Genomic DNA, 103,560 nt, shown 5'->3' with positions numbered 1-103,560 from the left:
AAGCCTGTCCTCAGCATAGTACCGGGAAGGAGGGAGTGACCATCTCATTAAATATTATGTCTGACAACTCCACCTTTTCTCCGGCTCTGACGAGCCGGGAGCGTACCGCTGTACCTGCAAAATCCCTCAGTTTCATTGAAGGCGTGTCGATGATCGTCGGCACCAATATCGGCGCTGGGGTGCTATCCATCGCCTATGCCTCCAGCAAAGCGGGCTTTCTGCCGCTGCTGTTTTGGCTGATTGTGGTCGGTAGCCTGACGACCATCACCATGCTCTACGTGGCGGAATCGACGCTGCGCACGCGTAAGCATCTGCAGCTTAGCGGCCTGTCGCAGCGCTACGTCGGCCGCTTTGGCGCGCTGATGATGTTCCTCTCCGTTTGCGTCAACAGCGTCGGCGCGCTGACGGCTTATATGACCGGCAGCGGTAAACTCCTGCATTCGTTATTCGGCATCTCGCCGGCCCTGGGCAGCGCGCTGTTTTTTATTCCGGCGGCCGGGGTGCTTTATCTTGGCCTGAAGGCGATTGGCCGGGGTGAGAAATTCATCAGTATCGGCATGGTCGTTATGATAACCATTTTGGTTGCCGCGACGTTGCTGAAAGAGACCGCCAGCGTCGGTTATTTGCTGGACGGCAACTGGCTGTATATGGTGCCGGTATTTAACGTTGTCGCGTTTTGTTTCTCCGCGCAGTATATCGTGCCGGAGATGGCGCGCGGCTTCGCCGATAAACCGGAGAAGCTGCCGAAGGCCATTATGGTGGGGATGTTATTAACCTTTTGCCTGCTGGCGCTGGTCCCGCTTTCGGTGATTGCATTAAGCGGGCTGGATAATATTTCTGATGTGGCAACCATTTCCTGGGGCAGGGCGCTCGGCGAGTGGGCTTTCTTCTCGGCAAATCTTTTTGCGCTCTGCGCGATGCTGACCTCCTATTGGGGGCTGGGCGGAAGCTTCCTGACCAATATTTTCGATCAGTTTCGCCTGGGCAACGACGAGCAGCCGTTCAAACGCTTTAAGGTGCTGTTAGTGGTCGCCGTGCCGCCTTTTATTCTGGCCTATAGCGGGATGGTGTCCTTCGTGAACGCGCTCTATTTTGCCGGGGTATTTAGCGGGGTGATTTTATCTATCATGCCGATCCTGATCCTCAAAGGCTCGCGTCGGCAGGGTGACATCACCCCCGGCTGGACCTGCCCGGCGCTAATCACGCATCCCTTAATCCAGATCTTCATCGTATTGCTCTATCTTTGCAGCGCCGCCTACGCCATCGCTTCGGCCTTTGGCTACCTGCCTGCGGGCTGGTAGTCGCGTTGCTCATGCCCCCGCGTTCGGTTTATTCCGGCGCGGGTTTTTATTTGTCACTTATCTGTTACATACTCCGCAATTTTATCGTTTCCAATTCTCCTGAATGACGGTATGTTTAGCATAGTGTGCTGCAAAAGCGCAGGCGGCAGACCCTAATCTAACTATCATATGCTTTTCTTATGTGTCTAATTAGAATAATGCGCTAATAAACAACATCACAACAAATGCAAAAACCATAATAATGGGGAGCCTCAGGATGAATATGAAGGGTAAAGCGTTACTGGCAGGATGTATTGCCTTAATCATGAGCGGTACGGCAATGGCCGAAGATATCAAAGTCGCCGTTGTTGGCGCGATGTCCGGTCCGGTAGCGCAGTACGGTGACCAGGAGTTTACTGGCGCAGAGCAGGCCATTGCCGATATCAACGCCAAAGGCGGTATCAAAGGCAATAAGCTGCAGATGGTAAAATACGACGACGCCTGTGACCCGAAACAAGCGGTTGCCGTCGCTAACAAAGTGATTAACGACGGTATCAAATACGTTATCGGTCACCTGTGCTCTTCTTCCACCCAGCCGGCGTCTGATATCTATGAAGATGAAGGCGTGCTGATGATCACCCCGGCGGCCACCGCGCCGGAGCTGACGGCTCGCGGCTATCATCTGATTCTGCGCACCACCGGTCTGGACTCCGATCAGGGGCCAACCGCTGCCAAATATATCCTGGAAAAAGTGAAGCCGCAGCGCATCGCGATTGTCCACGACAAACAGCAGTATGGCGAGGGCCTGGCCCGCGCGGTACAGGACAACCTGAAGAAGGGCGGCGCCAACGTGGTGTTCTTTGATGGCATCACCGCCGGCGAGAAAGACTTCTCTACCCTGGTGGCGCGTCTGAAAAAAGAGAATATCGACTTCGTTTACTACGGCGGCTATCACCCGGAGATGGGGCAGATCCTGCGTCAGTCTCGCGCCGCTGGCCTGAAAACGCAGTTTATGGGGCCGGAAGGGGTAGCGAACGTGTCGCTGTCTAACATCGCGGGCGCTTCTGCGGAAGGTATGCTGGTCACCAAGCCGAAGAACTACGACCAGGTTCCGGCGAACAAACCGATTGTGGATGCGATCAAAGCGAAGAAACAGGATCCAAGCGGCGCGTTCGTGTGGACCACCTATGCCGCGCTGCAGTCGCTGCAAGCAGGCCTGAATCAGTCTGAAGATCCGGCTGAAATCGCTAAATACCTGAAGGGCGCAACGGTCGACACCGTAATGGGGCCGCTCACCTGGAACGAGAAGGGCGATCTGAAGGGCTTCGAGTTCGGCGTGTTTACCTGGCATGCTAATGGTACGGCGACCGACGCCAAATAATTTAACCTGCGCCTTTCACGCCGCAGATGCGTTGTCTGCGTCCCTCAACCCCGGTCACTTACTGATGTAAGCTCCCGGGGATTTCGGGTCTTGACGCCTTTCTGCAACGCGAAATTCTTGGTTAAATCAGTTGATCCTTGCCTCTTCGCATAGGCGAGGAGAAAGGTAAAAGCAAAAAGGCAACGTACGTTGCCTTTTTTAGTCGGTAGCCCGGGTAAGGCGTTACGCCGCAACCCGGGGAATGCGCCGGGGTTGATGCATTGGTTCGGTTTCTTCCCGGGTCGCGCTGCGCTTACCCGGGCTACAGGCTGGTGCGGTCTGGTTTTTTGTAGCCCGGATAAGGCGTTACGCCGCAATCCGGGAATGTTCAGCCTTCTTTCGCCGATTTATTGCTTTTTTACCCAACCGCCGGTTTGCGCGTTAAAGCCCAGCGCCTGCATAAACGCCGCCATCACGCCGCGGTCTTCCACGTCGGCATCCGCGATGCGCCAGCTGCCGATCTCTGGATTATCCCTTAGCACCTCTTCCACTAAATACTGTCCGACGCCGCGACGGCGGGTCACTTCACGCACGCACAGCGCGCTGAGTTCGCCCTCAACGCCGTTTAGCGTCACGCGAACCGCGGCCAGCAGGCGTTCATTGAAGCGGGCGGCATAAATACGATGGCTTTCATCCAGAGCCAGTGCCGCAAGATCCTGCGACGGCCAGATTTTACCTAAGTCGATGCGATCCTGATCGCTGAAGTGCTGTAAACGAATAATGGTCAGTTTCATACGCGAGGGTCCAGTCAAAACAGAGGCGTTAGTGTATCCAAATTCCCCGCCAGGCGGAGCGCCGTTTTTTGCCTGTTCATCAGGGGATTCGTTTTCCTGGAAGGAGCAGGGTAGAGCAATTCATCATGGATCGAAAAATAAGCAGAATTTTAACCTAAAATGTAGCGTTTTATTCCGCCTTATGTATCGTTATTTTATGCTGTTTACTGGACTTTTTTTGTTTATCTTCCAGCAAATACAGAATATTATCTTTGCTTAATCGCCTGAAAAATAGAGATTTTACTCTGTATTCAGGCAAAAAACCTCGCTAAACCATTAAAGATAATGGTAAAAGTAGCGTTGTTTAATAAAAGTACAGAATGCTTTTTAACCATAAAAATACAAAATATTTACACCACATCACGAACGGGGTTCTGCAGCATGAAAAGGAACGCGAAAACGGTTATCGCGGGGTTAGTCGCACTGGCGATGTCCCAGGCGGCTTTTGCCAAAGATATTAAGGTCGCCGTTGTTGGCGCGATGTCTGGCCCGGTAGCCCAGTGGGGCGATATGGAATTCAACGGCGCGCGCCAGGCGATCAAAGATATTAATGCCCAGGGCGGCATCAAGGGCGATAAGCTGGTTGCCGTGGAGTACGATGACGCCTGCGACCCGAAACAGGCCGTTGCGGTGGCGAACAAAATCGTCAATGACGGCATTCAGTACGTTATCGGCCACCTCTGCTCTTCTTCCACCCAGCCGGCATCCGATATCTATGAAGATGAAGGCATTCTGATGATCTCCCCGGGCGCGACCAACCCGGAGCTGACCCAGCGCGGCTATCAGTACATCATGCGTACCGCCGGTCTGGACTCTTCGCAGGGGCCAACCGCCGCAAAATACATCATGGAAACCGTCAAGCCGCAGCGTATTGCTATCATTCATGATAAGCAGCAGTACGGCGAAGGCCTTGCGCGTTCTGTCCAGGAGAGCCTGAAAAAAGGCGGCGCGAATATCGTCTTCTTCGACGGCATTACCGCCGGTGAAAAAGACTTCTCCGCGCTGCTGGCGCGCCTGAAAAAAGAGAATATCGACTTCGTTTACTACGGCGGCTACTACCCGGAAATGGGCCAGATGCTGCGCCAGGCGCGCTCCGTGGGCCTGAAAACCGTGTTTATGGGCCCGGAAGGCGTGGGTAACGCGTCGCTGTCCAACATCGCGGGCGATGCGGCGGAAGGCATGCTGGTGACGATGCCAAAACGCTATGACCAGGACCCGGCCAACAGCGCTATCGTTGACGCGCTCAAAGCCGAGAAGAAAGACCCGAGTGGTCCGTATGTCTGGATCACCTACGCCGCCGTGCAGTCGCTGGCGCAGGCGATGGACCGGGCCGGAAGCCAGGAGCCGCTGGATTTAATCAAAGATCTAAAAGCTCACGGCGCGAAAACCGTGATTGGGCCGCTGAATTGGGACGAAAAAGGCGATTTGAAGGGATTTGAATTTGGTGTCTTCCAGTGGCACGCGGACGGGTCATCCACCCTCGCGAAATAAGCCATAAGACAAGTTATCCCACCGCCCGTGCAAAGCGGGCGGGTAGAAAAAGGTTACCTTATGTCCGAGCAGTTTCTCTATTTTCTGCAGCAGATGTTTAACGGCGTCACGCTGGGAAGCACCTATGCGCTGATTGCCATCGGCTATACCATGGTGTACGGCATTATCGGCATGATCAACTTCGCCCACGGCGAGGTCTATATGATTGGCAGCTACGTCTCCTTCATGATCATTGCCGCCCTGATGATGATGGGTATCGATACCAGCTGGCTGCTGGTTGCCGCCGGATTCGTCGGCGCTATCGTGATTGCCAGCGCCTACGGCTGGAGTATCGAACGCGTGGCCTATCGGCCGGTGCGCAGCTCAAAACGCCTGATTGCGCTGATCTCCGCCATCGGGATGTCCATCTTCCTGCAAAACTACGTCAGCCTGACGGAAGGTTCGCGCGATGTCGCGCTGCCGAGCCTGTTCAACGGCCAGTGGACGGTAGGCAGCAGCGATAACTTCACCGCTACTATCACCACCATGCAGCTGGTTATCTGGGTGGTGACGTTTATCGCCATGCTGGCGCTGACGCTGTTTATCCGCTATTCCCGCATGGGGCGCGCCTGCCGCGCCTGCGCTGAAGACCTGAAAATGGCCAGCCTGCTCGGCATCAACACCGACCGGGTGATTGCGCTGACGTTTGTGATCGGCGCGGCAATGGCGGCGGTTGCCGGCGTTCTGCTCGGTCAGTTCTACGGCGTAATCAACCCGTACATCGGCTTTATGGCCGGGATGAAGGCCTTCACCGCCGCGGTGTTGGGCGGCATCGGCAGCATTCCCGGGGCGATGATCGGCGGGCTGATCCTCGGTATCGCCGAAGCGCTCTCTTCTGCCTATCTCAGTACGGAATATAAAGACGTGGTCTCCTTCGCGCTGCTGATCCTGGTTCTGCTGGTGATGCCTACCGGTATCCTGGGCCGTCCGGAGGTAGAAAAAGTATGAAACCGATGCATTTTGCGATGGCGCTGCTGTCCGCGGTGATGTTCTTTATCCTGGCGGGCGTCTTTATGGGCGTGCAGCTGGAGCTTGACGGCACGAAGCTGGTGGTGGATACCGCCGCCGATATCCGCTGGCAGTGGATCTATATCGGTACCGCGGTGGTCTTCTTCTTCCAGCTGCTGCGTCCCATTTTCCAGAAAACCATGAAGAACGTCTCCGGGCCGAAGTTTATTCTGCCGGCTATCGACGGTTCGACGGTAAAACAGAAGCTGTTCCTGATCGCCCTGCTGGTTATCGCCGTGGCGTGGCCGTTTATGGTGTCGCGCGGGACGGTGGATATCGCTACCCTGACGATGATCTATATCATCCTCGGCCTGGGCCTTAACGTGGTGGTGGGGCTTTCCGGCCTGCTGGTGCTGGGATACGGCGGCTTTTATGCCATCGGCGCCTATACCTTCGCGCTGCTGAACCACTATTACGGTCTGGGCTTCTGGACCTGCCTGCCGCTGGCGGGGCTGGTGTCGGCGGCGGCGGGCTTCCTGCTTGGCTTCCCGGTCCTGCGCCTGCGCGGCGACTATCTGGCGATTGTCACGCTTGGCTTTGGCGAAATCGTGCGCATCCTGCTGCTTAACAACACCGAAATAACCGGTGGCCCGAACGGCATCAGCCAGATCCCGAAACCGACGCTGTTCGGCCTTGAATTCAGCCGCAGCGCCCGCGAAGGCGGCTGGGATACGTTCAGCAACTTCTTCGGCGTGAAGTACGATCCCTCCGATCGCGTGATTTTCCTCTACCTGGTCGCTCTGCTGCTGGTGGTGTTAAGTCTGTTCGTGATTAACCGCCTGCTGCGTATGCCGCTGGGCCGCGCGTGGGAAGCGCTGCGTGAAGATGAGATTGCCTGCCGCTCGCTGGGCCTCAGCCCGACGCGCATCAAGCTGACCGCCTTTACCATTAGCGCCGCGTTTGCCGGTTTTGCCGGCACTCTGTTCGCCGCCCGTCAGGGCTTCGTCAGCCCGGAATCCTTTACCTTCGCCGAGTCGGCCTTTGTGCTGGCGATTGTGGTTCTCGGCGGTATGGGCTCCCAGTTCGCGGTGATCCTGGCGGCGGTTCTGCTGGTGGTCTCGCGCGAGCTGATGCGTGATTTCAATGAATACAGCATGCTGATGCTGGGTGCGCTGATGGTACTGATGATGATCTGGCGTCCGCAGGGGCTTCTGCCGATGACCCGTCCGCAGCTGAAGCTGAAAAATGGGCAGGCCAAAGAAGGAGAGCAGGCATGAGTCAGCCATTATTATCCGTAAACGGTCTGATGATGCGTTTTGGCGGCCTGCTGGCGGTCAACAACGTGTCGCTGGAGCTGCGCGAGCGGGAAATCGTTTCGCTTATCGGCCCTAACGGCGCGGGCAAAACCACCGTTTTTAACTGTCTGACCGGTTTCTATAAGCCAACCGGCGGTACCATTATGCTGCGCGACCAGCATCTGGAAGGGCTGCCGGGCCAGCAGATTGCCCGTATGGGCGTAGTGCGAACGTTCCAGCACGTGCGTCTGTTCCGCGAAATGACGGTGATTGAAAACCTGCTGGTGGCGCAGCATCAGCAGCTGAAAACCGGGGTTTTCTCCGGACTGCTGAAGACGCCGTCCTTCCGCCGCGCCCAGAGCGAAGCGCTGGACCGCGCCGCGACCTGGCTTGAACGTATTGGCCTGCTTGAGCACGCCAACCGGCAGGCCAGTAACCTGGCCTACGGCGACCAGCGCCGTCTGGAGATTGCCCGCTGTATGGTGACCCAGCCGGAAATCCTGATGCTGGATGAGCCCGCGGCGGGGCTAAACCCGAAAGAGACCAAAGAGCTGGACGAGCTAATCGTCGAGCTGCGCAGCCATCACAACACCACCATCCTGCTGATTGAGCACGATATGAAGCTGGTGATGGGCATTTCCGATCGTATTTACGTGGTAAACCAGGGCACGCCGCTGGCCAACGGTACGCCGGAAGAGATCCGCAACAACCCGGACGTGATCCGCGCCTATTTAGGTGAAGCATAATGGTGGTGACGCATAAGATGGAAAAAGTGATGTTATCTTTTGACAACGTCAGCGCGCATTACGGCAAAATCCAGGCGCTGCACAACGTCAGTCTGCATATCAATCAGGGAGAGATTGTCACCCTGATTGGCGCCAACGGCGCGGGAAAAACTACTCTGCTGGGTACCCTGTGCGGCGACCCGCGCGCCTCCAGCGGCCGCGTGGTTTTCGACGGTAAAGATATTACCGACTGGCAGACGGCGAAAATCATGCGCGAAGCGGTGGCGATCGTGCCGGAAGGGCGCCGCGTTTTCTCGCGGATGACGGTGGAAGAGAACCTGGCGATGGGCGGTTTTTTTGCCGACCGCGATCAGTTCCAGACCCGCATCAAATGGGTGTATGAGCTGTTTCCGCGCCTGCATGAGCGCCGGGTTCAGCGGGCGGGCACCATGTCCGGCGGCGAGCAGCAGATGCTGGCTATCGGGCGCGCGCTGATGAGCCAGCCGCGCCTGCTGCTGCTGGATGAGCCTTCGCTCGGTCTGGCGCCGATTATCATTCAGCAAATCTTCGATACCATCGAACAGCTGCGCGAGCAGGGAATGACCATCTTCCTCGTCGAACAGAACGCCAACCAGGCGCTGAAGCTGGCCGACCGCGGCTACGTGCTGGAAAACGGCCACGTGGTGCTTGAGGATACCGGCGACGCGCTGCTGGCGAATGAAGCGGTACGCAGCGCCTATCTGGGCGGGTAGTGAAGACAAAACGCCCGGCAGATGCCGGGCATTTTACCTGGCTACTACAGCTCCAGAGAGCGTTTCCACAGCATAAAATCATACTGTTCGAGCGCATCCGCTTTGGTGCGCCAGGTCCCACTGGCGGTGGCGATGATTTTCTCAAACAGGCCGTCGGCGATGTCCGCCAGCGGCGTGCCTTCGATAATCGGCCCGCAGTCATAATCGATAATATCCGGCATCTTTTTCGCCAGCGCGGAGTTGGTTGAAACCTTAAGCACCGGAACGATAGGGTTCCCCGTCGGCGTACCTAACCCGGTTGAGAAGATCACCACGTTGCACCCCGCCGCGACCAGGCCCGTTACCGCGTCCACATCGTTGCCCGGCGTGCAGACCAGCGAAAGGCCGCTTTCTCCCATCGGTTCGGCGTAGTCGCATACCGCGCTTACCGGCGCTCTGCCGCCTTTTTTCGCCGCGCCGGCGGATTTTATCGCGTCAGTGATCAGCCCATCGGCAATGTTTCCCGGGCTGGGGTTATCGGCGATGGTGGTGCCGAAGAAGTTCGCGACATGCTCATAGTTTTTCATCAGCGACAGAAACTTCTCTTTCAGCTCGCGGGTCGCGCAGCGTTGCACGATATCCCCTTCAGCGCCGCACAGCTCGGGGAATTCCGCCAGCCCCGACGCGCCGCCGAGGGCGACAAGACGATCCGACACTTCGCCCATCGCCGGGTTAGCGCTGATCCCCGAGAACCCGTCAGAAGCGCCGCACTTAACGCCGATTTTGAGGTGGGAGAGCGGGACGTCCTGCCGCTCGGCGACGGGGGCTTCGCGGATCGCGTTATAGGTTTCAGTCAACGCATCCTGCATCATTTTTTCTTCGCTACTCCAGTCCTGCTGTCTGAAGTAAATAATCGGTTTGTTGAAATTCGGGTTGCGCTTCGCCAGCGCGGCGTTGAAATCAACAATCCGCGCTTTTTCACAGCCGAGGGCAAAAACCGTCACGCCAAGAACGTTGGGATGATCGGAATAGGCGGCCAGCACGTCGCACATCGTCATGCTGTCCGAGGTGGCGCCGCCGCAGCCGGAATTGACGGTAATACAGCGGATGCCGTCAAGATGCGGGAAGGGCAGATGCCGGGTATCGTTTAATGCCCCCGCCGACGTTACCTGGCGAGCAAAATTCTTCAGGCCGTTATTGGCGTAGCCGAGGGCGTCGTTCAGCGCATCGGTGACGCGCTGAACGTTGCGGTTTTCACAGAATACCAGCGGAATGACCAGCCAGTAGTTCGCGGTGGCGACCCGGCCATCTTCGCGCACGATCCCCTTGAAAGTCCGCTGCTGCCAGGCGGAAACATCCGGCTGCTGCCAGTCATAGGGCGCGACGTCGTCAAGCGAAACCGGGGCCGCGTAGTGTTTGATATTCTCAGTGGTAATGGCTTCGCCGCGGGTGATGGGGCGCGTCGCTTTACCGACCGGAACGCCGTACAGCGACACGATATCGCCGGGCGCAATATCCTCGGTGGCGAATTTATGTTTGGCTTTGACATCGCTACGCAGAACGTAGGCTTCATCGTTCCAGTGAACCCGCTGCTCTTTGCGTAAGTCCTGCAGCGCAACGATCAGGTTATCGGTAGGGTCAATTTTTAAGATGGTCTGCATGTTCATTATCCTTTGTTATAAGCGCATCAGGACTTAGTGATGGGGGACCGCGACGCCGTTTGTCGCTTTTCTGCCGGCAAGGGCGGCAATCAGCAGCGCGCAGCAGACGGTGATGAGCGACAGGGCGACCAGACCCGCCGAATCGTTGCCGAAGAAGGCATCGACCTCAACGCGAATCAGCGGCGCGAGGAAGCTGCAAAATGCGCCCATGGTGGTGCAAAAGCCGATACTGGCGGCCAGCGCCGAGCCTGACACAATCTGCGCCGGGAAAGTCCAGAAGATAGGTTGCACGGAGAGGAAGCCGATGGCCGACAGCGAGAGCGCGGCAATGGCGAGTACCGGGCCGGACCAGGCAGAAACAAACAGCCCCAGCGCCGCCGCCAGCATACAGATGACTGAAATCAGCACCCGACGGGCCGGCATTTTGTCCGCCAGACGCGGAATGTAATAGACGCCGACGGCGGAGCAGGCCCACGGAATGGCGGCAACCAGCGACTCCTTAAAGCCGAGGGTGGAGCCCATTAGCGAGGCGACTTGCGAAGGCAGGAAGAACATCAGCCCGTAAACGCTGATCTGGATGGTGCCGTAGATCAGCGCCAGGTGCCAGACTTTCAGGCTTTTCAGGGCGGTGCCGACGCTACTGGTTTCCGTCTGCCGCTGCTCCTGCTGAAGCTGAGCAATCAGCGCTTTTTTCTCTTCGTCGTTCAGGAATCGCGCTTTGGCCGGCGTATCATCAAGCCAGAACCAGGCAAAGATCCCCATGATGACCGCCGGAATGCCTTCGATAAAGAACATCCAGAACCAGCCGGGTTTGCCGAGGAAGCCGTGCATTTCCAGAAGCGCCCCGGAGATGGGCGAGCCTAAGGTTAATGCCAGCGGCACGCCGAGCACGAAGATACCGACGACGGAGGCGCGAACTTTATTGGGAAAGTAGATTGAGGCCAGCAGCAGAATACCGGGATAAAAACCGGCTTCGCCTAACCCCAGTAAAAAGCGCAGAACAATAAACTGGGTTTCCGTCTGCACCAGTCCGGTGAGGGCAGAGAGAACGCCCCACAGCGCGGTGGTGATGCTTAACCATTTTTGCGCGCCGATTTTATTCAGAATCAGGTTAGCGGGAATACCAAACAGCGCATAGGCGGCGAAAAAGATCCCCGCGCCGAGGGCGAAGGCGGAATTGGAGAGCCCAATATCCACCTGCATCGCCTCTTTGGCGAATCCCACGTTCACCCTGTCGATAAAGGCGATGAAGTACAAAATAAACATCAGTGGCACCAGGCGCTTCCATGATTTGGTAATCGCGGAATTGAGGGCCGGATTGTCGTAAGCTGTGATGGTTTTCATAATACCTCCGCGTGGGGGTCAGGCATTAATTTCAATACCAGCGCGGGAAAGTATCCGCAGAATACTTTCGGTCTGGCAGGTGGCGAGCGAGCTAAACGGTGGCGTGCAGCGGTCGGACTGAATAATTCCGCGCAGCTGTAACGCTTTTTTAAATGTTGGAATGAACGGATCGTTAACCGCGTAAATATCCATTAACCCATCCACTTTTTGCTGATACCGAGAAATTTGCTGCACATCGTTATCGTTAAATGCCTGCATCCAGTCGCGGAATATTTCAGGGCAAATATTGGATAACCCGCCAATACATCCATCGCCCCCCGCCAGGACATTGTGCGCGAAGTTATTGTCATAACCGGCATAGACTTCAAAATACGGTAGTTCAGATTTTACCTGGCGAATCACCTGCGACGTGTGATTGGTGTCCGGAATGGTGTCTTTAAGACCGACAATATTTTGGAACTCGCTGGCGAGTCGTAAACAGACCTCCGGCGAGACGGAATAGCCGGTACGCTCCGGAAAGTTATAGATGAATATTTTGGCGGCGGTGCGGCGGGCAATCTGGCTATAAAATGTATAAATGCCTTCATCAGTCAGGCGGAAGTACCACGGGCTGATAATCATGACGCCATCCAGCCCGCACTCATCTGCATAGTTTGCCAGCTCTACGCACTCGTCAATATCCATGCGGCTGGTACCCGCATAGGCCTTTATTCCCTCGCGCGGGAACTCTGCCGCCATTTGAATTATCTGACGGGATGTTTTCATATCCAGCGAGAAAAACTCGCCGGTACTGCCCATGACGACAAATCCCGATACGCTGCTTTTAATAAAATCGTACAGGCGAAAATTTCCGTCAGGATCCAGCCTGCCCTGCTCATCAAAAACCGTTATTGCCGGGGTGATGTAACGACTTTGCATATTCAACCTCTTTGTTGTTCGTATATACAAACACTGTTTGTATTTGCGATTAAGCATAAGTAAACACGCCATCGACGTGAAGTCAAATGGCGTAAAAGGCGGATGGATAATTGATTAAATCAATGAATAAATAGGGAATTATGCAGAAGATATGGGCATCACGGCGGATCATTAAATATCGGTATTGTGTGGGAAATCACAATTCCGACGGCACCGCTGGCGAATAAATCAGTAATTTTTAATATCAGGCAGCTTATTCAGCACGCTTTCGATACGACCCTTTGCCTCTTTTAACGCGCGAATAACCTGCTGCGTTTTTTCATCGCTGGCGCGGAAAGAGGGCAATGAGACGCTGATCGCCGCCAGAATAATGCCTTTCTGCAGCAGGGGGACGGCAAAGCAGATGGTATCGTCGTTGATTTCCCGATCGTCCATGGCATAACCGTTGGCGGCGACCCATTCCAGCTGCTGACGAAGCTGAGCCATATTCGTTACGCTGCGGGCGGTAACGGAAGGAAAACCCTGCGGATAGAGCTCCAGGATCTCTTCGTCGCGGTGCTTATGCAGCAGCGCCTTGCCCAGGGCAGAGCAGATTGCCGGAAGGCGAGTCCCTACCTTAGAGACCAGCTGCACGGTTTGGTCGCCCTGAACTTTATCAACATAGAGCACCCAGGCGTCATCCAGAATGCCGAGCTGGCAAACTTCATTGCATTCATTGACCACCGCGTGCATTTCGCTATTGATCGTTTTCAGCCAGAACTCTTTTTCCACCGTTGAGCTGGCCAGAACCGCGCACGAAATCCCCAGCGTATATATGCCGTTGCGATCGTCGTGGCTGATATATTTCCGGTACTGCAGCGATTTGAGGATCGGGAAAATGGTTCCCTTTGAAATATCCGTTTTGAGCGATAGCTCGGAAAGCGTCATTCCGTCCGCGTTGGCTAAGGTTTCCAGAATGAGTAAAACGCGTTCGGTAGGTTTATGAAGCGTCTTCATATTTTTCCTTATGACGGCTCGCCGGAGAGTGCTGTTTAACGCCCCCTATTTAACTACAGATCCCCGCTTATCTGTAGCCTGCGCCGCCTCTCTTTTTCGCTTTGCCATTTCCCTGCCACTTTTTTTTCACCGTTTCATCATGTTTTTGCCAATTTATTGTAATATTTTTGTAATGCAATAGTTATTTTTCTGTCATTCGAGCATGTCATGTTACCCCCGCGAACATAAAACGCGTGAAATCGCGCATCCGGAACAACAAGAGAGATAACCGATGATATCGTTACGACATACAGCTTTAGGACTGGCGCTCAGCCTGGCATTTGCCGGACAAGCCCTGGCGGTAACCACTATCCCGTTCTGGCACTCGATGGAAGGGGAGTTGGGGAAAGAAGTTGATTCACTGGCGCAACGTTTCAACGCAGCCAACCCGGACTACAAAATTGTTCCGGTGTATAAAGGCAACTATGAGCAGAGCCTGAGCGCCGGCATCGCCGCCTTCCGTACCGGCAACGCCCCGGCTATTCTGCAGGTTTACGAAGTCGGCACCGCGACGATGATGGCCTCGAAGGCGATTAAGCCGGTCTATCAGGTGTTCAGCGATGCGGGCATTCAGTTTGATGAAACGCAGTTCGTGCCAACCGTTTCCGGTTATTACACCGACTCCAAAACCGGCCATCTGCTCTCCCAGCCGTTTAACAGCTCCACGCCGGTGCTGTACTACAACAAAGACGCCTTTAAAAAAGCCGGATTAGATCCGGAACAGCCGCCGAAAACCTGGCAGGATCTGGCGGCATATACCGCAAAGCTGAAAGCTGCCGGGATGAAATGCGGCTACGCCAGCGGCTGGCAGGGCTGGATTCAGATTGAAAACTTCAGCGCCTGGCACGGCCTGCCGGTGGCGACCAAAAACAACGGCTTCGACGGTACCGATGCGGTACTGGAGTTCAACAAGCCGGAGCAGGTGAAGCATATCGCTCTGCTCGAAGAACTGAACAAGAAAGGCGACTTCAGCTACTTCGGGCGTAAAGACGAATCCACCGAGAAGTTCTATAACGGCGACTGCGCCATTACCACCGCCTCTTCCGGCTCCCTCGCGGATATTCGCCAGTACGCGAAGTTCAACTATGGCGTAGGGATGATGCCGTACGACGCCGACGTGAAAGGCGCGCCGCAAAACGCCATTATCGGCGGGGCCAGCCTGTGGGTGATGCAGGGTAAAGACAAAGAAACCTATACCGGCGTCGCCAAATTCCTCGATTTCCTGACTAAGCCGGAAAACGCCGCCGAATGGCATCAGAAAACCGGCTATCTGCCGATTACCACCGCCGCTTACAACCTGACCCGCGAACAGGGCTTCTATGATAAGAACCCCGGTGCCGATATCGCGACGCGCCAGATGCTGAACAAGCCGCCGCTGCCGTTCACCAAAGGCCTGCGCCTGGGCAATATGCCGCAGATTCGCACCATCGTGGATGAAGAACTGGAAAGCGTATGGACCGGGAAGAAAACGCCTCAGCAGGCGCTGGACGCCGCGGTTGAGCGCGGTAATCAGCTGCTGCGCCGTTTCGAGCAGTCAACCAGGTCGTAATCTTATAGCCAGCCCCTCACCCTCTCCCCGTCGGGGAGAGGGGATCGCCCGGAGCCGTCTTTTCATCCTCGCCCGTTTAGGGAGAGGGCCGGGATGAGGGGAAACCAACTCAGAGTTTAACTATGTCATCATCCCGTCCGGTGTTCCGCTCGCGTTGGCTGCCCTATGTGCTGGTCGCGCCGCAGCTGGTTATCACCGTCATCTTTTTTATCTGGCCCGCGGGCGAAGCGCTGTGGTATTCACTGCAGAGCGTCGATCCGTTTGGGCTCTCCAGCCAGTTTGTTGGCCTGGATAACTTTTTAGCCCTCTTCCAGGACCCGTACTACCTGGACTCCTTCTGGACCACCATTAAGTTCAGCACGATGGTTACCGTCAGCGGCCTGCTGATCTCGCTGTTTTTCGCCGCGCTGGTGGATTACGTGGTGCGCGGCAGCCGCTTCTATCAGACGCTGATGCTCCTGCCCTATGCCGTTGCGCCCGCGGTGGCGGCGGTGCTATGGATCTTCTTGTTCAACCCCGGACGCGGGCTGATTACGCATCTCCTCGGTGAGATGGGCTACGACTGGAACCACGCGCAGAACAGCGGTCAGGCGATGTTCCTTGTGGTTTTCGCCTCGGTCTGGAAGCAGATTAGTTACAACTTCCTGTTCTTCTTCGCCGCGCTGCAATCTATTCCCCGCTCGCTGGTAGAAGCCGCCGCGATTGACGGCGCCGGCCCGGTTCGCCGCTTCTTCAGGCTGGCGCTGCCGCTGATCGCCCCGGTGAGCTTCTTCCTGCTGGTGGTGAACCTGGTATACGCCTTCTTTGATACCTTCCCGGTTATCGATGCCGCAACCGGCGGCGGGCCGGTTCAGGCGACAACAACGCTGATTTATAAGATCTACCGTGAAGGTTTTGCCGGGCTCGACCTTTCCGCTTCCGCCGCCCAGTCGGTGGTGCTGATGTTCCTCGTCATTATTCTGACGGTGGTGCAGTTCCGCTACGTTGAACGAAAGGTGCGCTACCAATGATTGAGAATCGACGCGGGCTGACGATTTTCAGCCATACCATGCTGATTTTAGGGATCGCGGTCATTCTGTTCCCGCTGTATGTCGCCTTTGTCGCGGCGACGCTGGACAGTAAAGCGGTTTTTGATACGCCGATGACGCTGATTCCCGGCGGGCATCTGCTCGAAAACATGAAGTTTATCTGGGTGAACGGCGTAGGGGCCAATAGCGCGCCGTTCTGGCTGATGATGCTCAACAGCTTCATCATGGCCTTCGGCATCACGGTGGGCAAAATTACGGTCTCGATGCTCTCCGCTTTCGCCATCGTCTGGTTTCGTTTTCCGCTGCGCAACCTGTTCTTCTGGATGATCTTCATCACGCTGATGCTGCCGGTTGAGGTGCGTATTTTCCCGACGGTGGAAGTGATCGCCAACCTGAAAATGCTCGACAGCTATGCCGGGCTCACCCTGCCGCTGATGGCTTCGGCGACCGCCACCTTCCTGTTCCGCCAGTTCTTTATGACCCTGCCGGACGAGCTGATAGAGGCCGCACGTATCGACGGCGCGTCGCCGATGCGCTTCTTCCGCGACATCGTGCTGCCGCTGTCGAAAACCAACCTGGCGGCGCTGTTCGTCATCACCTTTATCTACGGCTGGAACCAGTATCTGTGGCCGCTGCTGATCATTACCGACGTGAATCTCGGCACGGCGGTCGCGGGCATTAAAGGGATGATCGCCATCGGCCAGGGTACCACGCAGTGGAATCAGGTGATGGCGGCGATGCTGCTCACGCTGATTCCTCCGGTTGTCATCGTTTTAGCCATGCAGCGCGCGTTTGTGCGTGGTCTAGTGGATAGTGAGAAATAAAATGGCAGGACTTAAGCTACAGGCAGTAACCAAAAGCTGGGATGGCAAAACCCAGGTGATCCAGCCGCTGACGCTGGACGTCGCGGACGGCGAATTTATTGTGATGGTGGGCCCCTCGGGCTGCGGAAAATCAACCCTGCTGCGCATGGTGGCGGGCCTGGAGCGGGTCACCAGCGGCGATATCTGGATCGACCGCAAGCGCGTCACCGAAATGGAACCGAAAGATCGCGGTATTGCGATGGTGTTCCAGAACTACGCCCTCTACCCGCATATGAGCGTGGAAGAGAATATGGCGTGGGGCCTGAAAATTCGCGGTTTAGGTAAAGGATTAATTGCCGAACGCGTCCAGGAAGCGGCGCGCATTCTGGAGCTGGACGGCCTGCTGAAGCGCCGTCCGCGCGAACTCTCCGGCGGCCAGCGCCAGCGCGTGGCGATGGGGCGGGCTATCGTGCGCGACCCGGCGGTATTCCTGTTTGATGAGCCGCTCTCCAACCTCGATGCCAAACTGCGCGTGCAGATGCGTCTGGAGCTGCAGCAGCTGCACCGTCGGCTGAAAACCACCTCGCTGTACGTGACGCACGATCAGGTGGAAGCCATGACCCTCGCGCAGCGGGTGATGGTGATGAATAAAGGCATCGCCGAGCAGATTGGTACGCCGGTCGAGGTCTACGAAAAACCGGCCAGCCGCTTTGTGGCGAGCTTTATCGGCAGCCCGGCAATGAACCTGCTGGAAGGCCGGGTCAGCGACGACGGTAGCCGCTTCGAGCTTGAGGGCGGGATGCTTTTACCCATCAACAGCGAGCATCGCCGCTATGCCGGGCGTAAGATGACCCTGGGTATCCGTCCGGAACATTTTGCATTAAGCTCCGAGGCGGAAGGTGGCGTACCGCTGGTGATGGATACGCTGGAAATTTTAGGTGCCGATAACCTCGCCCACGGGCGCTGGGGCGAGCAAAAGCTGGTGGTCCGGCTGCCGCACCAGCAGCGTCCGCAGGCGGGCAGCACCCTGTGGCTGCATCTGCCACAGGAAAGTCTGCATCTTTTTGATAGTGAAACAGGACAACGCGCATGAGTCACTGGCCTTATCCTCATATCGTCGCCCACCGCGGCGGCGGTAAACTGGCCCCGGAAAATACCCTGGCGGCCATCGATACCGGCGCTCGTTACGGCCATACGATGATTGAGTTTGACGCTAAGTTATCGAAAGACGGGCAGATTTTTTTACTGCACGATGACAATCTCGAACGCACCAGCAACGGCTGGGGCGTGGCGGGCGAACTGGCGTGGAACGATCTGCTAAAAGTGGATGCCGGCAGCTGGTACAGCGGCGAGTTCAAAGGCGAGCCGCTGCCGCTGCTGAGCGAGGTGGCCGACCGCTGCCGTCAGCACGGCATGATGGCCAATATCGAAATTAAACCGACCACCGGCACCGGGCCGCTGACCGGTAAAGCGGTGGCGCTGGCGGCGCGTGAGCTGTGGCAGGGGATGACGCCGCCGCTGCTCTCATCGTTTGACGTCGATGCGCTGGAAGCCGCGCAGGAGGCGGTGCCCGAACTGCCGCGCGGGCTGCTGCTGGATGAGTGGCGCAACGACTGGCGCGAACTGACCGCGCGTCTCGGCTGCGTCTCTATTCACCTCAACCATAAGCTGCTGGATGAAGCGCGCGTGGCGAGCCTGAAGGCCGCGGGCCTGCATATTCTGGTCTATACCGTTAACAAACCGCAGCGCGCCGCCGAGCTGCTGCGTTGGGGCGTGGACAGCATCTGCACCGATGCGATTGACGTCATCGGCCCCAACTTCCCGGCGTAATCCGCTTCTGCGTCAGGCGGCCCTTACGGGGTCGTCTGGCGCTGCAGCATCCCACCGTTGGTGTTAGGGAGAGGCTGCTCACGGGTCAGATTGTTATTCTGCTGTACCCGCTGCCGATCGTTATTCAACTGCGTCTGAAGATGCTGCTGCTGCGCGCGCGACTGGCTTTGAATACTCTGCTTAAGATTGTTTTGCTGCTGCATTTGCTGGGTCTGCATCTGATTTTGCATCCGCTGCTGGCTGGGCACCACGTACCCCGGCTGATTGGGGTTATTGTCGATATTGATCGGCTGCGCCATGACGCTCAGAGGCAGAAGCGCCGCCAGATATAACATTGCTTTCATTGTTCTCTCCTCACTTCGTGGGATCGCTTAAGTTTACTCCCTTTCCGGCGCAACAATGATTTTTTAAGACTTATCATCCAGGATTATGGGTAAATAAAAACATCATTCAGGAGTATGACAATGATAAAAACAACGCTCTGGCGTCAGGTGGTCATCGCTGCGTTGCTGGCGGGCGGCAGTTTTACCGTCGCGGCAGATCCCGCCCCTCCGCCGGTATCTTATGGCGTAGAGGAAGATGTATTTCACCCGGTCCGCGCTCAGCAGGGGATGGTGGCCTCGGTGGACGCGCTGGCAACGAAGGTAGGCGTGGATATTCTGCGTCAGGGCGGCAACGCGGTCGATGCCGCCGTGGCGGTGGGCTACGCGCTGGCGGTCACCCATCCGCAGGCCGGTAATATCGGCGGCGGCGGGTTTATGATGCTGCGAACCAAAGACGGTAATACCACGGCGATCGACTTCCGCGAGATGGCCCCGGAACAGGCCACCCGGGATATGTTTCTCGACGATCAGGGCAACCCGGACAGCAAGAAATCGCTGACCTCGCATCTGGCTTCCGGCACGCCGGGCACCGTCGCCGGCTTCTCCCTCGCGCTGGAAAAATACGGCACGATGCCGCTCAACAAAGTGATTCGCCCGGCGATTAAGCTGGCCGAAGAGGGCTTCACGGTAAATGATGCGCTGGCCGACGACCTGAAAACCTACGGCAGCGAAGTGATCCCCGACCATGCCAACAGCCGGGCTATCTTCTGGAAAAACGGCGAGCCGCTGAAAAAGGGCGATAAGCTGGTGCAAAAACAGCTGGGGAAAAGCCTGGAGCTGATTGCCGAGCTGGGGCCGGATGCCTTCTATAAAGGCGCGATTGCCGACCAGATTGCCGCTGAGATGAAGAATAACGGCGGGCTTATCACCAAAGCGGATCTGGCGAATTACAAGGCGGTCGAACGTACGCCGGTGAGCGGCGAGTATCGCGGCTATCAGGTGTTCTCAATGCCGCCCCCATCGTCCGGGGGCATTCATATCGTGCAGATCCTGAATATCCTCGAAAACTTCGATATGCATAAGTACGGCTTCGGCAGCGCCGACGCCATGCAGGTGATGGCGGAAGCCGAAAAGCACGCCTATGCCGACCGTTCGGAATACCTTGGCGATCCGGACTTCGTCAAGGTGCCGTGGCAGGCGCTGACCAGCAAAGCGTACGCCAAATCGATTGCTGAGCAGATTGATATCAATAAGGCGAAGCCGTCGAGCCAGATTCGCCCCGGTAAGCTGGCGCCGTATGAAAGCAATCAGACTACCCATTTCTCGGTGGTGGATAAGGACGGTAACGCCGTTGCCGTGACCTATACGCTGAATACGACCTTTGGAACCGGCATCGTGGCGGGGAACTCCGGCATTCTGCTGAATAATCAGATGGATGATTTCTCAGCTAAACCCGGCGTGCCAAACGTCTACGGGCTGGTGGGCGGTGACGCCAACGCCGTCGAGCCGAAAAAACGTCCGCTGTCGTCGATGTCGCCAACGATTGTGGTGAAAGATGGCAAAACCTGGCTGGTGACCGGTAGCCCCGGCGGCAGCCGCATTATCACCACCGTCCTGCAGATGGTGGTGAATACCATTGATTTCGGAATGAACGTCGCGGAAGCCACCAACGCCCCGCGCTTCCATCATCAATGGCTGCCGGACGAACTGCGTGTAGAGAAGGGATTTAGCCCGGATACGCTGAAGCTGCTGGAGAGCAAAGGGCAGAAAGTGGCGGTGAAAGAGGCGATGGGCAGCACCCAGAGTATTATGGTTGGCCCGGACGGCACGCTGTACGGCGCATCCGATCCGCGTTCCCCGGATGATTTAACCGCAGGGTATTAGGTTTACCCTCACTCCGACCCTCTCCCTGCCGGGAGAGGGTTAGTTGAGCGTCACCCCTTCAGCCGCGCCATAAAGTAGGCATCGACATATTCGCCGTTGCGCAGGGCGTATTGCTTGCCGGTCCCTTCTACAATAAAGCCAAATTTGCGGTAAAGCGCCATCGCGGATGGGTTGTCCGTAAACACGGTTAATTCAATACGATCGACGCGCAGCCAGTTATCACAGAGATTAATCATCTCTCGCATCAGCGCGCTGCCTACGCCACGGCCGTGCGCCTGCGCGGCAACGCTGACGCCAAAGGTCGCCACGTGGCTGCGACGAGGGCTGGGTTCGATGCTGAGCCTGAGGTGGCCCACTACCTGTTCGTCGATTGTCGCGACCAGATGACGGCTACCGGGTTTCGGTAGCAGGCGTTCCTGCCACATTTCCATAGAAGGATGAGGGAGCTGTAGCGTGTCGTGATAGACCTCCGGATGCGCAGTGATCTGGCGTAAAGGTTCAGCATCCCGTGGCTCGGCGTGACGTATCACTATGTCGCTCATTCTTCATTTTCCTTTTTAGGTTAATCGTCCCCTTAAAGATCGCTGACTTTAAAAAAGGGAGCAACGCCTATTTTTTGCAAAAAGAGGTGGACAAGTGCGAATGAGAATGATTATTATTGCTCTGCATTCAGGGAGACCCTTGCGGAAAGCCTGAAAGCACGACATTGCTCACATTGCTTCCAGTATTACTTTAGCCAGCCGGGTGCTGGCTTTTTTTTTGCTTTTTTTCAGCCTGCACCCGAAGACGCTACTGCGCCGCTTCTGCGGCGTGTCTGTCTGCTCTGTTTTTGGTTTCAGCCGCGGTATCCGCGATAAACCCCACCACGTTGCTCTTATCTGCCGCCGCAGGCAGCAGCTCTGCCTGGCCGGAAAAAACGCCGCCCTTGTTAATGGCCAGCGTGCGGTAGGCCAACGTGCCGGTGACCTGGCCGTTCTTATCGATTTCAATCGTCTCGCTGCGGCACTGGCCGAGGATGCAGCCGTCGATAATCAGCTCGCGGCAGGTGATATTTCCCTCGACCAGGCCTCCGGCCATAATCTTAATCTGGCTCTCTTCGGCGTCGATATTGCCGCTTACGGTACCGTAAATATCGACATCTCCCTCGGCGATAATATTGCCGTCAAAGCGGATGCCGCTGGCGATAACCGTGGCGGCAGGTTTGCGGGAAACGGCTAACGGGGATGCGCTGTTGAGTACCGGCGTAGCCACCGTCTGTGGCGTCGCTTCAACGTTTTTATTCTTTTTAAACATATGGTTAATCCGATGATATTGAAAATGAAAAACGAAGGATGACAAGGAGAAAGAGCCCGATAGCCAGGCCAGATACGTGGATTCGCAGCACCAGGCCATCAGGCCAAGCAGCCAAAAGAGAAGGGCGCTATTCAGGGCGATATACTTGCTTTCCATACGAACGAGATGGCTACTCCTTTAGTCATCGTGTTTTGGGAAACGGCGAGCGCGATGCGGCGTCATGCTCCCACGCGCTGGATAAAAAACGTTCTTTTCCCGAGGGCCCTCTTATCCAGAATTTAGGCCGTAGGGTCAATGAATTTGAGCGTTAATTTTTACATTTAAGAATTTGGCACACTTATTGAAGGGGTTAAGTTCGCAGCCAGCTTGCGCTATGGTTAATAGCAGAGACCTAACAAAGGACCGCGTTATGACTTTGCACTGCGCATTTATTGGATTCGGCAAAAGCACCACCCGCTACCATCTTCCCTATGTCCTGCACCGAAAAGACCGCTGGCACGTGGCGCATATCTTTCGCCGCAGCGCAAAGCCGGAGGAACAGGCACCGGCATACTCGCATATTCACTTCACCAGCGACCTCGACGAAGTGCTTAACGATCCGCAGGTCAAGCTGGTGATTGTGTGCACCCATGCGGACAGCCATTTTGCCTATGCCAAAAGGGCGCTGGAGGCGGGCAAAAATGTGCTGGTCGAAAAGCCCTTTACCCCGACCCTTGACGAGGCAAAAACGCTATTCGCCCTGGCGAAAAGCAAGGGATTAACGGTCACGCCGTACCAGAATCGTCGCTTCGACTCCTGCTTCCTGACCACGAAGAAAGTGATTGAGAGCGGAAAGCTGGGGGAGATCGTCGAGATTGAAAACCATTTTGACAACTATCGCCCGGTAGATGGAGGGAAACCCGGCCTGCCTCAGGACGGCACGTTTTACGGCCTGGGCGTCCATACCCTGGACCAAATTATCTCCCTGTTCGGTCGCCCTGACCATGTCTCTTACGACATCCGTAGCCTGCGCAACAAGGCCAATCCGGACGATACCTTTGAGGCCCAGCTGTTCTACGGCAACCTGAAGGCGATTGTCAAAACCAGCCATCTGGTGAAGCTGCCCTATCCAAAATTCATCGTCCATGGTCATAAAGGGTCGTTTATTAAATACGGTATCGACCAGCAGGAGACCAGCCTGAAGGCCAATATTATGCCGGGCGAGCCGGGATTCGGCGCGGACGAGACGGTTGGTCTGCTGGAGTACGTCAATGAGGCGGACGAAACCGTACGGGAAGAGATCCCGCTTGAAACCGGCGACTATGGGCGGGTCTATGATTCGCTGTATGAAACCCTCGTTAACGGTCAGCCAAATTTCGTCAAGGAATCTGACGTTCTCACGAATCTGGAGATCCTTGAACGCGGCTTTGAACAGCCATCTCCGGCCACGATTACCCTTACCCGATAAGCCCTCATGGCTCCTCTGCACTCGTTCATATTTTTTGAACAGAGGAGTCAATTTTCACCCTCTATGATCGCCAGGGGATTGGGTCCACACTTATCCCATCGAAAACATACGGGGGTGCAACATGATCTACTTACGCAAAGCTAACGAACGCGGCCACGCTAACCACGGCTGGCTGGATTCCTGGCATACTTTCTCTTTCGCGAACTATTACGACCCTAACTTTATGGGCTTCTCGGCGCTGCGGGTGATCAATGACGACGTGATTGATGCAGGCCAGGGCTTCGGTACCCATCCGCATAAAGATATGGAAATTCTGACCTACGTGCTGGAAGGGGCCGTTGAGCACCAGGACAGCATGGGGAATAAAGAGCAGGTGCCGGCGGGTGAGTTCCAGATCATGAGTGCGGGTACCGGGATTCGTCACTCGGAGTACAACCCAAGCAACACGGAAAAACTGCATCTGTACCAGATCTGGATTATGCCGGAAAAAAATGGCATCACGCCGCGCTACGAACAGCGCCGCTTTGACGCCGCGCAGGGCAAACAGCTGGTGCTGTCGCCGGATGCCCGCGAAGGTTCGCTGAAGGTGTACCAGGATATGGAACTGTACCGCTGGGCGCTGCTGAAAGACGAGCAGTCGGTGCATCAGATTGCCGCTGAACGGCGGGTGTGGATCCAGGTGGTGAAAGGTGACGTCACCATCAACGGAACGAAGGCCACCACCAGCGATGGCCTGGCCATTTGGGACGAGCAGGCGATTTCCGTACACGCCGACGGCGATAGCGAAATTCTGCTGTTCGATCTGCCGCCCGTCTGATCGTTCTCCGATCGGGTCTAAATAAATTGCGCAACCTTCCCTGATGTTAGGGAAGGTTGCGCTTTGTCCGTGATAAACTGAGAAAATGTTTCCCCGTTGATCGCAGTCAGGACGATGAAAAAGAAAAGACCCGTACTTCAGGATGTAGCCGATCTTGTCGGCGTGACCAAAATGACGGTCAGTCGCTACTTACGTAACCCGGAACAGGTTTCCGAAGCGCTGCGTGGCAAGATAGCCGTTGCTCTCGATGAACTGGGTTATATTCCTAATCGCGCCCCCGACATCCTCTCGAATGCCACCAGCCGCGCTATTGGCGTGCTGCTGCCCTCGTTAACTAACCAGGTTTTCTCAGAAGTGCTGCGCGGTATTGAAAGCGTGACCGACTCTTTCGGTTACCAGACGATGCTGGCGCACTACGGCTATAAGCCGGAAATGGAAGAAAAACGCCTGGAATCCATGCTTTCCTGGAATATTGACGGCCTGATCCTTACCGAACGAACCCATACGCCGCGCACCCTGAAGATGATTGAAGTGGCGGGTATCCCGGTTGTGGAGCTGATGGACAGCCAGTCGCCGTGCCTCGATATCGCCGTCGGCTTTGATAACTTTGAAGCGGCCCGGCAGATGACCGCGGCGATTATCAATCATGGCCATCGTCACGTTGCCTATCTTGGCGCACGTCTTGATGAACGTACTATCATCAAACAGAAGGGGTATGAGCAGGCGATGCTTGATGCCGGAATGACGCCCTACAGCGTGATGGTTGAGCAGTCTTCCTCTTATTCATCGGGGATTGAGCTGATGCGCCAGGCGCGTCGCGAATATCCGCAGCTTGACGGCATTTTCTGTACCAACGATGACCTTGCGGTCGGCGCGGCGTTTGAGTGCCAGCGGCTGGGGCTTAAAATCCCTGACGATATGGCGATTGCCGGTTTCCACGGCCACGATATCGGCCAGGTGATGGAGCCGCGTCTGGCCAGCGTGCTGACGCCGCGCGAGCGGATGGGGCGGATTGGTGCTGAACGACTGCTGGCGCGTATTCGCGGTGAAGCGGTGACGCCTAAGATGTTAGATTTAGGTTTCACATTGTCACCGGGCGGATCTATTTAAACTGACAAATTTGAAGTAGATCACACATATTCACATCTGGCACGAATGGTTATTGCTTCTCCACAACTCCGGCATGACAATGTTACCGATAACAGTTACCCGTAACAATTAACCTGTACGCCAGTATTCCACGCCGTTAAACGCTGCCAGGCTGCGCGTATGTGTCCAGTGGGAGGAAGCTTTGAGCACGACTAACCATGATCACCACATCTATGTCCTGATGGGCGTTTCCGGCAGCGGCAAATCCGCTGTCGCCAGCGAAGTGGCGCATCAACTGCACGCCGCGTTTCTCGACGGCGACTTTCTGCATCCGCGCAGCAACATCAACAAGATGGCTTCCGGCGAACCGTTAAATGACGATGACCGCACCCCGTGGCTGCAGGCGCTGAACGATGCCGCGTTTGCCATGCAGCGTACCAATAAAGTGTCGCTGATTGTCTGCTCCGCGCTGAAAAAGAGCTACCGCGACATCCTGCGTAAAGGTAACCCGAACCTCTCATTTATCTACCTGAAAGGCGACTTCGAGGTTATCGAACAACGTCTGAAGGCGCGTAAAGGCCACTTCTTTAAAACTCAGATGCTGGTCACGCAGTTTGAAACGCTGCAGGAACCGGGCGCGGATGAAAACGATGTTTTAATCGTCGATATCGACCAGTCATTGGAAGGCGTGGTCGCCAGCACCATTGAGGTGATCAACAAAGGCAGTAAATAGTGAGTACATTAACGCTTGTTTTAACAGCAGTCGGCTCCGTTTTGCTGCTGCTGTTTTTAGTGATGAAGGCGCGTATGCATGCCTTCGTGGCTTTGATGGTGGTTTCTATTGGAGCAGGGCTTTTTTCCGGCATGCCGTTGGACAAGATCGCGGCGACAATGGAAAAAGGCATGGGCGGCACGCTGGGCTTTCTGGCTATCGTCGTCGCGCTGGGGGCTATGTTCGGTAAGATCCTGCATGAAACCGGCGCGGTCGACCAGATTGCCGTTAAGATGCTGAAATCTTTCGGCCACAATCGCGCCCACTATGCGATAGGCCTGGCCGGACTTATCTGCGCGCTGCCGCTGTTTTTCGAAGTGGCGATCGTGCTGCTGATCAGCGTGGCTTTCTCAATGGCGCGCCACACCGGCACCAACCTGGTGAAGCTGGTGATCCCGCTGTTTGCTGGCGTAGCCGCTGCGGCCGCGTTCCTGCTGCCGGGGCCCGCGCCGATGCTGCTGGCCTCGCAGATGCACGCCGACTTTGGCTGGATGATCCTGATTGGCCTGTGCGCCGCGATCCCGGGGATGATTATCGCCGGACCGCTGTGGGGTAACTTTATCAGCCGTTACGTTGAGCTGCATATTCCGGACGATATTAGCGAGCCGCACCTCGGCGAAGGCAAAATGCCGTCATTCGGCTTCAGCCTGTCGCTGATTCTGCTGCCGCTGGTGCTGGTTGGCCTGAAAACCATCGCCGCGCGCTTTGTGCCGGAAGGCTCTACCGCCTACGAATGGTTTGAGTTTATCGGCCATCCGTTTACCGCGATTCTGGTGGCGTGCCTGGTGGCTATCTATGGCCTGGCGGTACGTCAGGGGATGGCCAAAGATCGGGTGATGGAGATTTGCGGTCATGCGCTCCAGCCTGCGGGCATTATCCTGCTGGTCATCGGTGCGGGCGGCGTGTTCAAACAGGTGCTGGTCGACTCTGGCGTCGGTCCTGCCCTCGGCGAAGCGTTGACCGGTATGGGCCTGCCGATTGCCATCACCTGCTTCGTGCTGGCGGCGGCGGTGCGTATTATTCAGGGCTCCGCGACCGTTGCCTGCCTGACGGCCGTTGGGCTGGTGATGCCGGTTATCGAACAGCTGCACTACAGCGGCGCGCAGATGGCGGCGCTCTCTATCTGCATCGCCGGCGGCTCTATTGTCGTCAGCCACGTTAACGACGCGGGCTTCTGGCTGTTCGGTAAGTTTACCGGCGCGACCGAAGCGCAAACGCTGAAGACCTGGACGATGATGGAAACCATCCTCGGCACCGTCGGGGCGATTGTCGGCATGATTGCGTTTACGCTATTGAGCTAAACGACAAAGTGAAACACCCGGCGGAGCGAGGCGATGCCGGGTTAATTTTTCCGCTCTACTTATATCGAAAACCCTTAGCTTTACCCCTCTCCCGAGCTGCCACTATCAGAAATACGATAAACGTCATACGGCTCACAAACCCGCGCCACGCCTGGCTTTAACCGGTTTGGTTAGCAAGAGTAAAACAACCGAATTTCTGCCGTAATTCATAATCCTGATCAATAAAATAGCGGCGGAAAATATTTCCTTCGCGATATAAATTCCCTGATAATTATTAGGGTATTCCGGGGGGCCAGCGACGGCTGCCGCTATGCAAAATTAGTTACGTTACTGATTGCCTGGCAATCATTGATTAATTTCACTTGCGACTTTAGCTGCATTTTGTAATGTGAAGGACTAACCAGTAGGAAACTGGCCTGGAACAAACAGCACACACCTCGCAGGAATACGTTATGAAAAATGTTGGTTTTATCGGCTGGCGCGGAATGGTCGGCTCTGTCCTCATGCAACGCATGGTTGAAGAGCGCGATTTTGATGCCATTCGCCCTGTTTTTTTCTCCACCTCCCAGCTGGGGCAGCCTGCTCCATCTTTTGGTGGCAGTACCGGTGGCACGCTTCAGGATGCATTCGATCTGGAAGCACTGAAGGCGCTGGACATTATTGTCACGTGTCAGGGCGGCGATTACACCAACGATATTTACCCGAAGCTGCGTGAAAGCGGCTGGCAGGGCTACTGGATTGACGCCGCCTCTTCGCTGCGCATGAAAGACGACGCCATCATCATTCTCGACCCGGTGAACCAGGACGTTATCACCGCCGGTCTGAACAACGGCGTTAAAACCTTTGTCGGCGGCAACTGTACCGTCAGCCTGATGCTGATGTCTCTCGGCGGCCTGTTTGCTCAGGATCTGGTTGAGTGGGTTAGCGTGGCGACTTATCAGGCGGCTTCCGGCGGCGGTGCGCGGCATATGCGCGAGCTGCTGACCCAGATGGGCCAGCTGCACAGCCATGTTGCGGCTGAGCTGGCGGATCCGGCTTCCGCGATCCTGGATATTGAACGCAAGGTCACCTCGTTGACCCGCAGCGGCGAGCTGGCGGTAGACAACTTTGGCGTTCCTCTGGCGGGCAGCCTGATCCCATGGATCGACAAACAGCTGGATAACGGCCAGAGCCGTGAAGAGTGGAAAGGCCAGGCGGAGACCAACAAAATTCTCGCGACCGCCTCACCGATTCCGGTAGACGGCCTGTGCGTTCGCGTTGGCGCGCTGCGCTGCCATAGCCAGGCGTTCACCATCAAGCTGAAAAAAGATGTTTCTATTCCGACCGTTGAGGAACTGCTGGCCGCGCATAACCCGTGGGCCAAAGTGGTACCGAACGATCGTGATATCACCATGCGTGAGCTGACTCCGGCTGCCGTTACCGGCACCCTGACCACCCCGGTGGGTCGCCTGCGTAAACTGAACATGGGGCCGGAGTATCTGTCGGCCTTCACCGTGGGTGACCAGCTGCTGTGGGGGGCCGCCGAGCCGCTCCGCCGCATGCTAAGACAGCTGGCGTAGTCGTCACAAGATGAGAAAAGGGGTGTTGAAACACCCCTTTTTTTTGCGTAATACAAGGAGTAAACGCGAATGTTAGATTTTTCCCAACGGAGGTAACTCAGCCTTGGCTATGCTTTAAGTAAGGAGTCACGATGTCTCCTTACCTGAAGGTGGGACGGAGCAGGGGGACGCATAACGTGCTGCGCCGTTCAGGTCAAAAAAAAGTCGCCGGATACAGGAAAGGGCGACACCTACAACAGGATGAAACCATGTCTAATCGTATTGATAAGGACGTGATTAATGCGCTTATCGCCGGCCATTTTGCGGATCCTTTTTCCGTGCTTGGCATGCATTACACCGACGCCGGGCTGGAAGTTCGTGCATTATTACCCGATGCCACCGATGTGTGGGTCATTGAACCAAAAACCGGACGCAAAGTCGGCAAGCTGGAATGCCTCGACTCGCGCGGTTTCTTCAGCGGCGTTCTGCCGCGTCGTAAAAATCCTTTTCGCTATCAGCTGGCCGTCACCTGGCACGGGCAGCAGAACCTGATTGATGACCCGTACCGTTTTGGTCCGCTGTTGCAGGATCTCGATGTCTGGCTGCTGTCGGAAGGCACGCATCTGCGTCCTTATGAAACGCTGGGCGCGCATGCCGATACCATGGACGGCGTGGTCGGTACGCGTTTCTCCGTATGGGCGCCGAATGCCCGCCGGGTATCGGTCGTCGGCCAGTTTAACTACTGGGACGGCCGCCGCCACCCGATGCGCCTGCGTAAAGAGTCCGGCATCTGGGAGCTGTTTGTTCCCGGCGCGCTGAACGGCCAGCTGTATAAATTCGAGCTTATTGATGCCCACGGCAACCTGCGGGTGAAGTCCGATCCTTACGCTTTTGAAGCGCAAATGCGCCCGGAGAGCGCCTCGCTCATCTGCGGGCTGCCGGAAAAGGTCGCACAGCCGCCGGAGCGCAAGCAGGCTAACCAGTTTGATGCGCCGATCTCGATTTATGAAGTGCATCTCGGCTCCTGGCGCCGCCACACCGATAATAACTTCTGGCTGAGCTATCGCGAGCTTGCCGACCAGCTGGTCCCGTATGCCAAATGGATGGGCTTTACCCACCTCGAACTGCTGCCGGTTAACGAGCATCCGTTTGACGGCAGCTGGGGCTATCAGCCGACCGGGCTGTACGCGCCCACCCGTCGCTTCGGCACCCGGGAGGATTTCCGCTACTTTATCAACGCCGCGCACGCCGCGGGGCTTAACGTTATTCTGGACTGGGTGCCTGGCCATTTTCCGGCGGATGACTTTGCGCTCGCCTCGTTTGACGGCACCTCGCTGTATGAACATAGCGACCCGCGTGAAGGCTACCATCAGGACTGGAACACCCTGATTTACAACTACGGCCGCCGCGAGGTCAGCAATTACCTGGTCGGCAATGCGCTGTACTGGATCGAACGCTTCGGCATTGACGCGCTGCGGGTTGATGCGGTGGCGTCGATGATTTATCGCGACTACAGCCGCAAGCAGGGCGAGTGGGTGCCGAACGAATTCGGCGGTCGGGAAAACCTTGAAGCGATTGAGTTTCTGCGCAATACCAACCGCGTGCTGGGCGAACAGACGCCGGGCGCGGTAACCATGGCGGAAGAGTCGACCGATTTTCCCGGCGTTTCTCGTCCTTCCTCCACCGGCGGGCTGGGTTTCTGGTTCAAGTGGAACCTCGGCTGGATGCACGACACCCTCGACTACATGAAGCTGGACCCGGTGCATCGCCGTCATCATCACGACAAGATGACCTTCGGTATGCTCTACAACTACACCGAAAACTTTGTCCTGCCGCTCTCTCATGATGAAGTGGTGCACGGCAAAAAATCGATACTCGACCGCATGCCGGGCGATGCCTGGCAGAAGTTCGCTAACCTGCGCGCCTACTACGGCTGGCTGTTTGCCTTCCCGGGTAAAAAGCTGCTGTTTATGGGCAATGAGTTTGCTCAGGGACGCGAATGGAACCACGACGCAAGCCTCGACTGGCATCTGCTGGAAGGCGGCGATAACTGGCACCACGGCGTCCAGCGGCTGGTGCGCGACCTCAACCATACCTATCGTCACCATAAAGCGCTGCACGAGCTGGATTTCGATCCCTACGGCTTCGAATGGCTGGTGGTGGACGACCATGAGCGTTCGGTATTTATCTTTGTTCGTCGCGACAGGGCGGGCAATGAAATTATCGTCGCCAGCAACTTCACCCCGGTCCCACGTCATGAGTACCGTTTTGGCATCAACCAGCCCGGCCGCTGGCGTGAAGAGCTCAACACCGACTCCATGCATTACCACGGCAGCAACACCGGCAATGGCGGCGTCGTTGAGAGCGACCCGATCGCCAGCCACGGTCGTGAACACTCCCTCTCCATTACGCTGCCGCCGCTGGCGACGGTGTGGCTGGTGCGGGAGGCGCAATGATCGCACTCGCGGCAGGACAGCCCGCGCCTTTAGGGGCCAGCTACGACGGTAAGGGCGTGAATTTCGCGCTCTTTTCCGCCCACGCGGAGCGGGTGGAACTCTGCGTGTTTGACGAGCAGGGTAATGAACGGCGCGTCGACCTGCCCGCGCGCAGCGGCGATATCTGGCACGGCTGGCTCGCCGATGTCGGGCCTGGCCTGCGCTACGGCTACCGCGTCCACGGGCCCTGGGACCCAACGCAAGGGCACCGCTTCAACCCGGCGAAGCTGCTGCTTGACCCCTGCTGCCATCAGGTAGACGGCGGGTTGCCTGACGATGAACGTCTCCACGGCGGCGATCGCGTTCCCGATCGTCGCGACAGCGCGGCGATAGCGCCGAAGTCGCGGGTGATCGACCTGCATTACGACTGGCGCGGCGATAAGCCGCCGCGCACGCCGTGGGGCCAGACGGTGATTTATGAAGCCCACGTCAAGGGGCTGACGTATCTGCACCCCGATCTGCCGGAGAATGTCCGCGGTACCTATAAAGCGCTCGGTCATCCGGTGATGATCGATTACTTCCGCATGCTGGGCATTACTGCACTAGAGTTAATGCCGGTGGCGCAGTTCGCCAGCGAACCGCGTCTTCAGCGGATGGGGTTAAGCAACTATTGGGGCTACAACCCGCTGGCGATTTTCGCCCTCGACACGCGCTACGCCAGCGCGCCGGAGCAGGCGTTAAACGAGTTTCGCGATGCGGTAAAAGCGCTGCATGCGGCGGGCATCGAAGTGATCCTTGACGTGGTGCTGAACCATAGCGCGGAGATAGACCTGGAAGGGCCGACCTTCTCCCTGCGCGGAATCGATAACCGTAGCTATTATTGGATCAGGGAAGACGGCGATTACCACAACTGGACCGGCTGCGGGAACACCCTCAACCTCAGCCACCCCGGCGTGGTGGAGTATGCCCGCCAGTGCCTGCGCTTTTGGGTTGACGAGTGCCACGTTGACGGCTTTCGTTTCGACCTCGCCTCGGTGATGGGGCGGACGCCGGCGTTTCGTCAGGATGCGCCGCTGTTTGAGGCCATCCGTAACGACCCGCGTCTGGCTGAGGTCAAGCTGATCGCGGAACCCTGGGATATCGGCCCGGGCGGCTACCAGGTGGGTAACTTTCCGCCGCTGTTCGCCGAGTGGAACGACCATTTCCGCGATACCGCGCGTCGATTCTGGCTGCAGCAGAACGTCTCGCTGGGCGACTTCGCTCAGCGTTTTGCCGCATCCAGCGACGTTTTTCAGCGTAACGGCAGAGCGCCTTCGGCGGCGGTTAACCTGGTCACTGCGCACGATGGTTTCACCCTGCGCGACTGCGTTTGTTTCAATCAGAAACATAATGAGGCAAACGGGGAGGAGAATCGCGATGGGACTAACAATAACTACAGCAACAATCATGGTATAGAAGGATTAGAAGGGAGTCTTGCCGTGATTGAACGGCGCCGTGCCAGCGTTCACGCTCTTCTGGCGACGCTACTGCTGGCGCAGGGAACGCCGATGCTGCTGGCGGGTGACGAACACGGTCACAGCCAGCATGGCAACAACAATGCTTACTGTCAGGACAATGCGTTGACCTGGCTGGACTGGAACCATACTAACCGCGGGCTGACCGCGTTCACCGCCGCGTTAATTCATCTGCGCCAGCGCGTTCCGGCTTTAACCGAGAATCGCTGGTGGCAGGAGGGAGACGGCAGCGTTCGCTGGTTAAACCAACATGCGCAGCCGCTGTCCGCCGATGAATGGCAGCACGGTGCGCCGCGTATGCAGATCATATTGTCCGATCGCTGGCTGATGGCGCTCAACGCCACCGCCGAGGTGGCAGAGATGGTTTTACCCGCGGGGGAATGGCGCGCCATTCCACCTTTCGCCGGAGAGGATAATCCGGTCACTATAGCTGTCTGGCATGGGCCCGCGCACGGAGTGTGCGTATTTCAAAGGTCGTAACCTCGGGGCTTCCGGTTGGTCTCGAAGCGGCGGCGCGACGAGAAGGGCAGGCAAGCTGGGGAGTAAAAAAGGAGTTAATTATGGTTGGGGTAGAAAAGAACGATCCATTGATGCTGGCGCGTCAGTTGCCGATCAAATCCGTTGCGCTGATCCTTGCCGGGGGACGTGGTACCCGTCTGAAGGATCTGACCAATAAACGCGCGAAACCTGCTGTCCATTTCGGCGGCAAGTTCCGCATTATCGATTTTGCGTTATCTAACTGTATTAACTCAGGCATTCGACGCATCGGCGTCATCACCCAGTATCAATCGCATACGCTGGTGCAGCATATCCAGCGCGGCTGGTCGTTCTTCAATGAAGAGATGAACGAGTTTGTTGACCTGCTGCCCGCCCAGCAAAGGATGCAGGGGGAAAACTGGTATCGCGGCACGGCGGATGCGGTGACGCAGAACCTCGACATCATTCGTCGTTACAAGGCGGAGTACGTCGTTATCCTCGCGGGCGACCATATTTACAAACAAGACTACTCGCGCATGCTTATCGATCACGTCGAAAAAGGCGCGCGTTGCACCGTGGCCTGTATGCCAGTGCCTATTGAAGAAGCACGGGCGTTCGGGGTCATGGCGGTGGACGAGAGCGATAAGATTATCGATTTCGTCGAAAAACCGGCTAATCCGCCTGCGATGCCGGGCGATGCCAGCAAATCGCTGGCGAGTATGGGTATCTATGTCTTTGACGCGGATTACCTTTATGAGCTTCTGGAAGAAGACGACAGCGATGAAAGCTCCAGCCACGATTTTGGTAAAGACATCATTCCGAAAATCACCAAAGCTGGCATGGCTTATGCACATCCTTTCCCGCTTTCCTGCGTGCAGTCCGATCCGCAGTCTGAGCCCTACTGGCGTGATGTCGGGACCCTGGAAGCGTACTGGAAAGCCAACCTCGATCTGGCTTCGGTGACCCCGGAACTGGACATGTACGATCAGAACTGGCCGATTCGCACCCATATGGAGCCTTTGCCTCCGGCAAAATTCGTCCAGGACCGCTCGGGCAGCCACGGGATGACCCTGAACTCGCTGGTTTCAGGCGGCTGTATTATCTCCGGCTCGGTGGTTGTGCAGTCGGTGCTGTTCCCGCGCGTGCGGGTGAATTCATTCTGTAATATTGATTCGGCAGTCTTGTTGCCAGAGGTTTGGGTTGGCCGTTCGTGCCGCCTGCGTCGCTGCATTATTGACCGCGCCTGCGTGATCCCGGAAGGTATGGTTGTTGGGGAGAACGCGGAAGAGGATGCACGCCGTTTCTACCGCTCGGAGGAAGGTATCGTGCTGGTCACCCGCGACATGCTGCGGAAATTGGGGTATCCACAGGAGCGCTAATGCAGGTATTACATGTATGTTCAGAGATGTTCCCGCTGTTAAAAACCGGTGGACTGGCGGATGTGATCGGCGCGCTGCCTGCAGCGCAAATTGCCGGGGGCGTCGACACGCGCGTACTGCTGCCCGCGTTTCCTGATATCCGCCGCGGCGTGACGGATGCGCAGGTGGTGACGCGCCGCGAGACGTTTGCCGGGCGCATCACTCTGCTGTTCGGTCACTTTAACGGCGTGGGCATCTATTTGATTGATGCCCCGCATCTCTACGATCGCCCAGGGAGCCCTTACCACGATACTAATCAGCACGCCTATACCGACAACGTGCTGCGCTTTGCGCTGCTGGGATGGGTCGGTAGCGAGATGGCCTGCGGCCTGGATCCTTTCTGGCGCCCTGACGTTGTTCACGCCCACGACTGGCATGCGGGCCTGACCCCGGCCTACCTGGCGGCGCGCGGCCACCCGGCTAAGTCGGTCTTTACGGTGCATAACCTGGCCTACCAGGGGATGTTCTACTCGTGGCATATGAACGACATTGAGCTGCCGTGGTCGTTCTACAACGTTCATGGCCTTGAATTTAACGGCCAGATCTCCTTTCTGAAGGCGGGGCTCTACTACGCCGACCATATTACGGCGGTCAGCCCGACCTATGCGCGCGAAATCACCGAGCCGCAGTTCGCTTACGGCATGGAAGGGCTGCTGCGTCAGCGGCAGCATGAGGGCCGCCTCTCCGGGATCCTCAACGGGGTGGATGACCATATCTGGAATCCGGAAAGCGACCTGCTGCTGGCCGCGCGCTACGATCGCGATCGGCTGGAAGAAAAAGCGGAAAACAAACGCCAGCTGCAAATCGCCATGGGGCTGAAGGTGGATGACAAAGCGCCGCTGTTTGCCGTTGTCAGCCGTTTGACCAGCCAGAAGGGGCTGGACCTGGTGCTTGAGGCGCTGCCGGGCCTGCTGGAGCAGGGCGGTCAGCTGGCGCTGCTGGGGGCGGGCGATCCGGTGCTGCAGGAGGGCTTCCTGGCCGCCGCGGCCGAGCATCCGGGCAAGGTCGGCGTACAGATTGGCTACCATGAAGCCTTCTCGCACCGCATTATGGGCGGCGCCGATGTGATTCTGGTGCCCAGCCGTTTTGAACCGTGCGGCTTAACCCAGCTGTACGGCCTGAAGTACGGCACGCTACCGCTGGTGCGGCGTACCGGCGGACTGGCGGACACCGTGTCCGATTGCTCGCTGGAGAATCTCGCCGACGGTCTGGCTACCGGCTTTGTTTTTGAAGATAGCAACGCTTTGTCGCTGCTGCGGGCTATTCGACGCACATTCGTCCTGTGGTCGCGCCCGTCGCTCTGGCGCTACGTCCAGCGTCAGGCGATGAATATGGATTTTAGCTGGCAGGTTGCCGCAAATTCTTACCGCGAACTTTATCAACGCTTGCTGTAACCAGGAGCCAAAGCTATGAATGTACCTTTTAGCTACTCATCACCCACCCTGAGCGTTGAGGCGTTAAAGCACTCTATTGCTTATAAGCTGATGTTTATCATCGGCAAAGATCCGGCTATCGCTAACAAACATGAATGGCTCAACGCCACGCTGTTCGCCGTTCGCGATCGCATGGTTGAGCGCTGGCTGCGTTCAAACCGGGCGCAGCTCTCTCAGGAAGTGCGTCAGGTTTACTATCTGTCGATGGAGTTTTTGATTGGCCGTACCTTGTCCAACGCGCTGCTATCGCTCGGTATTTATGAGGACGTGAACAGCGCGCTGGAAGAGATGGGGCTGAATCTTGAAGAGCTGATTGACGAAGAGAACGACCCGGGCCTGGGCAACGGCGGTCTTGGTCGTCTGGCTGCCTGCTTCCTCGACTCGCTGGCGGCGCTGGGTTTGCCGGGCCGCGGCTACGGTATTCGCTACGACTACGGGATGTTTAAGCAGAATATCGTCGACGGGCGGCAGAAAGAGTCCCCGGACTACTGGCTGGAGTACGGCAACCCGTGGGAGTTCGAGCGCCACAATACGCGCTACAAAGTGCGCTTCGGCGGCCGCATTCAGCAGGAAGGTAAACATTCCCGCTGGGTGGAGACCGAAGAGATTATTGCCGAAGCCTACGATCAGATCATCCCGGGTTTCGACACCGACGCTACCAACACGCTGCGTCTGTGGAGCGCGCAGGCCAGCAGCGAGATCAACCTCGGTAAATTCAACCAGGGCGACTACTTCGCGGCGGTGGAAGATAAAAACCACTCTGAGAACGTGTCGCGGGTGCTCTATCCGGATGACTCCACCTATTCCGGGCGCGAGCTGCGCCTGCGCCAGGAGTATTTCCTCGTGTCGGCGACGGTGCAGGATATCCTCAGCCGTCACTACCAGCTGCATAAAACCTACGCCAATCTGGCGGACAAAATCGCGATTCACCTCAACGACACGCACCCGGTGCTGTCGATTCCGGAGCTGATGCGCCTGCTGATTGACGAGCATAAGTTTAGCTGGGATGAGGCGTTCGAGGTGACCTGCCAGGTCTTCTCCTATACCAACCATACCCTGATGAGCGAAGCGCTGGAGACCTGGCCCGTCGATATGCTGGGTAAAATCCTGCCGCGTCATTTGCAGATTATTTTCGAGATTAACGACTACTTCCTGAAGACCCTGCAGGAGCAGTATCCCAACGATACGGCGATGCTGGGCCGTACGTCGATTATCGACGAGTCTAACGGGCGTCGCGTACGCATGGCGTGGCTGGCGGTGGTGGTAAGCCACAAGGTCAACGGCGTGTCGGAGCTGCACTCCCGGCTGATGGTCGAGTCGCTGTTTGCCGAATTTGCCAAAATCTTCCCGATGCGCTTTACCAACGTCACGAACGGCGTCACTCCGCGCCGCTGGCTGGCGCTGGCGAATCCGCCGCTGTCGAAAGTGCTGGATGAAAATATCGGCCACACCTGGCGTACGGATTTAAGCCAGCTGAAGGAGCTGGAGCAGCATATTGACTATCCGAAGGTTAACCAGGCGGTGCGCCAGGCCAAGCTGGAAAACAAGCAGCGGCTGGCGAACTACATCGGCCAACAGCTTAACGTGGTGGTCAACCCGAAAGCCCTGTTCGATGTGCAGATCAAGCGTATTCACGAGTACAAACGTCAGCTAATGAACGTGCTGCATGTGATCACCCGCTACAATCGCATTAAGGCCGATCCCGACGCCGAGTGGGTACCGCGCGTGAATATCTTCGCCGGCAAGGCGGCTTCGGCTTACTACATGGCGAAGCATATTATTCATTTAATCAATGACGTCGCGGCGGTGGTGAATAACGATCCGGACGTTGGCGATAAGCTGAAAGTGGTGTTCATTCCTAACTACAGCGTAAGCCTCGCGCAGCTGATCATTCCGGCGGCGGATCTCTCCGAGCAGATCTCGCTGGCGGGGACGGAGGCGTCCGGTACCAGCAACATGAAGTTCGCGCTTAACGGCGCGTTAACCATCGGTACCCTGGACGGGGCTAACGTTGAGATGCAGGAGCACGTCGGGGCGGATAATTTCTTTATCTTCGGTAATACGGCGGAAGAGGTTGAAGCCCTGCGGGCTAACGGCTACAAACCGCGTGATTACTATGAGCAGGATGAAGAGCTGCACCAGGCGCTGACGCAGATCGGCACCGGCCTGTTCAGCCCATCGGAGCCGGGACGCTACCGTGACCTGCTGGATTCGCTGATTAACTTCGGCGACCACTATCAGGTTCTGGCGGATTACCGTAGCTACGTGGATTGTCAGGATAAGGTGGATGAGCTGTACCGTCATCCGGAGGAGTGGGCCAATAAAGCGATGCTGAATATCGCCAATATGGGCTACTTCTCTTCCGACCGCACGATTAAGGAGTATGCCGACCATATCTGGCATATCGATCCGGTAAGGTTGTAACGGATTAGTCATAAAAAACGGGGCCTACAGGCCCCGTTACTGTTTGCGGTGTTACGACGCCAGCGACAGCTCAGACTTTCCCGCGTGCTGCGCCAGCCACTCGCTGATGCGCGCCTGCTGCTCGTCATTCAGCCACATACCTTGTTTAGTGCGACGCCAGATCGCGTCATCCAGCGAACGAACCCATTCGTGCTCAACCAGATAGCGCAGTTCGGCTTCAAAAAACTCATGGCCGAAATGCTCACCCAGATCGTCCAGTGAGGTCGCCTTATCAAGGATTAGCTCACTGTTGCTGCCGTAGGTGCGGGCGTAATGGCGGGCCATCGATTCGCTGATAAACGAAAAGCGGCGGCGCAGTTTCGCCGCGTAGTCGTCACGGTCGCTGCCGATATCGCCGCCGGGCAGCACCGCGGTTTTGGTCCATGCCGGGCCGATGCCTTTGTAGTAAGGCGTCAGTTTCTCCAGCGCATGCTCGGCCAGCTTGCGATAGGTGGTCAGCTTGCCGCCAAAGACCGACAGCAGCGGCGCCTGCCCGTTATCATCATGGATATCAAGAGTGTAATCGCGGGTGATCGCCTGCGGCGAGTCGGATTCATCGTCGCACAGCGGGCGCACGCCGGAGTAGGTCCAGACGATATCGTCCCGCGTGAGAGGCTTTTTAAAGTGGGCGTTATAGACGTTCAGCAGGTAGTTAACTTCGTTGTCGTCGATCGCTACCGCTTTAGGATCGCCTTTATACTCCACGTCGGTGGTGCCGATGATGGAAAATTCATCCATCCACGGGATCACAAACACAATGCGTTTATCTTCATTTTGCAGGATGTAGGCCTGTTTCTGCGTGTGCACGCGCGGTACCACGATATGGCTGCCCTTGATCAAGCGAATACCGTACGGCGAGCGCAGATGCATCCCTTCGTCGAAGAACTGTTTGACCCACGGACCGGTGGCGTTAACCAGACCGCGCGCCTGCCAGGTAAACTTCTCGCCGCTATCAATATCTTCGGCTTCGACAATCCACAAACCGTTTTCACGTTTTGCCGAGATGGCGCGGGTCCGCGTGCGCACTTCCCCGCCTTTACGCACAACCATCTGGGCATTGGCCAGCACCAGACGCGCATCGTCAACCCAGCAGTCGGAATATTCGAAACCGCGCACGATTTCAGGTTTAAGTACCGATTCTGTGCCAAAACGCAACCCGGTTGAGCCGGGTAAGCTGGTGCGCTTGCCCAGATGATCGTACATAAACAGGCCAATGCGGATCATCCACGCCGGACGCAGGTGCGGGCGATGCGGTAAACGAAAGCGCATCGGGAAGGCGATATGCGGGGCCATTTTCAACAACACTTCGCGTTCGGCCAGCGCTTCGCTCACCAGGCGGAACTCATAGTGTTCAAGGTAGCGCAGCCCGCCGTGAATCAGCTTTGAGCTGGCGCTGGATGTGGCGCAGGCAAGGTCGCTTGCCTCCAGCATCAGTACGGATAAACCACGCCCTGCGGCGTCTGCCGCGATACCGGCACCGTTGATGCCTCCCCCTATCACAATCAGATCTTTGGTTTCCACGCTCGCCACCTCTTACACTTTCGTTTAAGCTCACAAATGTTCGATATCGCTCAATATAGCAAACAATCGCGCTATTGGTAACATCAAAAAAACATTTCAGAGTGATGCGTGTAACATATTGGCGTTTATTTAGCGCCAGGCTGTACACTAGACGCTAAAATCCAGGGCGTTTCGCCGCCTGCCTGTATATCCGTATATAAAGAAGAGAGCTTATGGATCGCTTTGAATGTATTAACGTAGAAGAAGCCCACCAGAAAATGCACCAGCAGACGGCGGTGCTGGTCGATATTCGCGACCCGCAAAGCTATGCGATGGGCCACACGCCGGGCGCATTCCATCTGACCAACGATACGCTGGGCGCGTTTATGCGCGACAACGACTTTGATACGGCGGTCATGGTGATGTGCTATCACGGCAATAGCAGCAAAGGCGCCGCGCAGTATCTGCTGCAGCAGGGTTACGACAAGGTTTACAGCGTGGACGGCGGGTTTGATGCCTGGCACCGGCATTTTCCGGCGGAAGTCGCGCATGGCGCACTTTAGGCGTTAGCGCCGGTTGTGGCTATAATATCTCCCTTTGTGTGGAATAAGCGATCCGCTGCATGTTAATGATTACCTCTTTTGCCAACCCGCGCGTGGCCCAGGCGTTTGTCGACTATATGGCGACGCAGGGCATTATTCTGACTATTCAGCAGCATACGCAGAGCGATATCTGGCTGGCTGATGAGTCCCAGGCCGGACGCGTACAGGCCGAGCTGGCCCGCTTTCTGGAAAATCCCGCCGATCCGCGTTACCTCGCCGCCAGCTGGCAGTCGGGGCACACCAATAGCGGGCTGCACTACCAGCGCTTTCCCTTTTTAGCGACGCTTCGCCATAACGCCGGGCCGGTGACCTGGGGCGTGCTCTTCGCCTGCATCGCCGTCTTTGTCCTGCAAACGGTCATTGGCGATCAACCGGTCATGCTGCTGCTGGCCTGGCCCTACGATCCTTCGTTGAAATTTGAAGTCTGGCGCTACTTTAGCCATGCGCTTATGCACTTCTCGCTGATGCATATTCTGTTCAACCTGCTATGGTGGTGGTACCTCGGCGGAGCGGTAGAAAAGCGCATCGGCAGCGGCAAGCTGGTGGTGATTACGGTGATCGCCGCTTTGCTGAGCGGCTTTGTGCAGCATCAGTTCAGCGGCCCGTGGTTTGGCGGACTCTCCGGCGTAGTCTATGCGCTAATGGGCTATGTCTGGCTACGGGGCGAGCGCGATCCGCAGAGCGGCGTTTATTTACAGCGCGGCTTGATACTCTTCTCTTTAGTATGGTTAATTGCTGGATGGTTTGATGTTTTCGGCATGTCGATTGCGAACGGTGCGCACGTGGCCGGTCTGGTGACCGGGCTGGCGATGGCGTTTGTTGATACGCAGAATGTGCGAAAACGAACGTAGAGATTCCCAGGGATATTTCATGAAACAAACACAACGTCATGACGCGATTATCGAGCTGGTAAAAAAACAGGGATACGTCAGTACCGAGGAGCTTGTCGAGCAGTTTGCCGTCAGCCCGCAGACCATTCGCCGCGATCTGAATGATTTAGCCGATCAGAAAATGATTCTGCGTCATCACGGCGGCGCTGCGCTACCGTCCAGCTCGGTGAATACGTCCTGGCACGACAGAAAATCGACCCAGACCCAGGAAAAAGAGCGCATCGCCCGCAAGGTGGCGAGCGAAATCCCCGATGGCGCGACGCTGTTTATCGATATCGGTACCACGCCGGAAGCGGTGGCCCACGCGCTGCTTAACCATAACGATCTGCGCATCGTCACCAATAACCTCAACGTCGCCAATACGCTGATGGTGAAAGAGGACTTCCGCATTATCCTGGCCGGCGGCGAGCTGCGCAGCCGGGATGGCGGTATTATCGGTGAGGCCACCCTGGACTTTATCTCCCAGTTTCGCCTTGATTTCGGCATTCTCGGCATCAGCGGTATCGACAGCGATGGCTCGCTGCTGGAGTTCGACTACCACGAAGTTCGCACCAAACGGGCGATTATTGAAAACTCCCGCCACGTGATGCTGGTCGTTGACCATTCTAAATTTGGCCGTAATGCGATGGTCAACATGGGCAGCATCAGTATGGTTGATGCGGTCTACACCGATGTGATGCCGCCCGCCGGCGTACTGAAGGTGATTACCGATAACAACCTTCAGCTGGAGCTGTGCTGAACCTTTAGCATTTCCGGGTCATGCCAGAGCGTTGCTCCGCCTGACGCGCGCGATTGATGGCGTGATGTTGATGAGTGACAGGATTATCTCCGCCGCCAGGCGGAGGGAAACCTGCCGCCGGCGATGACGTAACGGTTATGTTGCCTGAAGCGAGCCGATAGCGGCTTAAACCCCGTATCCCATCATTTTCAACAGCTGCTGGGCATGCTGAACGGCATCCTGGCGGTGCGCCACGCCCAGCTTCTGATACAAGTTACGGATATGCGTTTTAATCGTAGTGGCGGCCACGTCCAGCTCACCGGCGATCTGCTCGTTGCTGTAGCCGGAATAGATAAGTCCCAGGACCTGCCATTCGCGCTGGGTCAGCGGGCTGGTGCGGATAAGCTCCGGCACTTCCGGGTGGTTCAGCAGCCGTTCGACGAAGCTCTCGTCAAAGTGGGCGAACTTATGCCGATGATGCTGGTTGATATCGCGCAGAATACGCTGGGCGCGGTGCTGCTCCAGCTCCGGCAGCGTATTGAGCTGAATCAGCTGGCGCAGCTGCTGCGCCATCGCTTCGCCTTCAATGACAAAATGATTAATAAACCCGGTGCGGTTAGCGAGGGTGAGCGCTTCCAGCAGCGCTTTTTGCGCTTCGCTCTTACGCCCGGCCTGCCAGTAGAGCTGGTTGAGCAGCAGCAGGTTGCGGTTCAGGTCGCTCATCAAACGCAGCGAGCGGGCGTTATCGTTTAGCTCTTCCAGCACCATCTCGGCGGAATCAAAATCGCCGAGCAGGATCTGCGCGCGGGCGATATTGCGCCACTGGCTCTGCAAGAAATGGTTGTTAGCGAATTCCGGTTTTGGCGTCTGGCGCAGCCAGTTTGCCGCGGCGGCTTTATCGCCGATCATCTGCCAGTAGATCACCCGGACTTTGTCGGCATTGGATACCCAGTCGCTATGGTAATGGCCGTTGCCAAGCAGATTTTCCAGGCGATTCAAATGGCTGCGGGCGTTATCCAGGTCGCCCCGCGCCAGCGAGCACTGTACCATCAGCGTCAGGCACTGCAGCTGCTGCTGCGGCTGATAGGAGGAAAGCACGTTCATGCCGCTGCGCGCGGAGGTCTCCGCTTCATCCAGCCGCGCCCAGGCCCACAGCAGCTGGGAGCGAATCCGCAGCAGGAACTCGTGCATCGGCAGCTGCTCAAGGTGCTGTTCGCGAATCAGCTGGAACGCTTTTTCCTGAATTTCCCAGGCGGCCTGCAGGAAACCCTGCGCAAAGAGGATTTCGCTTTGCTGGATCATGCTCCATAACGCGTAGTGCCAGACGTCATGACGGCGGGCCATCTGTTCCGTCTGCTGCATGACCGCCAGCGATTTGCTCAGCTGGCCTTTGCAGTGCAGAACTTCACCGTGTACGGATGTGGCAACGATACGGCTGTAGTAGCTGGCCAGCGGCAGTTCATCAAGGGCCACCATCGCCAGGCGCTCGGCTTCGTCCTGATCGCCTGCGTTGATCGCCACCTGGGCGCGCAGGGCGTTGAAATCCCCGTGCATGGCGGTGTCCATTTCCGTATCCATCTCCTGCTCGGCGCGCGCCAGCAGGGTATTCACTTCGCTATAGCGGTGCTGGCTCTGCATCAGCCAGGCCTGCAAAAGAATTAAACGCGGGTTTTCCAGCAGGTTTGACCACGGCAGCGCGGCGAGGGACTGCTCCAGCAAACTCAGTTCGCTGTGGTTAAACATGCCCCACGCGTGGTTGAGCAGAATATCGCGCAGCATTTTGGCGTCACCCGCGGCCAGGGCGTGGTGAATGGCTTCGCTCGGGAAGCCTTGCGCCATCCAGCTTTCTGCCGCGGCACGGTGAATTTCCGGCAGCTCAACCGCCAGCTCCCACTGGCAGCGCTGGCGCAGGAAGTTGCCGAACAGCGGATGGTAGCGGAACCATTCGCCGGAATCGTCCATCCGCTGCAGGAATAAGCCCTGACGTTCAATTTCTTCCAGCTGCATCTGGCCATTCTCTTCGCCGGTAACGCGGACGATGAGCGCATCGTTCATTGAACGCAGTAGCGAACTTTTCAGCAGGAAATTACGCGTCCGCGGGTCCACGTTATCCAGCACCTCATCGACCAGATAGTCAGAAAGATGGCTGGCGTTAATGCCGGCAAGACGACGAGCGGAGTGGTGGGCGGAAGTATTGTTCTGGCGCGCCGAGAGGGCAATCAGCTGTAGCGCGGTGGCCCAGCCGGCAACATCGTCGCACAGCCTTTTGCTGTCGTCGGCCTCAATGGGCGAACTGAGACGACAGTCGAAAAACTGCTTGGCTTCCTGATGGGTAAAAGCCAACTGCTGGCTGCCGATTTCCAGCAGCTGATCGCGCACGCGCAGGTTGGCGATACCCAGCTGCGGCAGATTACGCGACAGCACCACCAGCGTCATATTTTCTGGCTGATGGCGGAGGAAGAAACGCATTGCGTCATGAATTACCGGATTGCTGATCAGATGGTAATCATCAATCACCAGGAACAGCGGGCGCTGCCAGTCGGCCAGTTCAATAAACAGTTGTGCGAAGAGGGAAGGCAGGCTGGCGTACTGGCGCTTTTGCACCATCGCTTCGCTGGCCGCGCAGTGGCCGCCGGTTGCCTGTTGAACGGCGGCGATAAGATAGCTGGCAAAACGCTCCTGTTGGTTATCGCCTTCATCCAGGGAGAACCAGCCGAGATCGTTTTTCCCCGCCGCCCATTGAGACACGAGCGTGGTCTTACCGTAGCCAGCCGGGCTGGTCACCAACGCGAGACGATAATTGTTCGCGCCGGAAAGTTTCGCCAGCAATCGCTCACGAACCACAGTGTGTTCAAGGCGGACCGGGCGACTTAATTTAGACGGAATCAACATAGTTCTTCATTTCGCTGTGCAAGGGAGGAGTTGCGAATTTTTTTGCGCTTCGTAATTAATATCCAATAAGGTCGGCCATAATGAATTTTATTGCAAGTTATGTCCGAGTTTTATGCTCTTGAATTTGCTCTATGTCACAAATTTGGACATAGAGAGAAATTCACAGAAATCCGCGTCAGCGTGCGCGGTTATTGGGATTGCGCAGGTTACAGGCACGATAAGCTAATCTTTTATTACAAAATTAGTAGCTGTTTGTTTTTAATAAAATATTATCAGCGAAATCTTATAAGTCATCTTTTTGAGCTATTTCTACATTAAAGTACGTTTATTCCCCTGATATTTACTTTTATTTGGCAATATTTACACAACGGCATTTCGCTTGCTTTTATCGTCCTGGCTTGTAACAAAATTTTGAGCGCCAGGCGGGCCGGTTTGTTGTTTCGGTATGGCGAATTTTGCAGCATAATTTTTGCCGGTAGGCTAACGTAATAGTGGCCACGATCACACTTTTCGCTCATCCCTGCTACTCCTCCCCGGCTAATCCCTGGCGGGATGAGGACGCGACTCCGGGAGGTCGGCACACTAACGCTAACGTTTTAGTAAAGGACCCGGATTACTTATGTCACAGACTTCTTTTAACAAAGCTCAGTTTCAGGCTGCACTGACGCGTCAGTGGCAGCATTTTGGTTTACAGTCCGCTTCCGAGATGACCCAGCGTCAGTGGTGGCGCGCCGTTAGCGGTGCGCTGTCCGAGCTGTTGTCGGCTCAGCCGGTAGCAAAAGCGGCCGAAGGGCAGCGCCACGTAAACTATATCTCCATGGAGTTTTTGATCGGTCGCCTGACCGGCAACAACCTGCTTAACCTTGGCTGGTATCAGCAGGTCAGCGATGAGCTTCAGGCCCACGACATTAATTTGACCGACCTGCTGGAAGAGGAAATCGACCCGGGTCTGGGCAACGGCGGTCTTGGCCGTCTGGCGGCTTGTTTCCTTGATTCAATGGCTACCGTTGGCCAGTCGGCGACCGGCTACGGCCTGAACTACCAGTACGGTCTGTTCCGCCAGTCTTTCGCTGACGGCCAGCAGATGGAAGCGCCGGATGACTGGGGGCGTAATAGCTACCCGTGGTTCCGCCACAACGAAGCGCTGGACGTGCAGGTTGGCCTCGGCGGTAAAGTGACCAAAAGCGGTGAGTGGATACCGGCATTCGTGATTACCGGCGAAGCCTGGGATCTGCCGGTGCTGGGCTACCGCAACAACGTGGCTCAGCCGCTGCGCCTGTGGCAGGCTAAGCACGCGCATCCGTTTAACCTGACCAAATTCAACGACGGCGATTTCCTGCGTGCCGAACAGCAGGGCATTGACGCCGAAAAACTGACGAAAGTTCTCTACCCGAACGATAACCATCAGGCGGGTAAAAAACTGCGTCTGATGCAGCAGTACTTCCAGTGCGCCTGCTCGGTTGCCGATATTCTGCGTCGCCACCATCTGGCGGGCCGCAAGCTGGCGGAGCTGGCGGATTATGAAGTCATCCAGCTTAACGATACTCACCCGACGATTGCGATTCCGGAACTGCTGCGCGTGCTGATTGATGAGCATCAGCTGAGCTGGGACGACGCCTGGGCGATTACCAGCAAAACCTTCGCGTATACCAACCACACCCTGATGCCGGAAGCGCTGGAGTGCTGGGATGAGAAGCTGGTGAAAGCGCTTCTGCCGCGCCACATGCAGATCATCAAACAGATTAACGACCGCTTTAAAACGCTGGTGGATAAAACCTGGCCGGGCGATAAGCAGGTATGGGCGAAACTGGCGGTGGTGCACGATAAACAGGTTCGCATGGCGAACATGTGCGTGGTGAGCGGCTTTGCGGTTAACGGCGTTGCCGCGCTGCACTCCGACCTGGTGGTGAAAGATCTGTTCCCGGAATATCACCAGCTGTGGCCGAATAAATTCCATAACGTCACCAACGGTATTACCCCGCGCCGCTGGATCAAACAGTGCAACCCGGCTCTGGCCGCGCTGCTGGATAAAACCCTGAAGAAAGAGTGGGCCAACGATCTCGACCAGCTGATCAATCTCGAAAAATATGCCGATGACGCGAAGTTCCGTCAGACGTATCGCGACATTAAGCTGGCCAACAAGGTTCGTCTGGCGGAGTTTGTGAAGCGGCGTACCGGTATCGAGATTAATCCGCAGGCGATTTTCGATATCCAGATTAAACGTCTGCACGAGTACAAACGTCAGCACCTCAACCTGCTGAACATCCTCGCGCAGTACAAAGAAATCCGCGAGAACCCGCAGACGGACCGCGTACCGCGCGTGTTCCTGTTCGGTGCGAAAGCGGCGCCGGGCTACTACCTGGCGAAGAATATTATCTGGGCGATCAACAAGGTTGCCGCAGCGATCAATAACGATCCGCTGGTTGGCGATAAGCTGAAAGTGGTATTCCTGCCGGACTACTGCGTCTCGGCGGCGGAAATGCTGATCCCGGCGGCGGATGTCTCCGAGCAGATCTCTACGGCGGGCAAAGAGGCCTCCGGTACTGGCAATATGAAGCTGGCGCTGAACGGCGCGCTGACCGTGGGAACCCTGGACGGGGCGAACGTGGAAATCGCTGAGCAGGTGGGCGACGAAAACATCTTTATCTTCGGTCATACCGTGGAAGAAGTGAAAGCGCTGAAGGCCAAAGGCTACGATCCGCTGAAATGGCGTAAGAAAGACAAGCTGCTGGACGCGGTGCTGAAAGAGCTGGAGAGCGGCAAATATAGCGATGGCGATAAGCATGCCTTTGACCAGATGCTGCATAGCCTGCTGAAAGGCGGCGATCCGTACCTGGTGCTGGCTGATTTTGAAGCCTACGTGGCGGCGCAGAAGCAGGTTGATGCGCTGTATCGCGACCAGGAGGCCTGGACGCGCGCAGCGATCCTGAACACCGCGCGCTGCGGCATGTTCAGCTCCGACCGCTCGATTCGCGATTATCAGCAACGTATCTGGCAGGCAAAACGCTAAGGACAGGCCTATGGAGACTAAACGCCTTGATAACGCTGCCCTGGCGGCGGGAATAAGCCCAAGCTACATCAACGCTCATGGAAAGCCGCAGTCCATTGCTGCGGTGACCAAGCAGCGGCTGCTTGATGCGATGCATCGTACAGCGACCGCCGTGAAGGCGGCGGTTAACCCGCTGCCTGCGGTACAGGTGTTCACCTACGGCAAAAAGATGTCTCTGCCGGTGGCGGGCCAGGGGGAGTTCCACTGGATCCTCACCACCGAAGAAGGGAAACAGTATCAGGGCCAGGCGCGCGGCGGTGAAACGCTGCCGCTGCCGGCAAGATTGCCGGAAGGGTACCACACGCTGACGCTGACTCAGGACGGCGACCGCTGGCACTGCCGGGTCATCGTCGCGCCCGCGCGCTGCTACGAACCGCAGGCGCTGAAGGATGGCAAGAAGCTGTGGGGAACCTGCGTACAGCTGTATACGCTGCGCTCGGAGAAGAACTGGGGGATTGGCGACTTCGGCGATTTACGCGCGATGCTGCCGGAAATCGCCCGCCGCGGCGGTGCGTTTATCGGGCTTAACCCGATCCACGCGCTCTATCCGGCTAATCCGGAGAGCGCCAGTCCGTACAGCCCCTCTTCACGCCGCTGGCTCAACGTTATCTATATTGATGTCAATGCGGTAGAGGATTTCCGACACAGTAAAGAGGCGCAGAAATGGTGGCAATCACCGGCTACGCAGCAGGCCCTACAGGCCGCGCGTCAGACCGATGATGTTGACTACACCGCCGTGACCGCCCTTAAGCTCACTGCACTGCGCATGGCCTGGAAAGGTTTTTCCGCACGTAACGATGAGACGACGGCGGAGTTCCGTCAGTTTGTGGCGCGCGAGGGGGAAAGCCTGTACTGGCAGGCGGCGTTTGACGCGCTGCACGCCTGGCAGGTTAAGCAGGATCCGCTGCGCTGGGGCTGGCCCGCGTGGCCGAAGGCTTATCAGGATACCGATAGCCCGGAGGTTAAAGCGTTCTGCACCGAACACGCCGATGAGGTGAATTTTTACCTGTGGCTGCAGTGGCTCGCTTTCACTCAGTTTGCCGAATGCTGGCATACCAGCCAGAACGACGCTATGCCGATCGGCCTGTATCGCGACCTGGCGGTGGGCGTTGCGGAAGGCGGGGCGGAAACCTGGTGCGATCGCGAGCTGTACTGCCTGAAAGCTTCCGTCGGCGCGCCGCCGGATATCCTGGGCCCGCTGGGACAAAACTGGGGCCTGCCGCCGATGGATCCGCATATCATCGTGGCGCGCGCCTATGAGCCGTTTGTCGAACTGCTGCGCGCCAACATGCAAAACTGCGGGGCGCTGCGCATCGATCACGTGATGTCGGTGCTGCGTTTGTGGTGGATCCCTTACGGTGAAACGGCCGATCACGGCGCCTATGTACAGTATCCGGTCGACGATCTGTTGTCGATTCTGGCGCTGGAGAGTAAGCGTCATCGCTGTATGGTGATCGGCGAGGATCTGGGAACCGTACCGGTAGAGATCGTCGGTAAACTGCGTAAAAGCGGCGTTTACTCTTACAAAGTGCTCTATTTCGAAAATGACCACGAGAAGACTTTCCGTGCGCCGAAGGCGTATCCGGAGCAATCAATGGCTGTGGCTACGACGCATGACCTGCCAACGCTGCGCGGCTACTGGGAAAGCGGCGACCTGACGCTGGGTAAATCGCTTGGCCTGTATCCGGATGCGGTGGTACTGCGCGGACTGTATCAGGACCGCGAGCGGGCGAAGCAGGGGCTGCTGGACGCTCTGCACCGCTACGGCTGTCTGCCGAAGCGTACCGGGCACAAAGCGTCGCTGATGGCGATGACGTCGACCCTCAATCGTGGAATGCAGCGCTATATTGCCGACAGCAACAGCGCCCTGCTGGGCCTGCAGCCGGAAGACTGGCTGGAGATGGCCGAGCCGGTCAATATTCCGGGCACCAGCACGGAGTATCCAAACTGGCGTCGCAAGCTCTCCACCACCCTCGAGGCGATGTTTGCCGATGAGCAGGTGAATAAGCTGCTTAAGGATCTGGATAAGCGGCGTAAGGCGGCGAGTAAGAAGAAGCCAGCGTGATGTCAACGCGATAAAAAAGCCGGGAAGCGATTCCCGGCTTTTTCATTTCTGCGGACCCGATTAGCGTTTCGGCCCCGCGGCCACCAGCGCAGCGCCCGCCGGCGTATCGGTGTACTTCTCGAAGTTCTCGATAAACAGCTTCGCCAGCTGTTCCGCTTTCTCCTGCCACTGCTCCGGCGATCCGTAGGTGTTGCGCGGGTCAAGGATATGGGTATCCACGCCGGGAAGCTCGGTCGGGATCTGCAGCTCAAACATCGGCAGAGTGAAGGTTTCGGCGTTGTCCAGCGAACCATCAAGAATGGCGTCGATAATGGCGCGAGTATCTTTGATAGAGATACGTTTACCGGTACCGTTCCAGCCGGTGTTGACCAGATAGGCCTGCGCGCCGGACGCCTGCATGCGTTTCACCAGCACTTCCGCATACTGCGTCGGGTGCAGCGACAGGAACGCCGCGCCAAAGCAGGCGGAGAAGGTTGGCGTCGGCTCCGTAACGCCGCGCTCGGTACCTGCCAGTTTGGCGGTGAAGCCAGACAGGAAATGGTACTGGGTCTGGTCGGCGGTCAGGCGAGAAACCGGCGGCAGGACGCCAAAGGCGTCGGCGGTCAGGAAGATAACCTTGTTGGCATGACCGGCCTTAGAGATCGGCTTAACGATGTTCTCGATATGGTTGATCGGATAAGAGACGCGGGTGTTTTCGGTCTTCGAACCGTCGTTAAAATCGACGGTGCCGTCGGCCAGCACCACCACGTTCTCCAGCAGCGCATCGCGGCGAATCGCATGGTAGATATCCGGCTCCGCGGCTTCGGAAAGCTTAATGGTCTTGGCGTAGCAGCCGCCTTCGAAGTTGAAGACCCCGTCGTCATCCCAGCCGTGTTCGTCATCGCCAATCAGACGGCGTTTCGGATCGGTAGAGAGGGTGGTCTTGCCGGTACCGGAAAGGCCGAAGAAGATGGCGACATCCTCTTTTTCCCCTACGTTGGCGGAGCAGTGCATGGAGGCGATGCCCTTCAGCGGCAGCAGGTAGTTCATGATCGAGAACATCCCTTTTTTCATTTCGCCGCCGTACCAGGTGCCGCCGATGAGCTGAATGCGCTCGGTCAGGTTGAACGCGACGAAGTTCTCGGAGTTCAGACCTTGTTCTTTCCACTGCGGGTTGGTGCACTTGGCGCCGTTCATCACGATGAAGTCCGGTTTGAAGTTTGCCAGCTCTTCATCGCCTGGTCGGATAAACATGTTCTTCACGAAATGCGCCTGCCAGGCGACTTCGGTAATAAAGCGGACGCTCAGACGGGTGTCGGCATTGGCGCCGCAGAAGGCGTCAACGATAAACAGACGCTTGCCGGAGAGCTGGCGGGTCACCAGCCCCTTCAGGTGCTGCCACGTTTCCTCAGAGAGCGGCTTGTTGTCGTTCTTGCCTTTGCCTTTATCAGCCCACCACACCGTATCGCGGGTGGTGTCGTCACGAACGATATACTTATCTTTTGGAGAACGGCCGGTAAAAATACCGGTATCTACGGCGATTGCACCAAGATTTGTTAATACGCCACGTTCATAGCCTTCCAGATTGGGGGCGAGCTCTTCTTCATACAAAGTATCGTAGCTGGGGTTATGAACGATATCCTGGACGTCATTGATACCATAAGCCTTGAGATCCTGCGGGGTTAAACCATTATTAACGCGCATGTCACTGCTCCTTAGCCAATATGTACTGCTTTAAATTGTAGGGTTTATTACGGGGTATAGACCGCGACCAGGCTCATAGATTTACGTATCTCGACAAACGGCGGACTTACGAAAAACGTTGTGACTCCTGTCACGAGGCGTAGGGGATTATCTCAGGAATTGGGGCATAGTTGGGGGTAGATGTTTCTTAATGGTTAAAAAGTAATTAAAAAAACTGTTGAAATGTGAATGTAATCGCTTACCTGAAAGAAAATTACGTAACTCTTTCATGGGGAATCGATTCACCACGCGCAGAAAAAGCATTGACGCCAGGCGCGAAAAGGGAAACCGCGCCTGACGAAGCGATGATTAGTGGAGCTGCGGGTCGGCCGGGGAGGCGTTGTTACGAATTTCGGCAATATCCATCGCATTAAAGATGTAGTGATTACCGCAGTAGTCGCAGTGCATATCGATTTCACCTTCATCGGCCAGGATGCTATCGATCTCCTCATCCGGCAGCGTTTTCAGCGCGCCGGCGCAGCGCTCGCGAGAGCAGGTGCATTTAAACTCGACGTTCTGCGGCTCGTAAACGGTGACTTCTTCTTCGTGATACAAGCGCCAGAGCACATCGTTCGCTGGCAGGGTAAACAGCTCTTCAGCTTTGATGGTCTCAGTCAGGGTGCTCAGATGTTCGAAATCCGCCGCCTGTGCGTCCTGCGCCGGCAGAACCTGCAGCAGCATGCCGCCGGCCATCGGTTTACCGTCGTGTTCGCCGCTACGAATGATCAGTCGGGTCGGCAGCTGTTCGGAGCGCTGGAAGTAATCTTCGAGGCAGGCCGCAAGGGTATCGCCCTCGAGGCCGACCACGCCCTGATAGCGCTCGCCCTCTTCCGGAGAGATGGTAATGACCAGATATCCGTTACCGACCATGGTTTTCAGGTCCGCCCCTTCCGGGATCTCGCCCTGGACGCGGGCTACACCGCGCATCTGCTGCTGGTTGTTGCCGTTGATCACCGCCAGCGACAGCGGGCCATCGCCCTGCAGCTGAACGGTAATATCGCCGGCGAACTTCAGCGTGGCGGTCAGCAGGCTGGTGGCAACCAGCAGTTCCGCCAGCACGGTTTTCACCGGCTGCGGGTAGCTATGGTTGGTCAGAATCTGTTCTAAAGTTTCTGAAACGGTTACCAGCTCACCGCGTACGGCATAGTTTTCAAACAGATAGCGGTGTAATTGATCGTGTTGAGTCATAATCATCTCTCTTGCGGGCCACAGTTATTCACTATCGCCGTGTTTAAATCTCATCAGGTCGCGGCGCTCTTTCTTATCCGGTCGCCTGTCGGGATGCGGCATGGTTAACGCGTTCATCTTCCGCGCCAGCGCCATTTTCTCGCGTTTCTCGATGCTCTCCGCCGTCTCTTCATAAAGCGCGACGGCTTCACTGGCGGGTCTGCGCTGTTCGGTAATGCCCTTTACCACGATGGTTCGTTCGTCATTACCCTGGCGAAGCAGCAGGGTCGCGTTCAGCTCGACCACTTTGCCCGGCTTACTGCGTTGTCCGTTATAGTGCACCTTGCCGCCTTCAATCATCTCGCGCGCCAGCGCACGGGTTTTATAAATGCGGGCCGCCCACAGCCATTTGTCCAGCCTGACGGCTTCGACGGGTTTTTCTTTCATGGCCTCTCCTGTTATAGGGTCAGCGAGGGGATCAGATGCCAGTAGTCATTCAACCCCGGATGGCGAGCGTAGCTTTTTTCCGCCAGCCCGGAGTCGGGATTGGTGATACCGAGGCAATAGCGGATGCCGTACTCCGCCGCCGCGTCCAGAATCGCCTCGTTATCGTCGACGAAGAGCGTATTACGCGCGTCGAAGCCGGTTTCTTCAGCCACGGCGTGCCACAGCCGCTGATCTTCTTTCGGATAACCAAATGTGTGGGTGGAAAGCAATAAATCAAGGTGTGCATCCAGCCCGGTGTGCTTTAGCTTCACCGCCAGATTATGCGGATGGGCGTTGGTCAGCAAAATCCGCCGTTTGCCGCTGTTTTTTAGCGCCTCGAGGAACGGCACGGTATCTTCACGCAGCGCGGCCCTTGGCCCCTGCTCGCTGGTCATCGCGCAAATATCCAAACCCAGGCGCTCGCTCCAGTAGTCCAGGCAGTACCAGTTTAGCGTATGTTGCACCGCGTGGTACTCCTGGCGCATTGCGTCCCTGGCTTCCTGCAGGTTGAGACCCCGCGAGGCGCCCCAGGTTTCCGGCACCAGTTTTTGCCAGAAGTAGTTGTCGAAGGCGAGGTCGAGCAGCGTGCCGTCCATATCCAGCAGAACGGTATCAACCTCCTGCCAGGCGATATCAAAATGCATGGTGAGTCTCCAGCGAGGGGGAAATTGCGCGACAGGGTATCATACCCGGTCGCGCAGAAAATTATTCTTGCGGTTCCGGCGAGGAAAGGAGATCCGGATTCAGGCAGCTTTCGTAGTATTTCTGAATCTCTTCCTGACGCTGGCGATGGCGCTGATAGCGACGAAAAGCCTGGAGGCCGTGATACGCCGTGCAGCCCAGCATGGTCAGCAGCAGCAGAGTGGTGCCGAGATAGCGCCACAGACCGGTGCGATCGGGAATACGATGCAGGTTGATGTGCTGCGTCCCGTTGGCATCGGTATAAAGATTGGTGACGATGCCTTCTGCCTGGAACGGCGTGTGCATTAACATGCCCGCCAGGCGCTGCAGTTCGCTCCACTGCTGGTGTGCAGGGAAGTCGTATAACCCGGTGCCTGGCCATGGCTGATTCACCAGGTCGCTGCCTTCATCGCTGGCAATCAGGAAACCGCCGGGCGCCGGGCTATTCAGCGCCTGCGCCGCGCGCGAGGTTTCACGGCTGATGAACGGGGCGGTGGAGGTGGTGACCAGATTCTCCAGCGACTCCGCGCTTACCGGGCGTAACAGGACGTTGACGCCATCCAGCTTACCCGCGTTTGCGCGTTTGGTCAGGGTTTCCCAGTTGCGGGTATTACCGAGGTTAACCAGCGCATTCTTCAAACGAACGCAATCGTCTTTCGCAGAGCACAGGTCGTTAGTTTTGGTGACGATATCGCCAAAGTCATCCAGCAGCACCATGCCTGACTTCTGAATGGCGGAACGCAGCGCCGGGCTGACGCGCGAATCGTCATCGGATTCGGGATGGAGCTGGCGCTGAACGGTCTGCATCAGGGCGGTGGCCTTACTGACGATATCTGACTCCGGCAGCGGCAGGGGAGGGGCATCATTCCAGACGATTTGTGAACAATCGAACGGCATAAACGGCGAGTTCTCTTTTGCCGTCCAGGCGCCCGGCGAGTGGATGTTGCACATTCCAGTGCCTTTCAGGCGCAGCGTGTCGCCGATGCGAATCTTTGACTTCTCCAGCTGGGCAACCGTCGTGGCTTCGATAGTTTGTGCGCCCTTGAGCCATGAAAGGGTGAATTTAAAGGGCATATTCAGCGGTACGCTGGCCCACAGCATCACGACGACCAGCAGCGCGCCCAGGGCGATAATCGCGCTGCGGAGCCAGTACTGAAGCGGGAAGTTTTTAACCTCATCATGTAGCGACAGGAAGCGCCCCTGGCGGACAACGTGGCGGCTAAGATAGATGTCGATATCCGTTTGTTGGCCGAGGTCCTGCGCGATCCACGGCTGCCAGTGGCGCGGGTAGATAAGATCGATAATACCGAGGGAAATATTATTGATATGTTCCTGGTCGTTTTCACCAAACAGCCCCCAGCGTTTAGGCATGCCGCGCAGGCAGTGAATTTCCCGCAGCGATGTTTTACGTGGGGGGGCGTAAATACCCCATATGCCCGCAAGCAGGAGAAGCAACCCGCCGCCCAGTAGCCAGGGGGAAAAAACGTTGGGAGTCATCAGGCTGCAATAAAACAGCAGGAAAGCGGTGACCACCAGGATGGCTTCGCGCAGACCGTCAGGGCGGCTGAGCGCGTACTCTTCAGGGGTTTCCGGGCGGATGTTCAGCAGCTCAATTTGTTCGCTCTCTTCTCCGCGGATGGAAGCCTGAGGCACGGAGGATTTTTCAAGCGCCAACCCTCTGGACTCGTGCGGGTAGTCGCTGAGAGTTTGCCCGTTGAGAGCAATCACCAGCGGCAGGCTATCGGTGGAGATTAATTCGACGCTGTTTTCATCATTGATGTGTTGTTCCCAGAAGGGGGGAAGATGAATTTCCACGGAATCAAGGAAGTAGCGCCATTTGTTGAGGTCGTCGGTGGTGATGCCGTAACGAGTGATGGCTCGGGTGACGCTATAAACGGTGCCGCTCTGTTCGTTCAGGGTCAGGTTTACCGGCGCGCTGCTGGCGCCTGATGCCGGCAGCTGCTGGTTGCGGCTGAGACGGTCGAGGTATTTTTCTACGGCGCTGCGCTCTTCATCGGAAAGCTTGCGCGTCGCGGCATCGCTAAAGGCCTGCAGCAGCGGCAGGCGACGACGTCTTGCATGCGTGCGATACCACCACCCGATAAGCAATGCGCAGATTAGCAGAGCTATCAAAAATATCAGAAAGGTGCCCATGCCCATCCCATCATAGTTATTCTTTTCTTACTGGTATCGTCGGTTGCCATTCATCAATGGAGGTAAAACAGCCGTCGCAATCGGCACTCTGTTAAAGCGGGAACATCTCTTATGCAAAGCAGCAGCATACAACCTTATCAAAAACGTTAAAATCCAGGAATCAGTATATTCTCAAATACTATTCAACCTATTGACTTTTTAGTCATTGTGATAATCGGGCTCGGGACGGGAAAGTTGCAACTATGTAAATTAGTAGCGATTAGGATTGCCGAAACCGTGCTGCGTATCGCACAATGGCCGCTGTAATCACAGCATAGACCGATGACAATGAGCAAATCATTACAAAAACCCACTATTCTCAACGTTGAAACAGTCGCGCGTTCGCGCCTTTTTAATGTTGAAAGCGTGGACCTCGAGTTCAGCAACGGCGTGCGCCGAGTGTATGAACGGATGCGGCCTTCTACCCGTGAAGCCGTGATGATTGTGCCGATTGTCGATGACCATATAATCTTGATTCGCGAATACGCTGTCGGTACGGAATCCTATGAGCTGGGCTTCTCAAAAGGCCTGATCGATCCGGGTGAAAGCGTACTGGAGGCCGCCAACCGCGAGCTAAAAGAAGAGGTCGGCTTTGGCGCGCAAAAACTGACGTTTTTGAAAAAGCTGAGCATGGCCCCCTCCTACTTCTCCAGCAAGATGAACATTCTGGTGGCGGAAGATCTTTATCCGGAATCGCTGCCCGGCGACGAGCCCGAGCCGCTGCCCCAGGTTCGCTGGCCGCTGTCGCAGCTGATGACGCTGCTTGATGAAGAAGACTTTAACGAAGCGCGTAACGTTAGCGCGCTGTTCCTGCTGCGCGAATGGCTGCAGGCTCAGGGGCGGCTGTAGCGTCACTCCCGGATAACGAAAAATGCCCCGCGGCGGGCCCCACGGAGCCGTTGCGGTAGGTCGTGGTAAAGGCGCCAGCCGTGGCACGATATCTACAACCGGTTTTCCGTCAGCCAAAAAAAAGCGCCCGCAGGCGCTTTTTTTGTCAGAACAGTTCGTGGGTTTCCCCCCCGCCATCGGTAATGGTGGTGCCGACTTCATGAACCGCCTGCTGGGTAGGCTGAGTGCCCTCAATAAAGTACTCAGCGCGGCTGTTACCGCCGCTGGCCAACTGACCGGTACTGCGGTCAATGTTGACCGTAATAATACCCGGCGGCGGCGTAAGCGGTTCTTCCGGTACGCCTTGCAGCACGTTTTTCATAAAGTCATCCCAGGCCGGCTGAGCGCTTTTGGCGCCGCCTTCATAGCCCGATATCTGATCTTTGATTGCCCCGGAGGCGGTGGTGCGGCCAAGGTCGCGACGGTGGTCATCGAAGCCAATCCATACCGACGTCACCACGCCAGGGCCGTAGCCCGAGAACCACGCATCTTTTGAACTGTTGGTGGTCCCGGTTTTGCCGCCGATATCGTGACGCTGCAGATCGCGTCCCGCTCGCCAGCCGGTGCCCATCCAGCCCGGTTCGCCGAAGATATTAGTGTTCAGGGCGCTTTTAATCAGGAACGCCAGCGGGGTGTTGATCACGTGCGGCGCATACTCCGGTGCGCCACTTTGCGCCACCAGCGACTGGTTCGCCTGCGCCAGCTGCGGCTGCGGAGGAACGCCAGGGTTTTGCGGGTCCTGAGAGGTCGCTACGTCCTCAACGTCTTTGTTCTCGAGCACATCGGACTTCGGCGTATCGCCATAAATCACCGGAATATTGCACTGCGGGCAGGCAATTTTTGGCCGCTCTTCAAAAATGACGCCGCCCTGATCGTTCTCGATTTTGCTGATGAAATAAGGGCTGACCAGGAAACCGCCGTTAGCCATCACCGAATAGCCGCGAGCAACCTGAAGCGGGGTGAAAGACGCGGAGCCCAGCGCCAGCGATTCTGTCCGCACGATGTTCTGCGCCGGGAAGCCGAAGCGCTGGAGATACTCAGCCGCGTAGTCCACGCCCATGGCGCGCATCGCGCGAACCATGACAACGTTCTTTGATTGACCCAGCCCCTGACGCAGGCGGATAGGGCCCGCATACTGCGGCGGGGAGTTTTTTGGCCGCCAGTCGGAGCCGGAGCCGGCATCCCAGCGGGAAATCGGCACATCGTTGAGCATGCTCGCCAGCGTTAAGCCTTTATCCATTGCCGCTGTGTAGAGGAACGGCTTAATGTTAGAACCGACCTGGCGCAGCGCCTGAGTCGCGCGGTTGAACTTGCTCTGGTTGAAATCGAAGCCGCCGACCAGCGCAATGATCGCCCCGTTTTGCGGGTTGATCGATACCAGCGCCGAGTTGACATCAGGCACCTGCGATAGCCACCAGCTGCTACCCACCTGGCGGACCCACACCTGCTGCCCGGCCTGTACCACATCGTTCACTTTACGCGGCGTGGCGCCCTGTTGGGTATCAGAGATAAACCGACGCGCCCAGCGGACGCCTTCCATATTCAGCGACACCGAGGTGCCGTTGCTCATGAGTGCGACGGCTTCCTGCGGGCTTGCCGAAGTGACTACCGCCGGAGAGAGCGGTCCGGTACTCGGGGTTTTTTTCAGGGTATCGAGGATTTTCTGGTTATCCCACGGCGTTTCGCCCACCTTCCACAGCACCTTTTCCGGGCCGCGATAGCCGTGGCGCATGTCGTAATCCAGCACGTTATTCCGCACCGCCTGCTGGGCTGCCTGCTGATTTTTACGGGTAATGGTGGTGTAGACGCGATAACCGTCTTCATAAGCCTGCTCGCCGTAGCGGCTGACCATTTCCTGACGCACCATTTCGCTAAGATACGGGGAGGAGAAGGCGATTTCCGGCGTATGGTAGCTGGCGTCAATCGTCTGGCTACGCGCTTGATCGTACTGCGACTGCGTGATGTAGCCTTCGCTCAGCATCCGTGAGAGAACAACGTTGCGGCGGGCGGTTGCGCGATCCATGGAGTAGAGCGGGTTAAACGTCGACGGCGCTTTAGGCAGGCCCGCAATGACCGCCATTTCGCTCAGCGTAAGCTGGTCGACGGATTTCCCAAAATAGACCTGCGCGGCCGCGCCGACGCCGTAGGCGCGGTAGCCAAGATAGATTTTGTTCAGGTACAGCTCAAGGATTTCATCTTTATTGAGCAACTGCTCGATGCGGATCGCGAGGAAGGCTTCTTTCACCTTACGCATCAGCGTCTTCTCAGGGCTCAGGAAGAAGTTGCGCGCCAGCTGCTGAGTAATCGTACTGGCGCCCTGCGAGGCGTGGCCGGAGAACATCGCGACGCTGGCCGCGCGGAAAATTCCGACCGGGTCAACGCCATGATGCTCATAAAAACGGCTATCTTCGGTGGCGATAAACGCTTTTATCAGCTCAGGCGGCATTTGCTGCAGCGTGACGGGAATACGGCGTTTTTCGCCATATTGCGCAATCAGCTCGCCATCCGCGCTATAGACCTGCATCGGGATCTGCAGGCGCACATCCTTCAGGGTTGCGACGTCGGGGAGCTGCGGCTCTATATATTTATAGAGACCAAAAATCGAGCCTGCTCCCAGCAGTACGCAACAGACTGCAAGGATAAAAAGATACTTTACGAACTTCACCGGAGATTTCTCATTTAGTTTTCATTGGGCAGTTTATAAACAAACGCGCAGTAGTATAAAGGCAAGCCTGGAGCATTGATATAGCGAAGCATATCGGCGGATAAGGAGATCGTAGGCATGGCTTTTAGAAACTGGCGCATAGGAATGCATATTCAGCAGGACCATATTGCTATCGTCGCGTTATTACTCGAGCGTTCACGCTGGGCGCTACGTCGCTGGTGGAGTATTCCGCTGATGCCCGGCACCGTGCGGCAGGGCATCGTGGTGGACGTTGAGTCGCTGGCCCGCCAGCTGCAGCCCTGGCGGCGGGAGCTGCCTTTGCAGCATCAGGCGTGTATTGCCTTCCCGGCGGCGCGAACGCTGCAAAAGCAGCTTCCGCGCCCGCAGATTTCATTACGAGAAAGCGAGCAGGCGACCTGGATCGCCAGCGCGATGGCGCAGCAGCTGGAAATGCCCGCGTCATCGCTCTGCGTCGATTATGTGGACGCCAGAGCGGCCGATGGCTGGCGGGTCACCGCCGCGCAGCGCCTGGATATTAACGTCCTCGGCCAGCTGGCAAGCCGCCTTAAGCTGAAGGTGGTCGGAATTGTGCCGGACGCCAGCGCGCTTGGCGCCTTTTTCCCCTGGCTGCCCGTCGAGGTTCAGGGGCTGGCGTGGCGTGACGAAGCGAGCTGGCTTTGGGCGACCGCCGATAGCTGGGGATGCTGTCCATGCAGCGACGTACCCTCTTTTCCCGGCCTGGTTTCCCGGGTGAACGCCGGAGAGTTTCGCCTTTGCAACTCTGCCTCGCTCGACGGGCAGAATTTTGACGCATGGAGCGTCATTCATCGCCTGCAGCCCCCGCTCCCGGCCCGTGGCGATAGCTTTACCGTTGCCCTCGGCCTGGCGCTGGGAGCGGGTCAGCCATGAGCCACATCGTTAACTTCCTTCCCTGGCGCGAAACGCGTCGACGGCAACGTCTGCGGATGGCAGGACTGCTGATTGTGGGTTTGCTACTTATTCTGCTTGTGGCGATCCTCGCCTCACGGCTCAACAAACGGGCCAGCCACTCGCTTGAAACGGCGAGGATAAGCGCTGACGACCTGCTTTATAGCGCATTACAGCAGCGTGAACGCGCCATGCGCCAGCGCCTGCAGCAGCAGGAACAACGGCGCCTGCGCTATCTGCGGCGCGAGAGAACCGCCGCCTGGCAGCCAACGTTACAGGCGATAGCGTCGCGTATGCCGGAGCACGCCTGGTTAACGCTGCTGGAATACCGACAGAATACCCTGGTACTGAGCGGACTCACGTTGCATCTAAAGGGGCTGGCTGAGCTTGAAAAGGCGCTGGGGAGCGTTGCCGGCTTGCGTCCGCCAAAGGCGGGAGAAACGCACCGCGACAGCGAAGGGCGCTGGTTATTTCACTTTTCCATGGCCGAAGAGGACGACAATGCAGTGGGACGTTGAACGTTGGCTGACGGGGCGCAAATATCTGTTCATGATATCCGTCGCTCTGGTCCTCATCGCCGTAATCGGGTTCTGGCTACTGCTGCCTCTCCAGGCAGAAACGTCGGCGGGGCGCTCGCCGCAGGTACAGGCGCAGTGGCGAAAACTGCTGCCGCTGCGTAGCGCTTTACAGACCGCCGGCATGGAGGAAGACGCGACCCAGGTTTTTACGCCTATTGATCTTCCGATTGCCGGGGCGACGCTTATCGCCTGGCGGCCAGGGGGCTCCGCAGGCGAGATGCAGCTGGCTGTTGACTGGCAAGCGGTGCCCGCGCTCTTTTCCTGGCTGGCTCGCTGCGGGATGCGCGCTACGGCTTTCTCCCTGCAGCCGGAAAAGCAGGCGTTACGGTTGACCCTGCATCTGGAGGCGGAAGATGCGCCTTAAATGGTGGTGTTGGCTGCTGTTCCCGCTCCCGCTGCTGGCTGAAGAGCGCGATCCGTTTCAGCCCCCGGTGGACCGCTGCCGGACGGCGCAGCTTAGCCAGTGGCGCTACGGCGGTGCTATCGGCGATTCGCTGGCGCTTATGGGTATCGTGCAGGATAGCGCCGGGAAATGGCGTCGCGTGAGGGCGGAGGCGATTTTGCCCACGGGCTGGCGGGTGACGCGCCTGACGCCAGAGAAAATGACAATATCAACCGGTCCTGGGTGTGAACCCGCACAGTGGGTCTGGCTGCGAAAGGGAATAAAGAATAATGCGATGGACAAGCCTGCTGTTTCTGCTCCTGCCGCTGATGGTCGTCGCGGCCAAAAAGGATCTTCCCGTGTCGCTGGTCGTCGATGATGCGCCGGTGTCTCAGGTACTGCAAACGCTGGCGGAGCTGAAGCAAAAAAATCTCGTGGTGGCTCCTGACGTCAGCGGTACGGTATCTCTTCATCTGAAGGAGGTGCCCTGGTTACAGGCGCTGCGCTCGGTTATCGACAGCGCCGGTCTGGCCCTGACTCAGCAAGGTTCGGTCCTGTACGTGCACACTCAGGCGTGGCAAAAGGCGCAGCGGCTGCAGCTGGAAGCGGAAAAAGCAAAGCGCCTGCAGAATCTTCCTTTGCAGGGGCATAGCGTGACCTTGCATTATGCGGATGCAGAAGATTTAGCGAAGGCGGGTGAAAAACTGCTCAGCGCTCGCGGGCATATGATGGTCGATAAGCGAACCAACCGCCTGTTGATTCGTGATGATGCCCCGCACCTCCCGGCGTTAAAAGCGTGGGCCCAGGAAATGGATGTGCCCGTCGGCCAGGTTGAGCTGGCGGCGCACATCGTCTCAATAAGCGAAACCAGCCTGCGCGAACTAGGCGTTAAGTGGAGCCTGGCCGACGCCAGCAGCCCGCCGGGCTCCGGTAAATTAACCACCTTGAGCAGCAACCTGGCGGTAGGGGATGCCAGCACGAGGGCCGGGTTTAACATCGGCCGTATCAGCGGGCGGCTTCTGGAGCTGGAACTTTCCGCGCTTGAGCAGAAGCAGCAGGTGGACATTATCGCCAGCCCTCGGCTGTTGGCTTCCCATATGCAGCCCGCCAGCATTAAGCAGGGCAGCGAGATACCTTATCAGGTCTCCAGCGGCGAAAGCGGGGCGACCTCCGTTGAGTTTAAAGAGGCGGTGCTGGGGATGGAGGTGACGCCGACGGTGCTGCATCACGATCGCGTGCGTTTAAAACTCAGGATTAGCGAAAATACGCCGGGCCAGGTGCTCAAACAGGAAAATGGTGAAGCGCTGGCTATCGATAAACAAGAAATAGAAACGCAGGTTGAAATGAAAAGCGGCGAGACCCTGGCGTTAGGCGGGATCTTTGCGCAGAAAAATAAAACGTCTCGCGATGGTATTCCTCTCCTTAGCGACATCCCCTGGCTTGGTCAGTTATTTCGCCGTGACGGTAAGGATAACGAACGACGTGAACTGGTTGTCTTCATCACTCCACGTATTCTGGCAGTGCATTAAGCGGGTTTTTCATGCTAAACACGTTTCAGGTGTTTGACGTGAGGACGGATTTAGCATACAAGGGGTACCGATTTGAGAGTCGGGTACGACATCAATCCTCCCTTTCTTGTCCGGTGATTTATTCTGTTGCCAAACCAGCCGGAGTATTGAGATAATTTTTAGTCTGACTCTCGCTCTAATTGCATATGAGGTTTCAGTTCATGTCCTGCTGCGCTGGGTGTCTGCGAAGCGGGTTTACCATTAACGAATAGTCTTAGTAGTACCGAAAAAATGGCAGAGAAACGCAATATCTTTCTGGTTGGGCCTATGGGTGCCGGCAAAAGCACTATTGGGCGCCAGTTAGCCCAACAGCTCAACATGGAATTTTACGATTCCGATCAAGAAATTGAGAAACGCACTGGCGCAGATGTGGGTTGGGTCTTTGATGTAGAAGGCGAAGACGGCTTCCGCGACCGTGAAGAAAAAATCATCAATGAGTTGACGGAAAAACAGGGAATCGTGCTGGCAACCGGCGGTGGCTCTGTAAAATCCCGTGAAACGCGTAACCGTCTCTCCGCCCGCGGCGTGGTGGTCTACCTGGAAACAACTATCGAAAAGCAGCTTGCCCGTACGCAGCGCGATAAAAAGCGTCCTTTGCTGCAGGTTGATGCTCCGCCTCGCGAAGTACTGGAAGCGCTGGCGGATGAACGCAATCCGCTGTACGAAGAGATTGCAGATGTCACTATCCGCACTGACGATCAAAGCGCGAAAGTGGTAGCAAACCAGATTATTCATATGCTGGAAAGCAACTGATTCTGGCTTAATAAAGTGCGTCAGAGTAAAAGCAACTGAGGTGGACGTCGCGTTATGGAGAGGCTTACTGTAACCCTCGGGGAACGTAGTTACCCGATTACCATCGCGGCTGGTTTGTTTAACGATCCAGCTTCCTTCCTGCCACTGAAATCAGGCGACCAGGTCATGCTGGTCACCAATGAAACGCTGGCGCCGCTTTATCTGGATACCGTACGCTCCGTACTTGAGCAAGCGGGCGTAAAAGTCGATAGCGTGATTCTTCCCGACGGCGAGCAGTTTAAAAGCCTGGCGGTGATGGATACCGTTTTTACCGCGCTATTGCAAAAACCACACGGCCGCGACACGACGTTAGTGGCGCTCGGCGGTGGGGTGATTGGTGATTTAACGGGATTTGCAGCGGCCAGCTACCAGCGTGGCGTGCGCTTTATTCAGGTTCCTACCACTCTGCTGTCGCAGGTGGATTCTTCGGTCGGCGGCAAAACGGCCGTCAACCATCCTCTCGGCAAAAACATGATTGGCGCCTTCTGGCAGCCGGTTTCTGTTGTTGTCGATCTTAACTGTCTCAAAACGCTGCCGAAGCGTGAGCTCTCTTCCGGCCTGGCTGAAGTGATCAAGTACGGCGTTATTCTTGACGGCGAATTCTTCGACTGGCTGGAAAATAATATTGATGCATTGCTGGCGCTGGATGAAAAAGCGATGGCGTACTGTATCCGTCGCTGCTGTGAGCTGAAAGCTGAAGTTGTCGCCGCCGACGAGCGCGAAACCGGGTTACGTGCTTTACTCAATCTTGGCCATACTTTTGGTCATGCTATCGAAGCTGAGATGGGCTACGGTAACTGGTTACATGGTGAAGCGGTCGCTGCCGGTATGGTGATGGCGGCGCGTGCATCCGAACGTCTGGGGCGGTTTAATCCGCAGGATACGCAGCGCATTATTCATCTGCTGCAGCGTGCTGGCTTGCCGGTAAGTGGCCCGCAGGAGATGGCAGCAGAGGCGTATTTGCCCCATATGATGCGTGATAAAAAGGTGCTGGCGGGCGAGATGCGGCTGGTGCTACCCCTCGCGATAGGGAAGAGCGAGATACGCGGCGGAGTCCCGCATGATGTTGTTCTTGGCGCGATTGCTGATACTCAGCAGGCGCAACAATAAGAAGGTCTGGCCGCGTTCGCGCGGCGTTATCATTTCGGGTGACGTGCAATAGTCGTGAGCATAAGCCTTTTAGTGGGGTGTTAAATGGATGAATTAAAACCAGAAGACGATATGAAAGCCGATCGCAGCGATCGTCGTACTGGTCGTTCTCGTCAGTCTTCAGAGCGTGATGCCGATCCGCAAATCAATTTTGATGATGTCGAACTTGATGATGCTGACGATGGTCGCCCGACGCGCGGCAGCAAAGCACGCCGTGAGCGCGATGAAGAACAGTATGAAGAGTACGAAGAAGAAGTAGAGTCTGACGAAGACGATGACGAAGAGCGTCAGGTTGAGCGTCGTCCTCGTAAGCGTAAGAAGGCGCCTGCGAAACCGGCTTCCCGTCAGTACATCATGATGGGCGTGGGGATCCTCGTTCTGCTGCTGCTGATCGTTGGCGTGGGTTCCGCGCTGAAATCACCATCCTCATCCAGCGAGCAAACGGCTTCCGGCGAGAAGAGCATCAACCTGTCCGGCGAGCAGGACAATAATAATACCCAGCCTGCTGCTCAGGATTCATCAGCGGCAAACAACGCGCAGCCGCAGGATGTTTCTCTGCCGCCTATCGCGTCTAACCCGACTCAAGGTCAGGCGACGGCTGAACCCCAAGGCCAGCAGCGCGTTGAGGTTCAGGGCGATCTGAACAATGCGCTGACCCAGCAGCAGGGTCAGATTGATAGCGCGGTCGCGAATTCTACTCTGCCAACTGAACCAGCCACCGTTGCGCCAGTGCGCAATGGCACCGCGGCCCCGCGCCAGGCGACGACAGAGCGTCAGACGGCGGCGACACCGCGCCCGGCGGAGCGTAAGCATACGGTTATCGAACCGAAACCGCAGGCCACGGCGAAAGCGCCGACCCAGCCGAAGCCGGCAGCGGTCCAGCCTAAGCGTGTCGAAAACGTCGCGACCACGACGCCGGCAGCCGCGCAGCCGACTAAGCCTGCCGCAACTGCCCAGGCCAAACCAGCCGCGACTACCGCGCCTGCTGCGACCGCGACCACTGCGCCAGCAGCAACTGCCGCTGCCGCTCCGGCTGCTACGGCCGCTGCGGGTAAAAGTGCGGGTGACGTCAGTTCGATGAAATCTGCGCCGTCCGGTCACTACACGCTGCAGCTCAGCAGCTCTTCTAACTACAACAACCTCAACAGTTGGGCGAAGAAAGAGAAGCTGGAAAAATATGTTGTCTATGAGACTACGCGTAACGGTCAGCCCTGGTATGTCCTGGTGAGCGGCATCTACGCTTCGAAAGATGAAGCGAAACGTGCTGTTGCTACGCTGCCAGCAGATGTACAGGCAAAAAATCCGTGGGCAAAACCGCTGCATCAGGTTCAGTCTGACCTGAAATAATGCCGCAGTGTAGTCTGAAGCGCAGGATGCTGTCGGAGCTTTCTCCACAGCCGGAGAATGTGTAATTAGTTAGGCAGCATGAAAAAGAATCGCGCTTTTCTGAAATGGGCAGGGGGTAAATACCCCCTGCTTGACGATATTAAGAAGCATTTGCCGCAGGGCGACTGCTTGATTGAGCCTTTTGTGGGCGCCGGGTCGGTATTTCTGAATACCGACTTTTCTCGTTATATCCTCGCTGATATCAATAGTGATTTGATTAGTCTGTATAACATCGTCAAGCTGCGTACCGATGACTATGTTACGGCGGCGCGTGAGATGTTTACGCCAGAGAACAACGTCGCAGAGCAGTATTATCGGTTCCGTGATGAGTTCAACCAGAGTCAGGAGCCGCTGCGTCGCGCGGTGCTGTTCCTGTATCTGAATCGTCATGGCTACAATGGCCTGTGTCGCTACAATCTGCGCGGTGAGTTTAACGTGCCGTTTGGTCGCTATAAGAAGCCCTATTTTCCCGAAGCTGAGCTGTATCATTTCGCGGAGAAGGCGCAGCATGCAGAGTTTCATTGTGAATCTTATGAAGAGTGCATGAAGCGGGCAGATAACCGCTCCGTTGTTTACTGCGATCCGCCCTATGCGCCGCTGTCATCAACGGCGAATTTTACGGCTTATCATACGAATAGCTTTAGCCAGGAGCAGCAGGAGCTGCTGGCTAAAAAGGCGGAATCGCTGATGAAAAAGCGCATTCCAGTGCTGATTTCAAACCATCGCACGCCGCTCACTGAGGAGTGGTACAAAAACGCCGCTGAGACGCATATTGTGAAGGTTCGACGCAGCATCAGCAGCAACGGTGGTACACGTAAGAAGGTGGACGAGCTTCTGGCTCTGTACCGTCCGCCCAAGACCAAATAAATTTCAAGGAGATGCGGATGAAGCAGTATTTGATTGCCCCTTCGATTCTGTCGGCTGATTTTGCCCGTCTGGGCGAGGATACCGCCAATGCGTTGGCTGCGGGTGCGGATGTTGTGCACTTTGACGTGATGGACAACCACTACGTGCCGAATCTGACCATTGGTCCGATGGTGCTTAAATCACTGCGAAATTACGGTATCACCGCGCCGATTGATGTGCATTTGATGGTCAAGCCCGTTGACCGCATCGTTCCTGATTTTGCCGCCGCGGGCGCCAGCATCATTACTTTCCATCCGGAAGCTTCTGAACATGTTGACCGCACGCTGCAGCTTATCAAAGAGCACGGCTGTAAAGCCGGTCTGGTGTTTAACCCGGCCACTTCCCTGAGCTACCTCGACTACGTGATGGATAAGCTGGATGTCATCCTGCTGATGTCCGTCAACCCAGGCTTTGGCGGTCAGTCTTTTATTCCGCACACCCTGGAAAAACTGCGTGAAGTTCGTCGTCGCATTGATGAATCCGGCTACGACATCCGTCTGGAAGTCGACGGCGGCGTAAAAGTCAGCAATATCGCTGAGATTGCCGCAGCCGGTGCGGATATGTTTGTTGCCGGATCGGCCATTTTCGATCAGCCTGACTACAAAAAAGTGGTCGATCAAATGCGTAGCGAATTAGCAAAGGTTAGCCATGGATAAGTTACAAAATATTCGCGGCGTGGCGTTCGATCTCGACGGGACGCTGGTAGACAGCGCGCCGGGATTGACTGCTGCCGTTGATAACGCCCTGTATGCGCTGGAACTGCCGATGGCGGGCGAAGAGCGCGTCGTGACCTGGATTGGCAACGGCGCTGACGTTCTGATCCAGCGGGCTCTGACCTGGGCCCGTCAGGAGCGCGCGGCGCTGAGAGCGGCGCAGGGTAAACCTTCCGTCGATCATGACGATATCCCGCAGGCTGAACAGCAGGCCATTTTGCGCAAGCTGTTCGACCGCTACTATGGCGAAGTGGCGGAAGAGGGGAGCTTTTTGTTTCCCGCCGTTGCCGATACGCTGGGCGCGCTGCACGCAAAGGGTCTGCCGCTGGCGCTGGTAACCAATAAACCGACGCCGTTTGTCGCGCCGATTCTGGCGTCGCTGGATATCGCGAAATATTTTACCGTTGTTATCGGCGGCGATGATGTAAAAAACAAAAAACCTCATCCGGAACCGCTGCTTCTGGTCGCGGAGAAACTGGGGCTGGCACCCGCGGATCTGCTGTTCGTTGGCGACTCGCGCAACGATATTCAGGCCGCGAAGGCCGCGGGCTGCAGCTCGATCGGCCTGACCTACGGCTACAACTACGGCGAGCCGATTTCGCTGAGCGAGCCGGATTATATCTTTGACCAATTTAATGAACTCTTGCCCGCTTTCGGGCTACCGTACAGTGAAACTCAGGAATAAAAAATGACTAAGCCCATCGTTTTTAGTGGCGCACAGCCCTCCGGTGAATTGACCATTGGCAACTATATGGGTGCGCTGCGTCAGTGGGTAAACATGCAGGACGATTACCACTGCATTTACTGCATCGTTGACCAGCACGCGATTACCGTTCGTCAGGACCCGCAGCAGCTGCGTAAGGCCACGCTGGACACCCTGGCGCTGTATCTGGCGTGCGGTATCGACCCGCAAAAAAGCACCATCTTCGTTCAGTCCCACGTGCCGGAGCACGCGCAGCTCGGCTGGGCGCTGAACTGCTACACCTATTTCGGCGAACTGAGCCGTATGACCCAGTTTAAAGACAAGTCATCGCGCTATGCGGAAAACATTAACGCCGGTCTGTTTGACTATCCGGTACTGATGGCTGCCGACATTCTGCTGTATCAGACTAACCTGGTCCCGGTTGGCGAAGACCAGAAACAGCACCTGGAGCTGAGTCGCGATGTCGCCCAGCGTTTCAACGCTATCTACGGCGACGTGTTTAAAGTGCCGGAACCGTTTATTCCAAAATCCGGCGCGCGCGTGATGTCGCTGCTGGAGCCGACCAAAAAGATGTCCAAGTCAGATGATAACCGCAACAACGTTATCGGCCTGCTGGAAGACCCGAAATCTGTGGTGAAGAAGATCAAACGCGCGGTCACCGACTCCGACGAGCCGCCGGTTGTTCGCTACGACATCCAGAACAAAGCGGGCGTCTCCAACCTGCTGGATATCCTCTCTGCCGTTACCGGTCAGAGCATTCCAGAGCTGGAGCAGCATTTTGAAGGCAAAATGTACGGTCACCTGAAGGGCGAAGTGGCTGAAGCCGTTTCCGGCATGCTGACCGAACTGCAGGAGCGCTATCACCGATTCCGCGGTGATGAAGCATTCCTCAATCAGGTCATGAAAGAGGGTGCAGAGAAAGCCAGCGCTCGCGCTTCCATTACCCTGAAAGCGGTTTACGAAGCGATTGGTTTCGTCGCTAAGCCCTGAGCAATTTGCTGGTCTCAGCGCAATAAAAAGCCGGGTGCAATGCATCCGGCTTTTTAATTTGTGAGCGGTTTTGAGCTACATCAGCGTCATTAATGGTTGGAGAACCAGTTTAGCTTATCGCGCAGGCCGACCACGCGGCCGACAATAATCAGCGCCGGGCTGGCCATTTGCTGGGCCAGAATATCCAATTGTTCTAATGTGCCGGTGACAACCTTCTGCGTTATCGCCGTTCCGTTTTCAACGATGGCTGCGGGCATATCCGCCGCCATGCCGTGGGCAATCAGTTTTTCCCGGATCGCCGGGGCCTGGTTCAGGCCCATATAAAACACCAGGGTTTGCTTTTCAACCGCCAGGTTTTCCCAGTCCAGCTCGCCGCCGGTCTTAAGGTGGCCGGTGACCAGGCGCACGCCCTGGGCAAAATCCCGGTGGGTCAGGGGAATGCCCGAGTAGGCGGAACAGCCTGAGGCCGCGGTAATTCCCGGTACAACGGAGAACGGAATACCGGCATGGCACAAGGTTTCCAGCTCTTCGCCGCCGCGGCCAAAGATAAACGGATCGCCGCCTTTCAGTCGTACAACGCGTTTCCCCCCCTGGGCTTCGCGCAGCAGAATCTGGTTAATCTCTTCCTGCGGTACGCAGTGGTAGCCCGAGCGTTTACCCACGAAGACCCGGTCGGCATCGCGGCGCACCAGATTCATGATATCGTCGGAGACCAGGCGGTCATAAACCACGACATCGGCCTGCTGTATTTGCTGCAGGCCTTTGAGGGTCAGCAGTCCGGCGTCGCCGGGGCCGGCGCCCACCAGTACCACTTCACCGCGATGATCCAGCGGCTCGGTCAGCAACTGCTCCGTGGCGTCAGCGACGGCCTGGCGGTCCTCGTTGGCCAGCGACTGCGCCAGCCTGTCGTTAACAAACAGTTTCTCCCAAAAGCGTCGGCGCTCGCCGACGGTGGCAAACTGTTTCTTTACTCTTGAGCGCAGCTGACCTGCGTAGTGGGCCAGCTGGCCTAAATGCAGCGGTAAAACTGATTCCAGCTTTTCGCGCAGCAGGCGCGCCAGAACCGGCGAGGTGCCGCCGGATGAGACGGCCACCATCAGCGGCGAGCGGTCGATAATCGACGGCATAATAAAGCTGGCCTGCTGAGGGGCGTCGACCACGTTACAAAATATTCGCCTTTCTTCCGCTGACGCGCTGACTCGTTGATTAACCGCTTCGTTGTCGGTTGCGGCAATGGCCAGCCAGCAGTTATCCAGCAGAGCAGGATTAAACTCGCCCTGAACCAGGGTCAGCATGTTTGCATCGGCCCATACCTGGAATTGCGGCACAAAATCCAGGGCATTGACCGTTAATCTGGCGCCAGCGTCCAGTAACAGGCGAGCTTTACGTTCAGCCACATCGCCGCCGCCGACTAACAGGCAGTCGCGATCGCGTAATTGGCAAAATATAGGCAAATGGTCCACGACATTCCCTCTTAATTATTGGCAGCAGCCTTAGAATCTGGCTATCAGGCTATCTTATTTATCAGGTTGAACCTGGGCAATGTTCAACCTGCCTGCACCGATTACGTCTACTGAGCCAGACTCTTAGTCTCGTTAGTTTTTTCCGGGGCGGGGCGCTCCGATTGCGGCGTAGCATACCAATAACCCAATCCCATAAATACGACACCGGACAAAGTATTGCCGAGTGTTACCCATAACAGATTGTGACCGATTCCCGCAAGCGTGTAGGCATCGCTATGATGGCCAAACCAGGAGAGGGCGAACAGCGTCATATTCGCGACGGAGTGCTCATAGCCGGACGCGATAAACGCCAGCAGACACCACCAGATAGCAATAAATTTTGCCGCGCCTTCGGTACGGATTGCCATCCAGATCGCCAGACACACCAGCCAGTTACACAGTGCGCCTTTGAAAAAGAGCGCCATCGCGGATTGGCTGGTTTTTGCCAGCGCGACGGTGTGGACGAGGCTGGTATCGACCGGCAGCAGGCTGCCGCCGCCCCAGCTATACAGCAGCGCCACGAAAACGGAACCCGCAAGGTTACCCATCCAGGTTTGCGGCAGAATCGCCCACATCTGCCCCTGGCTGATGGTCCCCGCCTTCACGCCCAGGGTCAGGAACATAGTGTGGCCGGTGAACAATTCAGAGCCGGCGATAATCACCAGCGTTAACGCAATGCCAAAGGTGGCGCCCATCACCAGCGGGCGAACGGCAGGGTCGAGCAGGTTGCCGAGGGTGAATATAAGGATGATGCCGAGGCCGACGTAGGCACCCGCCATCATGGCGCTTACCCAGAAGCTGAGTGGATGATTGGCCGAGAGGCGCGCAATGCGCCCGGCGTTGGCCGCGCACTTGTTTATTGTGTCCGTAAACATAGGAGTTCCTTTAGCACCTCATCCCTTGCGCTGGCTCTTGGTTAGCTGCCTTCGCGATGCAGTACAAATGACGTTGTGCCATCAATTGAAGAAAAAAATGCAAAAAAAGGGAGGCGTTGCGCCTCCCGTAAAGTGATTAACCGCGTAGCTGCACGACGCCGTCTTTCACTCGGGCTTCATAGTGCGCCACCGAATGGCTTTCATCTTCCATACACAGGCCGTCGCGCAGGCGGAAGCGCTGCTTTTTCAGCGGACTGGCCACCCACAGTTCGCCCTGATGCTCGGCGATCAGGCCGCGAGACAGGACGCTGGATTCAAAGAACGGGTCGATATTGCTAATCGCAAACACCTGGTCGCCGTGATAGGGGCGGAAAATCGCCACCTGTTTGTCGCCTAACAGCGCGCAGACGCCGGTTTCCGGCAGGATGTCATCGAGTTTGCAGATGTTTTTCCACTGGCTCATGCGTTTTCCTCCACCAGAGTTACCGGGATACGTTCGTAGGGCGCGGCCGGGCGATGCTGTTCACGCTCAGGGACCACCTGGACGTTCGGATCGCGCTTATCGCTGTTGATGAAGTGTTTAAAGCGCACCTGGGCCGCTGGGGTGTTAACGGTTTCCGTCCACTCGCAGACTACCGCTTCACGCAGGCGGGCCATCTCTTCTTCCAGATGTTCGTTCAGGCCCAGCTTGTCGTCGATGATGACCGACTTCAGATAATCGATGCCGCCTTCCAGGTTATCCAGCCACGGCGCGGTACGGGTCAGTTTGTCGGCGGTACGGATGTAGAACATCATGAAGCGGTCGAGGTATTTCATCAGCGTTTCGCGGTCAAGATCCGCTGCCAGCAGATCCGCGTGGCGCGGCTTCATGCCGCCGTTGCCGCAGACGTAAAGGTTCCAGCCTTTCTCAGTGGCGATGATGCCGACGTCTTTACCCTGGGCTTCCGCACATTCGCGGGTACAGCCGGAGACGCCAAACTTCATTTTATGCGGCGTACGAATGCCTTTGTAGCGGTTTTCCAGCTCGACGCCGAAACCCACGCTGTCGCCTACGCCGTAGCGGCACCAGGTGCTGCCTACGCAGGTTTTCGCCATCCGCAGCGCCTTGGCATACGCGTGACCGGTTTCGAAGCCCGCGTCGATCAGCTGACGCCAGATTTCCGGTAGATCGTCTTTTTGCGCGCCGAACAGGCCGATACGCTGAGAGCCGGTGATCTTGGTGTACAGATTAAATTCGCGGGCGATACGGCCGACGGCCACCAGTCCTTCCGGCGTGATTTCGCCGCCCGCAGAGCGCGGGATAACGGAGTAGGTGCCGTCTTTCTGGATGTTGGCCAGGAAGTTGTCGTTGGTATCCTGCAGCGGGGTATGCTGCGGCTTGAGGATATATTCGTTCCAGCAGGAAGCCAGCAGCGAGCCCACGGTCGGTTTACAAACCTCACAGCCGTAGCCTTTACCGTGTTTCGCCAGCAGCTCTTCAAAGGTTTTGATGCCTTCCACCCGGATGAGGTGGAACAGTTCCTGACGGGAGTATGCAAAGTGCTCGCACAGGTTATTGTTAACTTCGATGCCCTGTTTCGCCAGTTCGGCGTTGAGCACCTGAGTCACCAGCGGGATACAGCCGCCGCAGCCGGTACCGGCTTTGGTTTCCGCCTTCAGCGCCGCCACCGTGTGGCAGCCTTTATTAATGGCGGCAATCAATGCGCCCTTGGTGACATCGAAGCAGGAGCAAATTTGCGCGCTGTCCGGCAGTTTATCGACGCCGATGGACGGCTTACCGCTGCCCGCGTGCGCTGGGAGGATCAGCGAGTCGGGGTTTTCCGGCAGTTCTATGGCGTTCAGCACCAGCTGCAGCAGGTTGCCGTAATCGCTGGTATCGCCCACCAGCACCGCGCCGAGCAGGGTCTTGTTGTCAGGGCTGACGATAAGGCGTTTGTAGACCTCTTTGCTTTCGTCGAGGTAAACGTAGCTGCGCGCGCCCGGCGTACGACCGTGAGCGTCGCCAATGCCGCCGACGTCAACGCCCAGCAGCTTCAGCTTGGCGCTGAGATCCGCGCCTTCAAAGGCGTTTTCGGTCTGGAGGATATGGTCAACGGTAACCTGAGCCATTTTGTAGCCCGGGGCGACCAGGCCGTAAACGCGGTTGTTCCAGCTGGCGCATTCACCGATGGCGTAGATATCCGGGTCAGAGGTCTGGCAGGCGTCGTTAATCACGATGCCGCCGCGCGGAGCGACTTCCAGACCGCACTGGGTGGCCAGCTTATCGCGCGGGCGGATACCGGTAGAGAAGACGATAAAGTCGACTTCCAGCTCGCTGCCGTCGGCAAAACGCATGGTTTTACGCGCTTCGGTACCTTCCTGAACGATCTCTTTGGTGTTTTTACTGGTGTGCACGCGCACGCCCATGCTTTCAATCTTGCGACGTAGCTGTTCGCCACCCATCTGATCCAGCTGTTCCGCCATCAGCATGGGTGCGAATTCAATCACGTGGGTCTCAACGCCGAGATTTTTCAGCGCGCCCGCGGCTTCGAGGCCTAACAAACCGCCGCCGACGACCGCGCCGCGTTTGCTGCGGCGGGCGCAGGCTTCAATCGCGTTAAGGTCTTCAATGGTACGATAAACAAAGCAGTCCTGGGTTTCAGAACCTTTAATCGGCGGGATCCACGGATAGGAACCGGTCGCCATAATCAGCTTGTCATAGAAAACGGTACGCCCCGCGCTGGAGTGGATAACCTTCTCCTGGCGGTTGATGGTGATGGCGCGTTCGCCGACCAGCACCTTAACGCCGTGCTTCTCGTAGAAACCTTCCCGTACCAAAGAGAGTTCTTCGGCGGTATGGTGAGAGAAGTAGGAGGAGAGGTGCACGCGGTCGTAGGCGATACGGGGTTCTTCACAGAAGACGGTAATATCGAACAGGCTGGCGTCGGATTTATCAAGAAGGTCCTCAATAAAGCGGTGGCCGACCATACCATTACCAATGATAGCGAGTCTGACTTTGCTCATTTTTGCCTCGATTTCTTTTATATTACCGCCTACCTTAACGATTCAGCCGCGACACTTATTGATGCAAATCAATTACACCTTTGCCTACTACTTAAGTGGTATGTTTATGATTTGTCAGTATTTTTATAAGTAACGGAAAACGCTGGCTTTTCCTTTTTGCTTTTTTTATGTACAAAATTAGCAACGGATACCCCCGGCGGGTTGAGTAAAACTTCAGCAACAATTACGGGAGTCATCGATATGACAGCAGCGCCGCTTTGGTTAATTGAGAACGTTCGTCTGCCCGATCGCGAAGGGTTATGGCAGATAGCGATAGACAAGGGGCGCTTCGGGGATATCACCCCTATGGGGGAGGCGCGCAAAGAGAATTTTGAAGTGCTGAACGCCCGCGGCGGACTGGCCATCCCCCCTTTTATTGAGCCGCATATCCACCTTGATACGACCCAAACCGCCGGAGAGCCGAACTGGAACCAGTCCGGGACGCTGTTTGAAGGGATTGAGCGTTGGGCGGAGCGTAAGGCTTTATTGAGCCATGAGGACGTTAAAGCCCGCGCGTGGAAGACGCTGAAGTGGCAGATCGCCAACGGCATCCAGTTTGTTCGTACCCACGTTGATGTTTCCGATCCGACGCTGACCGCGCTCAAAGCCATGCTCGAGGTAAAGCAGGAGGTCGCGCCGTGGGTAGAGCTGCAGATTGTCGCCTTCCCCCAGGAGGGCATTTTATCCTACCCCAATGGTGAGGGCCTGCTGGAAGAGGCGCTGCGTCTGGGTGCCGACGTGGTGGGCGCGATTCCGCATTTTGAATTTACGCGCGAATATGGCGTGGAATCCCTGCACATTGCTTTCCGTCTGGCGAAAAAGTATCAGCGGCCTCTGGATATCCACTGCGATGAAATTGATGATGAACAGTCGCGGTTCGTTGAAACCGTGGCGGCCCTGGCGTTAAAAGAGGGGATAGGTCCGCAAGTAACCGCCAGCCATACCACCGCGATGCACTCCTACAATGGCGCCTATACGTCACGTCTTTTTCGTTTGCTGAAGCTCTCCGGCATTAACTTCGTCGCTAACCCGCTGGTCAATATTCACCTCCAGGGACGCTTTGACGACTATCCGAAGCGTCGCGGTATCACGCGCGTGAAGGAGCTGATGGCGGCGGGCATTAACGTCTGCTTTGGCCATGACGATGTATTTGACCCCTGGTATCCGCTGGGGACCGGCAATATGCTGCAGGTGCTGCACATGGGTCTGCACGTTTGCCAGATGATGGGCTATCAGCAGATTAACGAGGGACTGAAGCTGGTCACGGAAAATAGCGCGCGCACGTTTGGCCTGAGCGATTACGGTATTGCGACGGGGAACACGGCGAATCTGGTGATTCTGCCCGCGGAAAACGGGTTTGAGGCCGTGCGTTGTCAGGTTCCGGTGCGTTGGTCAATCCGCCAGGGGAGAGTCATTGCCACCACGCAGCTGGCGCAAACCTGGGTTCAGATGGATCGGGGCGGGGAGGAGCTGTTCTTTACCCGAAATAGCCCCTTTGCCGGAACAAAGGGGCCTGAGGCTTAGTGCGATTCCGCTGCCGCGTTGTTCTGACGGTGGCGGGAGACGAAGCCGAGGATCAGACACATCACAAACACCACGGCATAGAGGCCGTTAGCGGTATGCAGCGCTGCCAGCGGACCGCTGGCGGCAACGATAGGGCCGGTCACGACGAAAGTCAGCATAGTACCCACGGTGCCGCAGGTCAGAATGAAGTTCACCAGCTTCGGCGACGACACTCGGGTTTGCTGTGAACCCAGGGTGATGATCGACGTATAGATGGCGCTGGAGAAGAAGCCGAGGGTCAGAATAAACCATGGCATATGCTCCGGCGAACCGTTGATAAACAGATACATCAGTACCGTCGCTACGCCCGCCAGCACGGTCAGAATACGCTGCAGGTCGAAGAAGCGCAGGATGAAGCTGAAAGACCACATGCCGATCATGTACGACATCCAGAAATCGCTCACCAGTTTACCCGCGTCGCCAAGACTCATGCCCAGGCCTTTGGCGTATTCCGGCACCCAGGAGATGAAGCCCAGCTGACCGAGGATGTAGCATAGCGCAGCGATGGAGAGGAACAGCACGCCGATACCCCATTTCTCTTTCACTACCGGTTGGCTATCCTGCAGGGCTTTTTTGCCCAATACCGGGAATTCGCAGCCGAAGGTCAGAATGAAAATAGCGACGTAGACCAGGCCGATGCAGGCATAAACCCAGTACCATTCGATGCTGCGCGCCAGCAGATAAGCGGCCAGCATCGGGAAGATCATCCCCGCCATGCTGAAGAAGGAGTCGGTGAACAGCAGACGCGCTCCGCGCTGACGGCCTTCATACATATGGGTGATCAGGAAGGTACCAATCGACATGGTAATCCCGCTGACCAGGCCAAGCACGAACATCGAAGCGGAAAACAGCGCCAGGCTGTGGCTGAACATTAAACCCGCGACGGCCAGAACCATCAGGATAAAGCCAAAACGCAGCTGGGTTTTCAGCGGAACAATTTCCATCAGCCAGGCGTTCAGGAAGATAGAGATCAGGATACCGGCATTAAGGAAAGTAAAGGTGTTGCTCATACTGGAAACGGGCAGATGAAAATAATCTGCGATATTTCCCATCACCATCCCGGTGACAATCACCAACGCGCCGGTCAGGGCGTAGGAGAAGAAGCTGATCCATGTGAGCTTGATACGATTGCTGTTAGTCATGACTGGCCTGTGAATAGAAATGTAAAGCGCGTTGACTCTGCGCCGGGCGGACAGATTTTATGCGTTAGCGTGATTCAAGCAAACGTTTATTCTGAAATTTATATCTTTTTGCAATTCTTAGTGTGACTCATATCACATTTATCTATTTGGCCGATCGCCAGGCCCACCGTTACAACTGTTTCAGCTAAGTAAAATTAGGTAAAAGGCTGGCCCAGGATGCAAAGGCTCTTTAGAATCAAAGCACTCGGTTTTTATTCTGCTCCGTTAAGGAATTTCCATGCTCAAATCAACTCTCGCGGCGGTGGCTGCCGTTTTCGCCATTTCAGCATTCTCCCCGGCCATGGCGGCAAAAGGGGATCCCCATGTGTTGCTGACCACGTCTGCGGGCAATATTGAGCTTGAGCTGAATAGCCAGAAAGCACCCATCTCGGTGGATAACTTCCTCAAGTACGTGAACAGCGGCTTTTATAACAACACCACTTTTCACCGGGTGATCCCGGGCTTTATGGTGCAGGGCGGCGGCTTTAACGAGCAGATGCAGCAGAAACAGCCTAATCCACCGATTAAAAACGAAGCCGACAACGGCCTGCGCAATACGCGTGGCACCATCGCCATGGCGCGTACCGCCGATCAGGACAGCGCCACCAGCCAGTTCTTTATCAATATTGCGGATAACGCCTTCCTCGATCATGGCCAGCGTGATTTTGGCTATGCGGTGTTTGGTAAAGTCGTTAAAGGTATGGACGTGGCGGATAAGATTTCTCAGGTGCCGACCCATAACGTTGGGCCGTATCAGAATGTACCGTCCAAACCTATCGTGATCCTTTCCGCAAAAGTTCTGCCGTAATTTTATTTTGCGCGGGTAACCCGTACCCGCGCAGCCCCCGCTTCCCTGCGAAATCGTTTTTTGCCGCTTATACTTGTGGCAACTGCGGACGCGTCAGGGAGGTGTTAAATGAAAAAGCTCACCGAAAAACAGAAGTCCCGTCTCTGGGAGGATCGACGTAACGTGAATTTTCAGGCCAGCCGACGGCTGGAGGGCGTCGATGTTCCGCTGATAACCCTTACCCCCGAAGAAGTCCTGGCGCGCATTGCGGCGTTAAGGAGCCACTATGAGCGATAAATTCGGCGAGGGGCGGGACCCCTATCTCTACCCCGGTCTTAAGGTGATGCGCAACCGCCTGGGAATTCGCCAGGCTCAGCGACTTGAGCAGGCGGCGTGGGAGCTGACCGCATTACGCGCGGCAACCATTGAACTCGGGCCGTTGGTGCGGGGATTGCCTCATCTCTGCGCTATTCATCGCCAGCTCTATCAGGATGTCTTCGACTGGGCAGGGCAGCTGCGTGAAGTTGATATCTATCAGGGCGACACCCGTTTCTGCCATTTTGCCTATATCGAAAAAGAGGGGAACGCGCTGCTTCAGGATCTTGAAGAGGAAGGTTATCTGGTGGGTCTCGCGCAGGATAAATTCATTGAACGTCTTGCTCATTACTACTGCGAAATTAACGTCCTGCATCCTTTCCGTCTCGGTAACGGCATGGCGCAACGCATTTTCTTTGAGCAGCTGGCTATTCATGCGGGCTATACGCTGGATTGGCGCGATATTGCGGTCGATGCGTGGAACCAGGCCAACCAGAGCGGAGCGATGGGCGACCTTTCTCCACTGCGGACGATATTTCGCAAAGTGGTAAGCGAAGCGACGGAAACTGAGTAGAATAGCGCGGTTCTTTGTTCCCGGAGCCGCTATGATCCTGCTTATCGATAACTACGATTCTTTCACCTGGAATTTGTACCAGTATTTCTGCGAACTTGGGGCGGAAGTGCTGGTCAGGCGTAACGACGAGCTGACGTTAGCGGACATTATTTCCCTGGCGCCAGCGAAAATCGTTATCTCGCCGGGCCCCTGTACGCCGGATGAGTCGGGGATTTCACTGGCGGCGATCCGCCATTTTTCCGGCCAAACGCCGATCTTAGGCGTTTGCCTCGGCCATCAGGCCATCGCCCAGGTTTTCGGCGCCGCTATCGTACGAGCCGCCAAAGTCATGCACGGGAAAACGTCCCCCGTCAGCCATACCGGCCAAGGGGTGTTCCTTGGACTGAATAACCCGCTTACGGTGACCCGCTACCACTCCCTGCTCATTGATCCGCTAACGCTGCCTGAATGCTTTGAGGTGACCGCCCGCAGCGAAGAGGGAGAGATCATGGGCATTCGCCACCGCGTGTTCGATCTCGAGGGCGTGCAGTTTCATCCGGAGAGTATTCTCAGCGAGCAGGGCCACCAGCTGCTGGCAAACTTCCTCAATCGGTGATTTGTAGTTGCCATGAGTTGATTTTTTATGCATATTTTGTGATTAGATTATCATAATCATTGCTGCATAACGTAAAGGATGGGCACCACATGGCAACTGAACAACCGGCAATCACCCGCGCTACATTCGATGAGGTCATTTTGCCGATTTATGCACCGGCAGAATTTATTCCGGTGAAGGGTAAGGGAAGCCGGGTATGGGATCAGCAGGGTAAAGAGTACGTTGATTTCGCCGGTGGGATTGCCGTGACCGCGCTCGGTCATTGCCATCCGGCGCTGGTGGCGGCACTGCATGAGCAGGGTGAAAAGCTGTGGCATACCAGCAACGTTTTTACCAACGAACCGGCCCTGCGACTCGGGCGGAAGCTGGTGGATGCGACTTTTGCCGATCGCGTCGTGTTTATGAACTCCGGTACGGAAGCTAACGAAACGGCTTTCAAGCTGGCTCGCCATTACACCGTGACCCGCCATAGCCCGTACAAAACCAAAATCATCGCTTTCCATAATGCGTTTCACGGTCGCTCGCTTTTCACCGTCTCGGTCGGCGGTCAGCCGAAATATTCCGACGGGTTTGGGCCGAAACCGGCCGATATCGTTCACGTGCCGTTTAACGATTTACACGCGGTGAAAGCCGTGATGGACGATCATACCTGCGCGGTGGTGGTCGAGCCGATTCAGGGTGAAGGCGGAGTGACGGCGGCGACGCCGGAATTCCTGCAAGGATTGCGCGATCTCTGCGACCAGCACCAGGCACTGCTGGTGTTTGATGAAGTACAGTGCGGTATGGGGCGTACAGGCTCGCTGTTTGCCTATATGCACTACGGCGTGACGCCGGATATTCTGACCAGCGCCAAGGCGCTTGGCGGCGGCTTCCCTATCAGCGCGATGCTGACCACCCATGATATCGCCAGCGCTTTCCACGCCGGTTCTCACGGCTCAACCTACGGCGGTAACCCCCTGGCCTGCGCGGTCGGCGGAGCGGCCTTCGATCTGATTAACACGCCGGAAGTGCTGGACGGCGTCACCGCGAAGCGCGAGCTGTTTGTTGAGCACCTTCAGCGCATTGACGCGCGGTTCGATCTGTTCAGCGATATTCGCGGCATGGGTCTGCTTATCGGCGCCGAGCTGAAGCCGCAGTATCACGGGAAGGCGCGCAATTTCCTCTACGCCGCCGCAGAGGCGGGCGTCATGGTGCTCAATGCCGGACCGGACGTGATGCGCTTCGTACCGTCGCTGGTGATTGATGATAGCGATATTGCTGAAGGCATGGCGCGCTTTGCCCTGGCGGTTGAGCGGGTGCTTAGCGCTTAGTGGCGCGCAGCCAGATGCCATGATGCGGACGCTGACGCCATGCCACCGATGAAATGGTGTGCATGGTGTTCAGATGCCCGAGGATGCGCTGCAAATGCTGCTCCATCGTACTGAGCGGGCCGCGAGGAACCTCCGCATCCTGCGCCTCCATAATGTTCACATCCCCCGCGCTGCCCGGCCCGTCGGAATCCAGCCGCTGCTGGCAGCGCTGGAGCGCAATCTCGCAGGATTCCAGATAACGCTGCGCCAGATCCGGCGTCAGCATATTGTGCTCGCGCGCCAGAGTGGTCATCGCGTTAATATGCTCGACAATAAACTGGCTGTGGGTCACCCACAGCTTCATGTCTTCCAGATAGTGCGAGTTAAAGCCGGGTTCCTGCATCGCCTGATTCAGCGAGTTAAACAGCGCGTTATGCGCCTGATTAACGCGCATGCGCTGGTAGGCCAGCGCCGGGGCCTGATGATCGTCGCTGAGGATCAGCCTGATCGCTTCCTGATCGGCTTCCAGCGCATCGTGGGCATTTTTGCGCAGCAGCCCGCTTTGCCACTGTGGCCATAGCCAGACCATTCCGCCGAAGGCGATCAGACAGCCAATCAGCGTATCAATCAGTCTGGCGATGATAAACTGCTCGCCGTTCAGGGTGAGCAGCTGCAGAGTGTACACCGCCGTCACCGTAAACCCGACCATCGCCCAGCCGTAGTGCTTGCGGATAATCAGATAGCTTAACAGCGTGATGAACAGCATCGCGGTCAGCGTATAGCCTTCAGGAACGTGAAAGTGCAGCGTGAGCCCGGCAATGACCAGTCCCGCAATGGTTCCGGCAGCCCGATGGACGATACGTACCCGGGTTGCGCCGTAGCCGTTTTGCGTCACGAACAGCACGGTCATCAGGATCCAGTAGGGCTTAGGCAGATGCAGCGCGCTGCCCATCAGGCTGGCGACGCTCAGCATCACGCTGATACGCGCCGCGTTTCGTAACGCCGGCGACTTAAGCGACAGATAGTTTTTCAACGCGGGCAGCAGCGGCAGGCGGCGGGTTTTATCCGCCATCAGGTTACGCGCGTATAGCGGGCGCTGGGTGCGCAGAACCCTGGCAATGCGGCTGAAGTGCCAGGCGCAGAACTGGCCAACCGGATTATCCGGATGCTGCCAGGCGATTTTTTCCAGCGCGCCGATCTGTTTATCCATCTGAAAGCGCTGAGGATAACGGTGGTAGAGGAGATCGTCCGCCAGCTCCCGCAGGCGGGCGGCAACGGTTTGCGCGTTCCAGCGAATCACCGCTTCCGCGTGGCTGCGCTCCACCAGTTTCTGCACCTCTTCCGGCTGATGAAGACTGACGGAAATATGTTCCTGAAGGTCCAGTCCAACCTGGAAAGCGCGCAGCAGGCGTTTGTGATCGCTGCGCTGGTTAGCCGCCAGCATATGCATCTGCTGATAGCACTGGGTAATCAGATCCACCACCTTCTGCTGGCGGTTGAGCAGCGGCGGCAGCGATGTGGCGGGGTCCGTATGCTGGGTAAGCAGACTGTATTTGGCCTCGCAGTAGTTGGCCAGCTCCCGGTAGAGCAGGCTTAATGATTCGCGCAGCGGCTGTTCGCGCCACAGCCAAAACCAGAACCAGTTAAACACGCCATACCATAAGGTGCCCATGGCGTAGATTAACAGCGGCTCCCAGATCGGCATATTGCCAGCGAGACTGAGGGTAAAAATAGCCGCGATAAGCGAGGCGGGCAGCAGCCGAGCGTGCAGGGAGCTGATTTCGGCGGTGACGCCGAGGATGAGCGCCAGACCCGTGAGGATCAGCGGCAAAGGGATGTCTCGCTGCAGAAGGAGCTGAACGATCAGGCTACAGCCGGCAAACAGGCTGCCGCCGATAATCAGGCGTTTAAAGAAGCGTTTATGCGGCGTATCCAGCCCGGCAACGTTGCAGCAGGCGGGAACTAGAGAAAACAGCAGCCCCTGCTGGAGATGACCGAGCAGAAGCCCAATCGCAACCGGCAGACACAACACCAGCGTTTGCCGCAGTGCATAGTTGACTTCCGGGTGGTAAATCAGCCTGCGCCACATGAGGGGAAAACAAAAACGGCGTATTGTTAGGCAATACGCCGTTTTACCGACTTAACGGGTACCGTAGACGACGATAGTTTTACCGTGCGCGGAGATCAGGTTTTGATCTTCCAGCATTTTCAGGATGCGGCCAACGGTCTCGCGGGAGCATCCGACGATCTGACCAATTTCCTGGCGGGTAATTTTAATTTGCATACCGTCCGGGTGGGTCATCGCATCCGGCTGTTTAGCCAGGTTCAGCAGCGTCTGAGCGATACGACCGGTAACGTCAAGGAAGGCGAGGTTGCCGACTTTCTCAGACGTGACCTGCAGACGACGAGCCATCTGCGAAGAGAGACGCATCAGGATGTCCGGGTTAACCTGGATCAGCTGACGGAACTTTTTGTAGGAGATTTCGGCCACTTCACATGCGGTTTTCGCACGTACCCAAGCGCTACGCTCCTGGCCTTCTTCAAACAAGCCTAATTCACCGATGAAATCGCCCTGATTAAGGTAAGAGAGGATCATCTCTTTACCTTCTTCATCCTTGATGAGTACAGCCACGGAGCCTTTAACGATGTAGTACAACGTTTCTGCTTTCTCACCCTGGTGGATCAGCGTGCTCTTTGATGGGTACTTATGAATGTGGCAATGAGACAAGAACCATTCAAGGGTAGGGTCTGTTTGCGGTTTGCCAAGCACCATGCGCGGTTATCCTCTGTTATAAGCTATCTCCGGGTGCCGACACTACACGGCATCCGGGCATGCAATCGTATTGAATCCCTATACCTGGGAATCCGGCTGAAATTTTTCTGCAGCCTGTAATGTGAACTCCTCTGCATACATGCAGTACATCAATGTATTACTGTAGCATCCAGATTGTTTTAGCATAGCTTTCGCCGCATGTCTCCTGGTGTCTCGCTTCAGCATGACCCAGGTCGCCTTCCGTTGCGAGAATTGTTATGTACGCGTAATCTGTCAGGAAAATTACAGCCCTGGAGTTAAATTTATGCAAGCGCGAGTGAAGTGGGTTGAAGGGTTAACCTTCATCGGTGAGTCGGCTTCTGGTCACCAGATTCTGATGGACGGCAATTCCGGGGATAAAGCGCCTAGCCCAATGGAAATGGTACTGATGGCGGCAGGCGGATGCAGCGCGATTGATGTGGTTTCCATATTGCAGAAGGGCCGCCAGAACGTCACCAACTGCGAAGTTAAGCTGACCTCGGAGCGCCGCGAAGAGGCGCCGCGTCTGTTTACCCATATCAATCTGCATTTTATCGTGACCGGTAAAGAACTGAAGGACGCTGCCGTGTCTCGCGCGGTCGACCTGTCGGCGGAAAAGTATTGTTCCGTCGCGCTGATGCTTGAGAAAGCGGTAAACATTACCCACTCTTATGAAGTGATCGAAGGGTAAGCCGAACGCGCCCCGGCCGGCAATCGCGCCACCGGGGTTCTGGCTACTCGCTGATTTTCCTGCCTTCCATCAGCCGCTCAACCAGCGGCGCCATAATCAGTTCCATCGCCAGCCCCATTTTCCCGCCCGGTACCACCAGGGTATTCATATGCGAAATAAACGAGCCCTGCAGCATCGCCAGTAGCCAGGGGAAATCGATATTTTTTAGATTACGGAAATGGATAACGACAAAGCTTTCATCCAGTGAAGGAATGGCTTTGGCCGCAAACGGGTTGGACGTATCCACCGTCGGTACGCGCTGAAAGTTGAGGTGGGTGCGTGAAAACTGCGGGGTGATAAAGTTGATGTAATCTTCCATCGAGCGGACCACGGAATCCATGACCGCCTCACGAGAGTGTCCGCGCTCGCTGGTGTCGCGGATAAGCTTCTGGATCCACTCAAGATTGACGATGGGCACCACGCCGACCAGCAGGTCGACATGGTTTGCTACGTTATGCTGCGGCGTCACAACGCCGCCGTGCAGGCCTTCATAAAACAGGACGTCAGTCGGTTCCGGCAGCGGCTGCCAGGGCGTGAAGGTCCCCGGAACCTGATTCCACGGCACGGCCTCGTCATAGGTATGTAAATATTTGCGCGACTGGCCTTTGCCGCTTTGCCCATATTCGGCGAACGTGTGTTCCAGCAGGCCGAAGTCGTTAGCCTCGGGGCCAAAGTAGCTGATATGTTTGCCCTGATCGCGCGCTTTACGGATCGCCATGTCCATTTCCGGACGGGTATAGCGGTGAAAGCTATCGCCTTCAACTTCGGCGGCGTGCAGATTAAGCTGGGCGAAAATTTTGCGAAAGGCGAGGCTGGTGGTCGTGGTTCCCGCGCCGCTGGAGCCCGTGACGGCAATCACCGGATGTTTGGCAGACATAACAACTCCCAGAGTAAACGATAGTGTGTGCCGCCTTAGCCGTGAAACTGCTTGCGGGGCATGATATTCACCGTTTCGTGCAGTTCTGACCACACCAGCACGGCTTCTCCGCTTTTCAACTGCTGTTTAACATCCGCGACTTTATCCGTCAGCGAACGTTCATGTTCACCATAATCGGTGCCTTCACGTAATACAAAACTTTCGATCAGGTTATCCAGCGTTTCGGGATCGAGATCTTGCCAGGGAATGATCATATTTGCGCTCCTAGCCAACGGGTTAGCCAATCCGGGATGCGTTTTTCAAGCCACATTTCAGGCTTACGCAGCGTGCCGCCGACGAAGCCAACGTGCCCGCCGTGCTCCGTGAGCTGATATTCGACATTCGCCGGCAGCTGCTCCTGCGGGGGAATCGAGTGGTGATCCATAAAGGGATCGTCCTTCGCGTGAATAATCAGCGTGGGCTTAGTGATATCGCTCAGGCGCGGCATGGCGCTACACTGGCGATAGTAGTCCAGCGCATCGGCAAAACCGTGGATCCTGGCCGTAATGCAATCGTCAAACTCGCGGATACGGCGCATGCTTTTTAGCTGGCGTAAATCGACGGGCAGAGAGCCGGGATAGGCTTTTAGCTTACGCGCGGCGTTGGCTTTCAGCAGGTTGAGCAGGTAGCGCTGATAAACGCGGGAGAAACCTTTGTCCATATGATAGCTACAGGCTTCCAGCATAAACGGCGCCGAGACGATAACCGCGGCATCAACGGGAATAGCGTCGCCTTCTTTTGCCAGCAGGCAGCCCAGCATATTGCCCCCGAGCGAATATCCCACCGCGGCGGTGGGGACCGTGCCGTACTCGCGCTGGAGCCAGCGCAGAAACCAGGAGCCGTCTTCCGTTTCGCCCGAGTGGTAGATGCGGTTATTCCGGTTGGGTTCGCCGCTACAGCCGCGAAAGTGCATTACCACGCCCAGCCAGCCGCGCTGCATTGCCGCATGGATAAGTCCGTGTGCGTAAGGGCTGTGTAGGCTCCCCTCCAGGCCATGAAATACCACCAGACGAGGTTTATGGCGCGCCTGAGAAGGGTCTTCACTCCATGCCAGATCGACAAAATCGCCGTCCGGCAATTCCAGACGCTGCCAGTGGGGAGTAAAGCGGAGTTTGCGACGGATTAGCCGCGGCAACATGGTTTGCAAATGACGATTGCCTACGCCGCGCATCGGATGAAACTGCTGCGAGTCGTCTTCAGGGGGCGTCATTTCTGTAGGAGTGATATCAACCATAGCACCAGAGCAATAAATAATCTTTATAACATACTATACCGCGCATGAAGTGCGCAGGTTAGCCCATATGTGGCCTTGCGGCTAATCGGCCAGCAGGTTACGTGAAAAGAGATGAAAATCGACGCCGGGTTTACGCCGCCATAGCCGCGCTTTCCGCGCGCCGGTTGCCGCTGTTTCACCGGTCTCTTCAAACATTCCGGAGGCTTCGAAGCGGCGAATCAGGCTTTTGCGTTGAATCGGCTGACCAAGGATGATTTCCGTGGCTTCCAGCAGCTGACCATGGGTAAAGGTCTCCGGCAGACAGTAAACCGGCAGTAAAGAGTACATCGTTTTTTGGCGTAAGCGATGCAGACCGGCGTCGATAATCTTTTGATGATCGAAAGCCAGCGAATAGCTATCCAGCTGCGCCACCGGCACCCAGCGGGCATCGCTGACGCTGGCGATATGCGGCTGACACTCTACCCACGAGATTAACGCAAACCAGGCGATAGTCAGGCTCCAGCCGCGCGGATCGCGATCCGGCCCGGAGAAGGTGTCGAGCTGCTCCAGCCATGACGGTGAAATCCCGGTTTTTTCCGTGAGCTTACGTAGCGCCGTGGCGCGGGTTGAATCATCGTGCGCCAGATCGATAAAGCCGCCGGGTAGCCCCCACGCCCCCTGCTGCGGTGGATTAGCGCGCTCAACCAGCAGAACGCACAGCGCCCCTTCATGCAGGGTAAACAGGACGCTATCGACGGTCACCAGCGGCGAGGGAAAGCGGCTGGCATCGTATTGGCTGAGGTATTCGGCATCGTTGGTCATAGAGCGCTCGCAGCGGAAAAGAACGCTGACAAGTGTACCAGCCCCTTCCTGAGCAGCAAGCCTACATTTTTATTATTGTTTTTCAACTGCTTAATTCACATCTCCGCTTAAATGACATTTAACGCTTGCACAATATGTGTCTTAGGGACATTATTGATTGTGTCTTAGGGACATAATTTAATGAGCGGAGGTCATCATGAGCGAAAAATTTACCCTGGAACTGGATGATGAGGCGTTTACGCTTGCCAGCGGCGTCTTTCCCGATGGCGCTGTGTGGCTGAAGGTGACCAATCCACTACCGCCTTCTGCCCGTCTGATGCGCATCCGGGCGGTTGCTCTGCGCGACATGAACGATTTTATGCTGCTGGCGCAGCTGGTGGAGGCCGTGCGTCATGTTACCGACGTGACGTTTAGCCATCTGGAACTGCCGTGGCTGCCGTGGGCGCGTCAGGATCGTCATATGGTGCCGGGAGACAGCTTCGCGCTGAAGGTCTTTGCCAGGCAGCTTAATACCCTTGGCTTTGACAAAGTCGTGGTGCTTGACCCGCACAGCGATGCCGCAGCGGCGGCAGTCAATAATATGGTCGCGGTGGCTCAACAGCACTGTCTTCTGCAGAGCGCCGGTCTGCGTCAGGCTATTGCTGCCGGGGAGCTGATGCTGGTGGCGCCGGATGCCGGCGCGCTAAAGAAGATTCATCCTGTGGCTAAAGCCTGCGGTGCCGGAGAGTTCGCGATCCTCGGTAAAGAGCGTGATCTTGCCAGCGGCGCGTTAACCGGTTTTTCCCTGCTGACCGGTGATGTCGCGGGGAAAGCGGTGCTTATTGTTGACGACCTCTGCGACGCTGGCGGCACCTTTATCGGCTCGGCGCAGGTGCTGCGCGAGGCGGGCGCCCGCAGCGTGAGTCTGTACGTCACCCACGGTATTTTTTCCAAAGGCGTAGAGCATCTGTTGAATAACGGCATCGATGCCGTTTACGCCACCACCTCTTTGACTTCTCCTGCCCTGGCTCATCCGCAGCTGGAGCTTATCGATATTGACGCCATCTACCGCGCACATTGGGGATAACATGATGAAAATAAATCCGATTCTGGCCATTGATGGTTATAAAGTTTCCCATCGCGTGCAGTATCCGCAGGGGACAACGAAGGTTTACTCTAACTTTACCCCGCGCAGCGATCGTTTTTTCCAGTCGCCGCAGGCCGATGGCAAGCTGGTGTTTTTCGGCCTGCAGGGCTTTCTGCAGTGGTTCCTGGTCGATCTGTTTAACGAGGCGTTTTTCGCCCGCCCGGAAGAGGAGGTCGTGAACGAGTATAAGCAGGTGATGGACGGCTATCTGGGGCGCGATACGGTTGGGGTGGAGCCTATTCGCGCTCTGCATCGCCTTGGCTATTTACCGCTGCATATCAAAGCGCTGGATGAAGGCACCAAGGTGCCGATGAAAGTACCGGTGCTGACCATCACCAATACGCAACCTGAGTTCTTCTGGCTGGTGAACTATCTGGAGACGGTGCTTTCGGCGGAGCTGTGGAAAGCGTCAACCAACGCGACCATCGCCCACCACTATCGCCTGATTTGCGAACGCTGGGCGGAGAAAACCTGTAGCGATCTGACGCACCTTGATTTCCAATGTCACGACTTTTCGTTTCGGGGGATGTCCGGACTGCACGACACTGCGCAGTCGGGCTGCGGACATCTGGCCAGCTTCAAAGGGACCGATAGCCTGCCTTCGCTGCTGTATGCCCGTGATTATTACACTCGCGGTGAAGATGAGCTCATCGGTGCCAGCATTCCGGCTACGGAACACAGCGTGATGTGTATGGGCGAGCGCGAGCGGGAAATTGAAACCTTTCGCCGGCTGATTACCGAAGTCCACCCGCAGGGTTTCGTCTCTATCGTCTCGGATACCTGGGACTACTGGCAGGTGCTGACCGAATACACCCGCGAGCTGCAGGCAATAATTATGCAGCGTCAGGGGCGCGTGGTATTCCGTCCGGACAGCGGCGATCCGGTGGCGATTCTGTGCGGAACCGCAGCTGACGACGACACCCGCAGCGAGCGCAGCGCCGAGGAGAAAGGCTCCGTGGAGGTTCTGTGGGAAATTTTTGGCGGCACTATCAACGAAAAAGGATACAAGGTGCTGGATCCGCATGTCGGCCTGATTTACGGCGATTCCATTACTCTCGCCAGAGCGGATGAGATCCTGCGTCGCCTGGAAGCGAAAGGCTTTGCCAGCGCTAACGTGGTGTTCGGCGTGGGTTCATTTACCTACCAGTACAACACCCGCGATACCTTCGGCTTCGCGATGAAGGCAACCTGGGGGGAGGTGAACGGCGAGGGAAGAGCCCTCTTTAAGGAGCCGAAAACCGATAATGGTCTTAAACGTTCGGCGCGTGGTCTGCTGCGCGTGGAACGCGACGCCTTGGGGGAACTGCAGCTGTACGATGGGCAAACGCTGGAACAGGAGCAGCAGGGTGAGTTAAAAACGCGCTTTCTGGATGGCAAGCTGTACGGCTATGCCTCGCTGTCGCAGATCCGCGCCCGGCTGGCGGCGCAGCGCTAAGCCAGGGTGCGGAGGATGAAAAAAGGCGGGTTAGCCCGCCTTCACGTATGGCATATTGCCGCTAGCCTTCCTGCAGCATCTGCTCCAGCTGCTCCTGGGCATCCAGCCAGGCCATTTCACACTCTTCCAGCCCGGACTTCGCGCTGGCCTGCTGCTGTAGACACGCGGTGAGCTCGGCTTTGCGGCTTTGATCGTACAATTCGCTGTCGCCCAGCTTCTCTTCCGCCTGCGCCAGCTGCGCGTTGAACTTCTCCATCTCTTTTTCCAGTCGGGCGATCTCTTTGCGCAGCGGCTGGGTCAGCGTACGCAGCTCGGCTTCCCGGCGTTTCTGATCTTTACGCGCCTGGGCGCTGTTGCCGTTTTCCTTTGGCTCTTCCGATGTCTGGCTTTCCTGCTTTTGCGAGTCGCTCAGCCACTGCTGATAGTCTTCAAGATCGCCATCGAAAGGTTCGACTTTGCTGTCGTGCACCAGATAAAGGTCATCGGTGGTGGAGCGAATCAGATGACGGTCGTGCGAAACCACCACCAGCGCGCCTTCAAAATCAATGAGCGCTTCGGTTAGCGCCTGGCGCATATCGAGATCGAGGTGGTTGGTGGGTTCATCAAGCAGCAGCAGGTTAGGCCGCTGCCAGACGATTAACGCCAGCACCAGGCGCGCTTTCTCGCCGCCGGAGAAACGCTTTGTCTCTTCGTTGACTTTATCGCTCTGGAAGCCGAAACCGCCCAGATAGTCGCGCAGCTTCTGCTCCAGCTCCTGCGGCGCAATACGGGCAAGATGCTGCAGCGGGGATTCGTCGGCGCGCAGAAACTCCAGCTGATGCTGAGCGAAGTAGCCAAGCTTGATGCCTTTCGCCAGACCAATTTCACCCTGCAGCGGCTGTAGCTCGCCGGCCAGCAGTTTTATCAGCGTCGATTTACCGGCCCCGTTGCGCCCCAGCAGACCGATGCGCGAACCGGGAACCAGATTCAGCTTGATTGAGTCGAGAATCACGCGCTCGCCATAACCGGCGCTGACCTTTTCCATTTTCAATAGGGGATTGGGCAGGCTTTCCGGCGCGCGGAAGCTAAAGTGAAACGGGTTATCAACGTGGGCAGGGGCGATGAGCTCCATACGCTCGAGCATTTTGATACGGCTTTGCGCCTGTTTAGCTTTGGTGGCTTTGGCGCGAAAACGGTCGATGTAGCTCTGCAAATGCGCGACGCGCAGCTGCTGGCTCTCATACATCGACTGTTGCTGCGCAAGACGGGTCGCGCGCTGCACTTCAAATGAGCTGTAGTTGCCGGTGTACTCGAACATCGTTTGCTGTTCGATATGGATAATTTTGTCGACGATCGGATCGAGAAAATCGCGATCGTGGGAGATCAGTATCAGGGTCCCCGGGTAGCCTTTGAGCCACTTCTCCAGCCAGATGACCGCGTCGAGATCGAGGTGGTTCGTCGGTTCATCAAGCAGCAGCAGATCGGAACGGCAAATCAGCGCCTGCGCGAGGTTGAGACGCATACGCCAGCCGCCGGAAAAGTCGCTCACCGGTCTTTCAAGCTGTTCGTTGCTGAAACCGAGCCCGTGGAGCAGGCTGGCCGCACGCGAGCGGATGGTCCAGGCGTCGATGGCGTCCAGCTTACCGTGGACCGTCGCGATGGCATGGCCGTCATTACGTTCGTTGGCTTCGTGCAGGTCCGCCTCCAGCTTGCGGAATTCGCGATCGCCATCAATAACATAGTCAATAGCCGGCTGCGCAAGCGCAGGCGTTTCCTGATTAACCCAGGCCAGCTGCCAGCTGCCGGGGAAGGTCATTGAGCCGCCGTCGGCGCTAATCTCGTTTTTCAAAAGCGAAAGCAGCGTGGATTTACCGCAGCCGTTTTTACCCACCAGGCCGACTTTTTGCCCTGGGTTGATGGTGGCGGTAGCGTTGTCCAGCAGGACGCGTACGCCGCGACGAATTTGTAAGGAGGAGAAAACAATCATAAGGCGCCGTATGTTCTGACTATGTTAATTTGTCATTATGATAATGTAGTGTCGAGCGAATCGCTCAACCGGGCCGCAATGGTAGCCCAAAATGAAGATGATACACAAAGTCATTCTGGTTGCGTCGGGACGCAGCCGCTGCACAGGCCGCCAGAAGACGTTCGGGAGGGGAAAGATGTCTCAGACAGCGAAAGTTTTGCTGCTGTATGCCCACCCAGAATCTCAGGATTCCGTGGCCAACCGGGTTTTGCTTGAACCGGCCTTACAGTTGTCGAATGTTACCGTGCACGATCTCTACGCGCACTATCCGGATTTTTTTATCGATATCGCCTGCGAGCAGGATCTCCTGCGCCAGCATGAGGTGATTGTTTTCCAGCATCCGCTCTATACCTGGAGCTGCCCGGCGCTGATGAAAGAGTGGCTGGACAGGGTGCTCAGCCGCGGCTTTGCCAGCGGGGCGGGAGGGAATCAGCTGGCGGGAAAGTACTGGCGTAGCGTCATTACTACCGGCGAGCCGGAGAGCGCCTACCGGCGCGATGCCCACCGTTATCCGATGAATGATATTCTCCGCCCTTTCGAACTGACCGCCGGTATGTGCCGCATGCACTGGATGAGCCCGATTATCGTCTACTGGGCGCGTCGGCAATCACCCGACGATCTGAAAAGCCGCGCTCGCGCCTACCGCGATTGGCTGGCTAACCCTGTAACGGCGGGAGGTCCAAATGGCGGGAGCTGATTTACTGCTGGCCGGGGTGTTATTTCTGTTTGCCGCCGTAGTGGCGGTGCCGCTGGCGGCGAGGCTGGGTATTGGTGCCGTGCTGGGGTATCTGTTGGCCGGTATCGCCATCGGCCCCTGGGGATTAGGCTTCATCAGCGATGTGGATGAAATTCTTCACTTCTCAGAATTAGGCGTCGTCTTTCTGATGTTTATCATCGGACTGGAGTTGAATCCGTCCAAGCTGTGGCGGCTGAGAAGCTCCATTTTCGGCGTCGGGGCCGCTCAGGTCGCCTTCAGCGCGCTGATACTTGGCGGTTTGCTCATGCTTAGCGACTTCTCATGGCGCGCTGCGGTGGTTGGCGGAATTGGGCTGGCGATGTCTTCCACCGCGATGGCGCTGCAGCTGATGCGGGAGAAAGGCATGAGCCGCAGCGAGTCCGGGCAGCTGGGCTTCTCCGTACTGCTGTTTCAGGATCTGGCTGTGATCCCGGCCCTGGCACTGGTTCCCCTGCTCGCAGGGTCAGGTGACGACCATTTTAACTGGCTCACCATCGGGATGAAGGTGCTGGCCTTCGGCGGAATGCTGGTTGGAGGTCGTTATCTGCTGAGGCCGGTATTTCGGTTTATCGCCGGCTCCGGCGTGCGGGAGGTCTTTACCGCGGCGACGCTACTGCTGGTTCTTGGATCGGCGTTGTTTATGGATGCGCTCGGTTTGTCGATGGCGCTGGGGACCTTTATCGCCGGCGTCCTGCTGGCAGAGAGCGAGTATCGCCACGAGCTGGAAATCGCCATTGAGCCGTTTAAAGGGCTTCTCCTCGGGCTGTTCTTTATTTCCGTTGGCATGGCGCTGAACCTTGGGGTGCTTTATACCCATTTACTGTGGGTTGTGGCCAGCGTCGCGATACTGGTGACGGTAAAAGGTCTCGTCCTGTATCTTCTGGCACGGGTTTATGGCCTGCGCAGCTCTGAACGGGTGCAGTTTGCCGGCGTGCTGAGCCAGGGGGGAGAGTTTGCCTTTGTGCTGTTCTCACTCCCCGCTTCGCTTCGTCTGTTTCAAAACGATCAGATGGCCCTGCTGCTGGTGACGGTGACATTATCGATGATGACCACGCCGCTGCTGATGAAGCTCATCGATAAAGTCCTTTCGCGGCGATTGAACCAACCTGAAGAGGAGGGCGAGGCTCCGTGGGTTGAAGATGACAAACCGCAGGTGATCATCGTTGGTTTTGGGCGTTTCGGCCAGGTGATTGGCCGTCTGCTGATGGCGAACAAAATGCGTATTACGGTACTGGAGCGCGATATCAGCGCGGTCAATCTGATGCGTAAATATGGCTATAAAGTTTATTTTGGCGATGCGACGCAGCTGGAGCTCCTGCGCTCGGCGGGAGCCGAAGACGCGCAGTCGATCGTTATCACCTGCAACGAGCCGGAAGATACCATGAAGCTGGTGGAGATGTGTCAACAACACTTTCCACATCTCCATATTCTGGCGCGAGCGCGGGGACGCGTTGAGGCCCATGAGCTGCTGCAGGCGGGAGTGGCGCAGTTTTCCCGCGAAACCTTCTCCAGCGCGCTGGAGCTAGGACGAAAAGCGCTTATCTCGCTCGGCATGCATCCCCATCAGGCGCAGCGCGCCCAGCTGCATTTTCGGCGCCTCGATATGCGGATGCTGCGTGAGTTAATGCCGGTGCATAGTGATACCCTGCAGATATCCCGCGTGCGGGAAGCCAGACGCGAGCTGGAGGAGATTTTTCAGCGCGAGATGCAAAAAGAGAGCAGGCAGTTAGACGGCTGGGATGAATTTGAATAAAGGTAAATGATATGGCTGTGCGTAAACGTTTTATCGCCGGTGCGAAATGCCCGGCGTGCCAGGCCCAGGATTCGCTGGCGATGTGGCGTGAGAATAATGTCGATATTGTTGAGTGCGTTAAGTGCGGTCATCAGATGCGTGAGGCGGATAAAGAGGTCCGCGAGCATGTTCGCAAAGAAGAGCAAGTGATAGGCATTTTTCATCCGGACTAGCGTTATCTATCGGCTTTTTTTAAGCTAGAGGGTACACGGGTGCAGAATTCCGCTACAATCTGCGCCACTATTCTTCCCATGCTCAGGAGATATCATGAAAGTAGCAAAAGACCTGGTGGTCAGCCTGGCCTATCAGGTACGTACAGAAGACGGTGTGTTGGTTGATGAGTCTCCGGTAAGCGCGCCGCTTGACTACCTGCATGGTCACGGTTCCCTGATTTCCGGCCTGGAAAACGCGCTGGACGGCCACAACGTTGGCGACAAATTTGACGTCGAAGTCGGCGCTAACGATGCATACGGTCAGTACGACGAAAACCTGGTTCAGCGCGTTCCTAAAGACGTATTTATGGGCGTTGATGAACTGCAGGTTGGCATGCGCTTCCTGGCGGAAACCGATCAGGGTCCGGTACCGGTAGAAATCACCGAAGTGGGTGACGAACACGTTGTTGTTGACGGTAACCACATGCTGGCTGGTCAGAATCTGAAGTTCAACGTTGAAGTTGTCGCGATTCGCGAAGCAACGGCGGAAGAGCTGGAGCATGGTCATGTACACGGTGCTCACGGGCACGATCATGGCCACGACCACGATCATGATGGTTGCTGCGGTGGCCACGGCCATGACCATGACCACGAACATGGCAAAGGCGGCTGCGGCGGCAACGGCGGCTGCGGCTGCCACTAATTCCGCTGCGCTCGCGTCGCGGAATAGAAAAAAGCGGGGAAACCCGCTTTTTTTACGTCTTAATAGTGCGGCGGGGGCGTTTCTTCCGCCTGTGAAGCCATATGCGACGGCTGAGTGGCTTTCAGTTTTTCGACCATCAGGCGCATATGTTCGCGCATCCTCGCCATTTCTATCTCGTGGGCGGTGACGGTCTTGTTGAGGTCTTCAATAGTGATTTCCTGAAACGCCAGTCTGCTCTCCAGCTCCGCAAGGCGAGTCTCTAAAGTGCTATCGTGCATGAGTAACCTCTTCTGTCTTATCCTGCGGGCGGATTCTACTGAAGTTTCAGCATCCGCGCAGCATCGTTACGTCTGACAGGAAACTAATTCATACAAAAATAGTCTTAAATGAGGCGATATTCAGGTACGTCTGTATGTTGATTTGTTCTGCAACGTTCTATAGTACGTTTTTTGTTTTTTACGATAACCCTGGGGTGAGATGCCCCGGCCCTGGAGAAATGGATGAAATCACTGTTTAAAGTAACGCTGCTGGCGACCACTATGGCCATCGCCCTGAATGCACCGCTGAGCTTCGCTGCTGAGACTACAGCGAAAGCGGCACCCGCAACGGACAGCAAATCGGCATTTAAAAATGACGATCAGAAATCTGCTTATGCGCTGGGTGCATCGCTGGGACGTTACATGGAAAACTCCCTGAAAGAACAAGAAAAACTGGGCATCAAATTAGATAAAGATCAGCTGATCGCCGGCGTTCAGGACGCTTTTGCTGATAAGAGCAAACTGTCCGATCAGGAGATCGAACAGACTCTGCAGGCGTTTGAAACCCGTGTAAAAACTGCTGCTCAGCAGAAAATGGAAAAAGACGCCTCTGAGAATGAAGCAAAAGGCAAAGCTTACCGTGACGCCTTTGCCAAAGAGAAAGGCGTGAAAACGTCTAAATCTGGCCTGCTCTACAAAGTCGAGAAAGCGGGGACCGGCGAAACGCCGAAAGACAGCGATACCGTTGTCGTCAACTACAAAGGTACGCTGATCGACGGTAAAGAGTTTGATAACTCTTATACCCGCGGCGAGCCGCTTTCCTTCCGCCTGGACGGGGTGATCCCGGGCTGGACCGAAGGCCTGAAGAACATCAAGAAAGGCGGTAAAATCCAGCTGGTCATTCCACCGGATCTGGCTTACGGCAAAACTGGCGTACCGGGTATCCCGGCAAACTCTACTCTGGTATTTGATGTAGAGCTGCTGGATATTAAACCGGCGCCGAAAGCAGACGCCAAGCCTGAAGCCGCTGCTGAAGCGCCAGCCGCTGACGCTAAGAAGTAATCGGTTTTAAGCCGCCGCCTCCAGGGGCGGCGGTTTTTTTATTGCGGGCAGATATAATTAAAACTGGAAAGAACCTCAGGCGCTGTATTACTTTAGATAGATTAATAATGATGATGAGCCTGCCCTGACGATAACGACAGGCTCCTGAAAAGGAGTGCTTTTTTTCATGTCCAGGTCGCTTTTAACCAACGAGACCAGTGAGCTTGATTTGCTGGATCAACGTCCTTTTGACCAGACCGACTTCGATATCCTTAAATCCTATGAAGCGGTAGTGGACGGGTTAGCGATGCTCATCGGTTCCCACTGTGAAATCGTATTGCACTCATTGCAGGACTTAAAATGTTCCGCTATTCGTATCGCCAACGGTGAACACACCGGCCGTCAAATCGGCTCGCCAATTACCGACCTTGCGCTGCGCATGCTGCACGATATGACTGGAGCCGATAGCAGCGTTTCCAAATGCTATTTTACTCGCGCCAAAAGCGGTGTGCTGATGAAATCGGTCACCATCGCTATCCGCAACCGTGACCATCGGGTCATTGGCCTGCTGTGCATCAACATGAACCTTGATGTCCCTTTCTCACAAATCATGAGCACCTTTATTCCGCCGGAAACGACGGAGGTGAATTCCCAGGTCAACTTTGCTTCATCGGTTGACGATCTGGTGGCCCAGACGCTTGAGTTCACGATTGAAGAGGTGAACGCTGACCGTAACGTTTCTAACAACGCTAAAAATCGGCAGATCGTCCTGAACCTCTATGAGAAGGGGATCTTTGATATCAAAGATGCCATCAACCAGGTGGCCGATAGGCTGAACATCTCTAAGCACACGGTCTATCTCTACATTCGTCAGTTCAAAAGTGGAGATTTCCAGGGGCTGGATAAGTAATGCGCTTTGCCATTACGGTAACGGGGCCCGCTTATGGTACCCAGCAGGCCAGCAGCGCACTACAGTTTGCCCGCGCCGTTTTGCAGGAAGGCCACGAGTTGATCAGCATCTTTTTCTATCGTGAAGGCGTCTATAACGCGAATCAGCTCACGGCGCCCGCCAGCGACGAATTTGATCTGGTTCGGGCCTGGCAGACGCTGCATGACGAACACGCCGTTTCCTTGCATATCTGTGTAGCCGCAGCGTTACGCCGTGGAATCACTGATGAACAGGAGGCACGGCAGTTGAATTTGCCTGGGTATAATTTGCAGCCGGGCTTTACCTTGAGCGGATTGGGCGCGCTGGCGGAAGCCGCGTTAACCTGCGATCGCATGGTGCAGTTTTGATGAAGCGCGTAGCCTTTGTTTTTTCGTCTGCGCCTCATGGTTCAGCGTCGGGCAGGGAAGGGCTGGACGCCCTGCTGGCAACCTCCGCGCTGACGGAGGAGATCGGCGTTTTCTTCGTGGGCGATGGCGTCTTTCAGCTTCTTCCCGGACAGCGCCCCGCAGCGGTGCTGGCGCGCGACTATATCTCCACCTTTAAGCTCTTATCGCTATACGATATCGAACAGTGCTGGATTTGCGCTGCTTCAGCACGGGAGCGCGGTCTGAATTCTGCCACGCCGTGGGTTGTTGATGGCGAATGGCTGGAGCCAGAGGCTTTGCGCGCCCGGCTTGACGATTTTAACGTGATACTGCGGTTCTGAGGCTCGAATGCTCCACACGCTAAGCACATCCCCCTGGCACGCCGATATGGCGGCTATGCTCCGTTTGCTAAAAGAGGGCGACGATCTTCTGCTGCTGTCGGACGGCGTTATCGCCGCTCTCGCGGAAGGCCGTTTCCTTGAAATCCTGCAATCTGCCCCCATATCCCTCTACGCTCTGCAAGAAGATATCGAAGCCCGCGGGCTGGCTGGTCAAATTGCGGACAGTGTCGTCAGGGTTAGCTATACTGATTTCGTCAGACTTTCAGTCAAACATGCAGGTCAGTTGTCCTGGTAATGGCGGGATCGTTGTATATTTCTTGACACCTTTTCGGCACCGCCCTAAAATTCTGCGTCCTCATATTATATGAGGCGATTTATTACGTGTTTACGAAGCAAAAGCTAAAACCAGGAGCTATTTAATGGCAACAATTAACCAGCTGGTACGCAAACCACGCGCGCGCAAAGTTGCAAAGAGCAACGTGCCGGCGCTGGAAGCCTGCCCGCAGAAACGTGGCGTATGTACTCGTGTATATACCACCACTCCTAAGAAACCGAACTCCGCACTGCGTAAAGTTTGCCGTGTGCGTCTGACTAACGGTTTCGAAGTCACCTCCTACATCGGTGGTGAAGGTCACAACCTGCAGGAGCACTCCGTGATCCTGATCCGTGGCGGTCGTGTTAAAGACCTTCCGGGTGTTCGTTACCACACCGTTCGTGGTGCGCTTGACTGCTCCGGCGTTAAAGACCGTAAGCAAGCTCGCTCCAAGTATGGCGTGAAGCGTCCTAAGGCTTAATGGTTCTCCGTTAAGTAAGGCCAAACGTTTTATATTAATGTCAAACTAAACTCTTAGAGTTTTGGACAATCCTGAATTAACAACGGAGTATTTCCATGCCACGTCGTCGCGTCATTGGTCAGCGTAAAATCCTGCCGGATCCTAAGTTCGGATCAGAACTGCTGGCTAAATTTGTAAATATCCTGATGGTAGATGGTAAAAAATCTACTGCAGAAGCAATCGTATACAGCGCGCTGGAGACCCTGGCTCAGCGCTCTGGTAAAAATGAACTGGAAGCTTTCGAAGTCGCTCTCGACAACGTGCGCCCGACTGTAGAAGTTAAGTCTCGCCGCGTTGGTGGTTCTACTTATCAGGTTCCAGTTGAAGTCCGTCCGGTTCGTCGTAATGCTCTGGCAATGCGTTGGATCGTTGAAGCTGCTCGTAAACGTGGTGATAAATCCATGGCTCTGCGTCTGGCGAACGAACTTTCTGATGCTGCAGACAACAAAGGTACTGCAGTTAAGAAACGTGAAGACGTTCACCGTATGGCAGAAGCCAACAAGGCGTTCGCACACTACCGTTGGTAATCCCTTCGGAGTATTAGTCACCAGGCGGGCGCTTCAGATAAGTCGCCCGTTTTGGATAACTTAACTGAACGCCTAAAGAAATAAACGAGGAATCAAATGGCTCGTACAACACCCATCGCACGCTACCGTAACATCGGTATCAGTGCGCACATCGACGCCGGTAAAACTACTACTACCGAACGTATTCTGTTCTACACCGGTGTAAACCACAAAATCGGTGAAGTTCATGACGGCGCTGCCACCATGGACTGGATGGAACAGGAGCAGGAGCGTGGTATTACTATCACCTCCGCAGCGACTACTGCATTCTGGTCAGGTATGGCTAAGCAGTATGAACCGCATCGCGTAAACATCATCGACACCCCGGGGCACGTTGACTTCACCATCGAAGTAGAACGTTCCATGCGTGTGCTTGATGGTGCAGTAATGGTTTACTGCGCAGTTGGTGGTGTTCAGCCTCAGTCTGAAACCGTATGGCGTCAGGCAAACAAATACAAAGTTCCGCGCATTGCGTTCGTTAACAAAATGGACCGTATGGGTGCGAACTTCCTGAAAGTTGTTGGTCAGATCAAAACCCGTCTGGGCGCGAACCCTGTTCCGCTGCAGCTGGCGATTGGCGCTGAAGAAGCGTTCACCGGTGTTGTTGACCTGGTGAAAATGAAAGCCATCAACTGGAACGAAGAAGACGCAGGTGTAACCTTCACTTACGAAGATATCCCGGCAGACATGCAGGAACTGGCCGAAGAATGGCACCAGAACCTGATCGAGTCCGCTGCTGAAGCTTCTGAAGAGCTGATGGAGAAATACCTGGGTGGTGAAGAACTGACTGAAGAAGAGATTAAAACTGCTCTCCGTCAGCGCGTTCTGAACAACGAAATCATCCTGGTAACCTGTGGTTCTGCGTTCAAGAACAAAGGTGTTCAGGCGATGCTGGATGCGGTAGTTGACTACCTGCCATCCCCGGTTGACGTACCTGCGATCAACGGTATCCTGGACGATGGTAAAGATACTCCGGCTGAGCGTCACGCTAGCGATGATGAGCCGTTTGCTGCTCTGGCATTCAAAATCGCTACCGACCCGTTCGTGGGTAACCTGACCTTCTTCCGCGTGTACTCTGGTGTGGTTAACTCTGGTGATACCATCCTGAACTCCGTGAAAGCTGCACGTGAGCGTTTCGGTCGTATCGTACAGATGCACGCTAACAAACGTGAAGAGATCAAAGAAGTTCGCGCGGGCGATATCGCTGCTGCTATCGGTCTGAAAGACGTAACTACGGGTGACACTCTGTGCGATCCTAATGCGCCGATCATTCTGGAGCGTATGGAATTCCCTGAGCCGGTAATCTCTATCGCCGTTGAACCGAAAACCAAAGCTGACCAGGAAAAAATGGGTCTGGCTCTGGGCCGTCTGGCTAAAGAAGACCCGTCTTTCCGCGTATGGACTGACGAAGAATCTAACCAGACCATCATCGCCGGTATGGGTGAGCTGCACCTCGACATCATCGTTGACCGTATGAAGCGTGAATTCAACGTTGAAGCGAACGTCGGTAAACCTCAGGTTGCTTACCGCGAAGCGATTCGCGCGAAAGTTACCGATATCGAAGGTAAACACGCTAAACAGTCTGGTGGTCGCGGTCAGTACGGTCACGTCGTTATCGACATGTACCCACTGGAGCCGGGCTCTAACCCGAAAGGTTATGAGTTCATCAACGACATCAAAGGTGGTGTAATTCCTGGCGAATACATCCCGGCCGTTGATAAAGGCATCCAGGAGCAGCTGAAAGCAGGTCCTCTGGCTGGTTATCCGGTAGTTGATCTGGGCGTGCGTCTGCACTTCGGTTCTTACCACGACGTTGACTCCTCTGAACTGGCGTTTAAACTGGCCGCTTCTATTGCCTTTAAAGATGGCTTTAAGAAAGCGAAACCAGTTCTGCTTGAGCCGATCATGAAGGTTGAAGTAGAAACTCCGGAAGAGAACACTGGTGACGTTATCGGTGACCTTAGCCGTCGTCGCGGTATGCTGCGCGGTCAGGAATCCAACGTGACTGGCGTTGTGATCCACGCTGAAGTTCCGCTGTCTGAAATGTTCGGATATGCAACTCAGCTGCGTTCTCTGACCAAAGGTCGTGCTTCTTACTCCATGGAGTTCCTGAAGTATGATGATGCGCCGAACAACGTTGCTCAGGCCGTAATCGAAGCCCGTGGTAAATAAGCCGCAGGGTTAAAACCAAAGTCCCGTGCTCTCTCCAGAAGGGGAGAGCACTATAGTAAGGAATATAGCCGTGTCTAAAGAAAAATTTGAACGTACAAAACCGCACGTCAACGTCGGTACTATCGGCCACGTTGACCATGGTAAAACTACTCTGACCGCTGCAATCACTACCGTTCTGGCTAAAACCTACGGTGGTTCTGCTCGCG

93 protein-coding genes are annotated in these 103,560 nt (G+C 56.3%); 64 read left to right on the top strand and 29 right to left on the bottom strand.

Annotated elements, in window-relative coordinates; all coding sequences use genetic code 11:
* The first annotated feature begins 56 nt into the window (after positions 1 to 56).
* Positions 57 to 1,301 (top strand): amino acid permease, encoded by a 1,245-nt coding sequence (locus ABLV30_RS08470; protein WP_014227092.1) that lies wholly within the window; start codon positions 57 to 59, stop codon positions 1,299 to 1,301.
* 256 nt (positions 1,302 to 1,557) lie between these two features.
* Positions 1,558 to 2,661, top strand: a complete 1,104-nt coding sequence (gene livJ, locus ABLV30_RS08465; protein WP_004133032.1) for a branched chain amino acid ABC transporter substrate-binding protein LivJ — start codon at positions 1,558 to 1,560, stop codon at positions 2,659 to 2,661.
* Positions 2,662 to 3,047: 386 nt separating this feature from the next.
* On the opposite strand, the gene panM is transcribed toward livJ, so the two are convergent.
* A complete protein-coding gene (gene panM, locus ABLV30_RS08460) occupies positions 3,048 to 3,434 on the bottom strand; it encodes an aspartate 1-decarboxylase autocleavage activator PanM (RefSeq protein WP_025107865.1) in 387 nt (128 codons plus the stop codon).
* A 420-nt stretch (positions 3,435 to 3,854) separates the two neighbouring features.
* Between panM and livK the strand changes: the two genes are divergently transcribed.
* Genes livK through livF form a run of 5 tightly spaced genes read left to right on the top strand, consistent with a single transcriptional unit; the run spans position 3,855 to position 8,723 of the window.
* Positions 3,855 to 4,964: a high-affinity branched-chain amino acid ABC transporter substrate-binding protein LivK gene (livK, locus tag ABLV30_RS08455; protein WP_014227089.1), complete on the top strand. Its 1,110-nt coding sequence runs from the start codon at positions 3,855 to 3,857 to the stop codon at positions 4,962 to 4,964.
* Positions 4,965 to 5,024: 60 nt separating this feature from the next.
* Positions 5,025 to 5,951, top strand: coding sequence for a high-affinity branched-chain amino acid ABC transporter permease LivH (gene livH, locus ABLV30_RS08450; RefSeq protein ID WP_014227088.1), 927 nt, complete (start codon positions 5,025 to 5,027; stop codon positions 5,949 to 5,951).
* Entirely contained in the window at positions 5,948 to 7,228 is a 1,281-nt protein-coding gene (gene livM, locus ABLV30_RS08445) for a branched chain amino acid ABC transporter permease LivM (protein WP_025107864.1), read from the top strand. Before livH ends, livM begins: the two co-directional genes overlap by 4 nt.
* Positions 7,225 to 7,992, top strand: a complete 768-nt coding sequence (gene livG, locus ABLV30_RS08440) for a high-affinity branched-chain amino acid ABC transporter ATP-binding protein LivG (protein WP_004855045.1) — start codon at positions 7,225 to 7,227, stop codon at positions 7,990 to 7,992. The genes livM and livG overlap by 4 nt, the downstream gene beginning before the upstream one ends.
* A gap of 17 nt (positions 7,993 to 8,009) precedes the next feature.
* Complete coding sequence (gene livF, locus ABLV30_RS08435; protein ID WP_004126158.1) at positions 8,010 to 8,723, top strand: high-affinity branched-chain amino acid ABC transporter ATP-binding protein LivF; 714 nt, start codon at positions 8,010 to 8,012, stop codon at positions 8,721 to 8,723.
* A 44-nt stretch (positions 8,724 to 8,767) separates the two neighbouring features.
* On the opposite strand, the gene ABLV30_RS08430 is transcribed toward livF, so the two are convergent.
* The 4 genes from ABLV30_RS08430 to ABLV30_RS08415 form a co-directional block, all read right to left on the bottom strand.
* Positions 8,768 to 10,363 carry an altronate dehydratase family protein gene (locus tag ABLV30_RS08430; protein WP_014839706.1) on the bottom strand — a complete coding sequence of 532 codons (1,596 nt, stop codon included), beginning with the start codon at positions 10,361 to 10,363 and terminating at the stop codon, positions 8,768 to 8,770.
* Between the two features lie 33 nt (positions 10,364 to 10,396).
* Positions 10,397 to 11,707 carry an MFS transporter gene (locus ABLV30_RS08425; protein WP_009654269.1) on the bottom strand — a complete coding sequence of 437 codons (1,311 nt, stop codon included), beginning with the start codon at positions 11,705 to 11,707 and terminating at the stop codon, positions 10,397 to 10,399.
* An 18-nt stretch (positions 11,708 to 11,725) separates the two neighbouring features.
* On the bottom strand, positions 11,726 to 12,625 hold the full coding sequence (locus ABLV30_RS08420) for a dihydrodipicolinate synthase family protein (RefSeq protein ID WP_265801987.1): 900 nt from the start codon (positions 12,623 to 12,625) through the stop codon (positions 11,726 to 11,728).
* Between the two features lie 228 nt (positions 12,626 to 12,853).
* The gene (locus tag ABLV30_RS08415; protein WP_014839703.1) at positions 12,854 to 13,621 is read right to left on the bottom strand and encodes an IclR family transcriptional regulator; all 768 of its coding nucleotides are present in this window, start codon (positions 13,619 to 13,621) and stop codon (positions 12,854 to 12,856) included.
* Between the two features lie 271 nt (positions 13,622 to 13,892).
* On the opposite strand from ABLV30_RS08415, the gene ugpB reads away from it, so the two are divergent.
* The 5 genes from ugpB (at position 13,893) to ugpQ (ending at position 18,870) form a co-directional block, all read left to right on the top strand.
* Entirely contained in the window at positions 13,893 to 15,209 is a 1,317-nt protein-coding gene (ugpB, locus tag ABLV30_RS08410; RefSeq protein WP_004855028.1) for a sn-glycerol-3-phosphate ABC transporter substrate-binding protein UgpB, read from the top strand.
* Positions 15,210 to 15,331: 122 nt separating this feature from the next.
* On the top strand, positions 15,332 to 16,219 hold the full coding sequence (gene ugpA / locus ABLV30_RS08405; protein ID WP_004126134.1) for a sn-glycerol-3-phosphate ABC transporter permease UgpA: 888 nt from the start codon (positions 15,332 to 15,334) through the stop codon (positions 16,217 to 16,219).
* Positions 16,216 to 17,061, top strand: coding sequence for a sn-glycerol-3-phosphate ABC transporter permease UgpE (gene ugpE / locus ABLV30_RS08400; protein ID WP_004116045.1), 846 nt, complete (start codon positions 16,216 to 16,218; stop codon positions 17,059 to 17,061). The genes ugpA and ugpE overlap by 4 nt, the downstream gene beginning before the upstream one ends.
* Position 17,062: 1 nt before the next feature.
* Positions 17,063 to 18,133 (top strand): sn-glycerol-3-phosphate import ATP-binding protein UgpC, encoded by a 1,071-nt coding sequence (locus ABLV30_RS08395; protein WP_025107858.1) that lies wholly within the window; start codon positions 17,063 to 17,065, stop codon positions 18,131 to 18,133.
* Positions 18,130 to 18,870, top strand: coding sequence for a glycerophosphodiester phosphodiesterase (gene ugpQ, locus ABLV30_RS08390; RefSeq protein ID WP_014227082.1), 741 nt, complete (start codon positions 18,130 to 18,132; stop codon positions 18,868 to 18,870). The genes ABLV30_RS08395 and ugpQ overlap by 4 nt, the downstream gene beginning before the upstream one ends.
* A gap of 23 nt (positions 18,871 to 18,893) precedes the next feature.
* On the opposite strand, the gene ABLV30_RS08385 is transcribed toward ugpQ, so the two are convergent.
* Entirely contained in the window at positions 18,894 to 19,214 is a 321-nt protein-coding gene (locus ABLV30_RS08385; RefSeq protein ID WP_014227081.1) for a DUF2756 family protein, read from the bottom strand.
* A 120-nt stretch (positions 19,215 to 19,334) separates the two neighbouring features.
* Between ABLV30_RS08385 and ggt the strand changes: the two genes are divergently transcribed.
* Positions 19,335 to 21,077 (top strand): gamma-glutamyltransferase, encoded by a 1,743-nt coding sequence (gene ggt / locus ABLV30_RS08380; RefSeq protein ID WP_032694233.1) that lies wholly within the window; start codon positions 19,335 to 19,337, stop codon positions 21,075 to 21,077.
* A 50-nt stretch (positions 21,078 to 21,127) separates the two neighbouring features.
* Here the strand turns inward: ggt and yhhY are convergent, their stop codons facing one another.
* Positions 21,128 to 21,619: an N-acetyltransferase gene (gene yhhY, locus ABLV30_RS08375; protein WP_025107856.1), complete on the bottom strand. Its 492-nt coding sequence runs from the start codon at positions 21,617 to 21,619 to the stop codon at positions 21,128 to 21,130.
* 247 nt (positions 21,620 to 21,866) lie between these two features.
* Positions 21,867 to 22,526 (bottom strand): polymer-forming cytoskeletal protein, encoded by a 660-nt coding sequence (locus ABLV30_RS08370; protein ID WP_032751565.1) that lies wholly within the window; start codon positions 22,524 to 22,526, stop codon positions 21,867 to 21,869.
* A gap of 253 nt (positions 22,527 to 22,779) precedes the next feature.
* Here ABLV30_RS08370 and ABLV30_RS08365 point away from each other — a divergent pair, with 253 nt between their 5' ends.
* The 11 genes from ABLV30_RS08365 to glgP all read left to right on the top strand — a co-directional run bounded on the left by ABLV30_RS08365 (position 22,780) and on the right by glgP (position 39,035).
* On the top strand, positions 22,780 to 23,817 hold the full coding sequence (locus ABLV30_RS08365) for an oxidoreductase (RefSeq protein WP_265801984.1): 1,038 nt from the start codon (positions 22,780 to 22,782) through the stop codon (positions 23,815 to 23,817).
* 121 nt (positions 23,818 to 23,938) lie between these two features.
* Positions 23,939 to 24,634, top strand: coding sequence for a pirin family protein (locus tag ABLV30_RS08360; protein ID WP_025107853.1), 696 nt, complete (start codon positions 23,939 to 23,941; stop codon positions 24,632 to 24,634).
* Between the two features lie 114 nt (positions 24,635 to 24,748).
* Positions 24,749 to 25,744, top strand: coding sequence for a gluconate operon transcriptional repressor GntR (gene gntR / locus ABLV30_RS08355; RefSeq protein ID WP_004106498.1), 996 nt, complete (start codon positions 24,749 to 24,751; stop codon positions 25,742 to 25,744).
* A gap of 181 nt (positions 25,745 to 25,925) precedes the next feature.
* Positions 25,926 to 26,456, top strand: coding sequence for a gluconokinase (gene gntK, locus ABLV30_RS08350; RefSeq protein WP_004854998.1), 531 nt, complete (start codon positions 25,926 to 25,928; stop codon positions 26,454 to 26,456).
* Entirely contained in the window at positions 26,456 to 27,796 is a 1,341-nt protein-coding gene (gntU, locus tag ABLV30_RS08345) for a gluconate transporter (RefSeq protein ID WP_014227075.1), read from the top strand. The genes gntK and gntU overlap by 1 nt, the downstream gene beginning before the upstream one ends.
* Before the next feature lie 452 nt (positions 27,797 to 28,248).
* Positions 28,249 to 29,355 carry an aspartate-semialdehyde dehydrogenase gene (asd, locus tag ABLV30_RS08340; RefSeq protein ID WP_004854992.1) on the top strand — a complete coding sequence of 369 codons (1,107 nt, stop codon included), beginning with the start codon at positions 28,249 to 28,251 and terminating at the stop codon, positions 29,353 to 29,355.
* Positions 29,356 to 29,603: 248 nt separating this feature from the next.
* Complete coding sequence (glgB, locus tag ABLV30_RS08335; RefSeq protein WP_014227074.1) at positions 29,604 to 31,790, top strand: 1,4-alpha-glucan branching enzyme; 2,187 nt, start codon at positions 29,604 to 29,606, stop codon at positions 31,788 to 31,790.
* Positions 31,787 to 33,763 carry a glycogen debranching protein GlgX gene (glgX, locus tag ABLV30_RS08330; protein WP_032751558.1) on the top strand — a complete coding sequence of 659 codons (1,977 nt, stop codon included), beginning with the start codon at positions 31,787 to 31,789 and terminating at the stop codon, positions 33,761 to 33,763. Before glgB ends, glgX begins: the two co-directional genes overlap by 4 nt.
* Before the next feature lie 80 nt (positions 33,764 to 33,843).
* Positions 33,844 to 35,139, top strand: a complete 1,296-nt coding sequence (glgC, locus tag ABLV30_RS08325) for a glucose-1-phosphate adenylyltransferase (RefSeq protein WP_004106488.1) — start codon at positions 33,844 to 33,846, stop codon at positions 35,137 to 35,139.
* Positions 35,139 to 36,572 (top strand): glycogen synthase GlgA, encoded by a 1,434-nt coding sequence (glgA, locus tag ABLV30_RS08320; protein ID WP_004854984.1) that lies wholly within the window; start codon positions 35,139 to 35,141, stop codon positions 36,570 to 36,572. Before glgC ends, glgA begins: the two co-directional genes overlap by 1 nt.
* Positions 36,573 to 36,587: 15 nt before the next feature.
* A complete protein-coding gene (glgP, locus tag ABLV30_RS08315; protein WP_014227071.1) occupies positions 36,588 to 39,035 on the top strand; it encodes a glycogen phosphorylase in 2,448 nt (815 codons plus the stop codon).
* Positions 39,036 to 39,086: 51 nt separating this feature from the next.
* Here the strand turns inward: glgP and glpD are convergent, their stop codons facing one another.
* A complete protein-coding gene (glpD, locus tag ABLV30_RS08310) occupies positions 39,087 to 40,595 on the bottom strand; it encodes a glycerol-3-phosphate dehydrogenase (protein ID WP_004854978.1) in 1,509 nt (502 codons plus the stop codon).
* Positions 40,596 to 40,807: 212 nt separating this feature from the next.
* On the opposite strand from glpD, the gene glpE reads away from it, so the two are divergent.
* Genes glpE through ABLV30_RS08295 form a run of 3 tightly spaced genes read left to right on the top strand, consistent with a single transcriptional unit; the run spans position 40,808 to position 42,805 of the window.
* Entirely contained in the window at positions 40,808 to 41,137 is a 330-nt protein-coding gene (gene glpE, locus ABLV30_RS08305) for a thiosulfate sulfurtransferase GlpE (protein WP_004126086.1), read from the top strand.
* Positions 41,138 to 41,196: 59 nt separating this feature from the next.
* Entirely contained in the window at positions 41,197 to 42,027 is an 831-nt protein-coding gene (glpG, locus tag ABLV30_RS08300; protein ID WP_014227070.1) for a rhomboid family intramembrane serine protease GlpG, read from the top strand.
* Positions 42,028 to 42,046: 19 nt separating this feature from the next.
* On the top strand, positions 42,047 to 42,805 hold the full coding sequence (locus ABLV30_RS08295; RefSeq protein ID WP_004106478.1) for a DeoR/GlpR family transcriptional regulator: 759 nt from the start codon (positions 42,047 to 42,049) through the stop codon (positions 42,803 to 42,805).
* Between the two features lie 165 nt (positions 42,806 to 42,970).
* Here ABLV30_RS08295 and malT read toward each other — a convergent pair whose 3' ends face one another.
* A complete protein-coding gene (malT, locus tag ABLV30_RS08290; RefSeq protein ID WP_014227069.1) occupies positions 42,971 to 45,676 on the bottom strand; it encodes an HTH-type transcriptional regulator MalT in 2,706 nt (901 codons plus the stop codon).
* Between the two features lie 619 nt (positions 45,677 to 46,295).
* Between malT and malP the strand changes: the two genes are divergently transcribed.
* Positions 46,296 to 48,686 carry a maltodextrin phosphorylase gene (gene malP, locus ABLV30_RS08285; protein WP_049070359.1) on the top strand — a complete coding sequence of 797 codons (2,391 nt, stop codon included), beginning with the start codon at positions 46,296 to 46,298 and terminating at the stop codon, positions 48,684 to 48,686.
* 10 nt (positions 48,687 to 48,696) lie between these two features.
* Entirely contained in the window at positions 48,697 to 50,790 is a 2,094-nt protein-coding gene (gene malQ, locus ABLV30_RS08280) for a 4-alpha-glucanotransferase (protein WP_025107848.1), read from the top strand.
* A gap of 60 nt (positions 50,791 to 50,850) precedes the next feature.
* Here the strand turns inward: malQ and pckA are convergent, their stop codons facing one another.
* The 5 genes from pckA to ABLV30_RS08255 form a co-directional block, all read right to left on the bottom strand.
* Entirely contained in the window at positions 50,851 to 52,473 is a 1,623-nt protein-coding gene (gene pckA / locus ABLV30_RS08275; RefSeq protein ID WP_265801981.1) for a phosphoenolpyruvate carboxykinase (ATP), read from the bottom strand.
* A 348-nt stretch (positions 52,474 to 52,821) separates the two neighbouring features.
* The gene (gene hslO, locus ABLV30_RS08270; protein ID WP_160741635.1) at positions 52,822 to 53,706 is read right to left on the bottom strand and encodes an Hsp33 family molecular chaperone HslO; all 885 of its coding nucleotides are present in this window, start codon (positions 53,704 to 53,706) and stop codon (positions 52,822 to 52,824) included.
* A gap of 18 nt (positions 53,707 to 53,724) precedes the next feature.
* Positions 53,725 to 54,126 (bottom strand): ribosome-associated heat shock protein Hsp15, encoded by a 402-nt coding sequence (hslR, locus tag ABLV30_RS08265; RefSeq protein WP_014227064.1) that lies wholly within the window; start codon positions 54,124 to 54,126, stop codon positions 53,725 to 53,727.
* Between the two features lie 11 nt (positions 54,127 to 54,137).
* Positions 54,138 to 54,809, bottom strand: coding sequence for a GMP/IMP nucleotidase (yrfG, locus tag ABLV30_RS08260; RefSeq protein ID WP_265801979.1), 672 nt, complete (start codon positions 54,807 to 54,809; stop codon positions 54,138 to 54,140).
* Positions 54,810 to 54,870: 61 nt separating this feature from the next.
* Entirely contained in the window at positions 54,871 to 57,000 is a 2,130-nt protein-coding gene (locus tag ABLV30_RS08255) for an intracellular growth attenuator family protein (RefSeq protein ID WP_046877919.1), read from the bottom strand.
* Between the two features lie 327 nt (positions 57,001 to 57,327).
* Between ABLV30_RS08255 and nudE the strand changes: the two genes are divergently transcribed.
* Positions 57,328 to 57,888 carry an ADP compounds hydrolase NudE gene (nudE, locus tag ABLV30_RS08250; protein WP_004854946.1) on the top strand — a complete coding sequence of 187 codons (561 nt, stop codon included), beginning with the start codon at positions 57,328 to 57,330 and terminating at the stop codon, positions 57,886 to 57,888.
* Between the two features lie 145 nt (positions 57,889 to 58,033).
* On the opposite strand, the gene mrcA is transcribed toward nudE, so the two are convergent.
* Positions 58,034 to 60,592: a peptidoglycan glycosyltransferase/peptidoglycan DD-transpeptidase MrcA gene (gene mrcA, locus ABLV30_RS08245; RefSeq protein ID WP_009654857.1), complete on the bottom strand. Its 2,559-nt coding sequence runs from the start codon at positions 60,590 to 60,592 to the stop codon at positions 58,034 to 58,036.
* Between the two features lie 117 nt (positions 60,593 to 60,709).
* On the opposite strand from mrcA, the gene ABLV30_RS08240 reads away from it, so the two are divergent.
* The 12 genes from ABLV30_RS08240 to trpS all read left to right on the top strand — a co-directional run bounded on the left by ABLV30_RS08240 (position 60,710) and on the right by trpS (position 70,686).
* The gene (locus tag ABLV30_RS08240) at positions 60,710 to 61,501 is read left to right on the top strand and encodes a hypothetical protein (protein WP_047722860.1); all 792 of its coding nucleotides are present in this window, start codon (positions 60,710 to 60,712) and stop codon (positions 61,499 to 61,501) included.
* A complete protein-coding gene (locus ABLV30_RS08235; protein WP_047722861.1) occupies positions 61,498 to 62,037 on the top strand; it encodes a PilN domain-containing protein in 540 nt (179 codons plus the stop codon). Before ABLV30_RS08240 ends, ABLV30_RS08235 begins: the two co-directional genes overlap by 4 nt.
* Positions 62,021 to 62,461: a hypothetical protein gene (locus ABLV30_RS08230; protein ID WP_025107843.1), complete on the top strand. Its 441-nt coding sequence runs from the start codon at positions 62,021 to 62,023 to the stop codon at positions 62,459 to 62,461. The genes ABLV30_RS08235 and ABLV30_RS08230 overlap by 17 nt, the downstream gene beginning before the upstream one ends.
* Positions 62,451 to 62,858, top strand: a complete 408-nt coding sequence (locus ABLV30_RS08225) for a HofP DNA utilization family protein (RefSeq protein ID WP_014839685.1) — start codon at positions 62,451 to 62,453, stop codon at positions 62,856 to 62,858. The genes ABLV30_RS08230 and ABLV30_RS08225 overlap by 11 nt, the downstream gene beginning before the upstream one ends.
* Entirely contained in the window at positions 62,767 to 64,008 is a 1,242-nt protein-coding gene (hofQ, locus tag ABLV30_RS08220) for a DNA uptake porin HofQ (RefSeq protein WP_265801999.1), read from the top strand. Before ABLV30_RS08225 ends, hofQ begins: the two co-directional genes overlap by 92 nt.
* Positions 64,009 to 64,278: 270 nt before the next feature.
* The gene (gene aroK / locus ABLV30_RS08215) at positions 64,279 to 64,800 is read left to right on the top strand and encodes a shikimate kinase AroK (RefSeq protein WP_004106441.1); all 522 of its coding nucleotides are present in this window, start codon (positions 64,279 to 64,281) and stop codon (positions 64,798 to 64,800) included.
* A 54-nt stretch (positions 64,801 to 64,854) separates the two neighbouring features.
* A complete protein-coding gene (gene aroB / locus ABLV30_RS08210) occupies positions 64,855 to 65,949 on the top strand; it encodes a 3-dehydroquinate synthase (protein ID WP_004854923.1) in 1,095 nt (364 codons plus the stop codon).
* 84 nt (positions 65,950 to 66,033) lie between these two features.
* Complete coding sequence (damX, locus tag ABLV30_RS08205; RefSeq protein ID WP_064378157.1) at positions 66,034 to 67,335, top strand: cell division protein DamX; 1,302 nt, start codon at positions 66,034 to 66,036, stop codon at positions 67,333 to 67,335.
* A gap of 78 nt (positions 67,336 to 67,413) precedes the next feature.
* On the top strand, positions 67,414 to 68,241 hold the full coding sequence (dam, locus tag ABLV30_RS08200) for an adenine-specific DNA-methyltransferase (protein ID WP_025107840.1): 828 nt from the start codon (positions 67,414 to 67,416) through the stop codon (positions 68,239 to 68,241).
* Between the two features lie 17 nt (positions 68,242 to 68,258).
* Positions 68,259 to 68,936, top strand: a complete 678-nt coding sequence (gene rpe, locus ABLV30_RS08195) for a ribulose-phosphate 3-epimerase (protein ID WP_004126039.1) — start codon at positions 68,259 to 68,261, stop codon at positions 68,934 to 68,936.
* Positions 68,929 to 69,678, top strand: coding sequence for a phosphoglycolate phosphatase (gene gph, locus ABLV30_RS08190; RefSeq protein ID WP_025107839.1), 750 nt, complete (start codon positions 68,929 to 68,931; stop codon positions 69,676 to 69,678). Before rpe ends, gph begins: the two co-directional genes overlap by 8 nt.
* Before the next feature lie 3 nt (positions 69,679 to 69,681).
* Complete coding sequence (gene trpS, locus ABLV30_RS08185) at positions 69,682 to 70,686, top strand: tryptophan--tRNA ligase (RefSeq protein WP_102803173.1); 1,005 nt, start codon at positions 69,682 to 69,684, stop codon at positions 70,684 to 70,686.
* 89 nt (positions 70,687 to 70,775) lie between these two features.
* On the opposite strand, the gene cysG is transcribed toward trpS, so the two are convergent.
* From cysG to nirB, 4 genes are all read right to left on the bottom strand, one after another.
* Positions 70,776 to 72,149: a siroheme synthase CysG gene (cysG, locus tag ABLV30_RS08180; RefSeq protein WP_004854905.1), complete on the bottom strand. Its 1,374-nt coding sequence runs from the start codon at positions 72,147 to 72,149 to the stop codon at positions 70,776 to 70,778.
* Positions 72,150 to 72,256: 107 nt separating this feature from the next.
* A complete protein-coding gene (nirC, locus tag ABLV30_RS08175; RefSeq protein WP_032751537.1) occupies positions 72,257 to 73,063 on the bottom strand; it encodes a nitrite transporter NirC in 807 nt (268 codons plus the stop codon).
* 136 nt (positions 73,064 to 73,199) lie between these two features.
* Positions 73,200 to 73,526, bottom strand: coding sequence for a nitrite reductase small subunit NirD (gene nirD / locus ABLV30_RS08170; RefSeq protein ID WP_004854898.1), 327 nt, complete (start codon positions 73,524 to 73,526; stop codon positions 73,200 to 73,202).
* Complete coding sequence (gene nirB / locus ABLV30_RS08165) at positions 73,523 to 76,066, bottom strand: NADPH-nitrite reductase large subunit (protein WP_032751535.1); 2,544 nt, start codon at positions 76,064 to 76,066, stop codon at positions 73,523 to 73,525. Before nirB ends, nirD begins: the two co-directional genes overlap by 4 nt.
* Positions 76,067 to 76,306: 240 nt before the next feature.
* Between nirB and ABLV30_RS08160 the strand changes: the two genes are divergently transcribed.
* The gene (locus ABLV30_RS08160; RefSeq protein WP_102803171.1) at positions 76,307 to 77,629 is read left to right on the top strand and encodes a cytosine deaminase; all 1,323 of its coding nucleotides are present in this window, start codon (positions 76,307 to 76,309) and stop codon (positions 77,627 to 77,629) included.
* Here the strand turns inward: ABLV30_RS08160 and tsgA are convergent.
* Positions 77,626 to 78,810 carry an MFS transporter TsgA gene (gene tsgA / locus ABLV30_RS08155; protein ID WP_004854892.1) on the bottom strand — a complete coding sequence of 395 codons (1,185 nt, stop codon included), beginning with the start codon at positions 78,808 to 78,810 and terminating at the stop codon, positions 77,626 to 77,628. The two genes, ABLV30_RS08160 and tsgA, sit on opposite strands and share 4 nt — an antisense overlap.
* A 277-nt stretch (positions 78,811 to 79,087) precedes the next feature.
* Here tsgA and ppiA point away from each other — a divergent pair, with 277 nt between their 5' ends.
* The 5 genes from ppiA (at position 79,088) to ABLV30_RS08130 (ending at position 82,430) form a co-directional block, all read left to right on the top strand.
* Complete coding sequence (gene ppiA, locus ABLV30_RS08150; RefSeq protein WP_004854889.1) at positions 79,088 to 79,657, top strand: peptidylprolyl isomerase A; 570 nt, start codon at positions 79,088 to 79,090, stop codon at positions 79,655 to 79,657.
* A 108-nt stretch (positions 79,658 to 79,765) separates the two neighbouring features.
* Positions 79,766 to 79,933 carry a YhfG family protein gene (locus ABLV30_RS08145; protein ID WP_102803170.1) on the top strand — a complete coding sequence of 56 codons (168 nt, stop codon included), beginning with the start codon at positions 79,766 to 79,768 and terminating at the stop codon, positions 79,931 to 79,933.
* On the top strand, positions 79,923 to 80,525 hold the full coding sequence (locus ABLV30_RS08140; RefSeq protein ID WP_009654847.1) for a putative adenosine monophosphate-protein transferase Fic: 603 nt from the start codon (positions 79,923 to 79,925) through the stop codon (positions 80,523 to 80,525). Before ABLV30_RS08145 ends, ABLV30_RS08140 begins: the two co-directional genes overlap by 11 nt.
* Before the next feature lie 31 nt (positions 80,526 to 80,556).
* Positions 80,557 to 81,120: an aminodeoxychorismate synthase component 2 gene (pabA, locus tag ABLV30_RS08135; protein WP_014227049.1), complete on the top strand. Its 564-nt coding sequence runs from the start codon at positions 80,557 to 80,559 to the stop codon at positions 81,118 to 81,120.
* An 89-nt stretch (positions 81,121 to 81,209) separates the two neighbouring features.
* On the top strand, positions 81,210 to 82,430 hold the full coding sequence (locus ABLV30_RS08130; protein WP_025107834.1) for an aspartate aminotransferase family protein: 1,221 nt from the start codon (positions 81,210 to 81,212) through the stop codon (positions 82,428 to 82,430).
* Here ABLV30_RS08130 and ABLV30_RS08125 read toward each other — a convergent pair.
* On the bottom strand, positions 82,420 to 84,498 hold the full coding sequence (locus tag ABLV30_RS08125; protein WP_014839675.1) for a YccS/YhfK family putative transporter: 2,079 nt from the start codon (positions 84,496 to 84,498) through the stop codon (positions 82,420 to 82,422). The genes ABLV30_RS08130 and ABLV30_RS08125 overlap by 11 nt on opposite strands.
* A 51-nt stretch (positions 84,499 to 84,549) precedes the next feature.
* Positions 84,550 to 85,182: a cAMP-activated global transcriptional regulator CRP gene (gene crp / locus ABLV30_RS08120; RefSeq protein ID WP_000242758.1), complete on the bottom strand. Its 633-nt coding sequence runs from the start codon at positions 85,180 to 85,182 to the stop codon at positions 84,550 to 84,552.
* Between the two features lie 304 nt (positions 85,183 to 85,486).
* On the opposite strand from crp, the gene ABLV30_RS08115 reads away from it, so the two are divergent.
* Positions 85,487 to 85,891 carry an OsmC family protein gene (locus tag ABLV30_RS08115; RefSeq protein ID WP_004854875.1) on the top strand — a complete coding sequence of 135 codons (405 nt, stop codon included), beginning with the start codon at positions 85,487 to 85,489 and terminating at the stop codon, positions 85,889 to 85,891.
* Positions 85,892 to 85,934: 43 nt separating this feature from the next.
* Here ABLV30_RS08115 and ABLV30_RS08110 read toward each other — a convergent pair whose 3' ends face one another.
* From ABLV30_RS08110 to ABLV30_RS08095, 4 genes are all read right to left on the bottom strand, one after another.
* Positions 85,935 to 86,807, bottom strand: a complete 873-nt coding sequence (locus tag ABLV30_RS08110; RefSeq protein ID WP_004854874.1) for a phosphoribulokinase — start codon at positions 86,805 to 86,807, stop codon at positions 85,935 to 85,937.
* 35 nt (positions 86,808 to 86,842) lie between these two features.
* Entirely contained in the window at positions 86,843 to 87,061 is a 219-nt protein-coding gene (locus ABLV30_RS08105) for a YheU family protein (protein ID WP_004125965.1), read from the bottom strand.
* Positions 87,058 to 88,017: a hydrolase gene (locus ABLV30_RS08100; protein WP_231719137.1), complete on the bottom strand. Its 960-nt coding sequence runs from the start codon at positions 88,015 to 88,017 to the stop codon at positions 87,058 to 87,060. The genes ABLV30_RS08105 and ABLV30_RS08100 overlap by 4 nt, the downstream gene beginning before the upstream one ends.
* A gap of 144 nt (positions 88,018 to 88,161) precedes the next feature.
* On the bottom strand, positions 88,162 to 88,881 hold the full coding sequence (locus ABLV30_RS08095) for an NUDIX domain-containing protein (RefSeq protein ID WP_025107833.1): 720 nt from the start codon (positions 88,879 to 88,881) through the stop codon (positions 88,162 to 88,164).
* A 196-nt stretch (positions 88,882 to 89,077) separates the two neighbouring features.
* On the opposite strand from ABLV30_RS08095, the gene prs reads away from it, so the two are divergent.
* A complete protein-coding gene (gene prs / locus ABLV30_RS08090; protein ID WP_064357751.1) occupies positions 89,078 to 89,947 on the top strand; it encodes a ribose-phosphate diphosphokinase in 870 nt (289 codons plus the stop codon).
* Positions 89,948 to 89,951: 4 nt separating this feature from the next.
* The gene (locus tag ABLV30_RS08085; protein ID WP_163586370.1) at positions 89,952 to 91,442 is read left to right on the top strand and encodes a nicotinate phosphoribosyltransferase; all 1,491 of its coding nucleotides are present in this window, start codon (positions 89,952 to 89,954) and stop codon (positions 91,440 to 91,442) included.
* 61 nt (positions 91,443 to 91,503) lie between these two features.
* On the opposite strand, the gene ABLV30_RS08080 is transcribed toward ABLV30_RS08085, so the two are convergent.
* Positions 91,504 to 93,408, bottom strand: a complete 1,905-nt coding sequence (locus ABLV30_RS08080; RefSeq protein ID WP_004854860.1) for an ABC transporter ATP-binding protein — start codon at positions 93,406 to 93,408, stop codon at positions 91,504 to 91,506.
* Between the two features lie 175 nt (positions 93,409 to 93,583).
* Here ABLV30_RS08080 and kefG point away from each other — a divergent pair, with 175 nt between their 5' ends.
* The 4 genes from kefG to slyD all read left to right on the top strand — a co-directional run bounded on the left by kefG (position 93,584) and on the right by slyD (position 96,830).
* Positions 93,584 to 94,144 (top strand): glutathione-regulated potassium-efflux system ancillary protein KefG, encoded by a 561-nt coding sequence (kefG, locus tag ABLV30_RS08075; protein WP_004854856.1) that lies wholly within the window; start codon positions 93,584 to 93,586, stop codon positions 94,142 to 94,144.
* The gene (gene kefB / locus ABLV30_RS08070) at positions 94,131 to 95,936 is read left to right on the top strand and encodes a glutathione-regulated potassium-efflux system protein KefB (RefSeq protein WP_014227043.1); all 1,806 of its coding nucleotides are present in this window, start codon (positions 94,131 to 94,133) and stop codon (positions 95,934 to 95,936) included. The genes kefG and kefB overlap by 14 nt, the downstream gene beginning before the upstream one ends.
* Positions 95,937 to 95,947: 11 nt before the next feature.
* Positions 95,948 to 96,148 (top strand): YheV family putative zinc ribbon protein, encoded by a 201-nt coding sequence (locus tag ABLV30_RS08065; protein ID WP_004106389.1) that lies wholly within the window; start codon positions 95,948 to 95,950, stop codon positions 96,146 to 96,148.
* Between the two features lie 94 nt (positions 96,149 to 96,242).
* Complete coding sequence (gene slyD / locus ABLV30_RS08060; RefSeq protein WP_163586369.1) at positions 96,243 to 96,830, top strand: peptidylprolyl isomerase; 588 nt, start codon at positions 96,243 to 96,245, stop codon at positions 96,828 to 96,830.
* Between the two features lie 59 nt (positions 96,831 to 96,889).
* On the opposite strand, the gene ABLV30_RS08055 is transcribed toward slyD, so the two are convergent.
* Positions 96,890 to 97,108, bottom strand: a complete 219-nt coding sequence (locus ABLV30_RS08055) for a protein SlyX (RefSeq protein ID WP_004106384.1) — start codon at positions 97,106 to 97,108, stop codon at positions 96,890 to 96,892.
* A gap of 222 nt (positions 97,109 to 97,330) precedes the next feature.
* On the opposite strand from ABLV30_RS08055, the gene fkpA reads away from it, so the two are divergent.
* The 9 genes from fkpA to ABLV30_RS08010 form a co-directional block, all read left to right on the top strand.
* Positions 97,331 to 98,149, top strand: coding sequence for an FKBP-type peptidyl-prolyl cis-trans isomerase (fkpA, locus tag ABLV30_RS08050; protein WP_025107830.1), 819 nt, complete (start codon positions 97,331 to 97,333; stop codon positions 98,147 to 98,149).
* Between the two features lie 166 nt (positions 98,150 to 98,315).
* Positions 98,316 to 99,038: a transcriptional regulator gene (locus tag ABLV30_RS08045; protein ID WP_004106380.1), complete on the top strand. Its 723-nt coding sequence runs from the start codon at positions 98,316 to 98,318 to the stop codon at positions 99,036 to 99,038.
* Positions 99,038 to 99,424: a sulfurtransferase complex subunit TusD gene (gene tusD, locus ABLV30_RS08040; protein WP_025107829.1), complete on the top strand. Its 387-nt coding sequence runs from the start codon at positions 99,038 to 99,040 to the stop codon at positions 99,422 to 99,424. Before ABLV30_RS08045 ends, tusD begins: the two co-directional genes overlap by 1 nt.
* Positions 99,424 to 99,783 carry a sulfurtransferase complex subunit TusC gene (tusC, locus tag ABLV30_RS08035; RefSeq protein ID WP_004854839.1) on the top strand — a complete coding sequence of 120 codons (360 nt, stop codon included), beginning with the start codon at positions 99,424 to 99,426 and terminating at the stop codon, positions 99,781 to 99,783. The genes tusD and tusC overlap by 1 nt, the downstream gene beginning before the upstream one ends.
* 7 nt (positions 99,784 to 99,790) lie before the next feature.
* A complete protein-coding gene (gene tusB, locus ABLV30_RS08030; protein WP_025107828.1) occupies positions 99,791 to 100,078 on the top strand; it encodes a sulfurtransferase complex subunit TusB in 288 nt (95 codons plus the stop codon).
* Between the two features lie 124 nt (positions 100,079 to 100,202).
* Entirely contained in the window at positions 100,203 to 100,577 is a 375-nt protein-coding gene (gene rpsL / locus ABLV30_RS08025) for a 30S ribosomal protein S12 (protein WP_002920115.1), read from the top strand.
* 95 nt (positions 100,578 to 100,672) lie between these two features.
* Entirely contained in the window at positions 100,673 to 101,143 is a 471-nt protein-coding gene (gene rpsG / locus ABLV30_RS08020) for a 30S ribosomal protein S7 (protein ID WP_004106370.1), read from the top strand.
* 96 nt (positions 101,144 to 101,239) lie between these two features.
* Positions 101,240 to 103,354: an elongation factor G gene (fusA, locus tag ABLV30_RS08015; protein WP_004115957.1), complete on the top strand. Its 2,115-nt coding sequence runs from the start codon at positions 101,240 to 101,242 to the stop codon at positions 103,352 to 103,354.
* 70 nt (positions 103,355 to 103,424) lie between these two features.
* Positions 103,425 to 103,560 (top strand): GTP-binding protein (locus tag ABLV30_RS08010; RefSeq protein WP_009484166.1); only part of this gene is annotated, 136 nt, incomplete at its 3' end.

The sequence above is a fragment of the Klebsiella sp. CN_Kp113 genome (assembly GCF_040064585.1).
Classification (GTDB): domain Bacteria; phylum Pseudomonadota; class Gammaproteobacteria; order Enterobacterales; family Enterobacteriaceae; genus Klebsiella; species Klebsiella michiganensis.
The sequence above is the reverse complement of the archived record's forward strand: the minus strand, read 5'-3'. Positions and strand labels throughout refer to the sequence as shown.

Coding starts and splice junctions, on each gene's coding strand:
- ABLV30_RS08470 (WP_014227092.1), top strand. CDS start 57: ATGTCTGACAACTCCACCTTTTCTCCGGCTCTGACGAGCCGGGAGCGT.
- livJ (WP_004133032.1), top strand. CDS start 1,558: ATGAATATGAAGGGTAAAGCGTTACTGGCAGGATGTATTGCCTTAATC.
- panM (WP_025107865.1), bottom strand. CDS start 3,434: ATGAAACTGACCATTATTCGTTTACAGCACTTCAGCGATCAGGATCGC.
- livK (WP_014227089.1), top strand. CDS start 3,855: ATGAAAAGGAACGCGAAAACGGTTATCGCGGGGTTAGTCGCACTGGCG.
- livH (WP_014227088.1), top strand. CDS start 5,025: ATGTCCGAGCAGTTTCTCTATTTTCTGCAGCAGATGTTTAACGGCGTC.
- livM (WP_025107864.1), top strand. CDS start 5,948: ATGAAACCGATGCATTTTGCGATGGCGCTGCTGTCCGCGGTGATGTTC.
- livG (WP_004855045.1), top strand. CDS start 7,225: ATGAGTCAGCCATTATTATCCGTAAACGGTCTGATGATGCGTTTTGGC.
- livF (WP_004126158.1), top strand. CDS start 8,010: ATGGAAAAAGTGATGTTATCTTTTGACAACGTCAGCGCGCATTACGGC.
- ABLV30_RS08430 (WP_014839706.1), bottom strand. CDS start 10,363: ATGCAGACCATCTTAAAAATTGACCCTACCGATAACCTGATCGTTGCG.
- ABLV30_RS08425 (WP_009654269.1), bottom strand. CDS start 11,707: ATGAAAACCATCACAGCTTACGACAATCCGGCCCTCAATTCCGCGATT.
- ABLV30_RS08420 (WP_265801987.1), bottom strand. CDS start 12,625: ATGCAAAGTCGTTACATCACCCCGGCAATAACGGTTTTTGATGAGCAG.
- ABLV30_RS08415 (WP_014839703.1), bottom strand. CDS start 13,621: ATGAAGACGCTTCATAAACCTACCGAACGCGTTTTACTCATTCTGGAA.
- ugpB (WP_004855028.1), top strand. CDS start 13,893: ATGATATCGTTACGACATACAGCTTTAGGACTGGCGCTCAGCCTGGCA.
- ugpA (WP_004126134.1), top strand. CDS start 15,332: ATGTCATCATCCCGTCCGGTGTTCCGCTCGCGTTGGCTGCCCTATGTG.
- ugpE (WP_004116045.1), top strand. CDS start 16,216: ATGATTGAGAATCGACGCGGGCTGACGATTTTCAGCCATACCATGCTG.
- ABLV30_RS08395 (WP_025107858.1), top strand. CDS start 17,063: ATGGCAGGACTTAAGCTACAGGCAGTAACCAAAAGCTGGGATGGCAAA.
- ugpQ (WP_014227082.1), top strand. CDS start 18,130: ATGAGTCACTGGCCTTATCCTCATATCGTCGCCCACCGCGGCGGCGGT.
- ABLV30_RS08385 (WP_014227081.1), bottom strand. CDS start 19,214: ATGAAAGCAATGTTATATCTGGCGGCGCTTCTGCCTCTGAGCGTCATG.
- ggt (WP_032694233.1), top strand. CDS start 19,335: ATGATAAAAACAACGCTCTGGCGTCAGGTGGTCATCGCTGCGTTGCTG.
- yhhY (WP_025107856.1), bottom strand. CDS start 21,619: ATGAGCGACATAGTGATACGTCACGCCGAGCCACGGGATGCTGAACCT.
- ABLV30_RS08370 (WP_032751565.1), bottom strand. CDS start 22,526: ATGGAAAGCAAGTATATCGCCCTGAATAGCGCCCTTCTCTTTTGGCTG.
- ABLV30_RS08365 (WP_265801984.1), top strand. CDS start 22,780: ATGACTTTGCACTGCGCATTTATTGGATTCGGCAAAAGCACCACCCGC.
- ABLV30_RS08360 (WP_025107853.1), top strand. CDS start 23,939: ATGATCTACTTACGCAAAGCTAACGAACGCGGCCACGCTAACCACGGC.
- gntR (WP_004106498.1), top strand. CDS start 24,749: ATGAAAAAGAAAAGACCCGTACTTCAGGATGTAGCCGATCTTGTCGGC.
- asd (WP_004854992.1), top strand. CDS start 28,249: ATGAAAAATGTTGGTTTTATCGGCTGGCGCGGAATGGTCGGCTCTGTC.
- glgB (WP_014227074.1), top strand. CDS start 29,604: ATGTCTAATCGTATTGATAAGGACGTGATTAATGCGCTTATCGCCGGC.
- glgX (WP_032751558.1), top strand. CDS start 31,787: ATGATCGCACTCGCGGCAGGACAGCCCGCGCCTTTAGGGGCCAGCTAC.
- glgC (WP_004106488.1), top strand. CDS start 33,844: ATGGTTGGGGTAGAAAAGAACGATCCATTGATGCTGGCGCGTCAGTTG.
- glgA (WP_004854984.1), top strand. CDS start 35,139: ATGCAGGTATTACATGTATGTTCAGAGATGTTCCCGCTGTTAAAAACC.
- glgP (WP_014227071.1), top strand. CDS start 36,588: ATGAATGTACCTTTTAGCTACTCATCACCCACCCTGAGCGTTGAGGCG.
- glpE (WP_004126086.1), top strand. CDS start 40,808: ATGGATCGCTTTGAATGTATTAACGTAGAAGAAGCCCACCAGAAAATG.
- glpG (WP_014227070.1), top strand. CDS start 41,197: ATGTTAATGATTACCTCTTTTGCCAACCCGCGCGTGGCCCAGGCGTTT.
- ABLV30_RS08295 (WP_004106478.1), top strand. CDS start 42,047: ATGAAACAAACACAACGTCATGACGCGATTATCGAGCTGGTAAAAAAA.
- malT (WP_014227069.1), bottom strand. CDS start 45,676: ATGTTGATTCCGTCTAAATTAAGTCGCCCGGTCCGCCTTGAACACACT.
- malP (WP_049070359.1), top strand. CDS start 46,296: ATGTCACAGACTTCTTTTAACAAAGCTCAGTTTCAGGCTGCACTGACG.
- malQ (WP_025107848.1), top strand. CDS start 48,697: ATGGAGACTAAACGCCTTGATAACGCTGCCCTGGCGGCGGGAATAAGC.
- pckA (WP_265801981.1), bottom strand. CDS start 52,473: ATGCGCGTTAATAATGGTTTAACCCCGCAGGATCTCAAGGCTTATGGT.
- hslO (WP_160741635.1), bottom strand. CDS start 53,706: ATGATTATGACTCAACACGATCAATTACACCGCTATCTGTTTGAAAAC.
- hslR (WP_014227064.1), bottom strand. CDS start 54,126: ATGAAAGAAAAACCCGTCGAAGCCGTCAGGCTGGACAAATGGCTGTGG.
- yrfG (WP_265801979.1), bottom strand. CDS start 54,809: ATGCATTTTGATATCGCCTGGCAGGAGGTTGATACCGTTCTGCTGGAT.
- ABLV30_RS08255 (WP_046877919.1), bottom strand. CDS start 57,000: ATGGGCACCTTTCTGATATTTTTGATAGCTCTGCTAATCTGCGCATTG.
- nudE (WP_004854946.1), top strand. CDS start 57,328: ATGAGCAAATCATTACAAAAACCCACTATTCTCAACGTTGAAACAGTC.
- ABLV30_RS08240 (WP_047722860.1), top strand. CDS start 60,710: ATGGCTTTTAGAAACTGGCGCATAGGAATGCATATTCAGCAGGACCAT.
- ABLV30_RS08235 (WP_047722861.1), top strand. CDS start 61,498: ATGAGCCACATCGTTAACTTCCTTCCCTGGCGCGAAACGCGTCGACGG.
- ABLV30_RS08230 (WP_025107843.1), top strand. CDS start 62,021: ATGCAGTGGGACGTTGAACGTTGGCTGACGGGGCGCAAATATCTGTTC.
- ABLV30_RS08225 (WP_014839685.1), top strand. CDS start 62,451: ATGCGCCTTAAATGGTGGTGTTGGCTGCTGTTCCCGCTCCCGCTGCTG.
- aroK (WP_004106441.1), top strand. CDS start 64,279: ATGGCAGAGAAACGCAATATCTTTCTGGTTGGGCCTATGGGTGCCGGC.
- aroB (WP_004854923.1), top strand. CDS start 64,855: ATGGAGAGGCTTACTGTAACCCTCGGGGAACGTAGTTACCCGATTACC.
- damX (WP_064378157.1), top strand. CDS start 66,034: ATGGATGAATTAAAACCAGAAGACGATATGAAAGCCGATCGCAGCGAT.
- dam (WP_025107840.1), top strand. CDS start 67,414: ATGAAAAAGAATCGCGCTTTTCTGAAATGGGCAGGGGGTAAATACCCC.
- rpe (WP_004126039.1), top strand. CDS start 68,259: ATGAAGCAGTATTTGATTGCCCCTTCGATTCTGTCGGCTGATTTTGCC.
- gph (WP_025107839.1), top strand. CDS start 68,929: ATGGATAAGTTACAAAATATTCGCGGCGTGGCGTTCGATCTCGACGGG.
- trpS (WP_102803173.1), top strand. CDS start 69,682: ATGACTAAGCCCATCGTTTTTAGTGGCGCACAGCCCTCCGGTGAATTG.
- nirC (WP_032751537.1), bottom strand. CDS start 73,063: ATGTTTACGGACACAATAAACAAGTGCGCGGCCAACGCCGGGCGCATT.
- nirD (WP_004854898.1), bottom strand. CDS start 73,526: ATGAGCCAGTGGAAAAACATCTGCAAACTCGATGACATCCTGCCGGAA.
- nirB (WP_032751535.1), bottom strand. CDS start 76,066: ATGAGCAAAGTCAGACTCGCTATCATTGGTAATGGTATGGTCGGCCAC.
- ABLV30_RS08160 (WP_102803171.1), top strand. CDS start 76,307: ATGACAGCAGCGCCGCTTTGGTTAATTGAGAACGTTCGTCTGCCCGAT.
- tsgA (WP_004854892.1), bottom strand. CDS start 78,810: ATGACTAACAGCAATCGTATCAAGCTCACATGGATCAGCTTCTTCTCC.
- ppiA (WP_004854889.1), top strand. CDS start 79,088: ATGCTCAAATCAACTCTCGCGGCGGTGGCTGCCGTTTTCGCCATTTCA.
- ABLV30_RS08145 (WP_102803170.1), top strand. CDS start 79,766: ATGAAAAAGCTCACCGAAAAACAGAAGTCCCGTCTCTGGGAGGATCGA.
- ABLV30_RS08140 (WP_009654847.1), top strand. CDS start 79,923: ATGAGCGATAAATTCGGCGAGGGGCGGGACCCCTATCTCTACCCCGGT.
- pabA (WP_014227049.1), top strand. CDS start 80,557: ATGATCCTGCTTATCGATAACTACGATTCTTTCACCTGGAATTTGTAC.
- ABLV30_RS08130 (WP_025107834.1), top strand. CDS start 81,210: ATGGCAACTGAACAACCGGCAATCACCCGCGCTACATTCGATGAGGTC.
- ABLV30_RS08125 (WP_014839675.1), bottom strand. CDS start 84,498: ATGTGGCGCAGGCTGATTTACCACCCGGAAGTCAACTATGCACTGCGG.
- crp (WP_000242758.1), bottom strand. CDS start 85,182: ATGGTGCTTGGCAAACCGCAAACAGACCCTACCCTTGAATGGTTCTTG.
- ABLV30_RS08115 (WP_004854875.1), top strand. CDS start 85,487: ATGCAAGCGCGAGTGAAGTGGGTTGAAGGGTTAACCTTCATCGGTGAG.
- ABLV30_RS08110 (WP_004854874.1), bottom strand. CDS start 86,807: ATGTCTGCCAAACATCCGGTGATTGCCGTCACGGGCTCCAGCGGCGCG.
- ABLV30_RS08105 (WP_004125965.1), bottom strand. CDS start 87,061: ATGATCATTCCCTGGCAAGATCTCGATCCCGAAACGCTGGATAACCTG.
- ABLV30_RS08100 (WP_231719137.1), bottom strand. CDS start 88,017: ATGCGCGGCGTAGGCAATCGTCATTTGCAAACCATGTTGCCGCGGCTA.
- ABLV30_RS08095 (WP_025107833.1), bottom strand. CDS start 88,881: ATGACCAACGATGCCGAATACCTCAGCCAATACGATGCCAGCCGCTTT.
- prs (WP_064357751.1), top strand. CDS start 89,078: ATGAGCGAAAAATTTACCCTGGAACTGGATGATGAGGCGTTTACGCTT.
- ABLV30_RS08085 (WP_163586370.1), top strand. CDS start 89,952: ATGAAAATAAATCCGATTCTGGCCATTGATGGTTATAAAGTTTCCCAT.
- ABLV30_RS08080 (WP_004854860.1), bottom strand. CDS start 93,408: ATGATTGTTTTCTCCTCCTTACAAATTCGTCGCGGCGTACGCGTCCTG.
- kefG (WP_004854856.1), top strand. CDS start 93,584: ATGTCTCAGACAGCGAAAGTTTTGCTGCTGTATGCCCACCCAGAATCT.
- kefB (WP_014227043.1), top strand. CDS start 94,131: ATGGCGGGAGCTGATTTACTGCTGGCCGGGGTGTTATTTCTGTTTGCC.
- ABLV30_RS08065 (WP_004106389.1), top strand. CDS start 95,948: ATGGCTGTGCGTAAACGTTTTATCGCCGGTGCGAAATGCCCGGCGTGC.
- slyD (WP_163586369.1), top strand. CDS start 96,243: ATGAAAGTAGCAAAAGACCTGGTGGTCAGCCTGGCCTATCAGGTACGT.
- ABLV30_RS08055 (WP_004106384.1), bottom strand. CDS start 97,108: ATGCACGATAGCACTTTAGAGACTCGCCTTGCGGAGCTGGAGAGCAGA.
- fkpA (WP_025107830.1), top strand. CDS start 97,331: ATGAAATCACTGTTTAAAGTAACGCTGCTGGCGACCACTATGGCCATC.
- ABLV30_RS08045 (WP_004106380.1), top strand. CDS start 98,316: ATGTCCAGGTCGCTTTTAACCAACGAGACCAGTGAGCTTGATTTGCTG.
- tusD (WP_025107829.1), top strand. CDS start 99,038: ATGCGCTTTGCCATTACGGTAACGGGGCCCGCTTATGGTACCCAGCAG.
- tusC (WP_004854839.1), top strand. CDS start 99,424: ATGAAGCGCGTAGCCTTTGTTTTTTCGTCTGCGCCTCATGGTTCAGCG.
- tusB (WP_025107828.1), top strand. CDS start 99,791: ATGCTCCACACGCTAAGCACATCCCCCTGGCACGCCGATATGGCGGCT.
- rpsL (WP_002920115.1), top strand. CDS start 100,203: ATGGCAACAATTAACCAGCTGGTACGCAAACCACGCGCGCGCAAAGTT.
- rpsG (WP_004106370.1), top strand. CDS start 100,673: ATGCCACGTCGTCGCGTCATTGGTCAGCGTAAAATCCTGCCGGATCCT.
- fusA (WP_004115957.1), top strand. CDS start 101,240: ATGGCTCGTACAACACCCATCGCACGCTACCGTAACATCGGTATCAGT.